The following is a 113,459-nucleotide window of genomic DNA, read 5'->3' on the forward strand; positions in this document are numbered from 1 at the left end:
AGGCGCTTGGTCTCGACCGCGAGAACTGATCTTCAGCCGGCAATCGCACGTTTCAATGCCGGAGCAGCCTGGGAGAGATGGTCGCACAGATGGCTGACGACGTAGTCGGCATCCTTCGCGACGCTGAGGAACCGACCGGAACCCCATGTCCAGAGCCACGGCAATCCGAGCACATACACGCCGGGGACTTGGGTCACGCCGCGCCTTTGCATCGGATATCCCGTGCCGTCGAAGATCGGAACTCCGACATAGCCCCAGTCCGGCGTAAAGCCCGTCGCCCACAGGACGTTCGTGATGCCGGCGGCGTGGAGATCGAGCTCGGTCGTCTCCTCCGCTGGCTCCCAGACGGGCGCGTAGACGGAGGGAGGAGGAGCGTCGATGCTCTTTTCGGCGATGTGCTTGTCGATCAGGGCATTGATGCCGTTATAGACCCGGTCGGCATCGTCGAGATGGCGCTTCAGGTTCGGCTTGAAATGCATCACCGGGCCATCGGCCGCGATGAAACGGCCGTAAAGTTGCATGCCTTCCAGCGCGAATTTTCGCAGGTCGATGTCGCGGCCGCCGTCCCGACCGGTCAGATAGTGATTGGTGTCGTGCTTCTTCTTGGTCATGCCATCATGGTCGATGGTGATGTCGTATTGGCCGATGTCCGTCAGCCAATCGACCACGTCGCGGCCACGGTAAAAGCGTGCGCATCTTGGCGCGTTGCCGGTCACCAGATGCACCTTGCGTCCGGCGAGGTGCAGATCCTCGGCGATCTGGGCGCCCGACTGGCCCGAGCCGACAACCATCACGGCGCCGTCCGGCAGGCTCTCCGAATTGCGGTAGTCGGCGGTATGGAGTTGGAGGATGTCGCGCGGCAGACGCTCGGCTGCGCGCGGCACGAAGCGATCGGCATAAAGGCTCGTGGCGAGGATCACGCTGTCGCACGTCATGGTGCCGGCTGCGCTCTCGACGCGGAACCCCGTCGATGTCTGCTCCACGAGCCGCACCTCGGTGTTCTCGAAAAGCGGCGCGCCGACCTTTTCGACGAAGTGATTGAGATAGGCGAGGATTTCGTCCTTGCGCATGAAGCCGTTCGGATCCGGGCCGTCATAGGGGTGATCCGGCAGCAGGCACTGATTGTTGGGCGTTACGAGACAGAAGGAATCCCAGCGCTGCTCCCGCCATTTGTGCGCGGCGGTGCGCTTTTCGAATACCACATGGTCGATGCCGGCCTTCGTGAGGTAATGGCTGGCGGACAATCCCGCCTGACCACCGCCAACGACCACGGCGGAATAATGCTTCGCCAAAATTGCGGTGCCCATGGCAAGACCTTTCACAGGATGAACCGTTTGACGTGAACGTCGCCGCCCGTAGCGACGAGATCGGCGGCGCGCCGTTCGATGGCGGAGAGCTGGCCAAGGGCAAGCGAGCAGGAGAATCCGTAGCGCGCCTTGACCCGGTCGCTCGCGATCGTCAGCGCCTCACGGCTGCGCGCGAGAAAATCGTCGAGTGGATAGGCACGCCCCTCCTCGAAATAATCGCGGATGACGAGCGACGGCGAATAGCAGTCCTGTTCCTGTCCGTCGGGCCAGGCGACGACGAAACGCATCTCAGGCATCGAGCAACTCCTTTGAGGCGCTGACAGCGAAATAGGTGGGCAGATGGGCCGTGGCGACGCGCTGCCAATCATGAGCGGCCGCGACGTCGGAACCCGCGGTGACAAGCTTCGACGAGACGCCGGGCTGAAGGACGCGGCGCATGGCATCGGCGATCGAAGCCGGATCGTGCGGGTCGCACCAGCAGGCGGCATCGTGCGGCACATATTCGGTGAAGGGCGGGATGTCGGACAGCACCACCGGCAACCCGCTCGCCATCGCTTCCAGCACGACGAGACCGAACCCTTCCTTGACCGATGCGAAGACGAGCGCATCTGCCAGCCGGAACAGCGCCGGCATGTCTCGGTCCGGTACGGCGCCGATCAGATGGACGTTTCGCGCCTCAGTCTCCGGCAATCGCGCCAGCGTCTCTGCGAAGCGAGCCTGATAGGCCGCATGATCGAGAAGCGAGACGCCGCCGGCGATGACGAGTTGCGCCGATGGCTCGGTCTTCGCCATCGCGGAGAAAGCCTCTAGAATGGCCAAGGTATTCTTGCGCGCCTCGACGCCACCGACCGCGAGGAAGATCGGCCCTGCCCCAAGATCGAGCCGTTCGGCAAGCGGACCGTCGCTCGCGTCAAACGTCGGGGAGAAGCGGCCGCGATCAACGCCGTTGCCGACAGTCACGGCGTCACGGCCGAGCGTTGCGAAATGCTTCGACCAGTGGTCGCTGACGGTGAAGAGCGCATCGGCCGCATCGATCGAACGGGCCTGCAGCACCATCAGCCTCGGATCCGCGAAACTGTCGAGATGATGGACTGTGCGCGCAAAGCGCTTGATCCGCCCGCGCTGCTTCAGAGTTGCAAGCGCGTTGCCCGAAATGCCGTCATGGGCATGGAACACGTCGAAGTCGCGAAGGTCGCGGCTCTCCAGAAAGGCGATGTAGTCGCCGATGCGCTGCTCCACCATCGCCGTCATGCCCGCCGCTGCAGGCGCAACTTCAAAGGCCTCGGCCTTGATCGTCGGCGCGCGAAAGAACCCCTTCCCGGATGCATCGGGCGCGAAGAGCGTCACGTCGTAACCGAGATCGCCGAGCGCTTCTGCAACCTGCATCGCATGGACGACGCCGCCGCGCGGGTTGGTGGAGTGTGCCAGCATCGCGATGCGCAGCTTGCCCGTCATGCCGGTGCACCGAGGCCGAGTTGCATCAGAGGTTCATCGCTCAGGTCGCGGACAAGCGCGGTCGCGCCCGCCATCGAGACCCGCACCGAGTTGCCGGTCGTGATCGTGCCGATCACTGCAGCGCTGATGTCCCGCTCCTCGAACAGGTCGATGACCGCGTCACATGCCTTGTCCGGAACTGACAGAATGAACCCGAAGCTCGGAAAGGTCGCGAGCCAGCGCGACAGCGCCACGCCCGAAGGAACCGGGATCGCGCAGAGATCGATGTCGATGCCGACCCGCGAACATTCGGCCAGCATGATTGCGGTGCCGATAATCCCGCCCTGGCTGATATCCTTGGCCGACTTTGCCAGACCGCCTTCGGCGATCTCGGGCAAGAGGGTGTAGTCGCCGCGCAAGCGGTCCGGCGGTGCATCCGTCGCGGCTTCCCAATTGTTGAAGGGTTCGCGGTAGCGGCCGCGGTGGTCGATGGCCGCGATCAGCCGCTCGCCCGGTTGCGCATCGAAGCTCGTCAGAAGCTGCTTTGCGCGCCCGAGGATCGCGACGGACAACTGGCCTCGGTCGGTCTTGAGGTTGGTATGGCCCCCGACGATCGGAATGCCGAAACGGTCGGACGCCTGCTTCAGACCTTCGAGCACAGGAGACGCATTCTCCACGCCCTCGGCCCACACGGCATCGACGATGGCTATCGGGCGACCGCCCATGGCGGCGATATCCGACAAATTGACCATCACGCCGCACCAGCCGGCAAACCAGGGATCGGCTGCCACGAACTCGTTCATGAACCCTTCGATGGCGAAGAGCAGATAGCCTTCACCATCGGGCAAGGCCGCGCAGTCGTCGCCGACGGGAACCGCCTGGCCGCGCAGATCGAGTGCCCGCGCTGCGACTGAAATGTCGCGCTTGGCGCCGATGCCCGAACTGGCACGCAGCATCGCCACGATGGCCTCGAACGCATCGCCGGTCATGGTTACGCAGCCTTGCGCAGGAGTGCGTGAAACCCCGCTTCGGGTGACGAACAGGGCGGGTAATGGGCAAGGTCCGCCTGCATGCGCAGATGCGGCTTGCCGTGCAGGTCCACCACCTCCAGCGACTCCCAATGCATGCGCCGGAACAGTTCCTCGTTCTGCACCTGCACATGGGCGAGAAAAGTGTGACATCCCATCGCGTGGGCGGAAGAGACCGCAAGCCGGATCAGCGTTGCTCCGAGCGCCCCGACCCTGCGATAGTCGGCATGGACCGCGAGGCGCGAGCCCCACCACAGGCCGGGCTCTTCCTCGTGAATGCGCACCGTGCCGACGACATCGTCGGCCACCACGCCCAACATCGACAGGGCAACGATCGGAATCGCACGCGCGTCGATCGCATCGCGATCATCACCCGCGAAGATGCCTTGTTCCTCGCAGAAAACGCGCCGTCTGAGATCGTGCGCGCGTTCCCGTTCCCAGGTGCAGGTCGCGAACTTCACCTGGTATTCGGCAGCCCGAAAAGCATGGATCGGTTCGAACATCATGCTGTCAGCTTCCGCTCATAGGTGGACAGTGCCGAGCAGGCGCCGCACTTGCCACACCCCGCCTTGATGTCGGTGGATTTCAGGCCGGCAGCCACGAGCATTCCCGAAAGCGGCTTCAGGATCTGGTGCATGAACTCGGGCGCCGGCGACGGGTGGCTCTCGAGCGGCGTGCCGGAAATCGGCACAAAGGGCACGACGAAGGGATAGACGCCGATTGCGACGAGCCTTTCGCTGATATCGAGGATCGCTTCCCGCGTGTCTCCGAGACCGGCGAGGATATAGGTCGATACCTGTCCCCGCCCGAACACCTCGACGGCGGCCTCGAATGCGCTCATGTATTTCGAGATCGGAACCTGCGCCTTTCCAGGCATGATCCGGGCGCGCACCTCGGGCGTCACGGCCTCGAGATGCATGCCCAGCGCATCGATGCCGGCATCGCGCATGCGCCCAAACCAGGCATCGTCTTCCGGCGGCTCACACTGTCCTTGGATCGGCAGGTCGACCGCGGCCTTGATCGCGGCGGCACTTTCAGCGAGCACCGCCGCGCCACGGTCGTCGCCCTTCGGCGTGCCGGTGGTCATGACCATGTGCTTGACGCCATCGAGCTCGACGGCGGCCTTGGCGACTTCTGCCAGTTGGCCAGGCGTCTTGTGGGCGATCGTTCGGCCCGCGGCCAGCGACTGGCCGATGGCGCAGAACTGGCAGGTCTTCGTGCGGCTCTGGTAGCGAATGCAGGTCTGCAGCACGGTGGTCGCGAGAACGTCGCGGCCATGCAGCACGGCGATCTGCGAATAGGGGATTCCGTCGGCCGTGCTCAGATCGTAAAATCGCGGCCGAAGCGGAAAACTGACCTCACCCAGGACCTTGCCGTCCCGGCTGATGCGGCTCTTGCCGGCCTCGTCCGGCTTCTCGACGAGATAGGGACTTTCAAAGGCCGGCGCGGTATGCACCGGCACCATCACCGTCATGCCGTCGATCGTCAGCGCCTTGTGGTCGGAAGGACCGGCACCCCCCCGGCGGCTTTCGTGGCCGGCCTTCGGATCGACGAGCCTAGCGCCGTAGGATTGCAACTCGTTGATCAGCGTTTCGGTCGTCTGGGATCGCTGCAGCGTATCCATCAGGCTCACTCCCGGTTTTCTCGGAGGGATGTTCGGCGAAGGTGCGTGTCACCATCGGCGCGGTCGGGCGGTCGTCGAGTACGAGCGACAGCAGTTCCGGCCGGGCGTAATGGCCAACCGAATCCATCATGCGCTTGCGCTTGGTGATGAGGCTCATATCGAGATCGGCGACGAGAAGCCCCTCGCCTTCGGTGATCGGTGGTGCGAGATGCTTGCCTTCCGGCGAGATGATCGCCGTCATGCATCCGCCGCGCAGCGTGTTCTGCAGCGTCTCGTCTGGCGTGATCGAGCGGATCTGCTCATCGGTCAGCCAGCCGGTCGCGTTGACGACGAAACATCCGCTTTCCAGCGCGTGATGGCGAATGGTCACTTCCATCTGCTCGGCGAAGATCGGCCCGACCATGGAGCCGGGAAACTGCGCGACGTGGATGTCTTCGTGCTGCGCCATCAGCGCATAGCGGGCAAGCGGGTTGTAATGCTCCCAACAGGCAAGCGCGCCGACCCTTCCGACCGCGCTTTCGACGACCTTGAGGCCCGAACCGTCGCCTTGGCCCCAGATCATGCGCTCATGGAATGTCGGCGTGATCTTGCGGCGCTTGAGGATCAGAGACCCATCGGCGTCGAACAGAAGCTGGGTGTTGTAGAGCGAGCCGTGATCGCGCTCGTTGACGCCGAGCGCGATCACCATTCCGGCCTCTCGGGCGGCAGCCGCGACGGCCCGCGTGGCGTCCGAAGGGACGGCGACGGCTTCCTCATAAAGCCGCAGATGTTCTTTGCCGGACAGAACGGGCGGAAGCACGAAGGAGAAATAAGGGTACCAGGGGACGAAGGTCTCCGGGAAAACAATCAACTTGACGCCCTGCGTGGCAGCAGTGCGGATCGTCTCCAGCACCTTCGCGAGCGTCTTTTCCCGCGACGCGAGATCAGGCGCGATCTGGGCGGCGGCAACTTTTACAACCGACTTGTTCACGCGCGCTATCTCCGCTTGATCGAATGGGCGTCGGACGCAGGCGCAGAAACCGCGTCCGACATGGCCATCACAGCGTCCAGGTATCCAGGATGAAGGCGTTGTCGCGCCGGTGGATCAGGATCAGGTCGAGCACGTCGAGCGGGCTGATGGGCTTGATCCCGGGGATCAGCGAGGGTTCGCCGTGCCCGTAGAGCGCCTGAAGGGCGAAACGGCAGGCATAGACGCTGCCGCCTTCTTCCATGAAGCCCTTGATCTGATTGTTGAAGTTCAGGTGGCCAGGGAAGGCCTCGTCGCCGAGTTTCGGAAAGCCGCGCTGGACGCCGAGCGTCACGCCGGGGCCATAGAGCAGAACCGACGTCTCGAAACCCTTTCGCTTCAGGCGCTTGGCTTGCAGCAGATTGACGAGACCGATCGAGCCCTCGAAGGCGACCGTGTGGAACGTGATCAGCGCTTTCTCACCCGGTTGCGCCTGAACGTCTTCGAAGACCTTCTCTTCGTAATCGACCAGAAAGTCTCCGGTTTCATGGGCGGGCTTTGTGACTGCAGGCATCCGACGCTCCTGTGCTTTGACGACGTGCTCCCCCTCATGGGGCCAGCTTCAGTCTTGCAACGCCCGTGCCAGATGCCGATCCAGTCAAATCCGACTAATCCTTGTGCAATTCCATTCAATTTACCAGTCAATCGCGCGACGTCGGGAGGTTTGCGCTTTCAGCGAGATCAGAGGTGTTGCTCAATCGATGACCGCCCTGCCCGATCTCTGATCCCGTCAATGTCCATTCGCCCAGGCTTTTAGAGAGTCGCTCGACATTTGATGAGAGGCCCGGCGGTGAGGCACCCGACACAGCCTGATTATCTTCACACGCAGAGCTGAACGGCGGTGACAAATATTGATCGGATCACTATACAGTCAATTCATCCATCAAAGCGGGGCGAGCGATGAGCGACTGGAGTCCGGACCTTCGGCGGAGCGACAGCCCGCGCTATCTTGCGATTGCCGATCTGATCGAACTGGATCTTCGAAGCGGGGTTCTGCTGATCGGTGATCGCCTGCCGCCGCAGCGCGCTTTGGCCAAGCGGCTGGGCCTCGATTTCACGACCGTCGCCCGGGGCTATGTAGAGGCCAAGAAGCGCGGCCTGATCGATACGCATGTGGGCCGAGGCACCTTCGTCACCGGCGGCCAGGACCGCGAACGGCGTGGCTTCGCGCTCGATGCCGCGCCCGACCCACGGCGCATTCAGGCCGCAGACTATTCGATGAACATGCCGCCCGAGCCGAACGATCCGGTGCTGGTCGAGCGAATGCGCGAGGGACTGTGCGCCGTGGCGTCGTCGATCGTGCCGCTTTTGCGCTACCAAGGGTTCGGCGGCGCCGAGATGGACCGCGATGCGGCGGCGGCCTGGCTCGGGCGCCGCGCTCTCGTTCCCTCGCAAGAGCGCATCTTCGTCACGCCTGGCGCCCACCCTGCCCTTCTTGCGATCCTGACCCTTCTGACCAAGCCCGGCCAACTGATCCTCTCGGAATCCTTGACCTATCCCGGCATTCGCTCGATCGCCGCCCAGCTGCGTCTCAGCATGCTCGGCCTACCCATGGACGCGCACGGCATCCTGCCGGACGCATTGGCGGACGCCTGCAAGACGCGTTCGCCCAAGGCGCTCTATCTCAACCCGACGCTCCAGAACCCGACGACGCTGACGATCCCGGTCGAGCGGCGCGAGGAGCTTTGCAGCGTGGCGCGGCGGTATCACCTGCCGATCATCGAGGACGACGCCTACGGCTTCATACCGCTGCACGCGCCGCCGCCGCTTGCGTCCATGGCACCGGATCTCACTTGGCATATCGGTGGACTTGCCAAGTGCATCGGCGCCGGGCTTCGGCTCGCCTTCGTCGTCGCGCCGGATACGAAGTCCGCCTGGCCGTTTGCCGCGGCGATGCGGGCAAATACGGTCATGGCGTCGCCGCTGAACGCGGCGCTCGCCACACGCTGGATCGAAGACGGGACGGCGGACATGATCCTGCGCTTCATCCGCAGCGAGACGGAAGCGCGGCAAAAGATCGTTGCCAAGCATCTCGCCCCCGGCAGCTACAGGGCCGACCCGATCAGCTTCAACATCTGGCTGCCCCTGAACGAAGGCTGGACCCGATCGAGCTTCGCCGCCTACATGCGCAACAGCGGGCTCGGCATCGTCACGAGCGACGCCTTCACGGTGGATGCCATCGCTCCGGAAGCCGTGCGCATCTGCCTCGGCGGACCGATCAGCCGCGAGCGGCTGGCCAGTGCGTTCGACTTCATGGCGCACGCTCTCGAAGGGCGCCCGGAACTGACGTCGTCCTTCTTCTGAAGAATGCTTGGTCTGGATCTCACGTTGCCATCGGCGCTGTAAGTTAGGAGTATTGCCGCGCACCCAAGTCGGACGCGCGGCAAGTGTGGATCAGAATTCCTGGACGGTCGGGCGCAGGACAATCTCGTTGATGTCGACATCAGCCGGTTGGCCGATGGCATAGGCGATGGCGCGTGCCACGCTTTCTGCGGGGATTGCCTGCTTGTAGAAATCCTTCACGAACTCGGAACTCGCCGCGTGGCTTGATCCGAACTTCAGTTCCGAATCGACCGCACCCGGCTCGATCGTCGTCGTGCGGATACCGCCGCCGGCTTCTACGCGAAGCCCTTCACTAATGGCGCGGACGGCATATTTCGTCCCGGAATAGACGCTGCCGCCAGGCGCGAACACCTTGATGCCGGCGACCGAGGCGATGTTGACGAAATGGCCGGAGCCCTGTTTGCGGAAGATCGGAAGCGCGGCGGCGATGCCGTAAAGCACGCCCTTCACGTTGATGTCGATCATGGCCTCCCACTCGTCGACCTTGCCTTCGTCCAGCGGAGCGATCGCCATCAGTCCCGCATTGTTGACGAGCACGTCGACGCGGCCGAACACCTGCTGCGCGTGGCTGACGAGCGCCTCGACATCTGCGCGCTGCGTGACGTCCGTCTCCACGAATTCGACCTCAGCGCCTGCCGCGCGCAGATCCGTCGCGATTGCTTCGAGCCGATCTTTGCGGCGGGCCCCGAGAACGAGCTTCGCCCCTTCGGTCGCGAGATGGCGCGCGGTGGCTTCGCCGAGCCCGCTGCTGGCTCCCGTAATGATGACAACCTTGCCCTTGATCTCTGACATGTCCGTATCCTTGTTGATGCTCGCCCGTTATGGCGGCCTGTGGGACTGCATAGATAATGGCGCCCTTTGCCTCTAGAACGCCTGATAGTGCCAGTTACTTGCCTGATTCTGCTTTCTGTGATTAGGAAGCCGCATGACCATTCATCAGCACTTCGCCCCGGAAGACGCCGTCCTGAGCGCGATCGCCGCCCATGCCGAAGCGCAGCCCGCGGGGCTTGCCGCAACCGGCATACCGGGTGTTCGGCTTTTCTGGGCCCATGCGCCCGGTGCGGCATCGCCACTTCTATATGACCGCGGGATCGTGGTTATTTTCCAGGGCCGCAAAATCGGCTTTCTGGGCGATCGCCGGTTCGTCTACGATCGCGACAATTATCTCGCGCTGACGATGCCGGTCCCGTTCGCCTGCGCAACGGAAGCGAGCATGCGTGAGCCGCTTTGCGGCCTCTTCCTCGATGTCAGCCGCGAGGATCTGGCAATGATCCTGCCGCTGATCGAGGACGAACCGTCGGTCCAGGCACGTCGCGCATCGAGTGCGGTCACGCCTGTCCCGTGCGACGAGCCGATGCGAAGCGCTTCATTACGCCTTCTGGAGTCGCTCACCGATCCGGTCGCAAAGCGGCTCTTCGGGGAGTCGCTGAGGCGCGAGGTAATCCTCGCTGCCTTGCGAGGCCCGATGGGAGGTGCGCTGGCCGGCCTCATGGAACGTCAAAGCGACGACCGGCCGCTCGACCCTGCCATCGATCTCATGCGGACAAACCTCGCCGCGCCACACAGGATCGAGGATCTCGCGGAAGCCTGCGGCATGAGCGTGTCGGCGTTTCACCGGGCGTTTCGTGCACGCACGGACCAGACGCCGCTTCAATATCTCAAGCGCCTTCGCCTGCATGTGGCGCGGCGCATGATCGCGTTCGAAAACGTTCAGGTCAGCATTGCGGCGCATCGCGTCGGCTACGAGAGCGCCTCGCAGTTCAGCCGAGAGTACAAACGCCTTTTCCGCGAAGTCCCGGCAGCCGCACGCCATCGGGCCGTGGTCGACCCGGTAGCGTACGCCGACCCCTATCAGGACACCGTGATGGCCTGAGCGACGGGGACTATTCCCACTCGATCGTGCCGGGGGGCTTCGACGTGATGTCGTAGACGACGCGGTTGATGCCTTTGACCTCGTTGATGATGCGGGTCGCGGCGCGGCCGAGGAAGTCCATGTCGTAGTGGTAGAAATCGGCGGTCATGCCGTCGACCGAGGTGACGGCGCGCAGTGCGCAGACGAACTCGTAGGTCCGGCCGTCACCCATGACGCCCACGGTCTGGACCGGGAGGAGCACGGCGAAGGCCTGCCAGATGGCGTCGTAGAGTCCTGCCTTGCGGATTTCGTCGAGATAGATTGCGTCGGCTTCGCGCAGGATCTCCAGCTTTTCGCGCGTGATGCCACCCGGGCAACGGATCGCAAGCCCGGGGCCCGGAAAGGGATGGCGGCCGATGAAGCTGTCCGGCAGACCCAGTTCCTTGCCGAGCACGCGGACCTCGTCCTTGAACAGCTCGCGCAGCGGCTCGACGAGCTTCATGTTCATGCGCTCGGGCAGACCGCCGACATTGTGGTGGGACTTGATGGTGACCGAAGGACCGCCCGTGAAGGAGACGCTTTCGATAACGTCCGGATAGAGCGTTCCCTGCGCGAGGAAATCGGCGCCGCCGAGCTTGCCTGCTTCTTCTTCGAAGATCTCGATGAAGAGGCGCCCGATCGTCTTGCGCTTGGTTTCCGGGTCGCTTTCGCCTTCCAGCGCGCCGATGAAACGGTCCGATGCGTCGACGAGGATCAGCGACAGATTGTAGTGCTCGCGGAACATCGCAACCACTTCCGCCGCCTCGTTCTTGCGCATGAGGCCATGGTCGACAAGGATGCAGGTGAGTTGGTCGCCGACCGCTTCGTGGATGAGCAATGCGGCAACGGAGCTGTCGACGCCGCCCGAAAGCGCGCAGATCACCTTGCCATCGCCCACCTGGTCTCGGATCGTCTGCACGGCCTGCTCGTGATAGGCCGCCATGGTCCAGTCGCCGGCAAGACCGGCGATCTTGTGTACAAAGTTGGAGAGAAGCTTGGCGCCGTCTGGTGTATGGATCACCTCCGGGTGGAATTGCACGGCATAGAAGCGCCGCTTCTCGTCGGCAATCGCCGCAAAGGGCGCGCCGGTGGAGGTGCCGATCACCTCGAAGCCTTCGGGAAGAGCCGTCACCCGGTCGCCATGGCTCATCCACACCTGGTGGCGGCTGCCGACTTCCCAGATACCGTCGAACAGTGCGCTCTCCTGGCGAATATCCAGGAAGGCGCGTCCGAATTCGCGGTGATGGCCGCCCTCGACGGCGCCGCCGAGCTGGGCGCACATCAGCTGCTCGCCGTAGCAGATGCCGAGCACGGGCAGCCCGCTTTCGAAGATCACCTGGGGCGCACGGGGGCTGCCGATATCGGTCGTCGATGCCGGGCCGCCGGACAGGATGACAGCTTTCGGCGAAAGCCTGTGAAACGCGTCTTCGGCGGCCTGGAACGGCACGATTTCCGAGTAGACGCCGGCTTCGCGCACGCGTCTGGCGATGAGCTGCGTGACCTGACTGCCGAAATCGACAATGAGGACGGTGTCGGGGTGGGCGGCGATGGATTGTGTCATGGCGAGGCTCTAGTCAAAACGCGAAGCCGTTGCAACGGCGTTCAAAGGTTTGCCGACGCTTTTGAACCTATGCCGGTCAACGCTCCGGCTTCGAGCGCCTCCGCAAGGAGATCGACCGACGCTGCGAGCTTCTCGTCGATGACATGCAGGTACTCGGTCCAGTTGTCGACATGGGTCAGTTCGGCCGCGCCGTCCGAAATACCTCGCAGCACGATCAGCGGGACGGCGAACATGCGACAAGCACGGGCGATGGCATAGCTTTCCATGTCGACCATGTCGGCGTCGATCGCATCATATGCGGCGCCCGAGACGATGTTCGCGCCGGTGGACAGGCGCGCCGTCTCGATGCCCGGCACGCGGTGCGGGAGTGCGATTTCGGCGGGCTCGCCGAGAAACGGTGTGACGCCTTTGGCGAAACCGAGCGGCGATGCGTCCATGTCGCGATAGGAAACGCTTGTCGCCTGGTAGATGCCGGTCTGCTCCAGGACGCGCGAGCCTGCAGAGCCCAGGGAGACAACGAGATCGGGCACCCGGCCGGCAGCCGTGCAGTTGGCGAGCGTTGCGCCCATCACCACGCCGGCTTCGACCGGGCCGACGCCCGTCATGAGCGGCTCAAAGCGCAGTTGCAGATGACGGCCATACTCCGCAGACGCAGCCATGACGAAAAGCACGGAATGGCCGGCCATGCGGCTCATCGCTACTGGAGAAGTGCGTACGCCCGGAGCCGACGTCATCGACTGCGTCCCATTCATCCGGACAGCCCGTCCCGGCCCTGCACGACCATCATCGTGCCGGTCATCGAGGCGATCAGCTTGGGTGGTTCGGCGCCACCGATCGCATAGGCCCGGCCATCGGAGACGATGATCGTGGAACCGGGCTTGGTGACTTCGCCGCGAAAGATGAAACGCTCGCCGCGCCCGGGTGACAGGAGATTGATCTTGAATTCGATGGTCAGCACGGCCGCGTCGGCCGGCATGATCGAATAGGCCGCGTAGCCGCAGGCGGAGTCCAGCGCAGTTGAGATGATGCCTGCATGGAGAAACCCGTGCTGCTGCGTCAGCTTCTCGTCGAACGGCACTTCGATCTCGATCGTGCCGTGCTCCACCGTGATGAGCTCGGCGCCGATCGTCATCATCGCCTTCTGGCGGGCGAAGCTGTCGCGCACGCGGGTTTTGAAATCGGGATTGATCTGTTCGGCGTTCATGGCCGAAACCTCTCTTTTCGCATCTGCGAAATAAGCATGCGGCGTGTGGCCCGGCAAGGGGCGCAATTTCGTCGCGGCGGCTTCAGTGCTCTAAGCGTTAAGACGCCATATCTCGAAATTGAGCGCCGTCGCGAAGCCGACCCATGCGGCGTAAGGAACGAAGAAGAGGCTCGATAGCCGATCGCGCCGCCAGGTGAGCGCGATGAACACGAGGATCGAAAGCAGAAGCGGAACGATCACCACGAGCGCAAGGTCGGGGCGCTGCGCCGTGAAGAACACCGGCGTCCAGGCGAAGTTGAGTGCCATCTGCACGAACCAGACGATCATGGCCGCCGATCCCGCACCGCGCGCCCAAGTGCGCGCGCCGGCGATGCCGATCAGAACGTAAAGCGCGCTCCAGACAGGGCCGAACACCCAGTTCGGCGGATTGAACGGCGGTTTGGCCAAGCTTTCGTACCACTCCCCGGGCGCATTGGAGAGGCCGATGAGAATGCCGCCGCCGAGCGAGAGCGCGACGAACAGGACGAGCAGGCGAAGGTTACGCATGGAAGGCCTTGTGGTGGATCAGAAAATGACATGGCGCAACGCGCCAGGCTTTCCAGAGTTGCGAACCGCTCAGGACATTCGGCGCATGACGGAGACGAAGAAGCCGTCCGTTGCCGTGGTCGCCGGGGTGAGTGTCACCATTCCGTTCTCGGGATCCGCATGGGCAGGAAGCGCTTTTCCGAACGTGCTTTCCCAACGCGCCGCAATCTCGACCGGCTGAAATTCCGGATGGCGCTCACGGAAACGGGCGACCTGCCCTGCATTCTCCGACGGCAGCAGCGAACACGTTACGTAGACGAGCTCGCCGCCGGGCTTCACGAAGCGGTGGGCAGCCTCAAGCACGGTTTCCTGCTCCGCCATCCTCTGCGCCAGCGTTTCAGGCGTGAGGCGCCACTTCGTATCGGGCCGGCGGCGCCAGGTCCCCGTTCCTGTGCAGGGAGCGTCGATGAGCACACGGTCGCAACGCCCTTCGAGTGACTCCAGCTGCGTTGCCTGGTCATGCACCTGCACGTTGCGAGTCCCGGCGCGCTTCAGCCGCTCCACGATGGGCGCAAGCCGGTGGCGATCGGCGTCATAGGCGTGGATCTGCCCCTTGTTGCCCATGAGCGCGGCGAGCGCCAAGGTCTTGCCGCCGCCCCCGGCGCAATAATCGAGCACCTGGCCACCGCCCGCTCCGGTCAGCAACGCGGCGATCTGGCTGCCTTCATCCTGCACCTCGAACCAGCCTTTCGCGAAGGAAAGCTCGGCCGTTACGTTCGGGTGGCGTCCCGATCCCTCGACAGGCGCGACGCGGATGCCGTCGGGGGCGATTTCGGTCGGTACGGCACCCGTGCGCGCAAGCGCCTTCAGCACCTTGTCGCGGTTCGCCTTCAGCCTGTTGACGCGCAGATCGAGCGGCGGACGTCCATTCAGCCCTTTGGCCTCGGTGATCCAGTGCTCGCCAAACGCCGCTTCGAATTCGCTCTGCAGCCATTCCGGCAGATCGGCCTGCACATGCGGCGGCGCCTCGCTGAGATCGCGCGCTGCGAACGTCTCGAACACATCAGAACCCGGTGCGGCGGGTGCGAAAGTGTCGCCCTCGAGTTCCGCCGTCAGGCCTTCCACCGTGTAACCCCATTGGCGCAAAAGCACGGCAAAGCCCAGCGCTGCCGGTTCCTCGCTTTGCATCAGCCATTGATGGCTGAGCTTCAGCCTGAGCGCGTCATAGACGATGTTGCCGATCGCGGCGCGATCACCGGAACCCGCAAATCTATGCGACAGGCCCCAGTCCTTGAGCGCTTCGGCAACAGGACGGTGGCGCGTCTCGATATCGGATAGAATGTCGATGGCTGCCGAGAGCCTTCCACCAAGTCGCATGGCAAGGTCCTTCGCGGGAACTGAGAAGTCGGTCGCGCTTGCAGGCGACCGTCAGGCGATCGCCAGCCGATAGGCGAAATAAACCCAGAGCAGACCGTTGATGAAGAAGCCGACGATGAAGGCCGCGCGGCGCTGCATCAGGGCATTCGTCGTCACATGAATGGCCGCATGCACGATGCGGCTGATGACGAAGGCCCATGCGAGCACCAGGACGACGATGTTGACCGCCGAGATCAGGTAGAACGCGAAGCAGACGAAGATGAACAGCATCGGCAGTTCGAACTGGTTCACCAGGCTGCGGATCGCCGTTGCGCTCTGTGCGGGCTCGTTGATCGGAACCAGGAATTCCTTCGCCTGCACCTCGCCACGCTTCACGGCGCCGACGCGTCGCTGCGATGTGATGAGGTAGATCACGTAAATGAGCGCGACCTGGACGATGACGGGCCAGAAGATGGAAATCGAATTCATCGCTCAGTTCCCGCCGCCAGGATAATTCGGGCTTTCGCGCGTGATCGTCACGTCGTGGGCATGGCTCTCGCGCAGACCCGCGTTCGAAATGCGCACGAAGGTCGCCCGGTCGTGGAACTGCTGGAGATCGGCAGCACCGACGTAGCCCATGGCGGCGCGCAGGCCGCCGGCCAGCTGGTGAAGGACGCCGGAGACCGGGCCCTTGTACGGAACCTGCCCCTCGATGCCTTCCGGAACGAGCTTCAGCGTATCGCGCACTTCCGCCTGGAAGTAGCGGTCGGCCGAGCCGCGCGCCATGGCGCCGACCGAGCCCATGCCCCGGTAGGCTTTGAAGGAGCGGCCCTGGTGGAGATAGACTTCGCCGGGGCTCTCGTCCGTGCCAGCAAGCAGCGAACCGATCATCACGGCATCCGCGCCGGCTGCCATCGCCTTGGCGAGGTCGCCGGAGTATTTGATGCCGCCATCGGCGATGACGGGGATGCCCGCGCTGCGCGCGACGTCCACCGCATTCATGATCGCCGAAAGCTGTGGCACGCCAACGCCGGCCACGATGCGTGTTGTGCAGATCGAGCCCGGGCCGATGCCGACTTTGATGGCGTCGGCGCCTGCATCCATCAGCGCCTTTGTGCCGTCGCCCGTAGCCACGTTGCCGGCCATGACCCGCACAGAGTTGGAGAGCAGCTTGACCCGCGCGACCGCATCCAGAACGCGCTGCGAATGACCGTGTGCCGTATCGACGACGATCAGGTCGACGCCGGCATCGATCAGGCGCTCGGCACGTTCGAAGCCGTCATCGCCGACGCTGGTCGCGGCGGCAACGCGCAGCCGCCCTTGCGCATCCTTCGAGGCGTTCGGGTTAAGCTGCGACATTTCGATGTCCTTGACGGTGATGAGGCCGACGCAATTGCGATCGGCATCGACCACCAGCAGCTTTTCAATTCGGTGATGGTGCAAAAGCCGCTTGGCTTCGTCCTGGCTGACGCTTTCCTGAACCGTGATCAGGTTATCCTTCGTCATCAGTTCGTGGATCTTCTGCGCCGGATCGGAGGCGAAGCGCACGTCGCGGTTGGTGAGGATGCCTACCAGCTTGCCCGTGGTCTGGCCGCCATTGCCGGCGCTTTCGACTACTGGAATGCCCGAAATCCCATGCGCCTTCATCAGGGCCTGGGCATCGCCGAGCGTCGCGTCCGGCCCGATCGTGACCGGATTTACGACCATGCCGCTTTCGAACTTCTTGACCTGTCGGACCTGTTCGGCCTGCTCGATCGGCGAAAGATTGCGGTGGATGACGCCGATGCCGCCGGACTGCGCCATGGCGATCGCCAGGCGCCATTCGGTGACCGTGTCCATGGCCGAGGAAAGAATCGGAAGGTTGAGCTCGATGCCGTCGGCAATGCGCGTGGCGATCGTCGTTTGCCCCGGCATGACCTCCGAATGTCCGGGCTGCAACAGCACGTCGTCGAATGTCAGCGCCATGGCGCCGGTTGAGGAATCAATGATCTTCGCCATGGCCAACCTTCGTCTCTGATATGAACCATCCCGCTTCGCCGAGCGAAACGGGATGTGATCGTTCAATCCTCAGAGTGAGTTCGCTTTTCTTGGAAAGGCTCAATCACTCTGAAATTTTGATGTGTCGCGTTTCCGGACGGTGAACCGGCATCCACTTCACCTGGAAACGCTTTATGATTGGCGAGGGCTGGTACCATGGCCTGCCGCCAATGAAAAGACATGGACCGTCGCGTGCGACGATCAGGCGTCGACGTCGAACTGATAGCTCTTCGGCACGAAGCGGTAGCCGGTATCGAGCTTCTCGACGAAACCCACACCCGGGAAAGGCATGTGGTAGCCGATAAAGGCCGTGCGATCGGTCGCCAACATGTCGAACACCCGCTTGCGGGTCTCGGCAGCAGCCGCCTTGTCCATGTCGTAGACGACCTCCCAGTCCGGGCGCTGCAGCGATAGGACGAAATGGTTGGCGGTATCGGCGGTGAGCACGACGCGCTGGTCGTCCGATTCGATCATGTAGATCATGTGGCCGGGCGTGTGCCCGAAGGCGGCCATGCCGGTCACGCCGGAGACGACTTCGTCGCCATCGCCGATGAACGTCATCTGTTCGGCAAGCGGTGCGACGCGGCTCAACACTGCGCCGTGGTTGCCCTCGGCGGGCGTTCCGGCGCGGGCGTCATCCGTCCAGAAATCGAATTCCTGCTGGCCGGTCACGTACCGGGCATTGGCAAAGGTCGGCGCTCCGCCTTCCATCAGGCCGTTGATGTGATCGCCATGGAGATGGGTAAGCACGACGATGGTCACGTCTTCCGGCTGGTATCCCGACGCGCGCAGCGAAGCGAGCATCTGGCCGGCGCCCGCTTCGCGCGCGGCCTCGCCATTGCCGGTGTCGAACAGCACGAGGTCGGATCCGGTCTGGATCAGCGTCGGCGTGAACGTGTTGCGCATCCGCGCGGCCGGCAGGAAATTCTCTTCCAGAAGTGCTGCAACGTCTTCCTGTGGCTGGTTTGCGCCAAAGATCGTATGCGGATCGTCGCTGATCCGACCACCGTCGCTAAGCGTCGTGATCTCGAAGCTGCCAAGCTGGAAGCGATTGAACTGTCCCATCGCGTCGTCCTGCGTCGTTGTTTCTGTCTGCGCGAACGCCGCCCGCGTCATGATCTGGGGCGCAGCCAAGCCGGCGGCGACGAGCCCTGCGGCTTTAAACACATCGCGACGCGAAGCGCCAAGCACCGATTTCTGACGGAGTGTCATGCAAATCTCCCGGGATTTTTGATGGTCAGGGCCTCGACCGCCCCGACGCGTTTCATGGCAAATGTCGACAGCGGCTAAACTGGCACAGCAAGCCGGGATGACAATTGCCGAGACTCCCCATGGTACCTCACCTCACGGCATCGTGAGGATCAAGCTTCTTCCGCGTCCTCGGTGATTTCCTCTTCCACGCGGCCCTTGAAGCCCTTGGCCAGCACGAACATCTCGACCGATTCCTGCCTGGACGACGGCGGCTTGATGTGGATGACGCTGCGGAAATTCTTTTTCAGCATCGTCAGCAGATCGTGGCCGGTGCCACCTTGAAAAGTCTTTGCCAGAAAATGCCCGCCGGGCCGCAGGACATCGACCGCGAAATGGGCGGCAGCCTCACTGAGATGCATGGTGCGCAGATGGTCCGTTCGCTTGTGGCCTGTCGTCGGCGCAGCCATGTCGGAAATCACGACATCCGGCTGGCCGCCGCAGGCCTCGACCAGTTTGGCAGGCGCGTCATCATCCAGGAAATCCATCAGCAGGATGTGCACGCCGGGGATCGTGTCCATCTCCAGGAAGTCGATGGCAGCGACGCGTGGCGAATCGTCCAGCGACCCGGTCACCTTGGCGGCGATCTGCGACCAGCCACCCGGTGCGGCCCCCAGATCGATGATGCGATGGGCGCCCTTCAGGATCTTGTGCTTCTCGTCGATCTCCAGAAGCTTGTAGGCCGCGCGCGAGCGATAGCCTTCGAGCTGCGCCCGTTGCACATAGGGATCGTTGATGTGCCGCTCGATCCATCGCCGCGACGATGCCTTGAGCTTGCCCTTCTTGACCTTCTGGCCGAGCTTGCGCCCGCTCTTAATCGGCCCCGTCAACTCGTGCCCTCCCCGCCCTTGCGGCCTTGTTCGCTGCGCCCATCGAAGCGCGATCGGTTTCGGTCGGTGGCCGGAAAGCGCGACCGGCGCCGCCGCCAGACGCCATCGGCCGCCATCATGTCGGTCAGCAGTCCTTCACGCAGGCCGCGATCGGCCACGCGCAGGCGTTCGGCCGGCCAACGGCGGCGAATGCCCTGCAGGATCGCGCAACCCGCCAATACCAGATCGGCGCGGTCGGCGCCTATGCAGGGGTTCGCCGAACGCTGGTCGAAATCCCAGGAGAGGATCCGGTCGAGCATGCGATCGACCTCTTCGCTGGTCAGCCAAAGTCCGTCCACGCGCCGTCGGTCGTAGCGCGGCAAGCCGAGATGGACGCCGGCGAGCGTCGTCACCGTCCCCGACGTGCCGATCAGGTGGAAATTGCCGCCGGCGCCACCGCCCATGCCCGGAAGGTCGGGCGCCAGGAAGGACGACAGCATGACCTCCACGTCGGCGACCATTGCTTCGAACGTGTCCGGCGTTACGTCGCGGCCGCCGAAGCGTTCCGACAAGGTGACGACGCCCACCGGCAACGATGTCCATGCGCGAATGTGGTTGGCCAGCCGGCCGGACCTCTCACGCGGCAGATCGATCACCGCGATCTCGGACGACCCGCCGCCGATGTCGAAGAGCACGACCGAATCCGTTCCCTGCTCGACGAGCGACGAGCAGCCGGACACGGCAAGCCGCGCTTCGGTCTCGCGGTCGACGATTTCGAGTTCGAGACCCGTCTCGCGCTGGACCCGCTGCAGAAACTCAGCGCCGTTCTCGGCCGCGCGGCAGGCTTCCGTTGCAATCAGGCGCGCCTTGCGGATGGGTTTATCGGCCAGTTTCGAAGCGCAGACCTTCAGGGCATCCACGGCCCGGTCCATGGCCCGGTCCGAAAGGCGGCCCGATGCGGCCAGGCCCTCGCCAAGCCGCACGATGCGCGAGAAGGCATCGACCACGCGGAACTGGCCCGGCCGGGTCGGCGAGGCGACCAGGAGGCGGCAATTGTTCGTTCCAAGATCGAGCGCAGCATAGAGCGGTGCCGCGGCCGCGTTGCGCCGCTCGTCGGCGTCGGCTTTCGCAGAGGCCGCCATGGTGTCGTTTCCGATGGCATGCGCCGCGGCCAAGGAACGCTCAGCGACGCTAGCGTCAACAGGCCGGGCTGCGATGTTCGCGGTAGAACCAGTCCTGCCATTTGCGTCGGCCACGACGGAAGCGACGACTCCCCCGACACATCCCCCGGAGCGCATCGTCTTGGCGCGCTTGGCGCGTTGACGGCGTTTGCGTGATTTCGAGCGCGTTGCACCGGGATGATGGTCTCCAGGCCTATGATCGCCCGGGCGGTGATCCCCGCCGCGCTGCTCCTTTCCGGCGCGCGAGGCAGCGTCCGCTCGGCCCTCGCCGGTATCGAGCACCTGACCATCGGATGACCCATCGGCGATCGGGCCCCGGTTCTCCGTGTGATGCCCGGCATCGCGTTCTGATCGCTGTGCTGAAATCAACACGGCATTGCCGCCATTGGCTGATTCGGCATGGCTCGATTGCGTGTGGGCGGTCGCAGTTCCGCCTTTGCGGCGCCGCCGGCGGCGCCTCTTGCCGTCCTTGGCGCGGGCGGCGTCGCCGAGCGTATCGGCAGCGATCGTATCCGGGCGCGTTTCGCCGTCCAGGCGCGAGGCCTGGCCGGACGCTAGAGCATCACCTGTCGGCGCCTGGCCAGCCGATGCCGAACCAGTCGGGCCGCGATCGGAACGGCCGCTCTTTGAGCGGTTTTTTCCGGTTCGGCTGGACGGTTGGCCGGTTGGCGCATGGCGTTTTCCGCGATCCTCGTCTGGCGCCCCTCTTGCCGGCACATCGGTGCCGCTTTCGGGGTTCTTCACGTCAGTTCCTGTCGGCGCGTCGCGGGCGGCAGCAGGAATGCGCCACCGCGAAAAGCGCTCGTCTGTCATCGTTGGGCAAAGCCTATCAGCCGGAACGCATTTGACAAAATGCTTTTTGACCCCTCCCCGGCGCACCGCCTCCATCAATGGCCTGGCAGAGCTTGGTCACAACGCATTAGACCAGCGCGACCCGTCCACGGGCACCGCCGCCGAACCGTCCGCCCGAATTCTGCCAGGAGGCTTCCAACAGGGTCTTGATCGACAGGTCGAATATGCTACAACGCGGCCTCGAAACAGCGGCAGACGGCCTTACCGAGCCGACCTTCACACGATTGCAACCGGTGTTTCGAAAGCGCTCGCGCTTCCTCGGCTTTGGGGAATAGGTTAACGGTAGACCCACGGACTCTGACTCCGTTAGTCCTGGTTCGAATCCAGGTTCCCCAGCCAACGTCCCGTTTTCGTTCATTTTTATCCCGCTTCGACGATCCTCAACCGCCGCTTGAGCCTGCGGCCCAAGACTGAGGCCCGTCACTGATGCCCAAAACCGGTCTGCACAGCAAAGCTGTGCATGCAAGCAAATCGGGGTCTGCAACGCTCTTAAGCGGCAGAACCGTGCGACATCGCGTTGAAAATTTGACCCGCCGCGGCAATGTCTTTTATTGGAGAGCTCGCGTTCCAAGCGCATTCAGGCGCATCGGACTCGGCCAGCGATTGTCGATGAGCCTGTTGGTCTCAGATCATCAAAAAGCCGGACTTATGGCCCGCCGCCTGAATACGTTGCTCGCGACACTTGCCCAGACGCCGGATGCCATGACCACGACCAAGGAAAAACTTGCAGCCTTTTGCCAAGCGGAACGGGATCGCATGGCCGAGTACCTGGATGACGCGGCGATGGTTGCTCGCCGGTCAGGCCGAGTTCGAGATAGCGACGACATCGCACATGATGTCGTCGCTGGCTGGTCATTTCGACTGATGGAGCATTTCGGCTTTAGGCACGACCTCACATTTGAGGACGATTGCCCTGCCCTCAATTATCTGAAGGCGGAAGGGATCGCGCACAAAGGTGTCATCGACGAGATAAAGGCCAATTTCAATAGCGATCGTCGTGGATACCAAGCCAAAGCGTTTGATCGGGAAATGTCGGCGGCGCTGAACAGCCATCAAATCGAAGACACGGCTCCGAACCGCGAACGTGCCAAGGTCGCCTATCTCAAGGGCCGCGCCGACGCGTTGATGGACTTCGCGTCACGATACGCCCTGCCGCACGAAAGCCCCGCCGATCTCATCAAGCGCGCTTTGGATTCATTTGAGGAGACCCCATCGCTTGGGCGTTTCGGTGACAACGCCGCTCTCGCCTGTGGTCCCGAGGTTGACGGAAACTCGTCGGGATCAGAGCCCGACGCCGGGCAGATCGAAAGGGTGACTGGACCGATCGACGCTGTCGCAGCGACCGACCCAACGCCCGCAATTGTTGGCGACGACAGACCGGCAATTGGCGTGGGTGAAGAGACTGGATCACAGAGCCCAGTGAGCCATGGAGAGACGGCCGCAACCGCACCAGTCCCGTTCGTGGACACCGCGCCGGAGGATGAGTGGGACCCATCGTTCTTCGAGGATACAACCAGTGATCTTCGTCTCGACGGCGCAGAACACAGGGAGTCCGCTCTGCCGATTGCCGAGTTCGACGGCTTCGTTGAGAAGATTATTGCCAATCGACGCGAGCACTGGACCAAAGAGACCGCCGCCGACTTCCGTGCGGCTGTCAATCTCTTCTCCTCAATCCTCGTGGAGCATAGCGTTGCCGATAGTGGAGAGATCAGGCAACGACATCTTGGCGCTTACAGAGATCACCTCAACTCAATCCCGATTCACTGGGGTAAGAGCCCGCGCATGAAGCAGATGTCCGCTCCTGACCTGCGTCAGGAAGGTGCCATCCTAATTCGCAAAGCCGAGGAGAAAAGTGCGGCGGAAGCCGGCACAAAAAAGCTCGTGGGCCTGCACGCAAACACCATCCGCAAGCATTTTGGCAACATTAAGCACTTGCTTGAGGGGCTTCACGGCTATGGATATCGGCTGACCAAGATGACCTTCCGAGGTCTTCGTCCTCCAAAGCCGAAGAAGGGAGAGAATCGGTTCAAGACGGTCAAGGTCAGAGCAGATGATCTTATTCCGATCTTTCAGTCGCCACTTTACACCGGATGCAGCGCTTACATGGGCGACGCCCGTGTAACGGCGGGGCCGCTGGTCTTCCATGACAGCATGTACTGGCTGCCGATGCTCTACATTTATCTCGGCGCGCGTCGCAGCGAACTGGCGTATCTCATGACGGACGATATCGAACATGATCCGACAGATGGCTGGATCATGCATATCCGCCCGAACAAATACCGCGGACTGAAGAACACTCAAACGCATCGGGCCATGCCTCTGCCGGATGAGGTCATCCGGCTCGGGTTCCTCGACTATCGTGCCGCCATCGTGCAGACCGGCTCTGACCTGCTGTTCCCCGATCTGCGCAGCGCGTCCATGACCAACAATCAGGGTGATGCATTTTACAAGGATTTCCAGGCTTTTCTGGCCGTAACGCTTGATGAGCACCGATGGGATCGAGCAATCCATGCCCTGCGGCATGGCTTTGCCAACATGCTAAAACAGTCGGGCGTGTCGACCGAGCAGATTGATGAACTGTCTGGACGAATGGGTGACACCGAGACGTCGACCCGTTACACGGCCCCACAAGAAATTCAGCTGCAGCGGAAACTTCTCGCCAACTTGCCGAATGTGACGGCTCACCTTGACCCTATGCCAGTGCGGCTTGCCCCTTGGGTTGAAGACGGTTCAGTAAGGCCGCGGATTGGGCGCGTTCCCAGAAAGATGGACGCCGCCATTTAGATCGATCTCCCGGGAATGCAACCATCAGACAGTTAAGGGTGACGGTGACGGTGACGGATGGAGCCTCTATCGGAGGGTGTCATCACTATAAATACCGCTCTCGAACGAAGCACAATGGTCAGTGTGGCAGTGAAGCGAGAGCCTGGAAATCAATCAAACCTCGATTCGCTCCAACAAGATCTTCGTGCTGTTAACCATTCGGGCAAGAGAATATGCAGAAGAGCGTTATCGCCTTGATTTTTCAGATCTATCGCATAATCTAAATGTCTCTCATCGTGAGAGACGGCCTCCGCCCGTGCTTGCAACACGGACGAAGGCCTGACCCGCCAACCTCCGTAGAAGGTCCAACAGGCTATGAACATCACTATCCAGATTTCCCCGTCCTGCCTAGAACTGAGAACGAGCACCCACAACCGTGTGGGTTCGCCGATAGCGCCGCTGCGTCGCCTAACTTGCGCGACCTCGGCATAGCCAGTCGTCCGCTTTAGACCCGGCCGCAACTGTTCCTTCACCTCAGTTCATTTTCTGCATCCCGTCGCCCAGGTTGCTGATCAGTCGCATCGCCTCTTCCAGCGCTTCCCCTGCGCCGGAGCTGACGCAGCTTGACTTGCACTTGCCTTGCGTCTGATGCGCCAATTCCCAGGATGGAATTCATCATGTCATTATCCAATGGCGTGCGCCTTGCCGCGTCCGCAAACCAAGCTTCCTTTTCAACGCCGTCATCGACCGTGTCGTCACATACAATCGACCCACAGCATCAACTGGTCGTCGACGATGCCATTCGGCAGCTTCGATCCTGCTATTCCGCGAGCGGCGATGCGCACTGGCAGTCGGCTGGCCTCATCGCCTTGGCCGCGCAAGTCGCGGCAGCTGAAGGACGGATGCTCGAACAGCTTCTCCGCGAGAAGGTATCCTCTGAAGCTCGGTTCAAAGTGCTCGATAGCGGCATTGATCTACCCGTGCTCGACGACGCCGAGCGGATGCTGGCGCTGAACGAGTGGTCCTCGTTGTCGAGCTTGGCTGTGGACCCAGATCGACGCGCGACGCGTCATTATCGTCCCGACCTGATCGTCATCGAGAGAGCGACCAGCCGCGCGATCATTGTCGACGTCAAACGGTCTCTCTCGTCTTACTCCGGCAAAAGGCAGCTCAATCAATTGAAGAACAGGATGTTGGCCGCAGCGTTGGTCGCGCCGCAGATCCTCTACACCGAACACCAGCGAACCATGGTGACCCGTACCGAGATCGCCATCCTTGATCTGGCTGACAGTCGCTCTTCGTACGGGGACGGCATTTTTGGTCTCTGTCATTTGGATGCTTTGCTCGGCATGCCAGGCCTCGCGGCTGATCTGCAGCAATGCCGCGTTGTCTATCGTGCGGCGGTCGACGCGCTTTTAAGAGAGATTGCTGTCGGCACTTTCAGCCTGTTGCAGTTTGGGCAGAGGATCGGTTCAGATTTGGCCTCCGGCGACGCCACATTCACCGATGTGGATGACGAAGACGATCCTGGTGACGGCAAGGCCCGAATATCATCACGCCGTCGGGCCGCGACCATGGCCCCGGTCGGTCTCGCGCGACTGCACCCAGTCAGCGTCAGCGACTGAGGCGCAGGGGCTCGCCCCCTGCCCTCCGCTAATCATCCTCTCATCATCCTTTGAACTGCGCCGCGCCCCGAGCGAGCAGCGGCAGCAGCGGAGTTTTGTCATGCCAAAATCTATCAACCATCCTGTCAGAACAGCCTCCGGAGACGGGTCCGATGAACGCCATTCCCATCCCGTTCGGCAAGCCTCTTCTCGGTCATCCACTGGATCGCCGTGCCCACGTGGCGAATCTGGCGATCAGGTCGTCAGGCAAGCGTATCCCGCAGCTCTGAATGCGCCTTGCATTTCTGAGCTGTCAGATTCAGCCGTACTCATCGGACTCGCGATGCAATTTGCACGGATGGGCAATTTCCGCCCAGGTTTTGTTCCCAATGTCATCCTGATGCAGTTGGGGCAATGCGGGCTGGCGGGCGACCGTGCAGCACTTCTCGTCCTCAGGCACATTTACAGCCGTGCGCTTCTGCACATCACCGGTCCAGATGGACGCATCCGGCTCAAGCCGACCACCAACAGTGCGATCGGAGGTGCAGCATGAAAGTTTACGGAACGTTTCCTCGACGCATCACCGAGCAGTCGCAACGGCAAGAGCACAAGAGCTTCATGAGCCTTGCGCGATTCCTGCGCCGCGCCATGATCGTCCGCGCCCTTCGCAATGAAGCGGCTTTCCGCTCCGGCCAACCGGGAAGGTTCATCCTGCTCGTGCCGCCGACCTTTGAGCCCAAAGCACTGGCCAGCTCTGCGAGGCGGGTGCTGTCTGAATGCAAGGCCGATTTAAAGGACCTCTATGAGTATGATGTCGACCCGGTGGATACAGAGACGTCGTCTATTTGGCTTGAGGATCTGCCCGTCCGGCTGATGGAGATGCCGAGGTATCTGCTGCTGACGCATAGCCTCGATTTTATCCCCCACAGGTGCCGTCTTGGTTTTGATGCTGTCCTCCAAATGCATCCTCCGACGCCCGCTCACTGGCGGGCGGCGCTGAAAGTCTGTCTCGGTCTTACCGCGACAAATTCAGAAATCGACCACATCTCACGCCTGCCGATCGATCTCGTCGCGCTTGCCACGGGTCGGCGTGGATCAGTCAGCGAGATCATCGATGAGGTCGAAGCGGCCATCGCGGAGGACGATGCGAAAGAGGCTCGGTCAAAGGAACCCAGAGCATCATCACGGCAGCCACGCTCGATGACGCTTCAGGAACTCTCTGGCTACGGCCCCGCGCAGACATGGGGCCTCGACCTCGCATCGGACCTGGCGGCCTGGAAAGCCGGAGAGCTCGCTTGGGCTGATGTCGATCGAGGCGTGCTTTTGTGCGGACCACCAGGAACAGGCAAAACGACCTTTGCCGCGGCATTGGCAAAGAGCTGCGAAGCCCATCTCGTCGCGGCGTCCGTGGCTCGGTGGCAAGCGACCGGGCATTTGGGCGACCTTCTGAAAGCAATGCGCAAAGACTTTGCGGAAGCCCGCAAGAACGCGCCCAGCATTCTGTTCATCGACGAGTTTGACTCGATCGGTGATCGAGCTCGGTTCAGTGATCATCACGCGAGTTACTCGATTCAGGTCGTCAATGGTCTGTTGGAGTGCATCGATGGGCTCGACGATCGCGAGGGCGTCATCATCGTCGGAGCCTGCAACCAGTCCGAGGGGATCGACCCGGCACTTCTGCGCTCCGGACGGCTAGATCGGCAGATCGACATCCCGCTCCCTGATGAGACTGCGAGACGAGGGATTTTGCGTGTTCATCAGCCAGATGCCTTGGCCGATGACGTCGTCGAGAAGATCGCGTCCGTGACCGATGGCTGGTCGGGGGCTGACCTTGAAGCGCTCTGTCGCCGAGCAAGGAGGCGCGCGCGCAAAAAGCGCCGGGCCGTGATGCTGGATGACTTCATGGCGGAGCTTCCCGAAGAGATCGCGGTGCCTGACGATCTCGTTGAGGTCATGGCAATCCATGAAGCCGGACATGCCGTGGTAGCGTCTGCACTCGGACGCGGCGTCGAGTTGATTGAGATCAACCGCACCATCAGTCGCGAACATGCTGGGCTAGGCGGCCATGTTACAATTCAGCAGCAGCCGCTGAAGCGACGATCGCGTACAAGTTACATGGAAGAGGTCACCATTCTGATGGCGGGCATCGCTGCGGAGACTGTGGTTTATGGCGAGCATGCCGACGGCGCGGGAGCCGTGCCCGGCAGCGATTTGCATCGGGCGACCGATCTCGCAACGATGATGGAAGCGTGTCTGGGATTTGGGCCATCTTTGGTCTTCCATGACGCACAAGACGCGTTCTCTTTGGATAGACTTCGTCGCTCCGATCTCAAACTCAAAGAGCGCGTGGATGCCGTCCTGAAGACCAGCCTGAAGACCGCAACAGATTTGATCGCTGGTGATCGGCAGTCCGTGGAGTCGATCGCAAGGCATCTGATCCGCCGTGGATCGATGCAAGGTCATGAAGTGAGGCCACTCATCATCGGCAACGGAAGGCCGGAAACCGAAGGGCGGCGATTAAAGCTGTAAACGCGCCATGATTGAGACCCGAGGAGTAAGGCATCGACAGCAGATCACAGCTCTTTGGTTGCTCCTCGCCGCCCTGTCCATAGGCAGCGCCTTGAGATTTTTGATTCATGGATGAACGGCGTTTACAGGCCCGGCAAAGTCGACCGCAAGAATGCGAAATGTTGACATGAAGGCACAACCGACCTTTGCCGAGGGGCCTTTATCCGACACGTCGGTCCCTGCCCGATGCCTCTACTAACGCGAAGGCTTGTCCCACACAGCATGGCTATGAAGGCGTTTCGATTTGGGTGCGGGGCAGGATCAGTTGAGGTGATGTCTCCGCACATCTTCTCAATGCGTGCTTCGGCGATTCAAAGATCGATATCCGCGATTCTCTTTGCGACAAATCCGATTCATACGCGAACGGCGTTTGCTCATGCCCCGGCATTGACGTGCGGCGGGAAGCTGCCCGAAGGAAGCCAAGCAAGTCCGTTCGGACGAAGGGCATGTGTATCCGTTCGTTCGTCTGGATGGTCAGTTTCGCCCAACATCCAACCGACATGCCCGAGCCAGGACGTCAGTGACGGGATACCGGCTGTTGCAGCTCCCGACAGCGATGATTCACAACGTGACTTTGGTGATTCTTCGATGAACGCCGTTTACAGGCTGACCGACGGATTCGCCTAACGGCGTCGGTGTTGACATCACGGCCGAATATTCACCTCCTGAGGATCACGGCTCTTGGGACCGAAAGCCATTTTTGGTCGCTCGCGGCCTGAGCCGACCGACGACAGCAGCTCGCTCAGGCTTTCTCGCCGGAAGGCATTTCGATTTGCGGGCACATTCAGACACATCGATCTGATTTTTTACGATTTGTATTGCTGTCGATATTTTTGATTCCAGCTTCGACAAAACCGATTCACGGAATGGACGCCGTTTGCTGTGAGTGGCTGTTGCAGCACCGCGAGGGTCCTTCACGGTTTCCGGCAAGCGCAGTCCCTGATCCAAATCGATGGCCCTCGGCATTGCGCCGATGGAATTTTCGACACACCATTTTTGCAGGGGCATCCCGCCCCTCGTGCTTGCCAATGATAAACCCACTCATCCTGATCGCGACCGCTTTCAGCTCCCACCACTGCCGAACCGCACGTGCCTGCCATGATCGGCGCACTCCAATTTCCGTCTGCCCCCATGTCAACATTGGCAAGGGTGGACTGCCCACATGACGAGAACTCCTGGAACACGGCCGAACGGCACTCGCCAAGCCGTATTTCGGTGACTGTTTGCTAATGAAACGAAGCAAAAAGTACTGATACCTCGATGGCAGATTGACGATTCTGAGCTCCTGCGCCTTCTTTCGAGGATATGGCCCTGCCAGACGACCCATCTTCAGCGCCTGCCACACCTTCGAAAGGGATGGTCGAGACCGACGTTTTCTGTTGACGCGCATAAGCTTCCCGCTGGGCTGTGCTTTGGTTGGATTAGAAATGCCTCAACTGAGTAAGGAGGCAAAGTGCGTCGCTCAGCCAAAGCTTTTTTTAACCAAGCCTCGGTGGCAGCTAAGCGCCCAATCGTAATCAGGGGCCTTGATCAACAGCCGACCAGTTCGTCGTAGATCGTCTTCGGGTCGAGATGCTCTGCCTTATTGGTTCCTGGCCAAATACTGCGGCCTTCGTTGCCGGGAGAAACTGCCGGCAGGCCAGGTCGAGTTGGCCGCAAATCAGTATGTCGCGCCGTGAGATCGCCGACAATTTGGGCATGATGCGGATCGTCAGCCGTGCCGGATCTCAGCTGAAATGCGGGGTCTGATCGAGGCGCACCGGACGAGCCGTATTGTTATCAAGGACCTCTGCCGGTTGTGCTAGCTTATCGTCATGCACTGATAGCCTGCGTTTTTTGATCCAGCGCAAAATTTATCGTACCGTAGCAACTACCAAACAGCACGATTGGCCTCCTAAGCGTCTCCCTCGGAGAATAGAATGCCGGACACTTCCAGGCGCCCCTTCCATCTTTCAATATCGAGCGTTGCCATTCTGTGGCTGGGGCTGCTGCTCGGCGTCTCCTTCATCGCCACGCCGGCCAAGTTCGCCGCGCCGACCCTGACCCTGCCTGTGGCGCTTGATGTCGGGCGAGTGACCTTCTCCCTGTTCTCCAAAATCGAATGGGTGATGGCCGCGCTTCTCTTGCTCAACGTCTTTATCGCAAAGCCTTCAAAAACGATCGCAGGCGCAACCTTGATCGCCGGCCTGATCGTGCTCTTCCAGGCGCTCTATTTGCTGCCTATGCTCGATGAGCGCATGACAGCAGCTATCGCTGGATCGCCGCAGCCGTCGAGCGTGCACCACGCGATCTATGTCTGGCTCGAAGCCACCAAAGCGCTGCTTCTGGCTACGATCGCGGCCATGGCTATCTTGGGAGCGATCAGACAACCCGCAGATCCATCAGCTTCGTACCGCAGCCGGGTGACAGCATGAACGTGACGGACCGCATGATTGGCCAACTGACATTGGGCGAGCGCGAAGCGGCGCTCGCTATCTGTGGTGTGACAGCATTGGCAGGCGCCGCCCTCGGCCTTGCCGGCCGCCATGATGTCGTTGGCTGGCACGGGCTTCTGATCCTGCTCTTTGCTGGATGTCTGGGCTTCCTGCTTATGTTGCGTCTCGAACTGTCCGAGCCAACCGAAGACCGCGAAGCATCCTACTACGATGATCCGATCAAGGCAGGCATCGCGCTCGCCATGGCATGGGCTGTTTTCGGAATGTTCATGGGGGTCTGGGTCGCGGCACAGCTCGCATGGCCAGATCTCCAATTCGACAATGGCTGGTCAACCTTTGGCAGGCTGCGCCCGACGCACACGACCGGCGTTATCTTCGGTTTCGGCGGGAATGCGCTGATTGCGACTTCCTTTCATGTCGTCCAGCGCACCTCGCGGGCGCGGCTTGCTGGTCAGGTCAGCCCCTGGTTCGTGCTCCTCGGATACAACCTATTCTGCCTTCTCGCCGTCTCCGGCTATCTACTCGGCATCACCCAATCGAAGGAATATGCCGAGGCCGAATGGTATGCGGACCTCTGGCTTGTCATCGTCTGGGTTACCTACTTCGTGCTTTATCTGCGCACGATAGCGAGGCGCCGCGAGCCGCACATTTATGTAGCCAACTGGTACTTCATGGCCTTTATCGTGGTCGTGGCGATCCTGCACATCGTCAATAATCTGGCGCTGCCGGTCTCGTGGGGCCACGCGAAGAGCTACACGGTCTGGCCCGGCGTCCAGGATGCGATGGTTCAGTGGTGGTACGGCCACAACGCGGTGGCGTTCTTCCTGACGGCGGGCTTTCTTGGCATGCTTTATTATTATCTGCCGGTGCGAGCCGAGCGGCCGATCTTCTCCTACCGCCTGTCGATCCTCAGCTTCTGGGGCATCACCTTCTTCTACATGTGGGCGGGTTCGCACCATTTGCATTACACGGCGTTGCCGCATTGGGTGCAGACGCTCGGCATGACCTTCTCCGTTATGTTGCTCGTGCCGTCATGGGCTTCCGCCGGTAATGCGCTCCTGACGCTCAATGGCGCCTGGCACCGGGTACGCGATGACGCGACGCTACGCTTTATGATGGCGGCGGCGGTGTTCTACGGCATATCCACCTTCGAGGGTTCTTTTCTCGCCATCCGACCGGTTAACGCGCTTAGTCACTACACCGATTGGACCGTCGGCCACGTCCATGCGGGCGCCCTCGGCTGGGTGGCGCTGATCACCTTCGGCTCGTTTTATACGCTGGTGCCGCGCTTGTGGAAGCGCGAGCGGATGTATTCGGCGGGGCTGGTCGAGGTCCATTTCTGGCTCTCGATTGCCGGCACACTGATCTACGTCTTCGCGATGTGGAATTCCGGGATCATTCAGGGGCTGATGTGGCGGACTTATACGGAAGACGGCGCGCTCGCCTATTCCTTCGTCGATTCACTGGTCGCCATGTACCCCTACTACATTGCACGTGCTTTCGGCGGGCTCCTCTTCCTCATCGGCGCGATCGTCGGTTGCTACAATATGTGGATGACGGTGCGCGCCATTCCGGAGGCGACGCACCGGGCCGCGGATGAACCCGTTGCTGCTGTAGTGCCCGGAGAATGACCGATGCCTGAATTTTTTCATCGCAAGCTGGAGCGCTCAGCCATCGGTTTCGTGCTCGCCATCATCGCTGCCGCGAGCGTCGGCGGCATCGTCGAGATTGCGCCGCTTTTCACCATCGATGAAACAGTCGAGGAGGCGCCGGACATGCGGGTCTATACGCCGCTGGAACTCGCAGGCCGCAACATCTATGTCCGCGAGGGCTGCTATGCCTGTCACAGCCAGATGATCCGCACGCTCCGCGACGAGGTCGAGCGCTACGGTCCGTATTCGCTTGCCGTCGAGTCGCAATATGACCGGCCGATGCTGTGGGGGTCGAAACGGACCGGGCCGGACCTCGCCCGCGTCGGCGGCAAATATTCGGACTTTTGGCATGTCGCCCATCTCGTCAATCCCCGCGACGTGGTGCCGGAATCCAACATGCCGTCTTACGCCTTCCTGGCGCGCAACCGCTTACGCACCGACGATCTGACCGACCATCTGCGGGCGCAGCAGGGACTCGGCGTGCCCTATACGGACGACATGATCGAAAACGCCGCACGCGACGCGTATGGCCAAGCAGCGCCTGACAGTGCCGCGGCACCCGTCGTCAGCGAGCGTTACGGCCCGGCGACGACGGTAAGTGCCTTTGACGGCTTGGCGACGCAACTGACCGAAATGGACGCCTTGGTCGCCTATCTGCAGGTACTCGGGCGGCTGACCGATGCCGCCTATCGCGACACAGCTGCGCTAGAAGAAGCGCCGAATCCGGCAGAATGAGGCAGCCATGATCGATCTCGACCACCAAGCCGTCGTCGCCTTCTCCAAGACCTGGGGTCTTTTTTATCTAATGGGCTTTTTTCTTTGCGTCGTCGTTTACGCGTTCTGGCCGTCGAACCGCAAAACCTTCAACCGCGCTGCGACTAGCATCCTCGACCGGGACGACAAGCCATGGAAGTGAAGGAACGCGATCCCGTCACTGGACGGCAAACGACCGGGCACGAATGGAACGGCATCAAAGAACTCGACACGCCCGTACCGCGCGGAGTGCTGATCTTCCTGATCGTTACCCATATTTGGGCGATCGCCTGGTGGTTCCTGGTTCCGGCATGGCCGATTGGTACAACCTATACGAAAGGGTTTTTGGGCATCGACCAGCGCACCACCGTTGAGCAAAGCATCGTCCAGGGCCAAGCCGATCGTGCACCCTGGACCGAGCGCGTCGTGGCGGAACCGTATGCTGCGATCCTTGCCGACACAGCGCTGATGCAAACGGTTCGCAGCGCCGGCGGCCAGCTCTTCGGCGATAATTGCGCGGCTTGCCACGGCCGTGATGCGAGCGGGCGCGCGGGCTATCCGGATCTAACCGACGACGACTGGCTGTGGGGCGGCAACCCGGAGACCATCGAGCAGACGTTGCGGCTCGGGATCAATGCTGCGCACCCGGAGAGCCGTATCGCGCAGATGCCAGCTTTCGGTCGCGACCAGATGCTTGAGCGCAACCAAATCCACGACGTCGCGAGTTATGTCTTTTCCTTGAGCAATCCGGACTATTCCACCGAGGAGACCGCCGAGCGCATCGCTTCTGGCCGCGAAGTGTTCGCGGCGAGTTGCGCCGCTTGCCACGGAGACGCCGGCGATGGCATCGCCGACGTCGGGGCACCGAACCTGACCGATGCGCGCTGGGTCTATGGCGGCGACATTGAAACGATTATCGCCTCCGTCCATGGTGGCCGGCAGGGTCATATGCCGACCTGGGACGAGCGGATGACCGATGCCGAAATCCGCACGCTGTCTCTCTACGTCCATGACCTTGGGACCAGCCGGCCATGAGCGTGTTTCCCCGCACCCGCACGCAATGGCTTCTCTGGACGTTGATCCCGGCGGCGCTCGCCGTGTTCGCCGCCGCCAATATCCACCTCGTCTATGTGGCCGTGACCTCGCAGCCCGATTGCGTGCCGCATCTGAAGGAAGCCGGCGGGGGCGAAACATATCGAGCGGCGAAGTCGGCCTGTTGAAGAGATTTGTGACATGAACGACACCGACCATTCTTACGGGCTACTCAGCGAAACATCCGGCATCGGCGAAACCCGTGATCTGCGCCTGCAACGCAACCTGCCGGTCTTTGAGGGAGTTCGATGGCTCCGCGCTGGCTGGAGTGACTACCGCACTGCGCCGTTTTCCAGCATTGCCTATGGTGCCGGCGTATTTGTCCTGTCGGTTGCCTTCATCTGGACGCTGATTGCATTCGGCCGCGATTATATCCTCCTGCCGGCGCTCGGTGGCTTCTTGATTGTCGCACCCTTCCTTGCGATCGGGCTCTACGAGAAGAGTCGCGCCATCGAGGAGGGCAGAGCCGTAACACTCGGCAATATGTTGAGCGTGCGGCCGGCGGCGGGAGCGCAAATCTTCTTCGCCGGTCTTCTGCTGATGCTACTGGTGCTCCTGTGGAACCGGGCGGCGGTTCTGATCTGGGCACTGTTTTTCGGCGTGACCGCCTTTCCGGGTCTCGACCATGTCCTCGGTCTTCTCTTCAGCACGGCCTATGGCTGGACGATGATTCTGATCGGCTCGGCGATCGGCGGTCTCTTTGCTGCGTTCGCCTTTGCCGTCAGCGTCTTTTCTGTGCCGATGATGCTCGACCGGCGCATCGACGCGCCGACCGCGATGGGCATGAGCATGAAGCTCGTCTGGAACAATCTGGCGCCGATGATCGCCTGGGGCGCGATGGTCATGGCGCTGTTCGCGCTCTGCGTCGCCACCGGCCTTCTCGGCATGATCGTGATCTTCCCGCTGCTCGGCCACGCGACTTGGCACGCCTATCGCGCAGTCGCCGTTCCGGAGGCATAAGCCATGAGCTGCTGCGCACCCGGCGTGGAAGTCGGACTGATGTCGGGGCCTGGCGCGTTGGTTGCGCCCGAGGAAATCCGACTTGCCAGCCGCGCGCTCGGCGACGGGCTGATGCAGACCGACATCGCGGTTCCCGCGGCCCATTGCGGCGCTTGCATCCTCGCCGTCGAGAATGCTCTGTCGGCACTGCCGGGCGTGGCAAGCGCGCGTCTCAACCTGACCGCCCGACGCGCGGCGGTAAAGTGGCGCGCTGACGGTCCGGTGCCTTCGATGGTCGAGGCGCTGCGCAATGCCGGCTACGAAGCCAGCCTCGCCGATCCGTTCGACGAAGCGGGCGACACCGAGATGAATCGCTTGTTGCGCGCCACGGCCGTCGCCGGCTTCGCGGCAATGAACATCATGCTTCTGTCGGTCTCGGTCTGGTCCGGCGCCGATGCCGAAACGCGCCACGTGTTCCATTTCATCTCGGCTGTGCTGGCTCTGCCGACCGTTGCCTACTCCGGCCGCATATTCTTCAGCTCCGCCTACGGCGCGCTCAGCGCCGGCCGTACCAATATGGACGTGCCTATCAGTGTCGGCATCCTCCTCGCGTTCGGCTTGAGCACCTATGACGCGATGACCGGTGGGCATCACGCCTATTTCGATGCGGTGACGTCGCTCCTGTTCTTTCTTCTGGCAGGGCGCACGCTTGACTACGCTATGCGCAGCCGCGCACGCGAAGCGGTGCGTTCGCTGGCGCGCATGATGCCGCGCGGTGCGACCGTGATCGGCGAAGACGGAAGCCGCCACTATCGCGAAGCGCAAAGTCTCGTCGAGGGCGAGACGGTGTTCGTTGCACCGGGCGAAAGGGTACCGACGGACGGGACGGTGCTGGACGGGCAGGGACTGCTTGATCTTTCGGTCGTCACCGGAGAAATGGCGCCCGATACAGTTGCACCGGGCTCTGCCGTTCTGTCTGGCGCGCTCAGTCTGGACGCCCCGCTCGTCATCCGGGTCGACCGACGACCGCGGGATTCGTTCCTTGCCGACATGGTTCGGCTAATGGAGGCGGCAGAGGGCGCGCGGGCGGGCTATCGCCGGATTTCCGATCGCGCGGCGGCGCTCTATTCGCCGGTCGTCCACCTCGTCGCGCTGGCGACGCTCGTCGGATGGCTGGCTGCCACCGGCGACTTTCATCGCTCATTGACCGTTGCGATCGCGGTTCTGATCATCACCTGTCCCTGCGCGCTCGGCCTTGCCGTGCCGATGGTTCAAGTGGTCGCGGCACGCCGCCTGTTCGCGATGGGCGTGACACTGAAGGACGGCGCCGCGCTAGAGAGGCTGGCCGAGATCGACCATGTGGCGCTCGACAAGACCGGCACTTTGACGACTGGCCGCATGAGCGTTACGGCAAATTCGCTTTCGCGGTCGGATCTTGAAATGGCGGCGACGCTGGCGAAGGCGTCGCGCCATCCCACAGCAGTCGCCATCGCCGCGCTCCAGCCGGATGCCGACGCGCCGATCGAGGACATGCGGGAGATCGCCGGCTTTGGCGTCGAGGGATGGATCGACGGACACTCGTGCCGGCTGGGCCGGCCATCATGGGCCGCTCCGGGGGCGGTCGATGAGGGAACCAGCCTTTCGGTAGATGGCGTCATGCGCGGCACGTTCCGGGTCGCGGATCAGCTGCGACCGCAGGCCCGATCCGCCGTCGACGCTCTTCGCACACTCGGTTTCACTGTTGAAATTCTCTCCGGGGATGCAGAGACGGAAGTCGCACGCGTTGCAACGATCGTCGGTGTCGATTGTCATCGAGGCGGAATGCTGCCCGCTGACAAGGTTGCGCGGCTGGGAAACTTGCGTCATAGCGGCGCCACGGTGCTAATGGTCGGTGACGGGCTCAACGATGCCCCGGCACTTGGTGCCGCTCACGTCTCCATGGCGCCTTCCTCGGCTGCCGATATCGGCCGCAACGCCGCCGATCTCGTCTTCATGGGATCGAGCTTGAAAAGCGTTCCCGCAGCGGTTCACATCGCGCGCAAGGCCATTCGCCTCGTGCGCCAGAACATCGGCTTGTCGATCGCTTACAATGCACTGGCCCTTCCGCTAGCGATAGCGGGTCATGTGACGCCGTTGATTGCAGCTATCGCCATGTCGACATCTTCGATCCTCGTCGTCGCCAATGCGCTGCGTCTTTCATCCGAAGGGAATGCGCGCGAAACCCAGTCGCGCGCCTTGTATCCGGTGCAAGCATGAGCAGCCTTCTCTTATGGTTGGTTCCGATCGCGCTCGGCATGGGGCTGGCCGGGCTATGCGCCTTCCTCTGGTCGCTGAAGAATGGCCAGCTTGAGGATTTGGATGGGGCCGGCGAACGCGTATGCCATCAGCCGGTCGATGCTCCGCTGCCCGCTGAACGCAACGACAACCGCAAGCAATAGGTATCGGGAGGAACTCGATGACGCAGACGGGAGACAGGCCATTCGACTGGGTCGCCGCGCTGGCTTATACCTCGGGGATCGCGGTCGTGGTGGCAAGCTTGGCCGCCCTCGCCATCAGCATAATCGCGGTCTTTTTCGTCTTGTTTTAATGGCCTCATCACTGCGTGGCGGCAGAGCGACGCACGCGTGGACCTGCCTCGATGCGTCCTAGATTTGCGCTGGCGCAATTCAGCGGGCGCGGCAAGCGCTACATTTTGCTTCCCACCGACGGAGGCGAGCGATGCCTGAAGACCAGCGAATGGACGAGCCTCTGGGCGACGTCGAGATCGATGCCGAATTTGCGGCTAGCGCGTTCGGAATTCCCGTCGCGCAATTCGTCGTTGAACTGCGCCGGGGCAACGTCCATGGCCTCGTCGAAGACGGAACCGGGGACGATGCGGGTCGACGGCGGCTGAGGTTGCGCTATCGCGGCCGAGAGCTGCGGATCATTCTCGAAGACGGGTGGATCGTGCAAAGCACCCTCGACGAAAATGCCCCGTCTCCAGAAAAAGACATCCTGACCGAGCGTGTGAGATTGGCGCTCAAGCAGCGCGCGGGCAATGGCGTCCCGGTTGGTATCGCTGCGCTCGCGAAAGAGATCGATCCGCGCGGACGGAAGGCGTCGGCCATCCGCCAGGCGCTCGACGACATCACGCGTGCGGATGCCGCGGCCGGCCGTCCGCTTCTCGCGGCATTGGTGCTCGACGATCCACGCACCGAACTTCCGCCGGAAAGCTTTTTCGGCGTCGCGCGCGACAATGGGCTCTTCTCCGGTCAACCAAGGGGATTGGAAGCCTATGCCTTCCATGCGCAACAGTTTCGCCGCGCTGTGAGCGCTTATGCCCACCCGCAGGGCTGAACGCGACCGATGGGACATATCTTCGATCAGGGCTTTCGCCCCTTTTTCCTGCTCGCCGGACTTTGGGGTGGCCTCACGGTGCCGCTCTGGCTCGCTTCCCATGGCGGCATTGTCGAGATCGCTCCGGCCTATGGCGATCGCAACTGGCACGCACACGAACTCCTGTTCGGATATGCGGCGACGGCGGTTGCCGGGTTCTTGCTGACGGCGATCCCGAACTGGACCGGGCGACTGCCGGTCAAGGGATGGCCGCTCGCCGCGCTTGCCGGAATCTGGGTCGCGGGCAGGGTTGCCATGCTGTCCGCCGGGGCGATCGGCCTTGTCGCCGCAGCGATCAGCGATCTTGCCTTTCTGGGAGCGCTGATCGCGATCGCGATTCGCGAAATCATTCGTGGCCACAACTGGCGCAATTTGGTGGTGATCGGCTTGGTCGTATTGCTGTTCATTGCAAACACGCTCTTCCACGTTTCCGTCGCCACAGGGGCACAGCCCGACTTCGCGCTTCGCATGGCGATTGCGACCTTCATCATGCTTATCGTCCTGATCGGCGGGCGCATCGTGCCGAGCTTCACCCGCAACTGGCTCGCCAAGCGCGGCAGCAAGCCGCCGGCGAGCTTCGGACGGATCGATCGGATCGCGATGGTGGCCTCCGCGCTGGCGCTCGTTACCTGGGTCACCATGCCCTTCGCAACTTCGACTGCAACCTTGGCAGCCGTTGCGTCGCTTGCGCTCCTGCTCAGGTTGGCGCGCTGGCGCGGCTGGGCGACGTTTCGCGAACCGCTGCTCCTCGTCCTCCATCTCGGCTATCTGTTCGTGCCGCTTGGCTTTCTGGCGATTGCCGCCGGTCCTTGGGCAGCGGTGCCGAATGGCAGCGTCATCCATCTCTGGACGGTCGGCGCGATCGGCACGATCACCCTCGCCGTGATGACACGGGCCTCGCTCGGCCATACGGGACGCATGTTGACCGCGTCGTCTGTCACGACCGTACTCTATGCCGCGATGATCGGTGCGGCCCTACTCAGGGCGCTGGCGCCGGTCACGACCATATATGCCGAATTGCTTCTGCTTTCGGCCGCCGCGTGGTCCGCCGCGCTTCTCGGCTTCGCAGTCGCCTTCTGGCCCGTCCTCACCGGACCACGCCGGGTGGCGACTGCCTGATCTTTGCGCCAGCGCAAGCACGGCAACCGCATTTTGGTCACCCTGTTCGAGGTCATTCGTTCGGAGCTCGTTTCATGCGCCTTGATCCCGACCAGTCCGTAGATGCCGCCATCAAGGCCACTCCGGCCCTGCTGCATGTCCTGATCCGCGAGCACATGTCGTGCGTCGGATGCCCTTTGGTGACCTTCTGCTCGCTCGATTACGCGACGGTCATGCACGGCAAGACACTCGCCGACCTCGATCGGCGGCTGACCACGCAGGGGCAGCCAGTATGAACATGAAGAAGGAAGAGGATTTGGGCGAGATCGCCATCGACACGTTGGCTCGCCGGCTCTACGACCGCTGCCATCCCGACGACAGCTTCGACGAGATGAGACAGCGCGCGCGCTTTGCCAAAGAGGATCGCGGGCTCTTGCGGGACTGGCGTGCCGCAGCGCGGTCTGTCGCGCAGCCGCCGGAAAGTGGCGGTCCAGCACAAGCTTTTGCGGGAGCGCAAAAATGACGGTCCGTCACCCGCTACCAATGGCTTGCAAGAGCCGCGAACTGTGAGCCGCGGCAAGACAAGCAAAGGAAAGACCGATGAGACTGCATCCCGCAACTTTTGCCGCCGCAACGATGATGGCCAGCCTTCTGGCCGCTCTGCCGGCGATCGCGGCCGATCACGAGGTCAGAATGCTCAACATGGGCGGCGACGGCCAGCGCATGGTCTTCGAGCCGGCCTATCTGGAAATTGAACCCGGCGACACGGTGACCTTCGTCGCGACCGATCCCTCGCACAATTCGGAGATCATCGCCGGCATGCTGCCGGAGGGCGCGGACGGCTGGAAGGGCCGGATCAACGAGGAAGTATCGGTCACCTTCGATCAGGAAGGCGTCTATGGCTACAAGTGCCTGCCGCACTACGGCATGGGCATGGTCGGCGTCATCAAGGTCGGCGAGGCCGCGCCCAATCTGGAAGATGCCAAAGCGATCCGCCATCCCGGACAAGCGGCCAAGCGCATGGCTGAACTCCTCGACGGGATGGACATCGCCAGCAACTAAACGCGGCTGAGAGGCAACGATCATGACCACGACCCATCCAAACGATGACGCATCAAAAGTACTCGATCACGATCTGACCAGACGCTCCATGCTGGCTGGCACGGCCGGCTTGACCCTCGGCACGCTGACCATCGCTGGCACCGCCCAGGCCGAACATCCGCGCGGCAGTCCCGCCGGCCATTCCGACGTTCATGGAAATCCGGCACGCAGCCTGAGTGAACGGGTCTATCCCGTGCCGCAGGATGCGCTAGCCGACATCGCCCACGATCCAACCGCCATTCCCGGCCCCATCACGCGCCGGGAGCCGGCAACGGTGCGGGTAGATCTGGAGACAGTCGAATTGGAAGCCAAGCTCGACCGGCAGGCGACGTTCCGTTACTGGACTTTCAACGGTACAGTGCCTGGCCCCTTCGTACGCGTGCGGGTCGGCGATACGGTGGAGGTCCACTTAAAGAACCACTCCGAGAGCTGGCATATGCACAATGTCGACTTTCATGCTGCGACCGGGCCGGGCGGCGGGGCGGAGGCCACAAGCGCGGCGCCGGGCGAAGAAAAAGCGTTCCGGTTCAAAGCGCTCAATCCGGGTCTATATGTCTATCACTGCGCCGTACCGCCGGTCGCCATGCACATAGCCAACGGCATGTATGGCATGATCCTCGTAGAGCCAGACGAGGGACTGCCACCGGTCGACCGGGAATTCTACGTTATGCAGGGGGAAATTTATACCACGGAGCCATTTGGCACAGCCGGTCTCCTCACCGAGGACTACGCCAAATTGCTAGACGAGCGGCCAGAATTTTTCGTCCTCAATGGTCATGTTGGCGCGCTGACGGAGCATTTTCCGCTGAAGGCAAATGTCGGCGAGACGATCCGCATCTTTTTCGGCGTCGGTGGGCCGAACTTTACCTCATCGTTTCACGTCATCGGCGAAATTTTCGACCGCGTCTATGTCAATGGTTCGATGACGAGCACTCCGCAAACCGACGTCCAGACTGTCGTCGTTCCCGCCGGCGGTGCCGTGGTCACGGAAATAAAACTGGAGGTGCCCGGTCGCTACGTGCTGGTCGACCACTCGCTGTCGCGCGTCGAACGGGGATTGGCCGGCTGGCTGGACGTGGAAGGCGAGGAGAACCCGGAAATTTTCGCGACCGTCGCGTGAAAAGTGGCAAGCGAAGAAAGAGAATACGGCTCCCTCATCCGGGGGTCGTTTGGCCATCCGCGTCTGCCGATCTATAGTGGAGGAAAGCAATAGAGAGCATCGCCCGATGACCGTGCCGGCCAGACTGCCCCCTCTATCGGAGATGAGCGAGGCGCTCCTGTTCCAGGGGCTCGATTCGATCGCTCTTAAGCGTATTTTTGGCGTTGCCGTCGAGTCTTCGATGCGTGCCAGCGAGACGCTGTTTCATCAGGGCGACGAGGCGAATCGTCTCTATCTTGTCGTAAGCGGCGTCGTGAAATTGAGTCAGGTCACTGCAAACGGGACATCGCATGTTCTGCGATTGATGTCCGCCGGCGATATCATCGGCTGTGTGGCGGTCTTCAACTGTTGTCCCTATCCGGCGACGGCTTTTGTAGAGGAAGACGCCATTTTGATATCATGGGCTGAGCCGCAATTCCGGCGTCTCATGGAAGATCATCCGGATCTAACGGCCAATGCGTTGAGGCTAGTTGGTGCGCGCACGCAGGAGTTCGTCACTCGGCTGGGCGAAATCAATGGTGCCACTGCCGAGCAGAAGATCGCACGCGCCGTGCTGCGATTGGCCCGCCAAGCGGGGGTCAAGGAAACGAATGGTGTGCGCGTCGGTACAACACGGCAGGATCTCGCGGACATGAGCGGCATTACCTATTTCACGGTCAGTCGGATCGTTAGCAACTGGAAACGTCTGGGTCTTGTCGAAGCTGACCGCCGCGAGGTCTTGATCAAGCAACCCCACGCACTGTTGCTTCTTTCCGAAGGAAACTGATCCGTTATTCCGGCCCCAGGAGGTCTTCTGCCCACGGCTGAGAATGTCGTATACTTTTGAAATGATGATGTTGTAGCTGGCGCAAATCGGCGTTTTAGTATGCGACAGATGTCTCCATCCCGAGGGATAAGGGTCGCGGTTCGCCTTTCCGGCCCCTCGGAAGCCGCGCCCCACGACGGCGGAGCTTCATCCGAGCCGACCGACATAAAAGCGCTGCCATCGTCAACGAGGCCCACTACGCCAGCTTCGCCGCTACAGCCTTTGCGTGTTATGCTCAAATGACGTCGTCATTCTAACCGCATCGACTAAGTCTTGGAGGGTCTGGCAGCTGGCGCCAAGCAGAAAGACCTGGGACGCCGCTTCCTAAGTATCGACCACGAGATGACGACCGCGTCGGACGGGCATGTTTTTCGAACTCTCGATGCTCTAGAGTACTGTGATGAACAACTATGACTCAAATTCCCCCGCTGAAGTTTCGTTCCTTTCAGACTCGAGCGCACTTCAAGAAGGATTGCATTTTGGCGGCGTCGGGATATGGCGCTGGAGAATCGATAGCGATCAGCTCCAGTGGACCCGAAACCTCGAAAGCGTCCATCATCTTCCACACAATTCTTTCGACGGGAGCCTTGCCAGTTTCCAGCGAGATTTGCATCCAGCTGACGCTGAGAGAGTCTGGCAACAGATCAAGACAAGTGTCGAGACAGGCACACCGTACCGCGCTGTCTACAGGACAAGTCCGCGAGCAGGCGTCGGAGAACTTTGGATTGAGACCTCAGGTGGTGTCACGACTGACTGCAGCGGGATTCGATACCTAACCGGCGTCTGCCTCGATGTGACGGATCGTATTCAAAATGAGCGGAAACTGGAACGACGTTTAGCCCAGCAGCGTGCGGTAGCACGTTTCGGCTCGCTCGCACTCAGCCATGATGATCTACAGGGCGTTCTCGATGAAGCGGTAAAGATCGCCGCAGACGTTCTGGACGTTCCGTTGTCAAAGGTCCTCCAGTTTGCCGACGTCGCCGATCACCTTGTGCTGCGTGCCGGGCTTGGTTGGAAAGGCGGCTTGGTAGGTAATTGCATTGTGGGGATCGAGCGGTCTTCGCAGGCGGGTTATACGTTGCTCGAAAATAAGCCAATAACTGTTGACGACTTGAAGATCGAACAGCGCTTCGACGGACCTCAATTGCTTCACGACCATGGCGTGCGTAGCGGCATATCGGTGGTGATACCCGGCAGGAAATCCCGTCCCTTCGGCGTGTTCGGCGTTCACACTCGTGATGTTCGACTGTTCGATGAGGCCGATGCCGAGTTTCTTCAGTCACTGGCTCATATCGTTGCTGGCGCAGCACGGCACGCAGAAGCCGCTGACCACAGAATGCTGCTCGTTCGCGAAATGGCTCATAGAGCAGGTAACATGTTGCAACTGGTGAACAGCATTGCTGGTCAGACTTTCGTCGCAACTGCAGACCAAAACCTTGCGAGACAAACCTTCAGCGACCGGCTAAGCGCCTTGGCGCGATCGAACTACGTTATCGCGCGCGGCGGTTGGACAGCTACCCCTTTTGCAGAACTTGTGGCGGAGACACTGAAGCCATTTGGGCACCGAGTTGCAGCCAAAGGAAGAAGCATCCTTCTGCCGCCAGAGCTGTGCTTTGATATGGGGCTGGTGCTTCATGAACTGGCCACCAACTCAGCGAAATATGGAACGCTCGGCCGAGAAACGGGCACCGTCCACATTACCTGGTCTCATGAAACAGGTGCAGACGGGACTTCAATGTTTAAGGTGGACTGGCAGGATCCCCTCAAGTCAAATTCGATATCGGCAAAAGGCACCGGATTCGGTTCAAAGCTTATGTCAGCTCTCATCGAACGCAAGTGGAACGGGACGGCTACAATCGCTCAAGGAGCAACCTTCCAGATCACAATGGAAGTGCCCCTCAGAATTCCAGCGTGATTGTCTGGCGCACAGTTTTTAGACGGCCAATGTCAAAAACGCGACTAGACGAAGATCATCACCGGAACTCTCATACCGCCGGGTTGGCACCTCCTTCTGTTTTCATTCTTCAGTGATTTACCGCCGCACGGTCGTCTCACAATGCCCAGGTATCTAAAAACGGGTTACTGGGGTGCAGGCTATGCCAGATCTTTCGCATAGGCACCTAGCGATGTTGGGGAAATGGGCAGTTTGAGCTACCCCCCGATCCCTGGACAGATTTCGGCGTGACTTAAGCTACTGCCTGCACCTGCTGATCGGTTTCGATGCTGGTGAAGTAGATCACGGCGGGCGGCTGTCCGCCATGGGCGGCGTGTGGCCGCTGGTGGTTGTAGAAGGTGATCCACCGACCGACCCCTGCCTTGGCCTGTGATCCGGTTTCCCANAAAGCCCGAAAGCCCCATCAACAGCACCGTCAAATCCGCAAAAGCGAACTTTCAAGAAATCTCAAAGAACCGCCACATAAGAGCAATCCTAAACCAAATCAAGGGCAACAGTCTCTCGCCGCCAGCGGCGCGCCGCCCTCGTTGGTGAGCGGGTTATAGTCCCCTCCCCGAGCAAACGTCAACACGCAATTTCAGAAAAATCCGCCTCTGCGCGAACTTTTTATGACGGGCAGCCGGAAACCCCAGCGTTTCCAGGACTCTTCAGCCCGCACCGCCAATGATGAGAAACATCGAGGTGTCTGCGGAGCCGCTGGTATGACTTGCAGGCCTGCCGCGTTTCGCCGGATCAGGTCCTATTTTAATAGCACCGGTGCTGAAACGGGATCGGAGACGCTCGTTCAGCGCTCAAGCCCACCCCCTTATAAAGCGCACATTAAGAAAGGGCATTTTCGTGTCCCTTATATAGATGGATAGGTGCGAAGGGCGGTCCACGCTCGACCCGAACGCGATCGCCGCCGCATCCTTGGCACAATCTTCGTAGATTAAGAGTGCTCTGTCCTGTTCGAACCAGGCATCCCGATTCGGCGGCCTCTCAAGCGGCATGGCTCGTCTCAAAGGTTTGACTTCATGCGTTCGAGAAGGCACAGAAGGTTCGATATCAGAAGAGACTTATGGAATGGCCCATCGTGTGGGCCATGGAGCGGGCACGATATCCGGGGATGAGGTCTATAAGACATTCGACGAGCCAGCTCGGCAACGAGCCGCCGCTGATGGCAGACGGGCGCCGCGCACCCGACCGTCGTGAAATATCATTGCGCTGGCTTTCCGGTACCTTCCTTACAGGTGTGACGTCGTGTGCGTTGATGGGGATCGCCCTTTTCGCTGCCGTCAACGGGCGCGAACAGCTGGCGTTGCCGGCGCAGGCCATGGCGCTTACCGCCGACGGCGCCGAGACGGCTCGTCGCGATGTCGCAAAGGGTGGCCGCATCGTCGCGTCGCTGGTGCCGTCGCGCCCGAAAGATCGCTCCATCATGGAAGTCTCTACGATGATCCGCGATGGGGATCGTGAGGTCATCCGACGCAAGCCGTTCGCGCATATCCAGGTGGCATTGGCAGCGAACCACCAGACCCAGGAAGACTATCCACCCTTCGATCCGCTCGCCATCTTCTCGACGGGTACGGCGGAAGACGCTCCCGAGACGTCCGATGCGAGCGTGATCTATGGCGCGCAGGTCGAATCGGAAGTCAGCCTGCGCACCCGCGACTTCCCATTGGGCGATACCGAGCTCGCCTATGGCGTCGGCATGACCGTCGACGAGGCGGAAGAGACGGTGCGCAGCAACGGATCGATCCTGACGGACGGCTCGATCCAGGTGGCCGCATTGCACTATGTCGATCCGCGCCGCTTTGCCACCGAGGGCCTCGATCTCGACTTCAGCGCCAGCCTCAATTCACGCGTCATCACCGAAAATGTCTCCGTCTCCGTTCAGGCGCCGTTCGACGCTTCGGCCGTCGAATATCTGGAGGATGTCATCGCGGTCGGCGAAGAGCGCGAAATCATCGAAGCCATGACGACGGCCGGCTATGACGACAGCCAGGCGACCATGGTTTCCGGCATTTTCGCCAATCTCGCCGCGTCCTCGCGGCTGAGAGAAGGCCATGTGCTCCGGCTCGGCATCGAACAGCGCGGCGAGCAGACACGCATCGTGCGCGCCAGCATCTATGACGGCACCGAGCATCAGTTGACGCTTGCCGAGAACGACCGCGGCTATTTCGTGCGCGCCGTGGAGCCGGCCAATTCCGAGATCGTCGCAGCCGCTCTCGATACGGATGCGGTGCCGATCCAGTCGGGCCGCGAACTTCCGAATGTCTATGACGGGCTCTACCGCGCAGCGCTTTCCTACGGAATGAATGCCGAGTTGACGTCGCAGATCGTCAGGCTGCTTGCGAGCGATATCGATTTCCAAGCGCGGCTACGCCCGACCGACCGGCTCGAGGCCTTCTTCTCGGTCGAGGACGAAAGCGGCGAAGCGGGAGAGGATTCCGAGCTTCTCTTCGTCAACGCGACTTTTGGCGATCGTTCGACGCGGTTCTACCGTTTCCGCAACCCGGAAGACCAGACGATCGACTATTACGACGAGGAAGGCCGCAGCGTTCGGCAGTTCCTGCTGCGCAATCCGGTCCCCAACGGTCGCTTCACGTCCTCCTACGGCATGCGCCGACACCCGATCCTCGGCTATAGCCGTATGCATGCCGGCGTCGATTGGGCCGCGCCGAGTGGCACGCCTATCCTCGCTTCCGGAAATGGCGTGGTTGAAAGTGCCGGTTGGCATTCAGGCGGCTTCGGCCGCCATACCGAGATCCGCCATGCGAATGGCTATGTCAGCACCTACTCGCACCAAAGTGCTATCGCGAAAGGCGTGGAAGCCGGTGCGCGTGTCACTCAAGGCCAGGTAATCGGCTATGTGGGATCGACCGGGCTTTCAACGGGCCCGCACCTGCATTACGAACTGGTCGTCAACGGCTCCAAAGTCGACCCGATGCGCGTGCGTCTTCCGGATGCAAAGTCGCTGGAAGGCGAGATGCTTGCCTCGTTCAATCAGGAACGCGAACGCATCGACCAGCTGATAGAGGCGGATGGGTCAGAATCCGAACTGGCCAGCCGCTGACACCAAGCGGTTCGCTAGCAGGCGAAGCCGACGATCTCTCTGACCGCCGGCTTCAGTTCGTAACAACAGTGATCTTTATTGAATCGGTGGCAAAGCGCCGGGCTGGACCGACGGCTGCAACGGCTGCGGTGCGGTAACCGATGGCTGTGCAACTGTGGCGTCGGCGACCGGCGCCGGTGCCATCGAGGCAGGTGTTTCCGTCTCCGAAAGCAGCATCGGCTGATCGTCGACGAACTCCACCACCACGCCCTGCTCCACCATTCCGGCGAGTTCCCGCGCATCCCAATTTGTCAGGCGGATGCAGCCATTGCTTTCCGTTTTGCCGATTGAGGACGGCTCGGGTGTTCCATGAATCCCATAGGTCGGCTTCGAGAGTGCGATCCATACGGTTCCGACGGGTCCGTTCGGACCCGGCGGAATGGTCAACACCTGATCATTTTCGCCCTGCTTGAAGTTGATGCGCGGATTATAGGTGTAGTTTGGATCAATCGCGATCCGCTCCACCGTGTGGGTGCCGGATGGAGATGGAGTTGCCTGCGATCCGATTGTCGCCGGATACGCCGCGACCAGGCCGCCGCTCGCATCATAGGCAAACACCTGCTTCAAGTTCTTGTCGGCCACGATACGTGTGACCTTTTCCTTCAGATTGCTGCCCGTCTCCATGACCTTGATCACGGTACCAGGAAGCGAGAAATCAGCATTCGGATTGATCGCGCGCAGATAGCCCTCGTCCATGTGAAACCGTTCGGCCAGCATTTCGGCCGGCGAAGTGAACGACATATTGTCCAGAAGCGCCTTTTCCGAATAATCCGTGGGCACCGAGGCAATGAACGGGCCAGCCACATCTTCCTCGGTGATCGCGTATTGCTTGATCGGCAGGCCGCCGGTCGAAACGAGGCGGTTCATGATGGCATCGGTATCGTTCGGGTCGATCCGCTCGCCGGTGGATTGCTCGTAAGCGGCAAGCGCCTTGCGGACGTTCGATCCGATCTGCCCGTCGATCACGCCTGGCGAGAAGCCGGAGCGATCGAGATAGACCTGCAGCGCCGCGACTTCGGGCGAGCCAGCGCGCGACGGTGTCGGCGTGGCGGCAACGGTGCCGTTCGTGCCGGCCGGCGGCGTATAGGGCTGGGGCCCCGAATTCTGAAATCCCGGATTGGAGGGCTGGATCGGCTGGCGATCGACTGCACCGTAATCGGGTTGGGGTGGATAGTACTGGCCAGGATCTTGCCCGGGGTAGGGCTGATAAGCACCGTTGTCATAGCCGTAAGGGTCGCGATAGGGATCGACCCGTCCCTCGAGAACAGGCTGGCCTCCATTGTAAGACCCACCGTTGTAATCCTGCGGAATACTGCCCGTGACAGGCGCACGATCGGCTGGAGGCACGATCGAGACGACCTCACCGTACTCGTTCAGGAAAACGCGGTTGCCCGCATTGTCGATGTATTCGCGCAACTCAGGCAACGCAGGCTGCCCGTAAGGGTCGTAATACTGAGCGGCGACAGGGGCAGCTGACAGCATCAGCGCCGTTGCGACACAGGAAGAGACGAGCTTCGACACTCCGGTTCCCTCTTATCTTGCGATGGCCTCGTGGCCATTCAGCCGTCTCTGAAACGGCGATCCCCAGTTCAACGCGGCAGGCGGCGAATCGGTTCGCGCGCATGCAAATATCTACGAGCCGTAGCGTTAATAGTTTGCGCGAAGATGGCGGTTTGAAGATGAACGGTTGCTGAAGCGCCGTGCGTAAAAGAAGAAAGGCGCCCCGTTGGAGCGCCTTTTCCGCTTTTTCGAGCCACAGATCAGGCGGCGATGTCGGCACCCTGGGTCATGCCAGAGGCGCGGAACTGGAGCCGATCGGTCCCAGCAGTCACCTTGATGCGGCTGCCATCGGCGATCTCGCCCATCAGGATCTTCTCGGCAAGCGGATCCTGAACCTCCTTCTGGATCACCCGCTTCAATGGGCGCGCGCCATAGGCCGGGTCGTAGCCCTTGTTGGCCAGGAACGCCCTCGCTTCCTCGTCGAGCTCGATTGTGATCTTGCGGTCGGCCAGCAGACGCATCAGGCGCTGCAGCTGGATTTCCACGATCTTGCCCATCTCTTGGCGATGCAGGCGATGGAACAGGATGATCTCGTCGACACGGTTCAGGAATTCCGGCCGGAACGATGCCCGAACGACGTTCATGACGCTGTCGCGCACCTTATCGACATCCTCATCGTCGCCGAGACTGACGAGGTATTCCGAACCGAGGTTCGACGTCATGATGATCATCGTGTTGCGGAAATCGACGGTGCGACCCTGACCATCGGTCAGGCGGCCGTCGTCCAGCACCTGCAGCAGGACGTTGAAGACATCCGGATGCGCCTTCTCGATCTCGTCGAATAGGACGACCTGATAGGGGCGCCGGCGGACGGCTTCGGTCAGCGCGCCGCCTTCCTCGTAGCCGACATAGCCGGGAGGCGCACCGATCAGTCGTGAAACCGAGTGCTTCTCCATGAACTCAGACATGTCGATCCGCACCATCGCCTGGTCGTCATCGAACAGGAAATCGGCAAGCGCCTTGGTCAGCTCCGTTTTGCCGACGCCCGTGGGGCCGAGGAAGATGAACGAGCCGAGCGGCCGGTTAGGGTCCTGAAGCCCGGCGCGCGCACGGCGCACGGCTTTCGAAACCGCCTGCACTGCTTCGCCTTGGCCGACGACGCGCTTGGCAAGCTCGTCTTCCATGCGCATGAGCTTGTCTCGTTGGCCTTCCAGCATCTTGTCGACGGGAACGCCTGTCCAGCGCGATACGATGTGGGCGATGTGATCCGGAGTGACCGTCTCTTCCATCATGCCCGCAGCGAGCGTGTCGCCCTTGGCTTCCGCCTCGATCAGTTGCTTTTCGAGTTCCGGGATACGACCATAGGCAAGCTCGCCGGCGCGCTGGAACTCACCATTGCGCTGCGCGATCGCCAACTCGTTACGGGCTTCATCCAGTTCCCGCTTCAGGTCGGCGGCAAGCCCAAGCTTCTGCTTTTCGGCCTGCCAGCGCGCCGTCAGGGAGTCGGACTTTTCTTCCAGATCGGCAAGATCCTTCTCCAGCCGCTCGAGCCGGTCGCGGGATGCCTGATCGGTTTCCTTGCGCAGGGCTTCCCGCTCGATCTTGAGCTGGATGATCCGGCGGTCGAGTTCGTCGAGCTCTTCCGGCTTGGAGTCCACCTGCATGCGCAGCCGGGCCGCCGACTCGTCGACGAGGTCGATGGCCTTATCTGGCAGGAAGCGGTCGGTGATGTAGCGGTTGGACAAGGTCGCGGCGGAGACCAAGGCGCTGTCGGAAATGCGCACCCGGTGATGCTGCTCGTATTTCTCCTTGAGACCACGCAGGATGGAGATGGTGTCTTCCACCGTCGGCTCGCTGACGAAGACCGGCTGGAAACGCCGCGCGAGCGCTGCGTCCTTCTCCACGTGCTTGCGGTATTCGTCGAGCGTCGTCGCCCCGACGCAGTGGAGTTCGCCACGCGCGAGAGCGGGCTTCAGGAGGTTCGACGCATCCATCGCGCCTTCGGTTTTCCCGGCGCCGACGAGCGTGTGCATCTCGTCGATGAAAAGAATAATGTCGCCGTTCGCCGACTGCACCTCGGTCAGGATGGCCTTCAGGCGCTCCTCGAACTCGCCGCGATATTTCGCGCCCGCGATCAGCGCGCCCATGTCGAGCGCCAGCAACCGCTTGTCCTTCAGCGATTCCGGCACATCGCCATTGACGATGCGCAACGCCAGACCCTCGGCGATTGCGGTCTTGCCCACACCGGGCTCACCGATGAGCACCGGGTTGTTCTTGGTGCGGCGCGACAGGACCTGGATTGTGCGACGGATTTCGTCGTCGCGGCCGATCACCGGATCGAGCTTGCCTTCGCGGGCATTGGCCGTCAGATCGAGCGTGTATTTCTTCAGCGCCTCGAAGCTGTCTTCAGCCGAGGCGCTGTCGGCCTTGCGGCCCTTGCGGGCATCGTTGATGACGTCGTTCAACGCTTTCGCGGTGACGCCAGCCTGTTTCAGAATGTCTGCGGTCTTGGCACTGGTCTCGATCGCCATGGCCAGAAGAAGACGCTCGACGGTGACGAAGCTATCGCCGGCCTTCTTGGCGGCGTCTTCCGCCGTCTGGAATATCTTGGCGAGCGGCTGGGCCAGATAGACCTGCCCATTGCCACCGGTGACCTTCGGCAGTTTGGCCAGCGCGGCTTCAACCGCCAGACGCGCGTCCTTGGGGCGGCCGCCGGCGCGTTCGATCAAAGCCGACGCCATGCCTTCGCTGTCGTCCAGAAGAACCTTCAGGACATGTTCGGGGGTGAATTGCTGGTGGCCTTCGGCCAAGGCATAGGTCTGGGCGGACTGCAGAAAGCCGCGGACCCGTTCCGTATACTTTTCGACGTTCATGTACGCATCTCCATTGTCGACCTCGCCTTTTCGAAGCACGAGGAAGCGGTTTGCGAGCGGCTCCCGGATCGGCAAGCCGTGTCCTGATGCATATGGGAAGCCAGCGACCACGCTAAAAGAGGGTGTGGCCCTGCAAAATGACGTCGATCAAGTGGGCATGAAAAAGCCGCCGGAACAGGTCCGGCGGCTCATGATGGTCGAAGATGCAGCGGCGATTATTCGCCGGGGACTGCCTCGGCTTCCGCAGCGCCGGCGTCCGACGCATCGCCGCTGTCGTCAGCCTTGGCGCGCACCCGCTTCGGACGGGCTGCAGCAACACGACGGCGCGGAGCGCGCTTCGGGGCTGCGCCTTCGGCGCTCTCGTCGTCGATCGATACTTCGGCCGGCGTTCCTTCGATCTCCGGTTGAGGACCAGTACCGGCGACGACGGCTTCCACCCGGATCTTCGGCGTTTCGTCCGTGGGCTGGCTGCTTGCCTCATCGGGCTGCGCTACCGCAGTCTCGCGACGCTCACGACGTCCATCCCCGTCTTGCTGGCCCTCGCCGCGCTCGCGACGCGGGCCGCGCTCACCACGCTCGGGGCGCTGTGCAGCGGGCTGGCGACTTTCGCGGCCGTCCTGCCCTTCGCGCACTTCACGACCCTCACGATTGTCGCGACCTTCGCGGTTGTCGCGACCATCGCGATTTTCACGGCCTTCGCGGTTGTCGCGCTGCTCGCGTCCATCGCGATTGTCCCGATTTTGCTGCGGTTGGGCCTGGGGTTGCCGATCGTCCTGATCGTTTTCACGATAGCCGCCCATCTGGGGCTGATCATCGTCGTCGTCACGGTCGTTGTTGCCGTCGCCGCCGAAGTCGCGCTCGTTGCGCTGGAAGCGTTCCTGCATCTGCGCCTGCGCCGCCGCAATCATGCGGTTGTAATGCTCGGCATGCTGGAAATAGTTTTCAGCCATCACGTTGTCGCCAACGCTTTGCGCGTCGCGGGCCAGCGTCGAGTACTTCTCGGCAATGTGCTGCGCCGTACCGCGAATCTTCACATCTGGGCCGGTGCTGTCATAGGAACGCGAGAGCGGGTTGCCCCCTTTGCGGTTGTTATTATTGCCGCCGTTATTGCCGCCGCCACCGCCGCCGCCACCATTGTTGCGGCCGCGTCCGCGCTGCTTCTGCTGTCCTGACCTCATGAGTGGATTCCGATTTCCCTTGGTTGGCTGGTCTTTGCGCCATCGTGCATGTCGGCACTATGGCGCGCCGATGCACTGAGCGCCGCGATCAAGGCGCGTCACATCCGCGAACTTGTCGACGATTGGGGTTAAACAGATTCAAGCACCAGAGGTCCTGCGACGATCGCACCTGCGATACCGGGAACGCGCCCATTACGGGCTGGCCCTTGACCGAGACCTGCTGCCTAATGCTGGTCCGAACCTATAGTGCTTTGTATGCGATTCCAAGCCCTTTCTCAGCGCGGCGGCAATTCTGCGGGTGGTTCATACGGCTGGTCGGGCGAAGATCAGCGCGCGATCGTTGCCACCGAGATCCTGGACTGCGCGGAGCCGCGTCAGACCCGCGTCCTCGAAAAGCGCAGTCACCTCGTCCCGCTGGTCGAAGCCGATTTCCAGGCCGACGATCCCGCCCGGCGCCAGATGGTCTACCGCTCCCGCCGCGATGGCACGGTAGGCGTCGAGCCCATCCACACCGCCATCAAGTGCTAGATGCGGATCATGGTCACGCACTTCGACGGAGAGTTCAGCGATCACAGACGTCCTGATATAGGGTGGATTTGACACGATGATGTCGAACAGCCCTTCGACCGAGGCGAACCAGCTGCCGTAGAACGCAGCGAAACGGTTGCCCAGTCCCAGAGCCGCCGCATTGGCGCCGGCGGTCTCAAGCGCATTCCCCGAGACGTCGGTCGCCACGGCGCTCGCCCGCGCTTCGATGGAGAGCAGAGCCAGCGCCAACGCGCCGGTTCCGGTCCCGAGATCGAGGATACGGCAAGCGCCCTTTTCCTCTGCGATCCGGCGCAGATTTGGAGCCAGCGCTTCGACAAGCACTTCGGTATCGGGTCGGGGCTCCAGCGTTCCGGCCGAAAGGCCGAGTTGAAGGCCGTAGAATTCGCGATGCCCGAGAATGCGGTGAACCGGCTCTCCACGCAGCCGGCGCTCCATCCGCTCCCGAACCGACTCAAGCCCTGCGGCGTCCACCTGCTGGTCGGGACGCGTGACGAGATCGGTCAAGCTGAGACCCAAGGTCTCGAGCAGAAGAAGTCTCGCGTCGTCGCGCGGCGTTGAAAGCCCCGCCGCCTCGAACCTTTCGCGCATCAGCTTCTGCAGGGCGGAAAGCGTCATCGCGGCGGTTTCGACCATCGGTCAGTTCGCTTCGCTCAGCGACGCCAGCTGGCCGGCCTGATAGTCGGAGATCAGCGCGTCCACGATCTCGTCGATCTCGCCGATCATCATGCGATCGAGCTTGTAAAGCGTCAGATTGATGCGGTGATCCGTCACCCGGCCTTGCGGAAAGTTGTAGGTCCGGATGCGTTCGGATCGGTCACCCGATCCAACCTGGCTCTTGCGCGAGGCGGAGCGTTCCTGATCGGCGCGCTGGCGCTCCATGTCGTAGAGCCTCGCCTTCAGCACCTGCATGGCCTTGGCGCGGTTCTGGTGCTGCGACTTTTCCGACGACGTGACGACGATGCCGGTCGGCAGGTGCGTGATACGCACAGCAGAATCGGTCGTGTTGACGTGCTGGCCGCCGGCACCTGACGAGCGCATGGTGTCGATGCGGATGTCTTCGTTGCGGACTTCGATGTCGATGTCCTCGGCTTCCGGCAGCACGGCGACAGTCGCGGCGGAGGTGTGGATGCGCCCGCCGGATTCCGTTTCGGGAACGCGCTGGACGCGATGGACGCCGGATTCGAATTTGAGACGCGAAAACACGCCGCGGCCGGAGATCGTCGCGATGATTTCCTTGTACCCGCCGGCTTCGCCTTCGCTTGCCGACAGCACTTCCACCTTCCAGTTGTGGTCGGCGGCATAGCGCTCATACATGCGGAAAAGATCGCCCGCGAAGAGCGCGGCCTCCGAGCCGCCGGTGCCGGCGCGAATTTCCAGAATGGCGCTCTTTTCGTCCGCCGCATCTTTCGGCAGCAGCATGATCTGCATGTCGGCCGACAGCGCTTCGATACGATCGCGCACTTCCGGATAGTCCAGTTCGGCCATTTCCCGCATGTCGCGGTCGGTCGCCTTGTCAGCGAGCAGCGTGTCGAGATCCTCGAGCTCGGCCGTCGCCTTCTCGTATTCACGAATCTTCGCCACGACCGGCCCTAGCTCGGCATATTCGGAAGCGAGCTTCACATAGACGTCGGAGTCCGGGCCCGCCGCCATGCGCGCCTCGATCTCGCTGTAACGGCGCTCGAGCTCGCGCATTTTCTCGATCGGCAAAACTGCCATCAGTCACCCTAATTCGGTCAAAGCGGGATCGCGTTGTTTTCGGCGAACTCGGTGAGGAGCTCGCGCATCGGGCGCGTGTCGGGCCCGCTCTCGTCCAGCGCCTTCGACATTTCCGTCTGCAGCTGGCCCGCATCGAGCGCCAGCAGCATCGACTTCACCGGGCCGATGCCGGCCGGCGACATGGATATGGAGCGGAAGCCGAGCCCGATCAATGCCATTGCGCCGAGTGGTTTGGCCGCCATCTCGCCGCAGAGCGTGACGGCCGTGTCGTGCCGGTCGGCAGCGGTGACGATCTGGCGAAGCACGCGCAGGAAAGGGCGGCCGAGATTGTCGAAACGATCCGATACGCGTGCGTTGCCGCGATCCACCGCGAAGGTGAACTGGAAAAGATCGTTGGAGCCTACCGACACGAAATCGACCGTCGCCATCAGCTCGTCGAGCTGCCAGAGCAGGCTCGGCACCTCCAGCATGGCGCCGAATCGCAGCTTGCGCGGAAGATCATGGCCGAAGCGCGAGAGATGGCGCACTTCGCGGTTTAGAAGCTCGCGCGCCTCGCGGATTTCGCGGACTTCGGTCACCATCGGGATCATCAGCCGCAATTCGCGACCCGCGGCAGCCCGCAAAAGCGCCCTGAACTGCGTGCGCAGAAGTCCGGGGCGGTCGAGCGACAAGCGGATGGCGCGCCAGCCCAGCGCCGGATTTTCCTCTTCGGCGCCACGGAAATAGGGAACGACCTTGTCGCCGCCGATATCGAGCGTGCGGAACGTGACCGGCTTGTCGCCCGACTGGCGCAACACGTTGGTGTAGAACCGCTCCTGATCGTCGGCCTTCGGCATCGTCGACGAGATCATGAACTGCAACTCGGTCCGGAAAAGGCCGATGCCACCGGCACCCGAATCCTCGATCTGCGGCAGATCGACGAGCAGGCCGGCATTCATCATCAGGTCGATGCGGGTGCCGTCCTTCGTGACCGGCTCGACGGCACGCAGCTCGCGGAACCGCTCCTGCCGCTTGGCGCGGAAGCGGACCTTCTCTGCGTAGGCCTTTTCGAGATCCGGGATGGGGCGCAGATGCACCTTGCCGTCTTCGCCGTCGACGATGATCGCATCGCCGTTTTCGGCAAGCGAGACGACACCGGTCGCCTGGCCGACCACCGGGATGCCCATGGCGCGCGCGACGATCACCACGTGGCTCGTGATCGCACCGTCTTCCAGCACCAGGCCACGGATCTTGGAGCGCGTGTAATCGAGGAGTTCCGCCGCGCCCATGCCGCGCGCCACGATGATCGCGTCGTCCGGAAACCCGTCGGCCGTAGACGGGCCCGAGCGACCGATCAGCTGGCGCAGGAGACGGTTCGCGAGATCGTCGAAATCATGCAGGCGCTCGCGCAGATAGGGATCGGAGAGGTGCATCATCCGCGCGCGGGTGTCGCTCTGCACCTTTTCGACCGCCGCCTCGGCCGTCAGGCCGTTGCGGATCGCTTCTTCCATCTTCCGCACCCAGCCCCGATCATGGGCGAACATGCGATAGGCTTCGAGCACTTCACGGTGCTCGCCTTCCATGGAAACGTCTCGGCGCGACAGCATGTCGTCGATGGAAATGCGCAGCGAGCCAAGTGCCTCCTCAAGGCGCTTCAGCTCCAGATCCATATCGTCGTTCAGGAGGTTGGTGACCACGACGCGCGGCTCGTGAAGCACGACATAGCCAAGCCCGATCCCATCGCCATAGGCATCGCCTTCGATGGAGATCGGCCTGGACAGATCCAGTTCCATCCCCGGACGGGTGATCTTCTTCAGTTCGCCGGTGGCGACCATCTCGGCGAGAACCATCGCCGTCGTTTCGAGCGCCTCGACCTCGTCGTCGCGATAGTTGCGCCGGGCCTTGTTCTGCACGACGAGGACGCCGAGCGAGCGCCCGGCTCTCAGGATCGGCACGCCCATGAAGGAATGATAGACCTCTTCACCCGTTTCCGGCAGATAGGCGAAGGCCGGGTGAGACTGGGCGTCGGAGAGATTGAGTGGGCGAGCGCTTGCTGCAATCGTGCCGACAAGACCCTGGCCCATCTTCAACTGGGCAAGGTGGACGGCATCAGGATTGAGGCCTTCGGTGGCGTAGAGTTCCAGCACGCCATCGGCGCGCAACACGTAAAAAGAGCACACCTCGGCGACCATGTTCTGCGCGATCTGGCGCACGATCTGGTTCAGCCGTTCCTGCGGGCCAAGCGGCTCCGCCATCAGTTCGCGCAGCCGCCGCAACAGAACGCGCGGACCCGCAGACAGGTCTCTCATTGCGTGTTGGCTCCCACTCTCCATGGCGCCGCCCGTGGCGCGCCACCCCGGCGCGCCCTATCGATACCGCGTGGCCGCGGCCTCACCTCCAGCACGAATCCCCATATGCTGTCTTTAACCTTTATCGAGACCGTAGACCGAATGCAAAGTCCGCACGGCCAGCTCGGCATAGGGGCTGTCGATGAGAATGGAGATCTTGATCTCGGACGTGGTGATCGCCTTGATGTTGATGCCCTTCTCGGCCAGCGCGCGGAATGCCGTTGCCGCCACGCCGGCATGGCTGCGCATGCCGATGCCGATGACCGACACCTTGACCAAACCCGCTTCGCTCTGGATCGCGTCGTAACCGATCTTCGCCCGTTCCCGCTCGAGCACGGCCAGCGCCTTGTCGATATCGCCGGTCGGCACCGTGAACGTCATGTCGGTGCGTGAACCGTCCTCGGAGATGTTCTGGACGATCATGTCCACATTGATATGGCTTTCGGCGAGCGGCCCGAAAATGGCGGCAGAGACGCCCGGACGGTCGGCAAGCCTTCTCAGTGAGATCTGCGCTTCATCCTTGGCATAAGCGATACCGGTGACGACTTCCTGTTCCACGATTTCTTCCTCGTCGCAAATCAGCGTACCGGGTGGATTGTCGAAATCGCCCATGCCCGGTGCATCGGGGTCATCGAAACTGGAGCGCACGAAGGTGCGCACCTTGTGGACCATGGCCAGCTCGACGGAGCGGACCTGCAGAACCTTGGCGCCGAGCGATGCCATTTCCAGCATTTCCTCGAACGCGATCTTCTTCATCCGCCGGGCTTTCGGCTCGACTCGCGGATCGGTCGTGTAGACACCATCCACGTCGGTATAGATATCGCAGCGGTCGGCCTTGATGGCAGCGGCGATGGCGACGGCGCTTGTATCGGATCCGCCGCGCCCGAGCGTGGCAATGCGATTGTCCGGACCGATGCCCTGGAAGCCTGCGATGACGGCAACCTGGCCCTCGCCGAAGCGGCGGATGAGTTCCGTGCCGTCGATCTCCATGATCCGCGCGGCGCCATGGGCGTTGTCGGTGCGGATCGGGATCTGCCAGCCCATCCAGGAGCGCGCATTGACGTCCATGGACTGCAGGGTGATCGCCAGGAGACCGGCTGTCACCTGTTCGCCGGACGCAACGACCGCGTCGTATTCACGAGCATCGTGCATGGGCGATGCGCCGCGCGTCCAGGCGACGAGTTCGTTTGTCTTGCCGGCCATGGCGGAGACGACCACTGCCACATCGTGGCCCGCGTCGACTTCGCGCTTCACGTGGCGCGCCACGTTGCGGATGCGGTCGAGATCGGCAACGGATGTTCCGCCGAACTTCATGACGATACGTGCCATCGGCGGTATCCGAGCTCCGATTGAGGATCAGGGGAAGGGTTCTTTCGAGAGCGACCTCTCCCGCCAAGGTCGCCTGAAAACGCGGCTCTCATAACGCAAGTGCAGACGTCCCGCAACGGGCGAGCAGCCTTCGAACGGGCTTAACCCAAGCATTCGAAGCGCGCGGAGCTTGACATCTTCCCATGCGCGCCCGACTTGGCACTCAAGCACAAGGAGAACGCGCCATGACGATCGCAGCCGAGGGCAGCAACGGCGGTAGCCGTCAATCCAGCATCGACCAGGCCGAGGTCGACCGCTTCTCGGCGCTCGCGCGTGAATGGTGGAACCCGACCGGCAAGTTCAAGCCACTGCACAAGTTCAACCCCGTGCGCCTCACCTATATCCGCGACCAGGCGAGCCTCCATTTCGGGCGCGATGCGCGCTCGCCAAAGCCGCTCGACGGACTGCGCGTGCTCGATATCGGCTGCGGCGGCGGGCTTCTGTCCGAACCGATGGCGCGCATGGGCGCTGAGGTCGTCGGCGCCGATGCTTCGGAAACGAACATCGAAGTCGCCAAGATCCACGCGGCTCAAAGCGGCGTCACGGTCGACTACCGCGCGGTCACAGCCGAGCATCTTGCCGCCGAAGGCGAGAAGTTCGACATCATCCTCAACATGGAAGTCGTCGAGCACGTCTCGGACGTGAATTTCTTCATGACGACCTGCGCCTCGATGGTGCGGCCGGGTGGACTGATGTTCGTCGCCACCATCAACCGGACGCTCAAGGCCGGAGCGCTTGCGATCGTCGGCGCCGAATATGTGCTGCGCTGGTTGCCGAAGGGAACGCACCAGTATGAAAAGCTCGTGCGGCCAGAAGAATTGCAGCGCCCGATCGAGGCATCCGGGATGAACCTCATCGACCGGACCGGCGTCTTCTATAGCCCGATCAGCGACAGCTGGAACCTGTCGCGCGACATGGATGTCAACTACATGGTGCTGGCCGAGCGGCCGAAAACTGCAGCGGCTCCAGCGACTTAGAGTGATTTCGCTTTTCTTCGAATTGCTCGATCACTCTCAGTTTTGATTCGTCGCGTTTCCGAGCGCGCACCGGTTTCCACTTCACCTGGAAACGCTTTAGTTTGCGTCATCGGGGAAATGGGGAAGAGGCGCGACGGCGATCCCCTCCTCGAGAAGCGCCCGCGCCTCGTCGGGCGCGGCCCTCCCGATGATGCCGCGCTCCTCGGTTTCGCCATAGTGGATCTTGCGGGCTTCCTCGGGAAAGCGGTCACCCACGTCCTCGGACGATGACCGGATCGCGCTGACCATCTCGCGGATTTTCTTCAGCTTCTCGGCCTGATCGGCGCTCATCGCCAGCGGCTGCATCGCGCTGCCGGCCTTGCGCGTGCCCGTGACCGCCGGCGCCATCAGGGCCTTCGTCACCGTCTTGGAGCCACATTGCGGGCACGAGACGAGATTGCGTGCCGACTGGTCGTCGAAATCGGCGCTCTTGGCGAACCACGCCTCGAATGCGTGGCCCCGTTCGCAGCTCAAGGCAAATTTGATCATGCGGTCTGCCGCTGTTCAGCCAAATCGGTCGCGGCTGCGTTCGCATAGCCGCGCGCGTTCTTGAGATTGGGGATCTTCGCCCGGGCCGCCGCAACGTCTGCGGTATCGATCTCGGCGACGATGACAGCCGGTTCGTCATGATCGGCCTCCGCGATCACGCGGCCCCAGGGGTCGATGATCAGCGAGTGGCCATAGGTCTCCCGGCCGTCTTCGTGGAGACCGCCCTGCGCCGCAGATATCACATAGGCGCCGTTTTCGATGGCGCGGGCGCGCTGGAGCACGTGCCAGTGCGCTTCGCCCGTCTGGCGCGTGAAGGCGGCAGGTGCGGTAAGCACATCCGCCCCTGCCAGCGCCAAATCCCGGAACAGATGCGGGAAGCGGATATCGTAGCAGACTGCGAGCCCGATGCGCGCGAACGGCAGATCGACCAGGCAGCTTGCCTCGCCCGGTCGATAGACCGCGCTTTCCCGCCAGCTCTCGCCATTGTCGAGATCGACGTCGAACATGTGGATCTTGTCGTACCGTGCTGTGATCGAGCCATCCGGTGCGAAGACGAACGCGCGGTTGGCGACCTTGCCGTCACCCAAAGCAATCGCGGTTGAACCGATGTGCAGATGCACCGCATGACGCTTTGCAAGCTCGCGGCCTGCGGCAACGACATCGTCTTCGGTCTCAGGCTTCAGCTGCTCGAAAAGACGCGCCCGATCCTTCTGGATCATGCCGGTCATTTCAGGGGTCTGCACGTAGGTCGCACCTGCGTCTGCCGCCTCCCCCACCAGACGCCTCAGCGTCTCGATGTTGGCGCCGGGCTCCGTGCCCGAACGCATCTGGATGGCGGCGGCCTTGAAACGTGCCATGGGATCAGCCTGCCTTCAGCATCGGGTCGAGCTTGCCGTCGCTTTCCAGCGCATGAAGATCATCGCTGCCGCCGACATGGACATCGCCGATGAAAATCTGCGGAAAGGTGGCGCGCCCGTTGGCCTTCTGCATCATTTCAGCCCGAAGCTCCTTCGAGAACGTCGCATCGCGCTCTTCGAAGGCCACGTTCTTGCTCTCCAGCAACCGCTTGGCGGCACTGCAGAAGCCACAGAACTGGCGGGTATAGATGACGACTGGCGGCATGATGCACTCCGGCTTTTCTTGCGTGTCTTTATCGATATAGGGGCCAGCCGCCCCGCACTGCAAGGTGCCGACGCAAGGCTTTAGGGGTCGGGAACGCGCGCAAAGGTCAGAACCGTGACATCGGCCACGCCGGCACGCTTCAGCGCGCGTGCAGCCGCGTTAACCGTGGCACCCGTCGTGTAGACGTCGTCGACTAGGAGAACGCGCTTTCCGACGAAATCCGCTTTGCTCGCTTCCGGCACGACGAAGGCACCCCGCACGTTGCGCTGACGCGCCTTTTCGCCGAGGCCCACCTGCTGCCGGGTCTGGCGGCGGCGCACGAGCAAGCCGACGCCGTGGGGCTTTCCCGTGAGCCTGGCCAAAGCTCGCGAGAGTTCCGCCGACTGGTTGTAGCGTCGTGACAGCAACCGGATGCGATGCAGGGGGACCGGCACGATGACGTCCGCCGTCTCGACCAGCCCATCCCCGGCGCGCACCATCCACGCGGCCATGATGGATGCGAGATCGAGGCGGTCATTGTATTTCAGCCGATGCACGAGGCTCGCAGCGATATCCCCATAGAGCATCACGGCCCGCGCCCGGTGATAATCCGGCGGATCGGCGAACGCTGCCGGCGACACCGCGCCCTCCCCTTGATCGTGAGCAAAAGGCACGCCGAGGATTTCGCAGAAAGGTCGCTCGATGAATTCGGCGCTCGACCAGCATGTGGCACACAAACCGCCGTGGCGGGCCATGATGACCGAGCAGCCGAGGCAGACCGGCGGATAGACGAGCGACACCAAACGGGACCAGAGCGCGCCAGCGTGTTTGCGCAGCACTGGAACCTGGCCTGAAGGATCGATCGTCACCATCTTTTCAAGATAGCGAAACGGCGACACGCGGTATACGGGGGTTGCCTCGAGCAAGTGCAACCTGAGACAGGCAACGGATGACCGACCAATCCCTATTCGATCAAGCGTTCTTGTCGCTGCAGCGCCGCCGGGCCCATGCCCGAGCGACAGAGGGTGCCGATTTCCTGCTGAGACACGTCGCCGAGGATCTGGCCGAACGGCTGGCGACCGTGAGCCGCCGCTTCCCTGTCGCCGTCGAACTGCATGGCCATACGGGGATTGTCGGCGAACGGCTTATGGCGGGCGGCAGCATCGACCGGCTCATCCGCGTCGAAACAGATACGGGTCTGATCGGCGTTTCGGACGGGAAGGTCGCCTCGCTGGAAACGGTTCCCCTCGAGCCGGAGACGGCCGACCTGATCGTTTCGCCGCTCGCGCTGCATCTCACGCAGGATACTCCAGGCGTTCTCATCCAGATCAACCGTGCCCTGAAGCCCGACGGCCTGTTTCTGGGCGCCATGCCGGGCGCCGGTACGCTCGGCGAGTTGCGCGAGTCGCTCATTGCAGCGGAAAGCGAGCTTTCAGGCGGCGCCGCGCCGCGCGTGATCCCGTTTCCGGACATCCGCGACGCGGGCGCACTCATGCAACGCGCGGGCTTTGCGCTGCCCGTGACGGATGTGGACACGCTGACTGTGCGCTATTCCGACATGTTCGGGCTGATGCGGGATTTGAGGGCGATGGGCATGGCGAACCCGCTTTCGGGGAGAAGCCGTCGTCCCGCTTCGCGGGCGCTGTTCCTGCGCGCAGCCGAACTTTACGCGGAGCGGTTTTCAGATCCGGACGGGCGCATCCGCGCGACATTTCGCATCATTCACATGTCCGGCTGGCGCCCGCACGAAAGCCAGCAGAAGCCTGCCCGCCGGGGATCGGCGACGGTCAGTCTCGCGGATGTCCTGAAATCGTCGTCTGGGGAAGGATGAAGCCGAGCTATTCGCCGCTCATGGCTTCGGACACATCGTTGGCGACGTTGCCATAGAGGTTGTGGACGCTAAACCCTGTTCCGGTGACACCGCCGACAATGGCGATGGAAATGAGACCGGCGATCAATCCATACTCGATCGCCGTCGCGCCACTTCGCTCGCTCCAGAAACGCTTGAGGATCGTCATGTCAGCTCGGCCTCTTGGCATGGCCTGTCGGTGGACCGGCCTGGATCATACCGGACGAGATTAAAGCGCAATTGTTACACAACAGCTAAATTGTGTGTGCGTATTTGCTCAACAACGACTGCCGGTATCGCCAAAATGGAGAATACAGACGGAGCCGGGTTCCTGGGCGATGCTGCGACGAAGCGTATACTGCCTGGACCCACGATCGCCGTTCGGGATCGAACCCGTCGCCATCGTGTCGATACCGGGATTATAGGCCGTCATGCGCGACCCGCCGTTCAGAACCGGCGGCAGCAAAAGCGCCATCGCGACTGCGACCGTGCCGAACAAGAGCGCGACGCGGACCGGGCCAACGCTGGCCCGCTTCTGCTTGCGGTCAGCGTCGGTGGAGACGGAAAGCCAAAACTCGCTATTGCTCATCGTTCTGCCCTGTTCTGCCTGCCTTCGACGAATCCTCGACGACAAGGTGTATCTCAATCCAGCTGCCCGACCAAAGTTTGACCACATATGTGGCATCCCGGTTCACGCGCATTCTTGCGAAAGCGGCTAAAGGATTGATTAATGATACATGGCCGCGACCATCAATTGCGGCAGGGAGCGATCACGTTGTCTTAATTGCTGTCGCAGTTGGGATCATTCAGCCGAGCAGATCGATCAAGGTCGGGATCAGCGGCGCGTCGGCGGGCGGCATCGGATAATCGCGCAACGCCTTGGCGCGAACCCATTTGACCGCCTGGCCTTCCAATCCGCGGGCGATGCCCTCATAGCGCCTGCAGATGTAGAGCGGCATCAGAAGGTGAAAGTCGTCGTAGCTGTGGCTGGCGAAGGTCAACGGAGCGAGACAGGCGACCTGGGTGACGATGCCCAGTTCTTCCGCGAGTTCACGGATCAGGGTTTCCTCCGGTGTCTCGCCCGGTTCGACCTTGCCGCCGGGAAATTCCCACAGTCCGGCAAGCGCCTTACCCTCCGGCCTCTGCGCGATGAGGATGCGGCCATCCGCATCGACGAGCGCACAGGCGGAAACGAGAAGCATGCGACTCCCCTGTCGCTCAGAGCTCTCCGAAGCCTTTTCAACCATGGCTGCGCTGCCGGTAGACATAGCGATAGACCTCCGCAAAGCCGAGCGACCGATAGAGCGCGACGGCAGGATCATTGACGGCTTCGACCTGCAGAAATGCCCTGCGGGCGCCACGCAGACGCGCCCAGCGCAGAGCGCTTTTGATCAGGCTGCGGGCATGGCCGCGACGGCGATCGTCGGGCCGCGTCGCCACGTCGAACAATCCGGCAAGGTCGTTGTCGTGGACGCAAAGCAGCGCCGAAAGCGGCGATCCGGCCGCGTCTTCAGCGACGAACATGCCCTTGGAGGGTCGGATTGCGTTCAGGACTTCGCTCAGTCCGGCCTTGCGGCCAGGATCTGAATCCAGAAGTGCCAGCGAGGCATCGACGTAGCGCCCGACATCGTGGAGCGGCAACTGGTCCAACGCATCGGAAAGGTCGACGTTCTCCATCGACGCCGCCATCACCAGCGTCTCGCCCGCCTCTTCCCAGCCGTTGGCGGCCAGGTAGTCATCCAGGGCGGCAGGAGAAAGCGGTGACAGGCGAAAGACCGCGGGGCGGCCATACGCGTCGAACAAACGCGCGGCATTGGAGACGCGGGCCTCGATGTTCCGGTGGTCGGACGGATCGAGAGGATTGACCGAATTCAGCCGCCTGGAGGGATGGCCGGCGGTGAGCCGGATCTGCCAGGCGCCATCGAAACGCACCGACGCGGCAGGCCAGGCCCGGAAGCTGACAGCCTCCAGCCTGCGTACCGTCGCCAGATCGGGTTCAACTGCGGTAGTCGCCATTGATCGCGACATACTCCTTGGTGAGATCGCAGGTCCAGACGGTTGCGCGCCCTTCGCCGATGCCGAGTTCTACCCGGATTGAAATATCTTCCTGGCGCATGACGGCGGTGGCCGCCGCTTCCGAATAGGCGGGATCGCGTTCGCCGTCGACGGCGACGCGAATATCGCCGAACCAGATCGCGAGGCGGTCTCGATCAGCCTGTTCGCCGGCCTTACCAACGGCCATCACGATACGACCCCAATTGGCGTCCTCGCCGGCGATCGCCGTCTTCACGAGCGGCGAATTGGCGATGGAAAAGGCGATGCGCTTGGCAGCAGCATCGGTTTCGGCGCCTTCGACGGTGATCTCCACCATCTTGCGCGCGCCCTCGCCGTCACGCACGACCTGCAGGGCGAGATCGGCCATGAGCTGGCGGAACGCCTCCTGGAAATCGACGAGCCGAGGATCGTCCGCGCTCTCGATGCGGGGCCCGCCCGAAGCGCCCGTAGCAAAGGCAAGCAGCGTGTCCGATGTGGAGGTGTCGCTGTCGACCGTCACGGCATTGAACGTCGCGCCCACATGATCGGAGAGGATCTTCTGCAGAGCAGCAGGAGCGATGTCGGCATCGGTCGCGATGAAGGAGAGCATCGTCGCCATGTCTGGGGCGATCATGCCCGCGCCTTTCGCCATGCCGTTGATCGTCACCAGCACGCCGCCGAGTTCGGCCGTGCGGGTTGCAACCTTCGGATAGGTGTCGGTGGTCATGATGGCCTTGGCAGCCCCAAGCCACCCATCGGCGCTTGCGCGCTCTGCCATATCCCCGAGCACGCCGGCGAATTTCGTCGCATCGAGCGGCTCGCCGATCACGCCGGTCGAGGCCAGATAAACGTCCGTTTCGGCGCAGCCGACGGCATCGATCGCAGCGCTGGCCGTAAGGCGTGTGGCCTCGCGGCCCTTCTTGCCGGTAAAGGCATTCGCGTTGCCGGAATTGACGACCAGAATGCGGGCGGTCCCATGGGACAGGTTCTGCCGGCAGAACTCCACCGGCGCGGACGGGCATTTCGATGTCGTGAATACGCCGGCAACCGAAGCCGGACGATCGAACACCATCACCATCACATCGGTGCGGTCGCGGTATTTGATGCCAGCCGCAGCGGTCGCGAGCCTTGCGCCTGCGATCGGGGGCAATTCGGCATAGACCTTGGGCGCCAGGGGCGAGATCGTCGTGCTCATCGAAACTGTCCGGGATGCTGAAATTCGACTGCGGAACGTGAGAAAGAGCCCGCGGGCGCAGCAGCGCCTACGGGCTCTATCCGATTGCTATTTACTGAGCGGCCGGCGCTTCTTCAGCTGCGGGTTCCTCAGCGGCCGGTTCTTCAGTTGCCGGTTCCTCAGTTGCAGGGGCCTCTTCACCACCGGCCGGCTCGCCAGCAGGCGCGTTGGCGGCTGCGTAGGCTTCGGCAAGCGCCGGATCGGCGATCTCGACGGCGCCTGAACCGCGTGCCTCCTCGAGAATCTCGAGGTAACGCTCGCGCAGCACGACCTGACGAACCTGGTCGGCGACCTGCTCGAATGCCGGCGGCTCGGCATCACGACGGTCTTCGACCTTGATCACGTGCCAGCCGAACTGGCTCTGGACCGGTTCAGCCGTATAGGCGCCGGGCTCGAGCGCGAAGGCTGCTTCTTCGAAGGGCGGCACCATCTGGCCGCGCTGGAAGTAGCCGAGATCGCCGCCGTTTGCTGCCGAGCCATCGCTCGAGTTCTCGGTTGCGAGTTCGGCGAAGTCGGCGCCGCCATCGAGCTCCTCGATCAAAGCCGTCGCTGCTTCCTCGCTTTCGACGAGGATGTGGCGGGCATTGATTTCCTCGGCCGGGTCCATCGCTTCGATCTCCTGATCGTAGCGTGCGCGGACTTGTTCTTCGGTGATGCCGTTCAGGATTTCTTCCTGGAAGTAGGCATTGTGCAGGGCGCGGTCACGCAGGAAATCGATCCGGCGCTGGAATTCCTCGCCCTCGCCGAGACCGGACTCTTCGGCCTGGCGCGCAAGAAGCTTGATGTCGATCAGCGCGGCAAGCGCTGCGACGCGACGCTGCTCGGGCGGCAGCTGCTCGAACTGCGGATCGAGGTCCGACATCGCATATTCGAGTTCGGATTCGTAAATGTCCTGACCATCGACCGTGGCAATAACCGTATCGGGCGCAGGCGCCGCATCGGCCGCAGGCGCTTGGGCTTCGCCCTCGACGGCAGGCGTCTCCGTTTGCGCAAACGAAGGCGACGAAAGTGCCGTTCCGGCGCTCAAGGCCGCGAGAAGGGCGAGTGAGAGATAACGCTTCATTGAACCAGGCCTCTTTCCTGTGATATTGATTGATCGTCCAATGGCCATGAAAACGCACCGTTTTGAGGCACGGCCGCCTGTGGCGGCGCCGTTGACATCGATTAACCCCCCTCTTATCTGTCACGAAACCGCGCGTCCAGTTCCCGCCGGGAGAAGCCGTGCCTGTCGCTATGACCTGGAACCCCACTGCTTCGGACCCGCCGGCCTTCTAAGACGCCGCGCCAAGAAAACAACGGAAAGGACCATCTTCATGGTCAGCTTCGGCGGCCTTGCCCGCAAACTTTTCGGCTCCTCCAGCGATCGCAGGGTCAAGGGATTTCAAGGGCGGGTCGATCAGATCAACGCCCTCGAAGACGGGCTCAAGACCCTTTCCGACGAGGAATTGCGTGGCCGCACCGATAGCCTCAGGCAGGAACTCGCCGACGGCAAGACGCTCGACGACGTTCTCGTCCCTGCCTTCGCGGTAGCCCGAGAAGGTGCTCGCCGTGCTCTCGGCATGCGCCCCTTCGACGTGCAGCTGATCGGCGGCATGATCCTTCACGAGCGCGCCATCGCCGAAATGAAGACCGGCGAAGGCAAGACGCTGGTTGCCACGCTGCCCACCTATCTCAATGCGCTGTCCGGCAAGGGCGTGCATGTGGTGACGGTCAACGACTACCTCGCCAAACGCGACTCCGAGTGGATGGGCCGGCTTTACCGCTTCCTCGGCCTCAGCGTCGGCGTCATCGTCCATGACATGAACGACGACCAGCGCCGCGAGGCTTACGCCTGCGACATCACCTACGCGACAAACAACGAGCTCGGCTTCGACTATCTGCGCGACAACATGAAGTATGATCGCAAGCAGATGGTCCAGCGTGGACACAATTTCGCGATTGTCGACGAAGTCGACTCCATCCTGATCGACGAGGCACGCACGCCTCTCATCATTTCCGGTCCGCTCGACGACCGCTCGGACCTCTATGCGCAGATCGATACGTTCATTCCGCAGTTGACGGATGAGGACTTCGAGCTCGACGAGAAGCAGCGTTCGGTCACGTTCACCGAAGCCGGCACCGAGAAGCTGGAGCAGGTCCTTGCCGAAGCCGGCCTGTTGAAGGGCGCCGGCCTCTACGACATCGAGAACGTCTCGATCGTTCACCATCTGAACAACGCGCTCAAAGCACACAAGCTCTTCCAGCGCGATAAGGACTATATCGTCCGCAACGACGAAGTCGTGATCATCGACGAGTTCACCGGACGCATGATGCCGGGCCGCCGCTACTCGGAAGGCCAGCACCAGGCGCTGGAAGCCAAGGAAAAGGTGAAGATCCACCCCGAGAACCAGACGCTGGCCTCGATCACCTTCCAGAACTATTTCCGTATGTATTCCAAGCTCGGCGGCATGACCGGTACGGCAAACACCGAGGCCGAGGAATTCGCCAACATCTATGGCCTGTCGGTCATCGAAGTCCCGACCAATTTGCCGATCCAGCGTCTCGATGAGGACGATGAGGTCTACCGGACCTTCGAGGAGAAGTTCCAGGCGATCGTCACCGAGATCAAGGCTGCGCGCGAACGCAACCAGCCGGTTCTGGTCGGCACCACGTCGATCGAAAAGTCCGAACTTCTCGCCGAACTCCTCAAGAAGGAGGGGCTGAAGGAATTCCAGGTTCTCAACGCCCGCTATCACGAGCAGGAAGCCTACATCGTTTCGCAGGCCGGCAAACCGGGCGCCGTCACGATCGCCACCAACATGGCCGGTCGCGGCACCGACATCCAGCTCGGCGGCAATCTCGACATGCGCATTCAGCACGAGCTTGCCGACATGCCGGAAGGACCGGAGCGCACCCGCCGCGAGGAAGAAATCAAGGCCGAAGTCGCAAAGCTCAAGGAAGCGGCACTTGAAGCCGGCGGCCTCTACGTGCTTGCAACCGAACGCCACGAAAGCCGCCGCATCGACAACCAGCTGCGCGGACGCTCAGGCCGTCAGGGCGACCCGGGGCGTTCGAAGTTCTACCTGTCGCTGCAAGACGATCTGATGCGCATTTTCGGCTCCGACCGGATGGAAGGCATGCTGACGAAGCTCGGCCTGCAGGAGGGCGAGGCGATCGTCCACCCCTGGATCAACAAGGCGCTGGAGCGGGCGCAGAAGAAGGTCGAAGCGCGAAACTTCGACATCCGCAAAAACCTTCTGAAATACGACGACGTGATGAATGACCAGCGCAAGGTCATCTTCGAACAGCGTCTGGAACTGATGGACGCACCCGATGTCGCCGAGACGGTGACGGACATGCGCCACGACGTGATCGACGATCTCGTCAACAAGTACATTCCGGAAAATGCCTATGCTGAGCAGTGGGATACGGCAGCGCTCAAGGAAGATGTGCGCAAGCAGCTCAATCTCGACCTGCCCGTCGACGCCTGGGCGGCCGAAGAAGGCATCGCCGAAGACGACATCCGCGAGCGGCTGATCGAAGCGGCCGACAAGGCAGCGGCCGACCGTACCGAGCGGTTCGGCGTCGATGTCATGCGCTATGTCGAGAAGTCGATCGTCCTGCAGACGCTCGACAATCTCTGGCGCGAGCATCTCGTCAATCTCGACCATTTGCGCTCGGTCATCGGCTTCCGAGGCTACGCCCAGCGTGATCCACTGCAGGAATACAAGCAGGAAGCCTTCGAACTCTTCCAGGCACTGCTCGGCAACCTCCGCCAGGCGGTGACGTCGCAGATGATGCGCGTCGAAATTCGCCGCGAGGAGCCGCGCGAGACGCCGCAGGTTCCCGAAGGCCGGGCCCGTCACGTCGACGCGACGACCGGCGAAGACGAATTCGGCGGTGACGATCTCGGCTATGTCCCGCCGGAAAACCGCAACCCCGACGACCCGGAAAGCTGGGGCAAGGTTGCGCGCAACGAGCCCTGCCCGTGCGGATCCGGCAAGAAATACAAGCATTGCCACGGAACATTTGCACAGGCGACCGTCGCCTGATCCCTCGCAGAATCGTGATCTTTTCAAACGGCGCATCCTCCGATGCGCCGTTTCGTTTTCGGCCACATCCAAGCAATCCGATAGGGCCTGCGGAACCGATCCTTAACGTGTCGCATGCGATGGAAAAGGCCGACCAGAAACGTCACCGGATCCGCGATTGACATGACCGTCATCACCAGTGCCGAGAAATGGCTGCCGCCGCGCGTGACCGCGCGGCTCGCGCCAGCGCTGGATCGTGCGGAAGCGATCGTGACGCGGCGCGACGATCAGTCGGCTGCGGAATATATGGCGCTCGTCGCATTCGCGATCCGGGTCTTGAGCGCAGCCATCGCGTTTTCGTCGCAGATCATCCTCGCGCGCTTCATGGGCGAGTTTCAGTACGGCATCTTCGTGTTCGTCTGGGCGATCGCCGTCATTTTCGGCAACCTCTCCTGCTTCGGTTTCCACACGGCGATCATCCGCTTTCTGCCCGGCTATCGGGACCAGAAAGCGCATGCGGAGATCCTCGGGCTAACGCAGACCGCGCGTCGTTTCGCCGTCGGTTCGGCGACGTTGATCGCGACGCTCGGCCTCGCCGGGCTGGCGATCTTCGGCAAGAGCGTCGACCAATACTATCTCGTGCCCTTCTACCTAGCGGCCTTCACGCTGCCCATGATCGCGCTCGGCGACGTGCTGGACGGCACGGCGCGCGCCAACAACTGGCCCTTCTTCGGCCATGGCGCCACGTTCCTTCTGCGCCCCACCCTGATCATCATCTTGATGGTGACGGCGGTAACACTGGGCTACGAACCGACCGCGGTAACCGCGCTCGCCTCGGCACTGGTGGCGACCTATCTGACGACGCTCGGCCAGTATCTCGCCGTCACCATGCGGGTGCGCCGCAGCTTCGCCTCGCCGACCAAGAGCATCACCTTCGCGCGCTGGTTCGTCGTCGCGCTGCCGATCTTCTTCATCGAAGGCTTCTATTTTCTGTTGACGAATTCCGATGTCATCATCGTCGGCTTCTTCGTTTCTCCGGACCAGGTCGCAGTCTATTTCGCGGCCGCCAAGACCATGGCACTCGTCCATTTCGTCTATTACGCGGTCAAGGCCGGGGCATCGCCCCGCTTCTCACAGCTGGTCAGTGCCGGCGATACGGTCGGCATCGCCAATTTCGCCTCGCGCACTGCGGCCTGGACATTCTGGCCTTCGCTGTTGCTCGGCTCGGCGGTGCTTCTGGCCGGACCGTTCCTGCTGTCGCTGTTCGGCCCGGCTTTCGCGGATGGTCAGATCCTGATGGCGATTCTCTTCGCCGGCATCCTTGCCAAGGCGATGATCGGCCCGGGTGAAGTGCTGTTGACGATGGCCGGTCACCAGATGATCTGCGCCTTCATCTATCTTCTGGTCTTGATCACCCATCTCTGCCTCTCCGTATCGCTCATTCCCCATTACGGGCTTCAGGGTGCTGCGGCGGCCACTGCGACGGCGATGACGGTCGAAGCCATCATGTTGTTTCTCGTCGTCCGCCACCGGATCGGCATTGCGATGTTCGTCTTCGCGCCGCGCCGGCAAACGCATGAAGAGGATCTCGGCTGATGGCGTCCAATCCGTTCTTCGAAGGCGACATCGGTGGGCAGGCTTCGACGCTGATCGATGCGCTGGCCGAGACGCCGATCACGCGTCCCCCGCCGGAACTCGCGATCGACATCGGACGGCCCGGCCGCCAGATGTGCGTCTATCCCGCGCGTGCCGGCTACGATCTCCAGACGGAGCTCGATTTTCTCGCCAATCGGATGATCGAGCCGAACGTCTTCTTCACCGGCCGTTTCCTCGCGCCGGCCATGCCGCGGCTCGATGACCGTCAGGTGCGGCTGCTGCTCATTCGGGATGAAGCACCGGGGCGCAGTCGCTTGCGCATGGTCATGCCTTTTTCGATCGAACGTCCCGGCTTTTCCGTCGGTCCCTCGATCATCCGCGCCTGGTCGCATCCGTTCGGCCCCCTCGGCACACCGCTGATCGACGCGGAAGGTGCTGCGGAAACGCTCGACAATTTCCTGGAAGCCTTGGCCGGCGAAGACACGCAGATGCCGAACGTGCTGGTTTTGCCGGACATGCGCATCGATGGTCCGGCGGCCGAACTGCTGCGCGCCGTTGCGCTCGCTCGCGGGCTGACGGTGGAAACGACCGAAGCGGTCGACCGTCCGGTGCTGCGTTCGAGCGAAGAGCCGGAGCGCTATCTGCGCGGCGCGATCAGCGGCCGGCACTTGAAGGACATGCGTCGGCAGTGGCGCCATCTTGCTGCGCAGGGCACGCTCGTCCACAAGGTCGCGCGCCAGCCCCTGGATGTGCGCATCGGGCTCGAACAGTTTCTCGCACTCGAAGCTAGCGGCTGGAAAGGCCAGCGGCGGAGCGCGATGGTGTCGGATCGCTACCGGGCGGCTTTCGCGCGGGAGGCCGTGACCAACCAGGCCGAAAACGACAATGCACGCATCCACGTGCTCGAATTCGATGGCCGGGCCATTGCCGTGATGGTCGTGTTCGTGATCGCCGGCCAGGCTTTCACCTGGAAGACTGCCTATGACGAGCGGTTCGCTGCGTCTTCGCCGGGCAAGCTTCTCTTCTGGAAGCTGACCGAACAGCACCTCGACGACCCGAACATTCAGATGACGGATTCCTGCGCGGTGCCGGATCATCCGATTGCCAGCAGGCTCTGGGAAGAGCGCGAGCGCATGGCGACGATGATCATCGGGCTCGATGGACGAGCCGACCGCCAGGTTCGCCAGGTCGCGCGCCAGCTGCACCTCTACCGAAACACCCGCAACGTCGCCCGCATCCTGCGGGAGCGCGTGCGCGCGCTCGCCCGCCGCAAGTCCGCCGCAAAGCGCTAGGGCATTTTCGCCATTCCGAACGGTGACCGCTTCGCATGGAAACGCTCTAGAGCGTGCGATCAGGCGCCGGCAGCCGCTTCCTCGATCGCTCTTTGGCGCAACTCGCGTCGAATGACCTTGCCGGTCGTCGTCAGCGGCAGGCTGTCCACGAACGCGACTTCGCGCGGGTATTCATGGGCCGACAGCCGGGTCTTGACCCAAGCGGTGATCTCGCTCGCGAGCTTCTCCGAGGCTTCGAAGCCGGGTTTTAAAACGACATAGGCCTTCACGGCTTCCGTGCGGATCGGGTCCGGCTTGCCGACGGCTGCGGCCAGCGCGATCGCCTCGTGCGCGTGGAGGCAATCCTCCACCTCGCCGGGGCCGATGCGATAGCCGGCCGATGTGATGACGTCGTCGTCGCGGCCGAAGAACTCGACATAGCCGTCCTCGCTCATCACGCCCTGGTCGCCGGTCGTCATCCAGTCGCCGATGAATTTGCGTTCCGTCGCCGCCTCGTCGTTCCAGTAGCCGAGGAACATGACCGGGTCCGGCCGCATGATCGCAATCTGGCCGGGCGTGCCGGGCGCGCAAGGGTTGCCATCCGCATCGATGACGGCGACGCGGTGCCCCGGCACGGTTTTGCCGATCGCGCCGGACCGCGAAATCCCGATCCTGGCGCAGGAGGCGAGCACGAGATTGCACTCGGTCTGGCCGTAGAATTCGTTGATCGTCACGCCGAGTTCGCGCCTGCCCCATTCGAACGTTTCGCGGCCGAGCGATTCACCGCCCGAGCCGATTGTCCTCAGGTTCAGGCTGTATGTCTCGGCCGGGCGCACCACGCTGCGCAGCATTCGGAGCGCCGTCGGCGGAATGAAGGCGTTGCGCACGTCGAGGTCCGCCATGATGCGGAACGCCAGATCGGGATCGAATTTCTGCGCCGGCGTCGACACCACCGGAACACCGAAATAAAGCCCCGGCAAGAGCACGTTGAGCAGGCCACCCGCCCAGGCCCAATCGGCCGGGGTCCACAGACGGTCGCCGGGCTGAGGCAAGAATTCATGGTGCATTTGCACGCCCGGCAGATGCCCGATCAGGACGCGGTGCCCGTGCAGCGCGCCTTTGGGCGGCCCTGTCGTGCCGGAGGTGAACACCATCAGTGCCGGCGTATCGCCCGTTGTCGGCTCGTCGACGGGCGCTCCATCCCGATGCGCCTTCAAGAGTTCGTCGAAGCTGAGCGCCGGGCTTTCGACCGCATCGCCGGTCACGATCACGGTCTTGAGATCGGGCAAGGCGTCGCGCAGCGGCTCGAGCTTTGCGACACCCATCGCGTTCGTCACGATCGCGCGCGCACCGCAGGCGGCAAGACGATAGCTGAGCGCATCCTGCCCAAACAACAGCGCCAACGGCACGGCGATCGCCGCCATCTTGTAGATTGCGACATGGGCGATCGCGGTCTCGAAGCTCTGCGGCAGAAGAATTGCGACGCGGTCCCCGCGCGAGACGCCGTTCGCTTTCAAAGCCCGCGCCAGCGCCGATGCCCGCTCATCGAGTTCCGCATAGGTCAACGCTGCGTGGTTACCGCCGATATCGAAATGCTGGAGGCAGACCCGCTCCGGCTCGCTGCGCGCCCACCGCGCGGACACGTATTCGGCAATGTTGAAATCGTCTGGCACATGCCATTCAAAGCCGGTCACGGCCTCTTCGTAGGTTTGGCCTTCGTCGAGCATTTCAGTCGTCCGCCTTAATTTTGGGCAGCAGCTTAAACGCTCAAAGACGGCGGATGGCAAGGGCGGGTTCAGGCCGCGCCGATCGCCTCCGCATTGCCCTCGCGCTGATAGGCGACGAGATAGGCGGAGAGATCATCCCCGGACATCGGGCGCGCGAACACGTGACCCTGAAGAGAGCTGCAGCCGAGCCGGCGCAGGATGGATACGTGCTCCATGGTTTCCACGCCTTCCGCCACGACCTCGATCTGCAGCGACTGCCCGATATCGATCATCGACGACACGAGATTGCGGGCCGTCTCGGACTTCGTGATCGGCATGATGAGCTGGCGGTCGATCTTGAAGCGTTTCGGCTTGAGATTGACGAGGCTGACGATCGAGGCATAGCCCGTGCCGAAATCGTCGATCTCGATGTCGATGCCCAGATCCTTGAGGCCTGCGATGTTTCTCGCGACGATCTCCTTGCCATCGTCCAGAAAGGTCGATTCCAGAAGCTCGAAGGCGAGATCGCCAGGCTGGAAGTTCAATTGCTTCAGCCCTTCGATCAGATTCTCGTCATGCAGTCGTGCCGACGAGACATTGACCGAGATGCGCGGCACCGCGATGTCCTGCGCGCGCCAGCGAAGCAGTTGGAACATCGCCTGATCCAGCACGCGCTGATCGATCGCGGCCATGACGTTGATGTCTTCGGCGGTGTCGAGGAAGGCAGCCGGCGGGAGGATGCCCCGTTCCGGATGGCGCCAGCGCACGAGTACCTCGGCGCCGACCACAGCAAGTGAGGTTGCGTCGAACTGGGGCTGATACCAGGCCACGAACTCGTCGCGTTCCAGGCCGCGCAGGATTTCGTCGGCCGTCTTCTTGCCGGCAATGACGGCCGTCTGCAGCGCTTCGGTGAAGAATTCATACCGGTTGCGGCCACGGCTCTTGGCTTCGTAAAGCGCGATATCGGCATTGACCAGCAATTGCCGGCCATTCCGATCCCCGGGCGCCGCAAGCGCGATGCCAGCGCTCACACCCGCACGGCAGTCCTGCGACTGGTACGTGAAAGGCTGCCGCATCGCCTCGATGATCGACATCGCCAAGGCCGCGAGGCACGCGGCGCTCGTCGGGCCCATGGTGACGACAACGAATTCATCGCCGCCGATGCGGGCCACGAAATCCTGCTCGCGGACATTCGCCCTGAGAATGCCGGCCGCGTGGCGCAGAGTCTCATCGCCCGCCGCATGGCCGAGCGTGTCGTTGATCTGCTTGAACCGGTCGAGGTCGAGGTGGATCAGCGCCGATGGCAATCGTCCGCCATCGCCGCCTTCGCTCAGGATCCGGTCAAGATAGCGCCGGTTCGGGAGCCCGGTCAGTGGATCGTGGTTGGCGTTGTGCTCCATCTGCGCCTTGGCTTCCTCGAGCGCGGAGGTGCGCGCTTCGGCGAGGTCGCGGGCGAGCTTCAGGCGGGCGTTCAATTCCAGATCGGCCGAAACGTCCCAGTTGACGCCGACGATGCGCCTTCCGCCATTGGAGTGGATATAGGCCGAGCCGATCGCCCGGATGTGGCGGCAATAGCTGACCGACTGCCCGGACCGGAATTCGGATTCGTAGCGCTCGCCCCCGTCGAGCACGCGCCGGAATGCTGCCGTCGCCTGCTCCAGATCGTCGGGATGGATGCAGTCGAGCCAGCGCTCGAAATCGTTGATGTCGTCTTCCGGCCGGACCCCGTAAAGCTCCTTCATCCGGTCGTCCCAGTAGAGTTCGCCCGTCTTCGCATCGATCTCCCAGATGCCGATCTTGGAGGCGTCGAGCGCGAGTTCGAGGCGGTGGGACAGACGCTCCATCTCCTCCTCGCGTCGCCGCATCTCCTGGATGTGGCGCTGACGTTCGTCGACGAGGCGGCCCGACATCACGATCGGCACGACGATCAGGATCGATGCAGCCGCGAAGATGGCGCGAATGATCCAGGTGTTGGGCGGCGTGGTGGCCCATCCATCGTTGGGTATGGCGGAAATCACCCAGGCGCCGGTCGGCAGCACGACCGACATGGTCTCCGGCTGCTGGGACAGGATTTCCGGATTCCCGTAGAAGAGGTCGCCCTGTTCGCCGAGCCCGTCCTTGCCGCGGATGGCGATGTCGATCGGCAAGTCGGCCGTCAGCCCGCTGGCCGTATAGAGCGCCTCGAGATCGAGCACCGCGGCGACGATGCCCCAGAAGCGGCGGCGGCCATTGTCGTCCCGGATGAAAACCGGGTAGCGGCCGATGAGACCCTGTCCGCCTTGAACAAGATCGACCGGGCCGGCGAGAACGAGGCCGCCGGTATCGCGGGCGCGCAGCGCGGCATCTCGTTGGGCAGGCATGGTGCGATAATCGAGACCGATCGCCTTTTCGTTGCCGCGCACGGGATGCATCAGCTTGACGACGAGATCCGGCGCGGCGGCGATGTTGCGCACCTGCGAGTTGTCATCGATCAGTTCGCTGGCCAGTTGTGCGAAGCGGGTCTGATCCATGTCCGGCTCGCTGGTGATGACCGCGACGAGGCCGCGCACGAGCTGGGTATTGGCATTGATGCCGCCTTCGAGCTTTGCGCGGACCACGGACAGCCGCTCGGCCACCTCGGCGCGCTGCTTCTGCATGAAGACGACGTTGTTCTGGTGTTCGGCATAAATGCCGGCCGCGATGAGGACCGCAAACGCAACGATTGCGGCAAACTGACTGGATTTCACGCGGTAGCCGACCGCTCTCCAAGCCCCCATGATGCTGTCCCGCGAATGCCCGGACATCCAGCGGCGAATGTCCCCATGGAGAGAGACTAGGGGCGAGAACTTAATACTTTGAAACGTCGGAGAGGGAAGAACTGGCCACGTGTCATATCGTGCAAGTCTTGGGACAACGGTGGTGCGGGTGGTCGGACTCGAACCGACAATCCTTTCGGAACCGGATTTTGAGTCCGGCGCGTCTACCAATTCCACCACACCCGCATCGCGTGACGAGGCGATATCTGCCACGAGCGACGCAGCCAGTCCAGTCCCAATTCGATGCCGTGAGGGGTGATTTGGATCCTGTCGGCACGTTTGCCTGCGGCATCGATGGGTGCTTCGATTTTCGGCCATCGGCATGTTAGAAGGCGGCAATCAACGATGCGGATCGGCACGAAATGGCACACGGAAATCCACTCGACAGGCGCATGGGGCGAGATATGCGCCCGATACTGGCGGGCGCACTCGCACTGGGCATGGCGCTTGTCGTCGGCGGCGCCCTCGCCTTCGAGCATATCGGCGGCTTCATCCCTTGCGCGCTCTGCCTGCAGCAGCGCACGCCCTATTACGTCGGCATTCCCATCGCGCTGCTTACCCTTCTGTCGGCGACGATGCGCTGGCCGGCGATGGTGACGCGGGCGCTGTTCCTGGTCGCTGCTGCATTGATGGCTTACGGCGCCGGGTTGGGCGCCTATCACTCCGGCGTCGAGTGGGGATGGTGGGCAGGTCCCGTGGCGTGCGGCGGCGGTGCCGTGAGCATGGATGCAGGCAGCCTGCTGAACGACCTGAACTCCTTGCGCCCACCGTCATGCGCCGACGCTGCTTTGCGCGTGCTCGGTCTTTCCTTTGCGGGCTGGAACGTCATCGCCAGCATCGGGCTCTTCGCCATCGCGCTCAAAGGCGCCTTCGTCCGGGCGCGCTGAGCAAAGACCGCCTGTCCTCCTGGCTTCACCGGTGAAAGGTCCACGGCAAGAACGATGAAGGCAGCAACCGGTGCAACGCCGCTCAAGGCACTCGATGCCATCGTATTCGACAGCGAGACCACCGGCCTCGACACCAAAGTTGCGCGCATCGTACAAATGGCCGCCATCGGCGTATCGGGCGGTGCGATCATTGAAGACGACCGCTATGAAAGCCTGGTGGATCCCCGCATGGCGATCCCTTCCAGTTCCACCGCGATCCACGGCATCAGCGACAGCATGGTCAGGGATGCGCCGGTTTTCGCCGTCGCCCTCGGCCATCTGGAAGCCTACCGCAGCGAGCGGCCGATCATCGGCTATTCCATCGGCTTCGATCTCGCCATCATGGCCAAGGAAGCGAGCCGCACCGGCCTGACCTGGCGGCGGCCGCGCTCGCTCTGCGTGCGAACGCTTGCGGCCTTTGCCAATCCCAATCTGCCCGACCATGCACTGGAAACGATCGCCACCTGGCTCGGCGTCGAGATCGTCGGGCGCCACAGTGCTATCGGCGATGCGCGAGCGGCGGCGGCCATCTTCATTGCCCTTCTGCCCAAGCTCGCCGATCAGGGTGTCCGCACGCTTGCCGAGGCGGAGCGGGCAAGCCTCGGCCTCAACGAGCAGATGACGTCGCATGACCGCGCCGGCTGGACGCGCCCGGTGATGGAACCGGGCGACCATCCTTCGCTCGCGGCGGTCGACCCCTATGCCTACCGGCATCGCGTCGGCCAGATCGCTTCCGCAGAGCTTGTCATCGTCGCCGGCGATCAGCGGGTGGATTTTGCCATGACGCTAATGGCGGAGCGCAAGATCAGCTCCGTCCTCGTCTCCCCGGAGGGCAAGCCCGGCGGCACGGTCCAGGAATATGGCATCGTCACCGAGCGCGACATGCTCCGCCTCGTGGTCACCCACGGCGCGGCTGCGCTCGAGATGCCCATCGATGCCATCGCGACGCGCCCGTTGATCTCGGTTGCCGAGGAATCGTTCGTCTATCGCGCCATCGGCCGCATGGAACGCCAACAAATCCGGCATCTGGCGGTGCGCAATCATGAAGATCGGCTGACGGGCATCATTTCCGCGCGCGATCTCCTGAAGCTGCGCGGCAGTGCCGCCATCCGGCTCGACGATGCGATCGAAGCGGCCAACAATGCCGCCGACATCGCCAAAGCCTGGGCAATGTTGCCCGGCGTCACCAACCGCCTGCTCGCCGAAGACATCGATCCGCGCATCCTCGCCGGCATCGTTTCGGAGGAGCTCCGCATCGTCACGCGCCGCGCCGCCGTTCTGGCGGAAGCAGAGATGCTGGAGGAAGGTCTCGGCGCTCCGCCGACGCCCTACGCGTTTCTCGTGCTGGGATCGGGCGGCCGGGGTGAAAGCCTGCTTGCTGCCGATCAGGACAATGCGATCGTCTATCAGCAGGGCGAACCAGGTGGCCCGGAAGACGAATGGTTTGCCGAGCTGGGCGAAAGGGTCGCCAAGACGCTCGACACGGCCGGTATCGTCTATTGCAAGGGCGGCGTCATGGCTAAGAACCCGCAATGGCGCGGTTCGCTCGCCGCCTGGCACCGAAGGGTCGCGCACTGGATCGGACGTTCGGAGCCGGAAGATCTGCTCAATGTGGATATCTTCTTCGACATGCGCGCGGTCCACGGCAGCCAGCCGCTTGCCGCGCGGCTTCTCGACGATGCGCTGACCTCCGCCCATGAGCACCGACCCTTCGCCAAGCTTCTCGGCGACCAGCTCGGCGAGTTCACACCCGTGTTCGGGATGTTCGGGCGGCTGAAGTCGATCGATGGCCGGATCGACCTCAAGAAGCACGGGCTGTTCCCGATCGTGACCCTTGCCCGGGCGTTGGCCATCCGCCACGATATCCGCCACCGCCGCACCGAATTGCGTTTGGAGGGTCTGATCGCTCGCGGCATCGGCTCGGAAGAACAGCTGACCGCGCTCCTTGATGCGCACCGGTTCATTCTCGGCTTGATGCTCGCCCAGCAATCGCGGGATCTTGCAGACGGCATTCCCGTTTCGAACAAGGTCGTGGTCGATCGCCTCACGCCGTCTCAGGCTGCGCGGCTGAAGGCAGCGCTGAAGCTGGTGGAGAGCGTCCCCAATATATTCCGAGGGCTGGTCACTGCCCAGCCCCGCTGACGTCGCGACGACGAAGCCGGATCAGGGCTGCAATTCGACATCCCAGTAGAGATAATCCATCCAGCTTTCATGCAAATGGTTCGGCGGGAAAAGCCGGCCATTGTTGTGAAGGTCGTGGACGGAGGGCTGGAACGGCGTCTGGCGCGGGAACATGTGGGCATCCCGAGGCATCTGCCCGCCCTTTTTGAGATTGCAGGGCGAACAGGCCGCCACGACGTTCTCCCAGGTCGTCTGGCCACCGCAACGGCGTGGGATGACGTGGTCGAAGGTCAAATCGTCTGGCGAGCCACAATATTGGCACTCGAAGCGATCGCGCAGGAAGACGTTGAACCGCGTAAAGGCTGGATGTCGGGACGGCTTGATGTAGCTTTTCAGGCAGACGACACTCGGGATCTTCATCGAGAAACTCGGTGAGGACACCGCGTGTTCGTATTCGGCCACGATATTCACGCGGTCGAGAAACACCGCCTTGATGGCGTCCTGCCAGGACCACAAGGAAAGCGGATAGTAACTCAAGGGCCGGAAGTCGGCGTTCAATACAAGCGCCGGCAAAGACTCCGGTGAAACTGCAATCGTCAAGTAGCTGCTCCTGACCGACTCGTACGCTAAGTCACATATATTAGGCACCATGTTGCAGGAATGTGAAGCTGCGTCAGAGTTTCAGCGACTTTGTCGCGCGGACTTATCCTCAGCTTCCCACCGGAGCCACCGTACGGCGGATCTCCGTTCCATAATAGGCCCACAAAAGCCTCGCGGCGATCCCCCTGAAGGGCGACCACTGCTCGGCAATTATACGCAGGTCGCGCGCGTTCGGACGCGTTGCCAGGGAAAGCGCGTGAGCGGCCGCCGCTTGCAGCGCCACGTCGCCGGCCGGAAAGATATCCGGATGGCCGCCGCAAAAGAGCAGATAGACTTCCGCGGTCCACGGCCCGATGCCTGGAAGGTCCGTCAGATCGGCGATCGCCTGTTCGGCCGGGAGATGGCGCACTGCTTCGAGATCGATCGTTCCGTCCAACACGGCCCGGGCAACTCCCAGCAATGCCGCCTGCTTGGCGCGCGACAGGCCGATCTGCCGGAAATCGTCTTCACCGAGCGAAAGAACGCCCGCTGGCGTGATCTCTCCCAGCCTGGACAGGAGCCGCGCATGGATGGCGTCGGCACTCGCGCGGGACACCATCTGCGACACGACGATGCCGGCAAGCCCCGCATAGCCCGGCGGCTGAAGGCGCAGCGGCACGGGCCCTGCCTTGTCGATCACCGGACGCAGGCGGGGATCGGCAACGGCGAGTTCCGTCAGGGCCGCCTCGATCTGCTCCAGCGTTGCGATGGGCTGCATGGACGTTGACCTCGGTCCGGGACAGATGGCACGGGACATAGTTCTGAATTGTCGCGTTCCCGACGGTGAACCGGTATCCACTTCACTTGGGAACGCTCTAGCAGATCACTCGACGCGGAACCAACCATGAGCGAACTGCCGCAAAAACCTGTCTTCCGCTTTGCGCCGAGCCCCAACGGCGCCCTGCATCTCGGCCACGCCTATTCGGCGCTTTTGAACGAGCAACTGGCGCGGAAGACCGATGGCCGGTTGCTGCTGCGCATCGAGGACATCGACCAGACGCGCTGTACGCCCGCGCTCGAAGCGCAGATGATCTCCGATCTGGCCTGGCTCGGCCTGGATTTCGCACCACCCCATCGGCGCCAGTCGGATCATTTCGAGGACTACCGGCAGGCTCTCGATCAACTGATCGGGCGCGGACTGGCCTATCCCGCCTTCATGAGCCGTGGCGACATTCGAGCGTGGATCGGTGACCAGGAGCGTGAGACGGGCAAGCCATGGCCGCGCGATCCGGACGGAGCACCGATCTACCCTGCCTTGGATCGTCACCTCTCCGCTTCCGCAAGAGAAGCCCGGATCGCCTCAGGTGAACCTTTCGCGTGGCGGCTCGATATGGAAGCCGCGCTCGCCATGGTGGGCGAGGAACTGAGCTGGTTGGAGACCGGTGAAGGCCCTTCAGGCGCGCACGATATCATTGCCGCCGAACCGGCCGTATGGGGCGATGTGATGCTGGCACGTCGGGACACGCCGACCAGCTATCATCTGTCCGTGGTCGTCGACGACGCGCTGCAGGGCGTCACCGACGTCGTGCGCGGTCGAGATCTCTTTTTTGCCACGGCGATCCACCGCCTGTTGCAGCACCTGCTCTCGCTGGCCGCGCCGCGCTACCACCATCATCGGCTGATCCTCGGCGACGACGGGACGAAACTGTCGAAGAGCAAAGGCGACACGGGGATCGCGGCCCTGCGCGATGCAGGCATCGATCCCGTCACGATCCGCATTAAGCTCGGATTTCGCTAGAAATCCATGCGCATGAGAATGCGCTTCACCACAGCCAGGAAGAACAGCGATCCGAAGCCGCCTGCGATGCCGGCAGCAAACCGGATCTCCGTCGCGTCCATCGGCATGCGCATCGCTTCATAGGCCATCAGACCGAGATAGAAGCCGGCAGCGAGCACGATCATGTTGCCGAGGGCACCAAAGCCCTGCCTGCCCATGACGGCATCCATCGCCTGCCCGACCAGAAATCCACCCATCAGCGCAAGGATCGCAAAAATGGTGGACCATTCGACCGAAAGATCCCCGAGCATCATGCTCGCACCTCCAACGCTTCACCCATTGCTAAAATACCACTGGCCGCTGTCGGCTGCGATGGGATTGTGGAGATTGGGTAAACGGCGTCCTAGCGGCACACCGACAATTAGGCGTCGTCCTTGTGGATCGACCGGTAGCGCAGGATCGCGGCATTCACTTCGGCGCCGAGAATGAAGATCGCGGCCACGATGTAGAGGAAGAACAGCGCGATCACGATCGAGGCGAGGCCCGCATAGGTCGACACATAAGTCGCGAAACGCTTCAGATAGGACGCAAAAAGGCTTGCGGCGACCAGCCAGCAGAAGATCGTCAGTCCGACACCCGGCAGGACCTCGGTCAGCTTGCGCCGGCCGGCTGGCAGCCAGAGATGCGATATCGCAAGGCCGATGATGAGGACGGATACGGCCACAACGATGCGCCAATTGTCGATCATCGACGTCGTTGCATCCATCCAGGGCAGCCAGTCCCGCGCCAGACGAACGGCGAGCGGGGCAAGGACGAGCAGGAAGCTGATCGCCATGAAGACGAAGGATGCGATGAAAACGAAGCCGAGGCTTTGCGCACGCGTCAGGTACCAGGGCCGCCGATCGGCCACGCGATAGGCACGGTTGAGCGAGATGCGCAGCGCCTCGACGCCATTCGATGCGAAAAACGCCGCCGCCAGGACACCGATCGTCAAGAGATCGAAGCGATCCTGCGTCAGCACGTTTTCGACTTCGCGCGCGATAGGCTCGGCGATGGTCTGCGGCCAGGTGTCGAAGATCAGGTGGACAGCCGTTTCGGAAAACGCGTCGGCGCCCAGATAACTCGCCAGCGCCGTCCCGAAGATCATGAAGGGAAAGATCGCCATGATCGTCGAAAGCGCGACATGGCTCGCCATCGCCCAGCCATCTTCGTCATTGAAGTGGTTGAAGGCGTCGAGCGCTATCCGGTAGGTCTTCTTGTAGACGCCCATTCTCGTAAAGTCGCACTTCAGCCCAGGCGGTTCGGCAACGCGCACCGTTCCGCGCCCATCTCATCAAGCGGTGCATCAAGCATGACACAAATACGTTCCATTCTCTTAACCGGATGCTCATCCGGTATCGGCGCCCATTGCGCACGGGCGTTGCAGGCCGAAGGCTGGCGCGTGCTGGCGACCGCGCGCACTGAGGCCGACCTTGCTGCACTTTTGGCCGATGGGATCGAGGCGTTCCCGCTCGACTACCGCGACGGGACATCGATCGCGGCACTTTTCGATACCGTGATGGCTGCGACGGGCGGTACGCTCGACGCGATCTTCAACAATGGCGCCTATAGCCAGCCCGGCGCGGTGGAAGACCTGCCGGTCGAAGCCCTGCGCGAGCAATTCGAGGCAAATGTCTTCGGCTGGCACGATCTCACGCGGCGCATCGTGCCGGTCATGCGCGCTCAGGGGCATGGGCGCATCGTCCAGTGTTCGTCCATCCTCGGTCTCGTTCCGATGCCCTATCGCGGCGCCTACAATGCGTCGAAACATGCGATCGAGGCGCTCAGCCTCACCATGCGCATGGAACTGAGGGGCACCGGCATTCATGTCAGCCTGATCGAACCCGGCCCGATCGAATCCAAGATCGCGATCAACGCACTTCGCTACGTGGAAAAATACATCGATATCGAAAACTCGGTGCATCGCGCAGCTTATGAAAAGCAGCTTGCGCGGCTGCGACAAGGCGGCGTGAAGTCCAAGAACAAGCTGGGGCCGGAAGCCGTACATGCAGTTCTGCACCACGCGCTGAATTCGCCGAAGCCACGGCCGCACTATGCCGTGACGCGTCCGGCAAAACTCGGCATCGCGATGAAGCGGATTTTGCCGTCAGCCTTTTTCTACGACATGCTCGCTCGGCAGGACCCTTGAAGCGCCGCCATCGCGACACTCTGTCCGCGAACGAAGTGCGGCGTGGCAATAACGGCGCGATGCACTATGTGTGGTGCTCTCACAGGCCAAAGTGCAAGCGGTAAGCCGACATGGAAAACATCACCTACGCCCTCGCCATCATCGTCATGGCGGCCGTCGCGGTCGTTCTCGTGCGCGGCCTTTTCCATATGATGCGAGGCGGCGACGGCATCACGTCGAACAAGCTGATGCAGATGCGCATCTTTCTGCAGTTCATCGCGATCGTTCTCATCGTCGTCACCCTGCTCTTGACCAATGGCGGGCGCTGATCGCGCCAAGACAATGCGGGGGGACGACATATGGTTCGACTGAACAAGATCTACACGCGCACCGGAGACGATGGCACCACCGGCCTCGTCAGTGGTGATCGCCGCGCCAAGGACGACGCGCGCATCGAGGCATTCGGCACCGTCGACGAGGCCAATTGCACCATCGGCATGGCGCGGCTCCACACATCGGGCAGCGAACTCGATGCGGTGCTCTCGCGCATCCAGAACGATTTCTTCGATCTCGGCGCCGATCTCGCCACGCCGCATACGGACGAGAAGCTGGAATACGAGCCGTTGCGCATCGTTGGCGCCCAGGTCGACTGGCTGGAGACACAGATCGACCGTCTCAATGCCGATCTCGAGCCGTTGAAATCCTTCGTGCTGCCGGCCGGCACGGCACTGGCCACCCACCTCCACCTCGCGCGGACGATTGCACGACGGGCAGAACGTGCGATGGTGACGCTTGCGGCCAACGAGACGATCAATCCCGACGCGCTGCGTTACATCAACCGCGTCTCGGACTTCCTGTTCGTCGCAGCCCGCCACGCCAACGCCAAGGGCGAAGGCGACGTCCTGTGGGTCCCGGGCAAGAACCGCTGACGCCATCAACCGGCCATCGGGGGTGGCGATGTTCGTTCCGATCCACGACGCCAACGATCTTCGTCACATCCGGCTGCAGGTAGTCACGCTCGGGCTGATCGCCGCCAACGTCCTCATCTATTTCACGACGGCGCTGGACGGTCTCGACAGCGAGGCCGTGCTCGCGACGGTCTACGGTCTCGGCTACATTCCAGCGGTCGCAAACGGCCACCTCGATCTCGCGCCGGCGCTGACGATCGTGCCCGATGCGGCGACCTACATCACCTACGCCTTCCTGCATGGCGGCCTCCTGCACCTTGCCGGCAACATGGCCTTTCTCTGGGTGTTCGGCGACAATGTCGAGGATGCGATGGGGCATGTTCGCTTCCTCCTCTTCTACCTGCTCTGCGCTGCGGCCGCCGCGATGGCGCATGGACTTCTCTATCCGTTTTCCGAAGTGCCGTTGATCGGGGCCTCAGGCGCGGCATCGGGCGTGGTTGCGGCCTATCTCCTGCTCCATCCGCGCGTTCGCTTGTGGGTGCTCGTCTTCGGCCGCATTCCCGTTCCCGTGCCCGCCTATCTCGCTTTGATCGCCTGGATCGCATACCAGTTCGGCATGCTCGTCATCGATCTCGGCGGCGAAGTGTCCTGGGCGGCGCATGCGGGCGGCATCGTTGCGGGGCTTGTGCTGCTGCCCCTGATGAAGCGCCGCGACGTGCCGCTTTTCGACCGCCGGATCGTGCGCCCGCGGGCCGTGACGGTCGTGCCCGCCATCCGTCGCGACATTTGACTTTTACGTAAGCGTAAGTTACCTCTCGACCGATGTCGAGCGGTCCTGGACGCGATTGAAATCCGCGGGGAATGGCGTATGCATGTCGCGAATTGGCCGCCTTGCCGGCTTCCCGGTGAGGCAAACCAACCCCGTCCGCGTCCAAGTCCGCGTTCTAGAAAGGGAAGAGAATGAAGATCCTCGTGCCGGTAAAAAGGGTGGTCGACTACAACGTGAAGATCCGCGTCAAGGCGGACGGTTCGGGCGTCGAACTGAACAACGTGAAGATGTCGATGAACCCGTTCGATGAGATCGCCGTCGAAGAGGCGCTGCGGCTCAAGGAAGCCGGCAAGGCCGAGGAAGTGGTCGTCGTTTCCGTCGGGCCCGCGAAGGCCGAGGAAACGCTGCGCACCGGTCTCGCCATGGGTGCCGATCGCGCGCTCCTGATCCAGACGGACGACGTCGTCGAGCCACTGGCCGTCGCCAAGCTGCTCAAGGCCGTCGTGGCGGAAGAAAATCCCGATCTCGTCATTCTCGGCAAGCAGGCGATCGACGACGACAGCAACCAGACCGGCCAGATGCTGTCTGCGCTGCTCGGCTGGGGCCAGGGCACCTTTGCCTCCAAGGTCGAACTCGGCGACGGCAAGGTCAACGTGACCCGCGAAGTCGATGGCGGACTGCAGACGGTGGAACTGAAGCTGCCGGCCGTCGTGACAACGGATTTGCGCCTCAACGAGCCGCGCTATGCATCGCTTCCGAACATCATGAAGGCCAAGAAGAAGCCGCTCGACAAGAAGACGCCGGCCGATTTCGGTGTCGATACGACGCCGCGCCTCAAGGTCCTGAAGACCGAGGAACCCGCCGGCCGTTCGGCAGGGGTCAAGGTCGGCTCCGTCGAGGAACTGGTACAGAAGCTCAAGAACGAAGCCGGCGTGCTTTGATGTGATTTTCAGCGTTCGCCTGAGGCTCGGTCGAGAGACCGACATGCCTCGGCCCGCTCAAGGGAGAAACGACAGATGACCATTCTTCTCGTCGCAGAACACGACAATGCAACGCTTTCCGACCAGACGGCGAAGGCGCTTTCCGCCGCTTCAAAGATCGGCGGAGACGTCCACGTCCTCGTCGCCGGCAAGGGCGCGCAGGCTGCCGCCGACGCGGCCTCCAAGCTGCAGGGCGTCGCCAAGGTTCTGCTGGCCGATTCCGAGAGCCTGGAACACCGCCTCGCCGAGCCGACCGCAGCGCTGATCGCAAAGCTTGCAGCCGACTACGACACGGTGATCGCTCCCGCGACCACCATGGGCAAGAACGTGCTGCCGCGCGTCGCCGCACTGCTCGACGTCATGCAGCTGTCCGACATCATCGAAGTCATCGACGCGACGACTTTCAAGCGCCCGATCTATGCCGGCAACGCGCTGCAGACCGTGCAGACCAGCGATGCGAAGAAGGTGATCACCGTGCGCACGGCCTCCTTCCAGGTGGCTGGCGAGGGTGGTTCGGCGAGCGTCGAGACCATCGACGCCGGCGAAAATCCGGGTGTGTCGTCCTTCGTCGGTGAGGCGATTGCCGAAACCGATCGTCCCGAACTCACCTCCGCGCGGATCATCGTGTCCGGCGGCCGTGCGCTCGGCTCCAAGGAAAAGTTCGAGGAGGTGATGCTGCCGCTCGCCGACAAACTCGGTGCCGCGGTCGGCGCTTCGCGCGCTGCAGTCGACGCCGGTTACGCGCCGAACGACTGGCAGGTCGGCCAGACCGGCAAGGTCGTCGCCCCCGATCTCTACATCGCCTGCGGCATCTCCGGCGCGATCCAGCACCTTGCCGGCATGAAGGATTCCAAGGTGATCGTCGCGATCAACAAGGACGAGGAAGCACCGATCTTCCAGGTCGCCGATTACGGCCTGGTCGCGGATCTCTTCACCGCGCTTCCGGAACTCGAAAAAGCGCTTTGATCGCACACCGATTCGTACATTAGAGCGCTGGCCGGGGTGGACGCATGCCACCCGGCCACGCTAGTTTCCCTCACTCTTTCAAGACATGGCGGAAACAGAGGGTCAATGACCAGCACAATTCGTAGCGTCGGCGTGGTGGGCGCGGGACAGATGGGCTGCGGTATCGCCCAGGTGTGTGCCCTCGCCGGATATGACGTCCGTCTTCACGATGTGACGACCGAGCGCATCGAAACGGGGCTTGCGACCATCAACGGCAATCTCGCGCGTCAGGTTTCTTCGGCAAAGCTGCCGGAAGCCGAGCGCAGCAAGGCACTGTCGCTGATCAAGGCCGCTCCCACCATGGACGACCTCGCTTCGATGGATCTCGTGATCGAGGCCGCGACAGAAGACGAAAGCGTCAAGCGCAAGATCTACCAGCAGCTCTGCCCTGTCCTCAATCCCGAGGCGATCCTCGCCACCAACACGTCGTCGCTGTCGATCACGCGTCTCGCCTCGTCGACCGACAGGCCCGAACGCTTTATCGGCATTCACTTCATGAATCCGGTGCCGGTGATGAAGCTCGTCGAACTGGTTCGCGGTATCGCGACGGAAGACGACACGTTCCAGTCCGCCAACAAGTTCGTCGCCTCGCTCGACAAGACGATCACGGTCGCGGAAGACTTCCCGGCGTTCATCGTCAACCGCATTCTGCTGCCGATGATCAACGAGGCGATCTACACGCTCTACGAAGGTGTCGGCACGGTCGAAGCGATCGACACCGCAATGAAGCTCGGCGCCAACCACCCGATGGGCCCGCTGCAGCTCGCCGACTTCATCGGCCTCGACACGTGCCTGTCGATCATGCAGGTCCTCTATGACGGCCTCGCCGACAGCAAATACCGCCCCTGCCCGCTCCTCGTGAAATACGTTGAAGCCGGTTGGCTCGGCCGCAAGTCCGGCCGCGGGTTCTACGATTATCGCGGCGAAGTGCCCGTCCCGACGCGGTAAAACGGCGTCGGCTGTCCTATCTTCAAATCCCCTTTGCCGTCTTCACCAGCTTGATGGCGTCGTCGCCGGCCCAGGCGGCGGGGCCGTTCATGGCGGCCAGGAGGCAGGAGTTTTCGTCGATGAGGAGTGTCACCGGCAGGCCGAAGGCGAGGCCCTGGGACTTGAGGTCGTTGAAGATATCCATGGACGCATCGCGGTAAAGGGCGAGATTGTCGACGCCGATCTCTTCCAGGAAGGCGCGCGGCTTTTCCTCGTCGCCGAGGTCGATATTGACCGTCACGACCTCGAAGTCGGCATCGCCGAGACGCTCCTGAAGTTCGGCGAGGTCGGGCATTTCTTCCCGGCATGGGGCGCACCATGTGGCCCAGAGATTGACCAGCAGCGTCTTGCCGTCGAAATCGCCGAGCGTCATCGGCTCGCCGTCAGGACCATTGAAACCGAGCGAGGCGAGCGAAACCGGCGTTTCCGTCGGAGACATCGCCGCAACAGCGCCGGTGGCGACCGGCGTGAGCGCCGCGACGCGGTCATCGGTGGCCGGGCAGCTTGCCGCATCGGTCGCGCCTTGAAGCGAAACGGCCGCCACCTCGTTCATCGGCGGCGTGCGGTCATTGCCAGACGGACTGCCCTTCACGTATACCGCCCCGGCACCAGCCAGGACACCAAGAACGACGGCGGCGATTGCCAGTTTCGCGGTGGACAGGCTCTGCATTATCGCGATCCCTCTCAATCAGACCGTTGGACTCAACATGTCGGACAACACTGCCGAAGGCAAATCGTCGAACCAGATGTGGGGCGGACGTTTCGCGTCCGGTCCGGCTGCGATCATGGAAGAAATCAACGCTTCCATCGACTTCGACCGCAAGCTGTACCGTCAGGATATCGCCGGCTCCCTCGCCCACGCGGCGATGCTCTCAGATAAGGGCATTATTTCGTCTGAGGATCGCGACAAGATCGCGCAGGGCCTGAAAACGATTCTGGGCGAGATCGAGCAGGGACAGTTTCAGTTCTCCCGCCGGCTCGAAGATATTCACATGAACATCGAGGCGCGGCTGGCCGATCTCATCGGCCCGGCGGCGGGCCGCTTGCACACCGCCCGGTCGCGCAACGACCAAGTGGCGCTGGATTTCAGGCTGTGGGTCAAGGAAGAATTGCAGCGCACGGACACGGCGCTGACGGGCCTGATCGCGGCATTTCTCGAGCGCGCCGGCGAGCATGCCGAAACCGTCATGCCGGGCTTCACGCATCTGCAATCGGCACAGCCCGTGACATTCGGTCACCATCTCATGGCCTATGTGGAAATGTTCGGCCGCGACCGGTCGCGGGTGCGCGATGCGATCGAGCGGCTCGACGAATCGCCGCTCGGCGCGGCAGCACTTGCCGGCACGGGCTATCCGATCGACCGCCACCAGACCGCCGCTGCGCTCGATTTCCGCGAGCCGACCCGCAATTCCATCGACACGGTGTCGGACCGTGACTTCGCGCTGGAGTTCCTGGCGACGGCTTCGATTGCGGCCACGCATCTGTCGCGGCTTGCCGAGGAGATCGTCATCTGGTCGACGCCGCAGTTCCATTTCGTGACCCTGTCGGATGCATTCTCCACCGGCTCGTCGATTATGCCGCAGAAGAAGAACCCGGATGCGGCCGAACTGGTGCGGGCAAAGACCGGCCGGATCAACGGTTCGCTGGTCGCGTTGCTGACGGTGATGAAGGGTCTGCCGCTCGCCTATTCCAAGGATATGCAGGAAGACAAGGAACAGGTGTTCGACGCAGCCGAGAGCCTGGAACTGAGCATCGCCGCCATGACGGGCATGATCCGCGATCTGAAGGTCAACGAGCAATCGATGCGGGCGGCTGCCGGCTCGGGCCACTCAACCGCCACCGATCTCGCCGACTGGCTGGTCCGCGAAGCCGGCCTGCCCTTCCGCGAAGCACACCACGTGACGGGGCGCGCCGTCGCGCTCGCGGACGAGCGAGGCTGCACCCTTTCGGACCTGCCGCTCGACGCACTGCAGGCGATCCACGCTTCGATCACCGACGATGTCTTCAACGTGCTTTCGGTCGAGGCATCGGTCGCCAGCCGCAAGTCCTTCGGCGGAACGGCTCCCGATCAGGTGCGCAGCCAGATCGCCTGGTGGCGCGAGCGGCTCTAGAGCGTTTCCAGGTGAAGTGGAAAACCGGTTCACCGTTCGGAAACGCGACATCTAAGTTCCCCAAGGCGTGCGTCGTGCTTGCATTGCACATGACGCACGCCATCGGCTAAAAGACGCGGCATCATCCCGGAGACAAGAGACGATGACCGGCCAGAAAACGACCGCCAGCACAACAGCGCGCCTTCTCATCATCACGGTGGCGGCGGGGCTTGCGCTCACGGCCTGCGGTCGCAAGGCGCCGCTCGATCGACCGGCGCTGTCCGGCGCTCCGCAGGCGCAGGCCGAGGTTCAGCAGCCCGACGCGGATGCAAATCGCCTGTCGGGCGTCATTGGCGGTTCGCGCAACAGTTCGGCCGACGTTCCGCCCGCCGAGCCCAACCGCCGCTTCTTCCTCGATCCGCTGCTCGATTAAGGCCAAGGCTCTTGAACCATTTTCGTTATTTGAACGGCGCGCTCCACGCCGAAGACGTCGACGTGGCGGAGATCGCCAAGGCCGTCGGCACGCCGTTCTATTGCTATTCGACGGCAACACTGACGCGCCACTATCAGGTCTTCGCGGAGGCCTTTTCCGACATCGATGCGCTCGTCTGCTATGCGATGAAGGCCAATTCGAACCAGGCGGTTCTGGCGACGCTCGCCCGGCTCGGTTCCGGTGTCGACGTGGTCTCCGAGGGCGAGCTGCGGCGTGCGCTCGCAGCCGGCATCCCGCCGTCAAAAATCATGTTCTCGGGCGTCGGCAAGACGAAGCGCGAGATCGACTTTGCGCTCGCCTCCGGCATCCACTGCTTCAACATCGAATCCGAGCCTGAGCTGGAAGTCGTGAACAGCCGCGCGCTGGCTGCCGGGACGACCGCACCGGTCTCCTTCCGCATCAACCCCGATGTCGATGCGCGCACGCATGCCAAGATCTCGACCGGCAAGAAGGACGACAAGTTCGGAATCTCCTGGCAGGACGCGCGCCGGGTCTATGCCCATGCCGCCACGCTGCCCGGCATCCGCGTCACCGGTATCGACATGCATATCGGCAGCCAGATCACCGATCTGCAGCCCTATGACGACGCCTTCCGGCTTCTGCGCGAACTGGTCGAGACGCTGCGCGCTGACGGGCATACGATTCACCACGTCGATCTCGGCGGTGGCCTCGGCATTCCTTATCGCGACGACAACCAGCCGCCACCGGAACCGCGCGAATATGCAGAAACGGTGAAGGCGCATGTGCGCGATCTTGGCTGCCAGGTGATCTTCGAGCCCGGGCGCATGATCGCCGGCAATGCCGGTATTCTCGTTTCCGAAGTGCTCTACGTGAAGGAAGCCGGCAGCAAGACGTTCGTGATCGTCGACGTCGCGATGAACGACCTGATCCGCCCAACGCTCTATGAGGCGTGGCACGAAATCCGGACGGTGAAAGAAACCCCGGCCGGCGCACCGCGCATCAAGGCCGACATCGTCGGACCCGTCTGCGAGAGCGGCGACTTCATGGCCCGCGACCGGACCATTCCTGTTCTTGAAGCCGGCGACCTTATCGCCATCGGCTCGGCCGGCGCCTATGGCGCCGTACAGTCGGGCACCTACAATTCCCGCCTCCTGGTGCCGGAAGTGCTCGTCAAGGGCGACCGCTTCCATGTGGTGCGCCCGCGCCCGAGCTTCGACGACCTTCTGGCCCTCGATCATGTGCCGGATTGGATCGACGACGCACAGCCAGATCCAGACGTCGCGTAAGCATTGGCGCATTCCTTGTAACTGCCGCAACCGCAGACGGCTCCTGAGAAAGCTCCCCATCACAATCGAGTGGTCGCCCTCGCCAAAGCCACATTTTCCGCTATCCTCCGCCTGAACTCTGGAGCGACCGCGGATGGCAATTTCTACCTTGGCCGAGACGGCGGCGGCATTGGCGGCCAAGCTTTCGCGCAAGCGGGTCACGGCCAGGCTCGTCATCGCGCTGGAACGCCTATGGATCGCTGTCCTTCCTCTCGCGGGGATCGCGGCGATCTATGTCGCGCTGTCGTGGTTCGGCTATTTCCGCGCCGTGCCCGACCCGGTCCGGATCGCGACGCTCGTCGTCCTCGGGCTGGCCACACTCGCGTCGATCTATCTCTTTGCCCGTTTCCGGCTTCCGACGACGAGCGAGGCCGACGACCGGCTTGAGGAACGCAATGCGATCGCGCATCAGGCGGTCCGCGTTCAAAGCGACACGCTTGAGCGCGACAACCCGCTCGCCCGCGCGCTTTGGGAAGAGCACCAGCGGCGCATGAGCGCCAAGCTCGACAAGCTTGCCGTCGGCCTGCCCAATCCCGATACGCCGCGCCGCGATCCCTATGGAATGCGGGCGCTGGTCGTGCTTCTGCTGTTCACGGCGTTCGCCTTTTCATCGTCCAATCGTGCCGGCACGCTGTCGGATGCCTTCGTCTCGCATGCGGTCAGCAATGCGCCTCCGACGCGCATCGACGCCTGGATCACGCCGCCCGCCTATACGGGCCGGGCACCGATATTCCTCAGCACGGCGCAGCTGGGCGAAGGCGCGGTGATCACGCTGCCGGAGCGCAGTGAGGTCGTTGTCCGGATCAGCGGCGGTGCCGGCGGTGAGATCGTCAGCTTCGCGGCGGAACAGGCCGACAGCGCGGTGATGTTGGCGCCGACCGAGCCAGAGGCCGCGCCCTCGCCAACATCGCAACGACCTGAATCCGCTGCGACGGCCGACGCGCGCGGATACCGGATGGAGGCGATGCGCAGCGGAACGCTGGCCGTTTCTGGCGCGCGAGACGGCGACCGTGCATGGCGGCTTGCCGTCGAGTCGGACCAGGCACCGGAAATCACCTTCGCCGAAGACCCTCGCCGCGCCGTCAATGGCGCACTCGAAGTCGCCTTCACCGCTTCCGACGACTACGGCATCGACCGCGCTTTCGCCGAGATCGCTCCCGTCGATGCCGCTGAAGGCGCCCGCCCGCTTTACGAGGCTCCGGAATACCGTCTGAACCTTTCTCGCCGTCAGGGGCTGGAGCAGCAGGGGCGCGCAAGCCACGACCTCACGCAACATCCGTGGTCGGGCACGCTCGTCGACGTGACGCTGGTCGCCGTCGATGCCAGCGGCCAGGAAGGCCGTTCCGGAGCCCATCGCATGCGTTTGCCGGAGCGCAGCTTCTCCGAGCCTCTCGCCCGCGCGCTGGTGGAGCAGCGCCAGATCCTCGCGCTCGACGCGAATGCTGTCGACGAGGTGCTGACACTGAATGATGCGCTTACGATCGCGCCGGAAGAGACGATCCCGAACCTCTCCCATTTCCTGCTTCTGCAGTCGGCGCGGTCGCGCATCGAGCAGGCTTACAATGACGACATGCTGCGCGATGCTGCCGATTATCTCTGGGAAGTGGCGCTCGGCATCGAGGATGGCGATCTGTCGCTTGCCGAACGGCGCCTCAGGGACGCTCAACGCGAAGTTGCCGAGGCACTGGAAAACGGCGCGACGGACGAGGAAATCCAGGCGCTGATGGAAGAGCTGCGCGAGGCGATGCAGGAATATTTGCAGGCGCTTGCACAGGAACTCCAGAATTCCGACCAGGCAATGCAGCTTCCCGACAACGCGATGGACAACTTGCTCCGCCAGGAAGATCTGAACGCCATGCTCGACCAGATCGAGAATCTCGCCCGCCAGGGTGCCACGGAGGAAGCGCAGCAGATGCTGTCCGAACTCCAGCGCATGATGAACAATCTTCAGGCCGGCCGCCAGCCGCAGCAGCAGCAGGGCGACAGCGAGATGCGCCAGCAGATGGACGAGCTCGGCGAACTGATGCGCGAGCAGCAGGAGTTGATGAACGAGACCTTCCGGCTCGACCAGGAACTGGCCGAGCGGATGCAGCAAAGCCTCGATCCCTTCAATCCGGGCCAGCAGGATCAGCAGGGCGGCCAACAGCCGCCGGAAGGCCAAGAGGGCCAGCAGAGCGAGAACGGCCTTTCCGAGATGACGCCTGAGCAGTTGCAGGAGGCTCTGCGCGAATTGCGCGCGCAGCAGGAGGCGCTGCAGGAACAGCTGGGCGCGTTGCAAGAGAGCCTGGAAGGCATGGGCATGGAGCCGAGCGAAGGGTTCGGCCAGGCCGGTGAGGCCATGGGCGATGCCTCACGCTCGCTCGGCGATGGACGCGGGGAGCAGGCGGTCGGGGAGCAGGGCCGAGCCCTCGAAGCGCTGCGCCAGGGCGCCCAGGACATGATGAACCAGATGATGCAGCAGATGGGCCAGGGTGAGGGCCAAGGCGAAGGCCAGGGCCAGAACCAGATGCGCCGGTCCGACACCGACCCCCTCGGGCGCCCGCGCTCCACCGAAGGACCGGATTTCGGCGACACGGTGCGGGTGCCGGACGAAATCGACATCCAGCGTGCCCGGGAAATCCTGGAAGCGATCCGCAACAGGCTCGGAAATGCACTGAGCCCGCAGCTGGAGCGGCAATATCTGGAACGACTGCTCGAGATGCGCTGAGGCGCGCGCGCCTCTCGCTATGGATCTCAGGCTGCGAGCGCGCGGGTGACGGCGGCGCGGATTTCCGGCAGGCTGAAGGGCTTGGAGACGACATCCACGATGATGGCGGCGAGATTGTCCGCACGTTCGCGTTGCTCGGCATAGCCGGTCATCAGCAGGATCTTCATGGTCGGGTGCATGGCGGATGCCTGGTGTGCGAGCTCGATGCCATCCATGGCCGGCATGCGGATGTCGGACAGAAGCAGATCGTAGCGCTCTCCGGCGCCCAGCCTGTCGATACCCTCGGCGCCGTCGCCGACTTCCTCGACCTGGTGGCCGTCGAGCTTCAGTGCCCTCGCCACGAACGAGCGGAGCGCCGTCTCGTCTTCCGCGATCAGAATTTTCGCCATTGCCGTCTCCGCTTTCGTCAGCGCACCGCAATCGGTTGCTGCGGGTTTCTCTGCCCAGCCCTCACGCCAACAAACCATTGATTGGTTTGCTTTGCGTAAAGAGCCGACGTTCGCGGGCAGGTCGAGGGGAGAAATGGAGCGACGAAATCAGCTCGGCTCGATCAGAGCCTTGATGCGCTCCGTCAGCTGCTCGAGCGCGAAGGGCTTGGTCATCACATGCATTCCATGGTCCAGATGGCCATGGCCAACGACCGCGTTTTCGGCGTAACCGGTAATGAACAGCACCTTCAGATCAGGGCGTGTCTGGCGCCCGGCATCGGCCATCTGACGGCCGTTCATGCCCCCGGGAAGGCCGACATCCGTAATGAGAAGATCCAGCCTCGCATCGGATTGCAGTATCTTGAGGCCCGAGGGCCCATCGCCCGCCTCGATTGCCGTGAAGCCCAATTCCTCAAGCACCTCGACCACCAGCAGCCTGATCAAGGGCTCGTCGTCGACGACGAGAACCGTCTGTCCTGCCGCCTCGGGCGCGGGCGCGATCGGCTCGGCCTGGATGACCTGATCGATCACGTCGCCCAGATGGCGCGGCAGATAGAGACACACCATCGTGCCGTGACCAACCTCAGAATATATCCGCGTCTGCCCGCCGGACTGGCGCGTGAAGCCGTAGATCATCGACAGGCCGAGCCCGGTGCCCTGGCCGATAGGCTTGGTGGTGAAGAACGGATCGAATGCCTTGGCGACGACCTCCGGCGGCATGCCGGCGCCATTGTCCGACACACACATGGAAATGTACTGGCCCGGGGGAATTTCGCGTTCCCGGGCGGCGCGCTCGTCCATCCAGCGGTTGGCGGTCTCGATCGTCAGCTTGCCGCCATCCGGCATCGCGTCGCGTGCATTGATGCAGAGATTGAGAAGCGCGTTCTCGAGCTGGTTCGGGTCGACGAGCGTCGCCCAGAGACCTGCCGCTGCCACCACCTCTACCGCGATCTGCGGCCCCATGGTGCGGCGGACCATGTCATCCATGCCGGCGACCAGTCGATTGACGTCGGTCGGCTTGGGATCGAGCGTCTGGCGGCGGGAAAATGCCAGCAGGCGATGGGTCAGTGCGGTCGCGCGCTTTGCTGCCCCCTGCGCAGCGCTGAGATAACGGCCGGCCTCGTCGACGCGCCCTTGTGCGATCCGCCGCTCGGCCAGCTCCAGGCTGCCCGTGATGCCGGCGAGAAGATTGTTGAAGTCGTGGGCGATGCCGCCCGTCAGCTGCCCGACAGCCTCCATCTTCTGGGACTGGCGCAGCGCCTCTTCCGCCGCCATCAGTTCGCCGGTGCGCTCCTGGACCTGGTGCTCCAGCGTCGCGTTCAGATCGGCAAGCTCGGCGGCTTGGCGGCGGCTGTTCTCGATATCTGTGTTGGTTCCGATCCAGTTGACGATCGTGCCGTCGTCGCCCCGAACGGGCTCGGCGCGGACCAGGAACCAGCGATAGGCTCCGTCATGGCGGCGAATGCGGAACTCCGTCTCGTAGACTGATCCCGACGTCAAAGCGTGTCCCCAGGCGGCAGCTGCCTTCTCGATGTCTTCGGGATGGACGATCTTCGTCCACTCCACTCCTTCCAGCTCGCTGGTCGAGGCTCCCGCATATTCGGAAACGCGGTTGTTGAACCAGTAGAGCAAACCGTCCGTCTTTGCGGCCCAGACGTGATTGGGAACTGTCTGCGCGAAGACGCGAAATTGCTCTTCACTGTCGCGGAGTGCCTTTTCCGCCTGCTTGCGGGCGGTGACGTCCTGAAACAGCACCGCGACCTGGCGGCGGCTTGGCGGCTCGACCCGAACGGCGGCGAGCTCCAGATGGCGACCGGTCGCAATCAGTTCCTGCTCGAAGCGGATCTGCTGGCCGGTGCGAAGCACCTCACCGTAGCGCGCCACCCAGTCGTCGGCCTCGGCGGGCACCATCTCCCGCAACTTCTGGCCAACGACGTTCGGAATGCCGGCGTGGCGGGCATAGGCTTCATTGGCTTCGATGTGGATATAATCGCTGGCCGGGCCATGCGGACCATCCAGAAACTCGATGATGCAGAAGCCCTGGTCGATCGCGTCGAACAGCATCCGATAGCGTTCTTCGCTTTCACGGAGAAGTTCGGTGCCGATCGTCCGGTCGGTGACATCGGCGCCCTCGACGAAGATACCGGTGATCTGGCCGTCCCTGCCGCGCAGTGGCTGATAGACGAAATCGACGTAGCACTCGTTGATCGGCCCACCGGGCACAGGCTGGACCGCGTATTTGAAGCCGTCGGCCCGAAACGGCTTGCCGCTTTGGTAGACGTCGTCCAGCAGCTTGAGAAAGCCTTGCTCCACGGCATCCGGCAGCGCTTCGGCAACCGTCTTGCCGAGCACTTCGCGGTCGCCGACGATCTTCATATAGCTGGGGTTGGCGAGTTCGAATCGGTGCTCCGGCCCGCTCAGAAGCGCCATGAAGGTCGGCGCCTGCTCGAACATCGCAGCCAGCTGATCGCGCTCGAGCACGACGTTTTGAAAGGAAGCCTGATCGGAATTCTCGTTGCTACCCAAGAGGTCGTCCCAGCCACGGTGTTGCACGCTCGACCGCCTGCCTGTCACCACCATTCCATGGTGACAGGCTTTTTGGCATATCATCCGTCAGGTTTTACACCGAGACGTTGAAAACGCGATAGGATTTCCGCCTAAAGCAACCGAATTGCTGTGACGCTCAAGCGTCGCCCTGCACCACGCCCACGAAAGGCAGTTCGCGGAAGGCGTAAGCGACATCCATGCCATAGCCGACGACGAAGTAGTCGGGGCATTCGAATCCGACATGGTCGGCCTCGAGCTGGCCCTCGCGCTTGGAGCGCTTGTCGAGCAGAACGGCGATCGAGACGTTCGAGGCACCGCGCTCATACATCAGATCACGGGCAAAGCGCAGCGTGCGGCCCGATTCCAGAATATCGTCGATGAGAAGCACATCCCTGTCTTTGACGAGACTGTCGATGTCCTTGATGATCTTCACGCCCTGGCTCGTCGTGCCCTTGCCGTAGCTGGAGAGCGTGATGAATTCCACTTCGGGTGCCAGGCCGACATCGTGCATGGCGCGGATCAGATCGGCTGCGAAGATGAACGAGCCCTTCAGGATAGCGACCACCAGGAGATCGCGCCGCGGGGTAGCCGCGATTTCGGCCGCGATCGTGTGATTGCGTTCCGCGATCGCTTCGGCGGAAAACAAGGGTTCGATGGTCTTTCCGCGCACGACTGGCATATCTCGATCTTTCCTGCGGCAGTGGCTTTCAAACCGCCGCTTTAGCGCAGTTGCGCGCCGAGCGAAACGATCGGCTCGGCGCTGCACCTTGAAGAACGAGGCTTGTTTGCGGCGTGATGCGGAAATGCATCGCCGCGGTCGATGGTCAGCGCTTCAGCAACTGGAAGGAAGGGGGGACATCGACGAGATCGGCGCGCGGGATACGCGCCTCGAAGCGGACCGAGCCACCGGCGGCCAGCCGTTCCGTGCCGGCAATCAGATCGGCAAGCGCGAAGGTGTCGCCGACATTCACGTGGACCTGCGGCAGGCTGATGGCGCGGTCCCCGCCGTTTTCGACGCGGCCGGTGATGAAGAGGACATCGCCGAGCCGCGTGGCCACGATATGGGAATTGACGTCGGTCACCTGGATCTGCGGGCCGTAGCCGGTGAGCTTCGCCAGCGCATGGCCGCCAGATATCCAGAAGGTTGCAGCAGACAGCAGAACCAGCGCGGTCCAAAAGGCGGCATCGCCGCGTCCGCGGCGCCTCGGGGCAGCCGACAGTTCGATCTCCGGAGACATGGCGGCAGCGCGGGCAACTTCCCGGAAGCGCACACCCGTCTCGGCGACCGAATCAATGTCGATGAATTCCGCGTCGACCACGCGCGGATCGCCGATCAGGGCACCGCGAGGCGCCTGCCGGGTAAAATTCTGAGGCGGAATCACATCGATCGACATCGAAGATGTTGCCTTGCTCTTAGCCGTTTGCCGTCCAAACATCGGACACTCCCTAAGGACCGGACATGGTCGCCCTGCCGCGATGTCCGGGCATCAGTGCCCAGGGCGCGGCTATCGGGGAAAACAGTTGGCAAATCGTGAAGCAGACTGGTTAACTTTTGCCTAACATCCGTGCCGACGTCATGCGAATTGCAGCGAAGCGCATATCGCGATAACCCTCCGCACACGCAATCATCACCTGAACCGGCGTGATTGAGGATAGCAGGCATTGATTCGCTTTGAAAATGTCGGACTACGCTACGGCATGGGTCCGGAAATCCTGCGCGACCTTACCTTCGATATTCCGAAGCGGTCGTTCCAGTTCCTGACGGGGCCTTCGGGCGCCGGCAAGACGACGTTGCTGCGCCTGTTGTTCATGTCGCTGCAGCCCACGCGCGGGCTGATCAATGTCTTCAATCGGGACATCGCAACCATTCCCCGGGACGAGTTGCCCCTCTTGCGTCGGCGAATCGGGATCGTCTTCCAGGACTTCCGCCTGCTCGATCATTTGACGACGTTCGAGAACGTTGCCCTGCCGCTCAGGGTGCGCGGCAAGGAGGAATCGAGCTACCGGCGCGATGTGTTGGAGCTTTTGAACTGGGTCGGGCTCGGCGACCGAATCAATGTCCTGCCGTCCGTTCTGTCGGGCGGCGAGAAGCAGCGCGTCGCCATCGCGCGCGCGATCATCGACCAGCCGCAGCTTCTGCTGGCCGACGAGCCGACCGGCAACGTCGACCCGCCGATGGCCCTGCGGCTTCTGCGCCTCTTCATGGAACTGAACCGGCTCGGTACGGCCGTCGTCATCGCAACCCACGACCTTTCGCTGATGGAGCAGGTCGACGCGCGTCGCATGATTCTGTCGGAAGGGCGGCTCGACATCTATGACTGAGCGCACGCGCAAACCAGCGCCGGCTCGGCTATCCAAGCCGGACACGGAGCAGGAAAAGCAGCAGCCGAAGCCGCAGCTTCAGGTGCGCCCGATGGCGCCCATCGTGCCGCCGGCCAATGTTTCCGCCAGTGCCCTCTCCGTCGTGATCGCGATCATGGCGTTCCTCGCATGCCTGACGCTCGGAGCCGTTTCCATGGTCTCCGATACCGCTTCGAGCTGGCAAAGCCAGATTTCGCGTGAGATCACCATCCAGATCAAGCCGGAAGACGGCCTCGACATGCAGACGGCGCTCGAACGCGCGCGCGATACGGCGCTATCGATCGCGGGCGCGAGCACAGCGTCGATCGTCGGCGACACGGAAACGGCTCGTCTGCTGGAGCCTTGGCTTGGCGAAAATGCGGATCTCGACGAGTTGCCGGTGCCGCGCCTCGTGATCGTGACCATCGACGAAAACAATCCGCCCGATTTCGCAGCCATGCGCGCGCGCCTTGCCGAAACGGTGCCGGAAGCCTTCCTCGACGATCACCGCACCTGGGTCGACCGGCTCGTTGCCATGGCACGGACGACCGTCATCATCGGCCTCTTCGTGCTGAGTCTCGTCTTCACCGCAACCGTACTGACCGTGATCTTCGCCACGCGCGGCGCGCTCACGGGAAACAGGCATATCGTCGAAGTGCTGCATTTCGTCGGAGCGGAAGCGCCTTTTGTCGCCCGACAATTCCAGAATCATTTCCTCCTTATCGGCATCAAGGGGGCCGTGGCCGGCGGTATCGCAGCAGCGCTGACCTTTGCAGCGGCCAATATCTGGACCGGCTTCGCCGCCGCCACGCCGGAGAGCGATCAGGCCACGGCGCTGTTCGGGGCTTTCCGAATCGGATTTCGCGGCTATTTCGGCATTCTGGCCATCATTGCGGTTATTGGGCTTCTGACAGCGCTCACGACGCGCCTGACGGTCATCCGAACGATCCGTGAAATCGATGTGGTGCGCTCCGATCCATCGCGCATGGAATAGAAGCATGCGCGCTTTCCGGCACGATCGGAGTCAAACTTCGCTTTCGCGTCTAGCCCTCGCCCCAATCTGCGGATAATTCTGTAATCATGGTGGAAGTGTCGACGAATGGGACGACGCCTCCCGCACACGATACGGCGCCACCAAGGGACCACCCTCAGGAGACACCGGTTCGCGCAAGGGGCAGGGCGGACAAATGGGCACGGCGATTCGTATCGCTGATCCTGTTCGTGTTTGCGGCCGTTTCCGTGCTGTCGATCGGCGGTTTCCTGCAATTTGCCGACCAGGTCGCGGCGCTCCAACCTCCCGAGCAGATCGAAACAACCGACGCGATCGTGGTGCTGACGGGTGGCTCCCAGCGAATCGATCATGGTGTCTCGCTCTTCAATGAAGGCGTCGGCAAACGCATGCTGATCTCGGGCGTCAATCCCCGCACCAGCGGCGCGACGCTGAAGAGCATGACGGCAGGATCCGACGAGCTTTTCGATTGCTGCGTCGATATCGGCTACGACGCCATCGACACGATAGGCAACGCCAACGAAACCGCTCGCTGGATTGCCGCCCACGGCTTTTCGCGCGTGCTCATCGTCACCAGCAACTACCATGTGCCTCGCAGCCTTCTCGAACTGCGCCGCGCCGACCCCGTGACCGCATTCGACGTCTATCCAGTGACCCTGGCCGATCTGCGCGGCGAAGACTGGCTCCTCAAGCCCGAAGTGATGCGCGTGATGATCGGCGAGTACGCCAAATACGCGTGGGCCTGGGTACGCGCAACGGCCGGCACCAAGACCGCTACCGGCCTGCGCACCGACCAAGCCGGCGCCGACCTGTCGGAGGAAGACGGCATCGTCAGCGCCGGAGCGGCCGCTCACTGATATCGCGCATCTTTTGTAGGCGCAGGCGACCTCATGGTGTAGATGGCCATGAACCTCGTCGCCTGTCCTCGTGAGAAAGACCCTCGCCCGGCATGATTGTCCTGCGCTCCGTTCTCTTCAACACCGCTTTCTATCTGAATCTCATCCTGCGCATGATCGTGCTGTCGCCCTACTACTTTCTGGCGTCACACGAGAACGCCTGGTCGGTGCCGAAGAATTGGGTGAGGGCCAACCACTGGCTCCTGGAGAAGATCGTCGGCACACGCTTTACGATCGAGGGTCTCGAAAACATTCCCGACGGCGGCTACATCTTGGCGCCGAAGCACCAATCGTTCTGGGACGCCTATGCGTTGCTGCCATGGGTGCGCGACGCCGTCTACATTCTGAAGCGCGAGCTGATGTGGATCCCGCTGTTCGGCTGGTATGTCGGCAAGATGCGGATGATCCCCGTCAATCGTGGCGCACGCGGCAAGGTCATGGCCGCAGTGCTTGATCGCACTCGCGAGGAAATGGCCAAGGGCCGCCAACTCATTATCTACCCGGAAGGCACGCGCCGGCCGCCTGGTGCCGAGCCGGATTACAAATACGGGATCGCCCGCCTTTATGGCAGCATCAACGTACCTGTCGTTCCCGTCGTCATGCATCCAGGGCTCTTCTGGCCGCGCCGCAAGTTCCTGCGCTTTCCCGGCCATTTCAAGGTGCGCATCCTGCCACCGATCCCGCCGGGGCTCGATCCGGACGTGTTCCTGCAAAAGCTGATCGACGTGATGGAAACGGAAAGCGACCGGCTGCTCGTCGAAACGATCGAGGCAAATCCGCATCTGCCGCTGCCGCCTACCGCGGCCAAGCGCTATCTCGAGCTGACGTCCGGAGCGCGTGCGCCGTCGTCGCTGCCACCCGTGCCACCGTCCGGGCCGGCGACCTGACGGGCAACCTGCTCAAGCCAGTGATCGGAAATCTGCATCTGCCGCAGGTGGTTCACGGTGTTGATCACGTAATCCTCGTTCGGCCCCGACTGGCCGACGGCGCCCCGGACGATCGACGCCGCCTCGCCGGACGAGAGATCGCCCGCATACTGAACATGTGCACGGTCGACGACATAGGCGACCGCATGGACGCGCCGGCCGGAGCGCAGCGCGATCGGCACGCGACGCTCCTTGTAGACATGGGTCACGAGTTCGCGCGAGCGCAGATAGTCGAGCACCTGATCGGCCTTCTCGCCGGCCACGGAAAAGGCGATCCCGCGGCAGGATCCGCCGCGATCGAGACCGAGGACGAGCCCCGGCCGCTCGGGCGTTCCACGATGCACGTGGGATTTCACGCAGAGTGCGCGGTGATAGCCGAAGAGACGCGCATGGCTTGCGTCGATAAAGTCGAAGCCCGGTCGCCACATCAGCGAGCCGTAGCCAAACACCCAAAATTCGTCCATATCGCCGCCGAAGGCTTCCTTTTGAAATCACGCGAGAATTGGAGATAGGTGTGGAGAGGTCAAGCGCCAAGCGCGGGATGCGTCCATCCACGAAGATCGTTCTGCTCGCGGTTTTCGCAGTCGTCGGAATGGGCGTCTATTCGGCCGGCTGGTACTATCTCGCGGGCCAGCTTGCCGGGCGCGTTGAAGGCTTGATCGCAAGCCTCTCGGAGGACGGCGTCTCGCTCAGCTGCGACAATCTCGACGTGCGCGGCTACCCGTTCCGTCTCGGCGTCTTCTGCGATGGCATCACCGCTTCGGATACGACCAGCGGCGATATGAACGTCACGACGGCCGCATTCCGCTCCGCCGCCCAGATCTACCGGCCGAATCACGTGGTGTCGGAACTCGAAGCGCCGGTGCGCGCCGTTCTCGCCAATGGGGAAAGCCTCGCGCTCGACTGGCAGGCGCTGCAATCGAGCACCGTTTTCGGCACGTCTGGCCTGTCGCGCGCATCGCTGCAGGGAAACGCCCTCGTGGCGCAGGTCGAGGGTGGCGCGATCGATGCCACCGCCGACACGCTGCAGCTTCACACGCGGCGTAACGGTGAGGATCTCGAACTCGCATTCATGCTGGAAGGCGCGCGTCTCGGCGGGCTTGTCGCGCCCACAAACTTGCCGTCCTTCGATTTCGTGGCCGAGGCGATCTTCAGCGATGGTGCGGGATTCCTGGCCGGCCGGCGTCTGGCCGCGGAAGAATTGCGTGGCACGTCCGGTGTTCTCAGCAACGCGACGGCAGCCATCGACGGTGGCGGGCGCGCGGTGCTCAACGGCCCCTTCGAGATCGCCGAGGACGGCCTGATCAGCGGTGCGTTCGATCTCAGGATTGAGCGGCTGTCGGATTGGCAGGCGCTGATCGCCGCGCAGATGCCGGGTGCCGAAGGCACGATCGAAACAGCAACCGGCTTTTTGCGTGCCTTCGGAGGCGGCGGCGACACGGTCAGCGTGACGCTTCAGGTGAGCGACGGGCGGGTGGCCCTCGGCATCATTCCGATCGGCCGCATCCCGCCCATCTGACCCTTTCGAAATTCCGCTGTTTTTGGAAACGCTATTCGCCCGGCAGACGCGTCGCCTGGCGGCCGAAATCCACGGCATCCACGTCCTGGCCCGCCTCAACGATCGATCGGCGCACGGCACGCGTGCGGCTGAAGAGATCGAACAGCTTGTCGCCATCGCCCCACCGGATCGCCCGCTGCAGTGACGCGAGATCTTCCGAAAAGCGCGACAGCATTTCCAGGATCGCATCGCGATTGTGCAGGCAGACATCGCGCCACATGGTCGGGTCGGATGCGGCAAGACGCGTGAAATCGCGGAAACCGGACGCCGAGTATTTGATGACTTCCGACTTCGTCACGGCTTCCAGATCATCGGCCGTGCCGACGATGTTGTAGGCGATGATGTGCGGCAGGTGCGACACGATGGCGAGCACCATGTCGTGATGGGCCGGGTCCATGGCTTCGACGGTCGACCCGCAGGCCTGCCAGAAACGCGTCAGTCGCGCCAGCGCGTCCCCATCGGTGTCTTCGAGCGGCGTCAGGATACACCAGCGGCCTTCGAACAGCTCCGGAAAGCCGGCCGAAGGACCGGAACGCTCGGTGCCTGCAATCGGGTGGCCGGGGATGAAGTGGACGCCGGCTGGCATATGCGGACGCATCTGCTCGATGACCGATGCCTTGGTCGAGCCGACATCCGTGACGATTGCGCCGGGCTTCAGGTGGGCGGCAATGTCTTGAGCCACCGCGGCGGACGAACCGACCGGAACCGAAACGATCACGAGATCGGCGTCGGCGACCGCTTCGGCATTCGATGTCGTGTAGCTGTCGCCGAGACCGAGGTCTCGTGCTTCCTGCAGGGTCTCCGGCGAGCGCGTCGCAACCACGATGTGGCCGGCGAGGCCGTTGCGGCGGATGATGCGTGCCAGCGATGAGCCGATCAGGCCGATGCCGATCAGCGCGATTTTTTCGAACTTTGTCTCTTCCATTGTCTCATTCAATTCCGCGTCGTCGCGGCGTGACGCTTGCGCGCGCCGGGCGAGACGCTATCTCAGAAATTCTTTCAGGGCGTTGAGCACGCCTTCGTTGGCTTCGGCGCTTCCGATGGTCATACGCAGCGCATCTGGGAGGCCGTAGCCCGCGACGCGCCTGAGAATATAACCACGCGCCGTCAGATAGGCGTCTGCCGCTTCCGCCGTGTGCGCGCCGTCCTTCGGGAAATGGATGAGCACGAAATTGCCGACCGAAGGCGTGACCTCGAGGCCGAGTTCGGTCAGCGCATCGCTCACGCGACGCAGCCACTCGTCATTGTGGGCGATGGCCCGATCGACCAAGGCGCGGTCGCGGATCGCCGCCGCACCGGCGGCGATCGCCGCGGCATTGACGTTGAACGGGCCACGCACGCGGTTGACCGCGTCGACGATGGGGGCCGGCGCATACATCCAGCCGATGCGGAGCGCGGCCAGACCATAAATTTTCGAGAAGGTGCGCGTCATCACGACATTGCGGTTCGCCGAAACGAGCTCGATGCCGGACTCGTAGTCGTTGCGGCGCACATATTCCGCGTAGGCGGCGTCCAGAACCAGAACGACGTGCGGTGGCAGCCCGGCATGCAGGCGGCGCACCTCGTCGGCCGGCATGTATGTGCCGGTCGGATTGTTGGGGTTGGCCAGGAACACGATCTTGGTGCGTTCGGTCACGCGTTCGAGGATCGCATCGACATCGGCCTTGAGGCCCGTTTCCGGTGCGATCACGGGCGTCGCGCCCGCCGCCATGATCTGGATCTTGTAGACCAGGAAGCCGTGCTCGGTGAAAATGCCTTCGTCGCCGGCACCGAGATAGGTTTGGCAGAGAAGGCAGAGCAGTTCGTCCGAGCCGTTGCTGCAGAGGATGTTGGCCGAGTTCAGGCCGTGAACTTCTGCAATGGCATCGCGCAGCTTCGTCGCCGAGCCGTCCGGATAGATTTCCAAATGCTGCAGCACGTTTTCCAACGCCTCGCGCACCTTCGGGCTCGGTCCGAGCGGCGTCTCGTTGGACGACAGCTTGTAGACCTTCGCCACGCCCGGCGCGCTCTCCTTGCCCGGCACATAGGCAGCGATGTCCATCACACCGGGATTCGGGTTCGGGGCATCCTTGGCAAATTGCATGGTCATGGGTCTGGCGCTCAGGTCTTCGAGGGCGATGGAAACCCGGCTGCCATAGCTTCCCGCCACGCAAAAGTCGAGAGCGCCAAGAGCCGCGGGGATTGACACCCGGCCGTTCGCAACCCTACCTCACCTCGCCGCGCGACGTGGCGGCATGAGAGATCTGGGACGAATGACCGTGGCCACCGAACCGCTCGAAAGTCTGACGACCAATGCCGGCTCGGAAGCCGTCAATCCGTCCAGCGACGTGCTGCGGTTCGGCGCCGACAAGCCGCTCCAGCTGGATGCCGGAACGCTGCTTTCTCCCTTCCAGATCGCCTATCGTACCTACGGCACGCTGAACGCCGACAAGTCGAATGCCATCCTGATCTGCCACGCCCTGACGGGCGACCAGCATTGTGCCAGCACCAATCCGGTGACCGGTAAGCCCGGCTGGTGGGAAAATCTGATCGGCCCCGGCAAGCCGGTCGATACCGACCGCTTCTTCGTCATCTGCTCGAATGTCATCGGCGGGTGCATGGGCTCGACGGGCCCCGCATCGCCCAATCCAGAGACGGGACAACCTTTCGCGCTCGATCTTCCGGTGATCACCATCCGCGACATGGTGCGAGCGCAGGCGATGCTCGTCGATCATTTCGGCATCGACCAGCTGTTCTCCGTGATCGGCGGCTCGATGGGCGGCATGCAGGTGCTGCAATGGGCATCGAGCTATCCGGAGCGCGTCTTCACGGCGATCGCGCTTGCGACCGGCGCGCGGCATACGTCGCAGAACATCGCTTTTCACGAGGTCGGCCGCCAGGCGGTGATCGCCGATCCGGAATGGCAGCACGGGCGCTATCTGGAAAAAGGCACGCGCCCGTCGAAGGGCCTCGCCGTCGCGCGCATGGCGGCCCATGTCACCTATCTGTCCGAGGCTGCTTTGCACCGCAAGTTCGGCCGAAACCTGCAGGATCGCGAAGTGCCGAGCTTCGGCTTCGATGCGGATTTTCAGATCGAAAGCTATCTGCGCCATCAGGGGCTGACCTTCGTCGACCGCTTCGACGCCAATTCCTATCTCTACATGACGCGTGCGATGGACTATTTCGACCTCGCCGCCGACCATGAGGGCCAGCTCGCCGAAGCCTTCCGCGGAACGCGCACGCGCTTCTGCCTCGTTTCCTTCACGAGCGACTGGCTGTTCCCCACCTTCGAGAACCGGGCGATCGTGCATGCGCTCAACGCCACGGGCGCTTCCGTGTCTTTCGTGGAGGTGGAAAGCGACAAGGGCCACGACGCCTTCCTTCTCGACGAACCGGTCATGACGGCGACGATCAACGGCTTCATCATGTCCGCCGCAAAATCGCGGGGACTTGCCCAATGACGGTCAATTCCACGAACCGGATCGATTTCGAGGTCATCGCCAGCCTGGTCGCCGACGGCGCGCGCGTCCTCGACATCGGCTCTGGCGACGGAACCCTGCTGGAAATCCTGCAGGAGCGCCGCAACATCGACGGGCGCGGCATCGAGCTCTCGCAACGAGGCGTCAACGAATGCGTCGCGCGCGGACTCTCCGTCATCCAGGGCGATGCGGACCACGATCTCATCCACTACCCGGACCAGAGCTTCGACTACGTAATCCTGTCGCAGACCATCCAGGCGACGCACAATCCGAAGATCGTGCTCGACGAACTGCTGCGCATAGGCCGCCACGCAATCGTGTCTTTCCCGAACTTCGGCTATTGGCGCGTGCGCGCCTCGCTGATGTTTCAGGGCCGCATGCCCGTGACGCGTGACCTGCCCTATTCCTGGTACGACACGCCCAACATCCATTTCTGTACGATGCGCGACTTCGTTTCGCTGACGAAGGAAGTCGGCGCGACGATCGATCGCGCCGAAGCCCTGAACGGCGCTGGCCAGAAACTCGCCGTCAGCATGCCGTGGTCGCTCTGGAACCTCTTCGGCCAGCAGGCGGTGTTTCTGCTACGGCGGTGACCCGGCCGGCGCGCACGCCTTGTGGCGCGAGCACTGGGACGAAAACGCGGCGCGAGGCGCGGGTGGCGACCGGCAGGCCCTGGTAGAGCCGCTTCTGGGCTTCCACGACGATGACACCGGAAAAGACCGGCCAGGCCTTTCGACCGATCCGCTCCATCAGATTGCGCAGCCTTAGGATCGAGCGTCGCTTGGAAGGCGGAAAGAACAGCGCCTCGCCGGATGCGCCCGGCGTGAAGTTCGTTTCGCGCAGAAGCCGCGTCAGCTGTCCGCGCGAATAGGGTCTGCCCGCACCGAAAGGCGTGTTGTCGAAGCGGGCCCAGATGCCTCGACGATTGGGCACGACGATGATCAACCGGCCGGCGGGCGCCAGCACGCGCCACATTTCCTTCAGCGTTTCCCGGGGGTTTTCGGCGAATTCGAGCGAGTGGACCATGAGGATGCGATCGAGCGCGGCATCCGGCAGCGGCAGTTCCTCGTCGAACACGAGCGCGGCCGCGGACGGTTCTCCTGCCGGCCAGCTCACTGCGCCCTGCCCCGCCGTCATGAACGCGAAGCTGCGTTCGGTGTCGGTGCGGAACCGGTCGAGATAGGGCAGCGCATAGCCCAGCCCCATCAGGCGCTCATTGGCGATCGGTTGCCAGATGGCGGACAGCGCCATGCCGATTGCCTGCTCGGCCGCCAACCCCAGGCGAGCGTGATAGAACTGGCGCAGATCCACGATATCGACGTTCATAGATCGAGCCTATCGCATCGGTGTTTCATGGGAAATGGCGGGGTGTCAGCGGCCCCCAATGATCTTCGTCAATCTGTAAGGCGGCGCCTGCCTTCAACTGGCCTCGCCTTCACCATGGTCCCGGCCACATTTCGGCCGAATGAGCGCTCATCAAGGTCAGGAAGGGAACACCGACGAATCAACAGAGGCCAAGGAGCCCGCACTCATGATCAAGCCGATTCTCATCGTGAAACACGGCGAAGAAGACATCGCGGCTGCGTTCTATGTCCGCGCCTTCGGTGCTTCCATCATTCATGTTCACCGGCTGCGCAGCGGCACGCCCTTTTCCTTCGAGCTGCGCATCGGCGAGCAGATGTTCGGTGTTTCCGGCGCCAATCCGCGTCGCGATGCCGATGAAATTCCGAGCGGCCCAAAGTCGCCTGATTTCGTTGGCACCTCCACGTGCCTTATGACGCTTGCCGTCGACAATGTGCACTCGGTGACCGAAAAGGCCGAGGTCGCCGGCGCAACCGTTCGCCTGCGCCCGACGATGTCCAGCCATGGCGGGATCGCGAGTTCGATCATCGATCCGTTCGGCCATCTCTGGAACATCTACCAGGCACTTGAGATGAAGCCGAGCAAGACCGCGATCGCCGCCTGATCGAACGACGTCCGAGTCTTCAGCGCTTGCTGACCGTTTGTCCCTCTTGAACCCGCAGGCCCGATGGTCACATTGGGTCTCACGGCAAGCAAAGCGAGGACACACGGCCCATGGCACATTTGATCATCGACCAGTTCATGAGCCGCGACGACAATTTCGCGGTTCTCGTCCACGATCCCGAAAGCGGCGAGACGGCCTCGATCGATGCGCCGGAAGAAGAGCCGATCCGCATCAAGCTGAACGAGCATGGCTGGGCGCTGACGCATATTCTGACGACGCATCGTCATGCCGATCATGTCGAGGGCAACATCAATCTGAAACAGCGTTTCGGGCCGACGATCATCGGCCCCGAAGCCGAAGCGGATCGCATTCCGGGCATCGACCAGAGCGTGAAGGATGGCGACCGGATCACCTTCGCGGGCCGGCCCGTCAACGTCATCGCGACGCCCGGCCATACGATGGGCCATGTCTGCTATCACTTCCCCGAGGATCGACTGCTCTTTGCCGCCGATACGCTTTTCGTGCTCGGATGCGGACGGCTTTTCGAGGGGAGCCCTGCGGATATGTGGGCGTCGCTGCAGAAGCTCATGGCGCTGCCCGACGACACCGCCGTCTATTGCGGCCATGAATACACGCTTTCCAACGCGCGTTTCGCCGTTACCGTCGACCCCGACAATGCAGAACTGGCCGAGCGCCTGAAGGAGATCGAGGCGCTTCGAGCGGACGGCAAGCCGACCGCACCGACCACCATCGGCCGTGAAAAGGCGACGAACCCGTTCCTGCGCCCGCACGATCCTGCAATTCGCCGCACGCTCGGTATGGACAATGCCAGCGATACGGAGGTCTTCGCCGAAATTCGGCAGCGGAAAGACCGCTTCTGATGTTCGGGCAAGGCTTCGATCCGGCCGAGACGCCCTACCCCGCGACCGCGCGCCAGATCATCGAGGCGTTGTCGCTGAAGCGCCATCCCGAAGGCGGCTGGTATTCGGAGACGTTTCGCGATGGCGCGTCCGGCGAACGGGGCCACTCGACCGCGATCTACTATCTCCTGGAAACCGGCGATTGTTCCGAATGGCACCGGGTCAAGGATGCAGCCGAGGTCTGGCACTTCTATGCCGGTGCGCCG

The 113,459-nt window shown here is 62.6% G+C and carries 107 protein-coding genes and 2 tRNA genes (2 of these 109 only partly in view); 56 read left to right on the forward strand and 53 right to left on the reverse strand.

Annotated elements, in window-relative coordinates:
• Window positions 1–29, forward strand: the end of a protein-coding gene (locus GC125_RS16490; protein WP_151986646.1) for a sigma 54-interacting transcriptional regulator. The gene continues 1,912 nt to the left of window position 1, outside the view; only the last 29 of its 1,941 coding nucleotides appear in the window; its start codon lies beyond the left edge, outside the window; the stop codon is at window positions 27–29.
• 3 nt (window positions 30–32) lie between these two features.
• Here the strand turns inward: GC125_RS16490 and GC125_RS16495 are convergent, their stop codons facing one another.
• The 8 genes from GC125_RS16495 to GC125_RS16530 all read right to left on the reverse strand — a co-directional run bounded on the left by GC125_RS16495 (window position 33) and on the right by GC125_RS16530 (window position 6,913).
• Window positions 33–1,307, reverse strand: a complete 1,275-nt coding sequence (locus GC125_RS16495; RefSeq protein ID WP_151986647.1) for an MSMEG_0569 family flavin-dependent oxidoreductase — start codon at window positions 1,305–1,307, stop codon at window positions 33–35.
• A gap of 11 nt (window positions 1,308–1,318) precedes the next feature.
• Window positions 1,319–1,603 (reverse strand): MSMEG_0570 family nitrogen starvation response protein, encoded by a 285-nt coding sequence (locus tag GC125_RS16500; protein ID WP_151986648.1) that lies wholly within the window; start codon window positions 1,601–1,603, stop codon window positions 1,319–1,321.
• Complete coding sequence (locus GC125_RS16505; protein ID WP_151986649.1) at window positions 1,596–2,762, reverse strand: MSMEG_0565 family glycosyltransferase; 1,167 nt, start codon at window positions 2,760–2,762, stop codon at window positions 1,596–1,598. Before GC125_RS16505 ends, GC125_RS16500 begins: the two co-directional genes overlap by 8 nt.
• A complete protein-coding gene (locus GC125_RS16510; protein WP_151986650.1) occupies window positions 2,759–3,730 on the reverse strand; it encodes a sll0787 family AIR synthase-like protein in 972 nt (323 codons plus the stop codon). Before GC125_RS16510 ends, GC125_RS16505 begins: the two co-directional genes overlap by 4 nt.
• 2 nt (window positions 3,731–3,732) lie before the next feature.
• Window positions 3,733–4,275, reverse strand: coding sequence for an MSMEG_0567/Sll0786 family nitrogen starvation N-acetyltransferase (locus GC125_RS16515; RefSeq protein WP_151986651.1), 543 nt, complete (start codon window positions 4,273–4,275; stop codon window positions 3,733–3,735).
• Complete coding sequence (locus tag GC125_RS16520; protein ID WP_199864619.1) at window positions 4,272–5,393, reverse strand: MSMEG_0568 family radical SAM protein; 1,122 nt, start codon at window positions 5,391–5,393, stop codon at window positions 4,272–4,274. The genes GC125_RS16515 and GC125_RS16520 overlap by 4 nt, the downstream gene beginning before the upstream one ends.
• A complete protein-coding gene (locus tag GC125_RS16525) occupies window positions 5,326–6,363 on the reverse strand; it encodes a Nit6803 family nitrilase (RefSeq protein WP_151986652.1) in 1,038 nt (345 codons plus the stop codon). The genes GC125_RS16520 and GC125_RS16525 overlap by 68 nt, the downstream gene beginning before the upstream one ends.
• A gap of 67 nt (window positions 6,364–6,430) precedes the next feature.
• Window positions 6,431–6,913: an MSMEG_0572/Sll0783 family nitrogen starvation response protein gene (locus GC125_RS16530; RefSeq protein ID WP_151986653.1), complete on the reverse strand. Its 483-nt coding sequence runs from the start codon at window positions 6,911–6,913 to the stop codon at window positions 6,431–6,433.
• Window positions 6,914–7,299: 386 nt separating this feature from the next.
• Between GC125_RS16530 and GC125_RS16535 the strand changes: the two genes are divergently transcribed.
• Window positions 7,300–8,703 (forward strand): aminotransferase-like domain-containing protein, encoded by a 1,404-nt coding sequence (locus tag GC125_RS16535; RefSeq protein ID WP_151986654.1) that lies wholly within the window; start codon window positions 7,300–7,302, stop codon window positions 8,701–8,703.
• Window positions 8,704–8,793: 90 nt separating this feature from the next.
• Here GC125_RS16535 and GC125_RS16540 read toward each other — a convergent pair whose 3' ends face one another.
• The gene (locus GC125_RS16540; RefSeq protein WP_151986655.1) at window positions 8,794–9,534 is read right to left on the reverse strand and encodes an SDR family oxidoreductase; all 741 of its coding nucleotides are present in this window, start codon (window positions 9,532–9,534) and stop codon (window positions 8,794–8,796) included.
• Window positions 9,535–9,667: 133 nt separating this feature from the next.
• Here GC125_RS16540 and GC125_RS16545 point away from each other — a divergent pair, with 133 nt between their 5' ends.
• Entirely contained in the window at window positions 9,668–10,615 is a 948-nt protein-coding gene (locus tag GC125_RS16545) for an AraC family transcriptional regulator (protein WP_151986656.1), read from the forward strand.
• A 10-nt stretch (window positions 10,616–10,625) separates the two neighbouring features.
• Here the strand turns inward: GC125_RS16545 and guaA are convergent, their stop codons facing one another.
• From guaA to GC125_RS16595, 10 genes are all read right to left on the reverse strand, one after another.
• Window positions 10,626–12,194, reverse strand: a complete 1,569-nt coding sequence (gene guaA, locus GC125_RS16550) for a glutamine-hydrolyzing GMP synthase (RefSeq protein ID WP_151986657.1) — start codon at window positions 12,192–12,194, stop codon at window positions 10,626–10,628.
• 41 nt (window positions 12,195–12,235) lie between these two features.
• Complete coding sequence (locus tag GC125_RS16555; protein ID WP_151986658.1) at window positions 12,236–12,928, reverse strand: 5'-methylthioadenosine/S-adenosylhomocysteine nucleosidase; 693 nt, start codon at window positions 12,926–12,928, stop codon at window positions 12,236–12,238.
• A gap of 14 nt (window positions 12,929–12,942) precedes the next feature.
• A complete protein-coding gene (locus GC125_RS16560; protein ID WP_151986659.1) occupies window positions 12,943–13,398 on the reverse strand; it encodes a PaaI family thioesterase in 456 nt (151 codons plus the stop codon).
• 90 nt (window positions 13,399–13,488) lie between these two features.
• Complete coding sequence (locus tag GC125_RS16565) at window positions 13,489–13,944, reverse strand: TspO/MBR family protein (RefSeq protein ID WP_151986660.1); 456 nt, start codon at window positions 13,942–13,944, stop codon at window positions 13,489–13,491.
• A 69-nt stretch (window positions 13,945–14,013) separates the two neighbouring features.
• On the reverse strand, window positions 14,014–15,300 hold the full coding sequence (locus tag GC125_RS16570) for an RsmB/NOP family class I SAM-dependent RNA methyltransferase (protein ID WP_151986661.1): 1,287 nt from the start codon (window positions 15,298–15,300) through the stop codon (window positions 14,014–14,016).
• A gap of 51 nt (window positions 15,301–15,351) precedes the next feature.
• Window positions 15,352–15,768 carry an MAPEG family protein gene (locus GC125_RS16575; RefSeq protein ID WP_151986662.1) on the reverse strand — a complete coding sequence of 139 codons (417 nt, stop codon included), beginning with the start codon at window positions 15,766–15,768 and terminating at the stop codon, window positions 15,352–15,354.
• Between the two features lie 3 nt (window positions 15,769–15,771).
• Window positions 15,772–17,277: an IMP dehydrogenase gene (guaB, locus tag GC125_RS16580; RefSeq protein WP_151986663.1), complete on the reverse strand. Its 1,506-nt coding sequence runs from the start codon at window positions 17,275–17,277 to the stop codon at window positions 15,772–15,774.
• 240 nt (window positions 17,278–17,517) lie between these two features.
• A complete protein-coding gene (locus GC125_RS16585) occupies window positions 17,518–18,528 on the reverse strand; it encodes an MBL fold metallo-hydrolase (protein WP_151986664.1) in 1,011 nt (336 codons plus the stop codon).
• 149 nt (window positions 18,529–18,677) lie between these two features.
• Window positions 18,678–19,394: an RlmE family RNA methyltransferase gene (locus tag GC125_RS16590; RefSeq protein WP_151986665.1), complete on the reverse strand. Its 717-nt coding sequence runs from the start codon at window positions 19,392–19,394 to the stop codon at window positions 18,678–18,680.
• The gene (locus tag GC125_RS16595; RefSeq protein ID WP_151986666.1) at window positions 19,391–21,367 is read right to left on the reverse strand and encodes a Ppx/GppA phosphatase family protein; all 1,977 of its coding nucleotides are present in this window, start codon (window positions 21,365–21,367) and stop codon (window positions 19,391–19,393) included. Before GC125_RS16595 ends, GC125_RS16590 begins: the two co-directional genes overlap by 4 nt.
• Window positions 21,368–21,671: 304 nt before the next feature.
• Between GC125_RS16595 and GC125_RS16600 the strand changes: the two genes are divergently transcribed.
• The 23 genes from GC125_RS16600 to GC125_RS16700 all read left to right on the forward strand — a co-directional run bounded on the left by GC125_RS16600 (window position 21,672) and on the right by GC125_RS16700 (window position 44,665).
• A tRNA-Gln gene (locus GC125_RS16600) sits at window positions 21,672–21,745 on the forward strand.
• Window positions 21,746–22,015: 270 nt separating this feature from the next.
• A complete protein-coding gene (locus GC125_RS20085; RefSeq protein ID WP_199864620.1) occupies window positions 22,016–24,190 on the forward strand; it encodes a tyrosine-type recombinase/integrase in 2,175 nt (724 codons plus the stop codon).
• Between the two features lie 644 nt (window positions 24,191–24,834).
• On the forward strand, window positions 24,835–25,794 hold the full coding sequence (locus tag GC125_RS16610; protein ID WP_151986667.1) for a hypothetical protein: 960 nt from the start codon (window positions 24,835–24,837) through the stop codon (window positions 25,792–25,794).
• Between the two features lie 322 nt (window positions 25,795–26,116).
• Entirely contained in the window at window positions 26,117–26,326 is a 210-nt protein-coding gene (locus tag GC125_RS20090; RefSeq protein WP_199864621.1) for a hypothetical protein, read from the forward strand.
• On the forward strand, window positions 26,323–28,302 hold the full coding sequence (locus GC125_RS16615) for an AAA family ATPase (protein WP_199864622.1): 1,980 nt from the start codon (window positions 26,323–26,325) through the stop codon (window positions 28,300–28,302). Before GC125_RS20090 ends, GC125_RS16615 begins: the two co-directional genes overlap by 4 nt.
• Before the next feature lie 1,958 nt (window positions 28,303–30,260).
• Window positions 30,261–30,755, forward strand: a complete 495-nt coding sequence (locus GC125_RS16620; RefSeq protein ID WP_286165546.1) for a hypothetical protein — start codon at window positions 30,261–30,263, stop codon at window positions 30,753–30,755.
• 14 nt (window positions 30,756–30,769) lie between these two features.
• The gene (ccoN, locus tag GC125_RS16625) at window positions 30,770–32,407 is read left to right on the forward strand and encodes a cytochrome-c oxidase, cbb3-type subunit I (RefSeq protein ID WP_502706109.1); all 1,638 of its coding nucleotides are present in this window, start codon (window positions 30,770–30,772) and stop codon (window positions 32,405–32,407) included.
• A 3-nt stretch (window positions 32,408–32,410) separates the two neighbouring features.
• Window positions 32,411–33,163, forward strand: a complete 753-nt coding sequence (ccoO, locus tag GC125_RS16630) for a cytochrome-c oxidase, cbb3-type subunit II (RefSeq protein ID WP_151986670.1) — start codon at window positions 32,411–32,413, stop codon at window positions 33,161–33,163.
• Window positions 33,164–33,170: 7 nt separating this feature from the next.
• On the forward strand, window positions 33,171–33,344 hold the full coding sequence (locus tag GC125_RS16635) for a cbb3-type cytochrome c oxidase subunit 3 (RefSeq protein ID WP_502706068.1): 174 nt from the start codon (window positions 33,171–33,173) through the stop codon (window positions 33,342–33,344).
• Window positions 33,335–34,216 carry a cytochrome-c oxidase, cbb3-type subunit III gene (gene ccoP / locus GC125_RS16640; RefSeq protein ID WP_151986671.1) on the forward strand — a complete coding sequence of 294 codons (882 nt, stop codon included), beginning with the start codon at window positions 33,335–33,337 and terminating at the stop codon, window positions 34,214–34,216. The genes GC125_RS16635 and ccoP overlap by 10 nt, the downstream gene beginning before the upstream one ends.
• Window positions 34,213–34,401: a hypothetical protein gene (locus tag GC125_RS16645; protein ID WP_151986672.1), complete on the forward strand. Its 189-nt coding sequence runs from the start codon at window positions 34,213–34,215 to the stop codon at window positions 34,399–34,401. The genes ccoP and GC125_RS16645 overlap by 4 nt, the downstream gene beginning before the upstream one ends.
• A 13-nt stretch (window positions 34,402–34,414) precedes the next feature.
• A complete protein-coding gene (locus GC125_RS16650) occupies window positions 34,415–35,233 on the forward strand; it encodes a DUF2189 domain-containing protein (RefSeq protein WP_151986673.1) in 819 nt (272 codons plus the stop codon).
• Between the two features lie 3 nt (window positions 35,234–35,236).
• Window positions 35,237–37,468: a heavy metal translocating P-type ATPase gene (locus GC125_RS16655; protein WP_151986674.1), complete on the forward strand. Its 2,232-nt coding sequence runs from the start codon at window positions 35,237–35,239 to the stop codon at window positions 37,466–37,468.
• Window positions 37,465–37,650, forward strand: coding sequence for a cbb3-type cytochrome oxidase assembly protein CcoS (gene ccoS, locus GC125_RS16660; RefSeq protein ID WP_151986675.1), 186 nt, complete (start codon window positions 37,465–37,467; stop codon window positions 37,648–37,650). Before GC125_RS16655 ends, ccoS begins: the two co-directional genes overlap by 4 nt.
• Window positions 37,651–37,667: 17 nt before the next feature.
• Entirely contained in the window at window positions 37,668–37,799 is a 132-nt protein-coding gene (locus tag GC125_RS20305) for a hypothetical protein (RefSeq protein WP_286165547.1), read from the forward strand.
• A gap of 131 nt (window positions 37,800–37,930) precedes the next feature.
• Window positions 37,931–38,548, forward strand: a complete 618-nt coding sequence (locus GC125_RS16665) for a DUF6522 family protein (protein ID WP_151986676.1) — start codon at window positions 37,931–37,933, stop codon at window positions 38,546–38,548.
• 9 nt (window positions 38,549–38,557) lie between these two features.
• Window positions 38,558–39,706: an NnrS family protein gene (locus tag GC125_RS16670; RefSeq protein ID WP_151986677.1), complete on the forward strand. Its 1,149-nt coding sequence runs from the start codon at window positions 38,558–38,560 to the stop codon at window positions 39,704–39,706.
• A 74-nt stretch (window positions 39,707–39,780) separates the two neighbouring features.
• On the forward strand, window positions 39,781–39,981 hold the full coding sequence (locus GC125_RS16675) for a hypothetical protein (protein ID WP_151986678.1): 201 nt from the start codon (window positions 39,781–39,783) through the stop codon (window positions 39,979–39,981).
• Entirely contained in the window at window positions 39,978–40,208 is a 231-nt protein-coding gene (locus tag GC125_RS16680; protein WP_286165548.1) for a hypothetical protein, read from the forward strand. The genes GC125_RS16675 and GC125_RS16680 overlap by 4 nt, the downstream gene beginning before the upstream one ends.
• Before the next feature lie 77 nt (window positions 40,209–40,285).
• Window positions 40,286–40,747, forward strand: a complete 462-nt coding sequence (locus GC125_RS16685) for a pseudoazurin (protein ID WP_151986679.1) — start codon at window positions 40,286–40,288, stop codon at window positions 40,745–40,747.
• 22 nt (window positions 40,748–40,769) lie between these two features.
• Window positions 40,770–41,906, forward strand: coding sequence for a copper-containing nitrite reductase (gene nirK / locus GC125_RS16690; RefSeq protein WP_151986680.1), 1,137 nt, complete (start codon window positions 40,770–40,772; stop codon window positions 41,904–41,906).
• Window positions 41,907–42,012: 106 nt separating this feature from the next.
• Complete coding sequence (locus GC125_RS16695) at window positions 42,013–42,711, forward strand: Crp/Fnr family transcriptional regulator (protein WP_151986681.1); 699 nt, start codon at window positions 42,013–42,015, stop codon at window positions 42,709–42,711.
• A gap of 439 nt (window positions 42,712–43,150) precedes the next feature.
• The gene (locus GC125_RS16700) at window positions 43,151–44,665 is read left to right on the forward strand and encodes a sensor histidine kinase (protein WP_151986682.1); all 1,515 of its coding nucleotides are present in this window, start codon (window positions 43,151–43,153) and stop codon (window positions 44,663–44,665) included.
• Window positions 44,666–44,936: 271 nt separating this feature from the next.
• Here the strand turns inward: GC125_RS16700 and GC125_RS16705 are convergent.
• Window positions 44,937–45,089, reverse strand: a 153-nt coding sequence (locus GC125_RS16705) for an integrase core domain-containing protein (RefSeq protein WP_151988017.1), incomplete at its 5' end; no start/stop codon positions are given.
• A 720-nt stretch (window positions 45,090–45,809) separates the two neighbouring features.
• Here GC125_RS16705 and GC125_RS16710 point away from each other — a divergent pair.
• Entirely contained in the window at window positions 45,810–47,759 is a 1,950-nt protein-coding gene (locus GC125_RS16710; RefSeq protein WP_151986683.1) for a M23 family metallopeptidase, read from the forward strand.
• A gap of 75 nt (window positions 47,760–47,834) precedes the next feature.
• Here the strand turns inward: GC125_RS16710 and GC125_RS16715 are convergent, their stop codons facing one another.
• From GC125_RS16715 to GC125_RS16745, 7 genes are all read right to left on the reverse strand, one after another.
• Entirely contained in the window at window positions 47,835–49,280 is a 1,446-nt protein-coding gene (locus GC125_RS16715) for a L,D-transpeptidase family protein (protein WP_151988019.1), read from the reverse strand.
• Between the two features lie 278 nt (window positions 49,281–49,558).
• Entirely contained in the window at window positions 49,559–52,171 is a 2,613-nt protein-coding gene (gene clpB / locus GC125_RS16720; protein WP_151986684.1) for an ATP-dependent chaperone ClpB, read from the reverse strand.
• A 215-nt stretch (window positions 52,172–52,386) separates the two neighbouring features.
• A complete protein-coding gene (locus GC125_RS16725; protein WP_151986685.1) occupies window positions 52,387–53,349 on the reverse strand; it encodes a DUF4167 domain-containing protein in 963 nt (320 codons plus the stop codon).
• Between the two features lie 303 nt (window positions 53,350–53,652).
• Window positions 53,653–54,531: a peptide chain release factor N(5)-glutamine methyltransferase gene (prmC, locus tag GC125_RS16730; RefSeq protein WP_286165550.1), complete on the reverse strand. Its 879-nt coding sequence runs from the start codon at window positions 54,529–54,531 to the stop codon at window positions 53,653–53,655.
• Window positions 54,532–54,534: 3 nt separating this feature from the next.
• Entirely contained in the window at window positions 54,535–55,614 is a 1,080-nt protein-coding gene (gene prfA, locus GC125_RS16735) for a peptide chain release factor 1 (RefSeq protein WP_151986686.1), read from the reverse strand.
• A 17-nt stretch (window positions 55,615–55,631) separates the two neighbouring features.
• The gene (gene ptsP / locus GC125_RS16740; protein WP_151986687.1) at window positions 55,632–57,902 is read right to left on the reverse strand and encodes a phosphoenolpyruvate--protein phosphotransferase; all 2,271 of its coding nucleotides are present in this window, start codon (window positions 57,900–57,902) and stop codon (window positions 55,632–55,634) included.
• A gap of 114 nt (window positions 57,903–58,016) precedes the next feature.
• On the reverse strand, window positions 58,017–59,270 hold the full coding sequence (locus GC125_RS16745; protein ID WP_151986688.1) for an aspartate kinase: 1,254 nt from the start codon (window positions 59,268–59,270) through the stop codon (window positions 58,017–58,019).
• Window positions 59,271–59,494: 224 nt separating this feature from the next.
• Between GC125_RS16745 and ubiG the strand changes: the two genes are divergently transcribed.
• A complete protein-coding gene (gene ubiG, locus GC125_RS16750) occupies window positions 59,495–60,286 on the forward strand; it encodes a bifunctional 2-polyprenyl-6-hydroxyphenol methylase/3-demethylubiquinol 3-O-methyltransferase UbiG (RefSeq protein WP_151986689.1) in 792 nt (263 codons plus the stop codon).
• Between the two features lie 96 nt (window positions 60,287–60,382).
• On the opposite strand, the gene GC125_RS16755 is transcribed toward ubiG, so the two are convergent.
• The 4 genes from GC125_RS16755 to GC125_RS16770 form a co-directional block, all read right to left on the reverse strand.
• Window positions 60,383–60,814, reverse strand: a complete 432-nt coding sequence (locus GC125_RS16755) for a DUF1178 family protein (RefSeq protein ID WP_151986690.1) — start codon at window positions 60,812–60,814, stop codon at window positions 60,383–60,385.
• Window positions 60,811–61,671, reverse strand: coding sequence for a carbon-nitrogen hydrolase family protein (locus GC125_RS16760; protein ID WP_151986691.1), 861 nt, complete (start codon window positions 61,669–61,671; stop codon window positions 60,811–60,813). The genes GC125_RS16755 and GC125_RS16760 overlap by 4 nt, the downstream gene beginning before the upstream one ends.
• A gap of 4 nt (window positions 61,672–61,675) precedes the next feature.
• Window positions 61,676–61,936, reverse strand: coding sequence for a glutaredoxin 3 (grxC, locus tag GC125_RS16765; RefSeq protein ID WP_151986692.1), 261 nt, complete (start codon window positions 61,934–61,936; stop codon window positions 61,676–61,678).
• An 80-nt stretch (window positions 61,937–62,016) separates the two neighbouring features.
• The gene (locus GC125_RS16770) at window positions 62,017–62,787 is read right to left on the reverse strand and encodes a ComF family protein (protein ID WP_151988023.1); all 771 of its coding nucleotides are present in this window, start codon (window positions 62,785–62,787) and stop codon (window positions 62,017–62,019) included.
• Window positions 62,788–62,864: 77 nt separating this feature from the next.
• On the opposite strand from GC125_RS16770, the gene GC125_RS16775 reads away from it, so the two are divergent.
• Window positions 62,865–63,746 (forward strand): methyltransferase domain-containing protein, encoded by an 882-nt coding sequence (locus GC125_RS16775; protein WP_151986693.1) that lies wholly within the window; start codon window positions 62,865–62,867, stop codon window positions 63,744–63,746.
• Between the two features lie 7 nt (window positions 63,747–63,753).
• On the opposite strand, the gene GC125_RS16780 is transcribed toward GC125_RS16775, so the two are convergent.
• The 6 genes from GC125_RS16780 to GC125_RS16805 all read right to left on the reverse strand — a co-directional run bounded on the left by GC125_RS16780 (window position 63,754) and on the right by GC125_RS16805 (window position 68,095).
• Window positions 63,754–63,933 (reverse strand): Flp family type IVb pilin, encoded by a 180-nt coding sequence (locus tag GC125_RS16780; RefSeq protein ID WP_151986694.1) that lies wholly within the window; start codon window positions 63,931–63,933, stop codon window positions 63,754–63,756.
• Between the two features lie 108 nt (window positions 63,934–64,041).
• The gene (locus GC125_RS16785; RefSeq protein WP_151986695.1) at window positions 64,042–64,353 is read right to left on the reverse strand and encodes a hypothetical protein; all 312 of its coding nucleotides are present in this window, start codon (window positions 64,351–64,353) and stop codon (window positions 64,042–64,044) included.
• A 217-nt stretch (window positions 64,354–64,570) separates the two neighbouring features.
• The gene (gene mutT, locus GC125_RS16790; protein ID WP_151988025.1) at window positions 64,571–65,011 is read right to left on the reverse strand and encodes an 8-oxo-dGTP diphosphatase MutT; all 441 of its coding nucleotides are present in this window, start codon (window positions 65,009–65,011) and stop codon (window positions 64,571–64,573) included.
• Window positions 65,004–65,780: a GNAT family N-acetyltransferase gene (locus GC125_RS16795; protein ID WP_151986696.1), complete on the reverse strand. Its 777-nt coding sequence runs from the start codon at window positions 65,778–65,780 to the stop codon at window positions 65,004–65,006. The genes mutT and GC125_RS16795 overlap by 8 nt, the downstream gene beginning before the upstream one ends.
• Window positions 65,761–66,993 (reverse strand): bifunctional glutamate N-acetyltransferase/amino-acid acetyltransferase ArgJ, encoded by a 1,233-nt coding sequence (gene argJ / locus GC125_RS16800; protein ID WP_151986697.1) that lies wholly within the window; start codon window positions 66,991–66,993, stop codon window positions 65,761–65,763. The genes GC125_RS16795 and argJ overlap by 20 nt, the downstream gene beginning before the upstream one ends.
• Window positions 66,994–67,084: 91 nt before the next feature.
• Window positions 67,085–68,095 (reverse strand): peptidylprolyl isomerase, encoded by a 1,011-nt coding sequence (locus tag GC125_RS16805; RefSeq protein ID WP_151986698.1) that lies wholly within the window; start codon window positions 68,093–68,095, stop codon window positions 67,085–67,087.
• 250 nt (window positions 68,096–68,345) lie between these two features.
• On the opposite strand from GC125_RS16805, the gene secA reads away from it, so the two are divergent.
• From secA to GC125_RS16820, 3 genes are all read left to right on the forward strand, one after another.
• Complete coding sequence (gene secA / locus GC125_RS16810) at window positions 68,346–71,063, forward strand: preprotein translocase subunit SecA (protein WP_151986699.1); 2,718 nt, start codon at window positions 68,346–68,348, stop codon at window positions 71,061–71,063.
• A gap of 162 nt (window positions 71,064–71,225) precedes the next feature.
• A complete protein-coding gene (locus GC125_RS16815; protein ID WP_151986700.1) occupies window positions 71,226–72,638 on the forward strand; it encodes a lipopolysaccharide biosynthesis protein in 1,413 nt (470 codons plus the stop codon).
• Entirely contained in the window at window positions 72,638–73,930 is a 1,293-nt protein-coding gene (locus GC125_RS16820) for a GNAT family N-acetyltransferase (RefSeq protein ID WP_151986701.1), read from the forward strand. The genes GC125_RS16815 and GC125_RS16820 overlap by 1 nt, the downstream gene beginning before the upstream one ends.
• Before the next feature lie 59 nt (window positions 73,931–73,989).
• On the opposite strand, the gene GC125_RS16825 is transcribed toward GC125_RS16820, so the two are convergent.
• The 3 genes from GC125_RS16825 to GC125_RS16835 form a co-directional block, all read right to left on the reverse strand.
• The gene (locus GC125_RS16825) at window positions 73,990–75,636 is read right to left on the reverse strand and encodes an AMP-binding protein (protein WP_151986702.1); all 1,647 of its coding nucleotides are present in this window, start codon (window positions 75,634–75,636) and stop codon (window positions 73,990–73,992) included.
• Between the two features lie 68 nt (window positions 75,637–75,704).
• Complete coding sequence (locus GC125_RS16830; protein WP_151986703.1) at window positions 75,705–78,371, reverse strand: bifunctional diguanylate cyclase/phosphodiesterase; 2,667 nt, start codon at window positions 78,369–78,371, stop codon at window positions 75,705–75,707.
• A gap of 140 nt (window positions 78,372–78,511) precedes the next feature.
• Window positions 78,512–78,596 (reverse strand) — tRNA-Leu (locus GC125_RS16835).
• Between the two features lie 218 nt (window positions 78,597–78,814).
• On the opposite strand from GC125_RS16835, the gene GC125_RS16840 reads away from it, so the two are divergent.
• Entirely contained in the window at window positions 78,815–79,297 is a 483-nt protein-coding gene (locus GC125_RS16840; RefSeq protein WP_286165552.1) for a disulfide bond formation protein B, read from the forward strand.
• 54 nt (window positions 79,298–79,351) lie between these two features.
• Window positions 79,352–81,478 (forward strand): DUF294 nucleotidyltransferase-like domain-containing protein, encoded by a 2,127-nt coding sequence (locus tag GC125_RS16845; RefSeq protein WP_151986704.1) that lies wholly within the window; start codon window positions 79,352–79,354, stop codon window positions 81,476–81,478.
• 21 nt (window positions 81,479–81,499) lie between these two features.
• Here the strand turns inward: GC125_RS16845 and GC125_RS16850 are convergent, their stop codons facing one another.
• Together GC125_RS16850 and GC125_RS16855 are read right to left on the reverse strand one after the other, a co-directional pair.
• Window positions 81,500–82,057, reverse strand: a complete 558-nt coding sequence (locus GC125_RS16850) for an HNH endonuclease (RefSeq protein ID WP_151986705.1) — start codon at window positions 82,055–82,057, stop codon at window positions 81,500–81,502.
• Between the two features lie 109 nt (window positions 82,058–82,166).
• Window positions 82,167–82,814: a DNA-3-methyladenine glycosylase family protein gene (locus GC125_RS16855; protein WP_151986706.1), complete on the reverse strand. Its 648-nt coding sequence runs from the start codon at window positions 82,812–82,814 to the stop codon at window positions 82,167–82,169.
• A gap of 126 nt (window positions 82,815–82,940) precedes the next feature.
• On the opposite strand from GC125_RS16855, the gene gluQRS reads away from it, so the two are divergent.
• A complete protein-coding gene (gluQRS, locus tag GC125_RS16860; RefSeq protein WP_151986707.1) occupies window positions 82,941–83,834 on the forward strand; it encodes a tRNA glutamyl-Q(34) synthetase GluQRS in 894 nt (297 codons plus the stop codon).
• Here gluQRS and GC125_RS16865 read toward each other — a convergent pair.
• Complete coding sequence (locus GC125_RS16865; protein WP_126012325.1) at window positions 83,831–84,127, reverse strand: hypothetical protein; 297 nt, start codon at window positions 84,125–84,127, stop codon at window positions 83,831–83,833. The genes gluQRS and GC125_RS16865 overlap by 4 nt on opposite strands.
• 107 nt (window positions 84,128–84,234) lie before the next feature.
• Window positions 84,235–85,083: a YihY/virulence factor BrkB family protein gene (locus GC125_RS16870; RefSeq protein WP_151988029.1), complete on the reverse strand. Its 849-nt coding sequence runs from the start codon at window positions 85,081–85,083 to the stop codon at window positions 84,235–84,237.
• 81 nt (window positions 85,084–85,164) lie between these two features.
• Between GC125_RS16870 and GC125_RS16875 the strand changes: the two genes are divergently transcribed.
• The 7 genes from GC125_RS16875 (at window position 85,165) to GC125_RS16905 (ending at window position 90,590) form a co-directional block, all read left to right on the forward strand.
• Window positions 85,165–86,001, forward strand: a complete 837-nt coding sequence (locus GC125_RS16875) for an SDR family oxidoreductase (RefSeq protein ID WP_151986708.1) — start codon at window positions 85,165–85,167, stop codon at window positions 85,999–86,001.
• 110 nt (window positions 86,002–86,111) lie between these two features.
• Window positions 86,112–86,309 (forward strand): twin transmembrane helix small protein, encoded by a 198-nt coding sequence (locus GC125_RS16880; RefSeq protein WP_151986709.1) that lies wholly within the window; start codon window positions 86,112–86,114, stop codon window positions 86,307–86,309.
• A 30-nt stretch (window positions 86,310–86,339) separates the two neighbouring features.
• Complete coding sequence (locus tag GC125_RS16885) at window positions 86,340–86,909, forward strand: cob(I)yrinic acid a,c-diamide adenosyltransferase (RefSeq protein WP_151986710.1); 570 nt, start codon at window positions 86,340–86,342, stop codon at window positions 86,907–86,909.
• Window positions 86,910–86,937: 28 nt separating this feature from the next.
• Complete coding sequence (locus GC125_RS16890) at window positions 86,938–87,678, forward strand: rhomboid family intramembrane serine protease (RefSeq protein WP_126012337.1); 741 nt, start codon at window positions 86,938–86,940, stop codon at window positions 87,676–87,678.
• Window positions 87,679–87,848: 170 nt separating this feature from the next.
• Window positions 87,849–88,598 carry an electron transfer flavoprotein subunit beta/FixA family protein gene (locus GC125_RS16895; protein ID WP_151986711.1) on the forward strand — a complete coding sequence of 250 codons (750 nt, stop codon included), beginning with the start codon at window positions 87,849–87,851 and terminating at the stop codon, window positions 88,596–88,598.
• Between the two features lie 75 nt (window positions 88,599–88,673).
• The gene (locus GC125_RS16900; RefSeq protein ID WP_151986712.1) at window positions 88,674–89,603 is read left to right on the forward strand and encodes an electron transfer flavoprotein subunit alpha/FixB family protein; all 930 of its coding nucleotides are present in this window, start codon (window positions 88,674–88,676) and stop codon (window positions 89,601–89,603) included.
• A 105-nt stretch (window positions 89,604–89,708) separates the two neighbouring features.
• A complete protein-coding gene (locus GC125_RS16905; RefSeq protein WP_151986713.1) occupies window positions 89,709–90,590 on the forward strand; it encodes a 3-hydroxybutyryl-CoA dehydrogenase in 882 nt (293 codons plus the stop codon).
• A 22-nt stretch (window positions 90,591–90,612) separates the two neighbouring features.
• Here the strand turns inward: GC125_RS16905 and tlpA are convergent, their stop codons facing one another.
• Entirely contained in the window at window positions 90,613–91,299 is a 687-nt protein-coding gene (tlpA, locus tag GC125_RS16910) for a thiol:disulfide interchange protein TlpA (RefSeq protein WP_151986714.1), read from the reverse strand.
• 37 nt (window positions 91,300–91,336) lie between these two features.
• On the opposite strand from tlpA, the gene argH reads away from it, so the two are divergent.
• The 4 genes from argH (at window position 91,337) to GC125_RS16930 (ending at window position 97,205) form a co-directional block, all read left to right on the forward strand.
• Window positions 91,337–92,740 carry an argininosuccinate lyase gene (gene argH / locus GC125_RS16915; RefSeq protein WP_151986715.1) on the forward strand — a complete coding sequence of 468 codons (1,404 nt, stop codon included), beginning with the start codon at window positions 91,337–91,339 and terminating at the stop codon, window positions 92,738–92,740.
• Between the two features lie 142 nt (window positions 92,741–92,882).
• Window positions 92,883–93,152 (forward strand): LPS translocon maturation chaperone LptM, encoded by a 270-nt coding sequence (gene lptM, locus GC125_RS16920; protein ID WP_151986716.1) that lies wholly within the window; start codon window positions 92,883–92,885, stop codon window positions 93,150–93,152.
• Between the two features lie 11 nt (window positions 93,153–93,163).
• Window positions 93,164–94,459: a diaminopimelate decarboxylase gene (lysA, locus tag GC125_RS16925; RefSeq protein ID WP_151986717.1), complete on the forward strand. Its 1,296-nt coding sequence runs from the start codon at window positions 93,164–93,166 to the stop codon at window positions 94,457–94,459.
• Window positions 94,460–94,592: 133 nt separating this feature from the next.
• Window positions 94,593–97,205: a TIGR02302 family protein gene (locus GC125_RS16930; RefSeq protein ID WP_151986718.1), complete on the forward strand. Its 2,613-nt coding sequence runs from the start codon at window positions 94,593–94,595 to the stop codon at window positions 97,203–97,205.
• Window positions 97,206–97,231: 26 nt separating this feature from the next.
• Here GC125_RS16930 and GC125_RS16935 read toward each other — a convergent pair whose 3' ends face one another.
• The 4 genes from GC125_RS16935 to GC125_RS16950 form a co-directional block, all read right to left on the reverse strand.
• A complete protein-coding gene (locus GC125_RS16935; RefSeq protein ID WP_151986719.1) occupies window positions 97,232–97,594 on the reverse strand; it encodes a response regulator in 363 nt (120 codons plus the stop codon).
• Window positions 97,595–97,741: 147 nt separating this feature from the next.
• Complete coding sequence (locus GC125_RS16940; protein WP_199864726.1) at window positions 97,742–100,087, reverse strand: hybrid sensor histidine kinase/response regulator; 2,346 nt, start codon at window positions 100,085–100,087, stop codon at window positions 97,742–97,744.
• A 229-nt stretch (window positions 100,088–100,316) separates the two neighbouring features.
• On the reverse strand, window positions 100,317–100,859 hold the full coding sequence (gene hpt, locus GC125_RS16945) for a hypoxanthine phosphoribosyltransferase (RefSeq protein ID WP_151986721.1): 543 nt from the start codon (window positions 100,857–100,859) through the stop codon (window positions 100,317–100,319).
• 145 nt (window positions 100,860–101,004) lie between these two features.
• Window positions 101,005–101,574, reverse strand: a complete 570-nt coding sequence (locus GC125_RS16950; RefSeq protein ID WP_151986722.1) for an FxLYD domain-containing protein — start codon at window positions 101,572–101,574, stop codon at window positions 101,005–101,007.
• Between the two features lie 268 nt (window positions 101,575–101,842).
• Here GC125_RS16950 and ftsE point away from each other — a divergent pair, with 268 nt between their 5' ends.
• The 4 genes from ftsE to GC125_RS16970 all read left to right on the forward strand — a co-directional run bounded on the left by ftsE (window position 101,843) and on the right by GC125_RS16970 (window position 105,312).
• A complete protein-coding gene (gene ftsE / locus GC125_RS16955; protein WP_151986723.1) occupies window positions 101,843–102,502 on the forward strand; it encodes a cell division ATP-binding protein FtsE in 660 nt (219 codons plus the stop codon).
• The gene (locus tag GC125_RS16960) at window positions 102,495–103,514 is read left to right on the forward strand and encodes a cell division protein FtsX (protein WP_151986724.1); all 1,020 of its coding nucleotides are present in this window, start codon (window positions 102,495–102,497) and stop codon (window positions 103,512–103,514) included. The genes ftsE and GC125_RS16960 overlap by 8 nt, the downstream gene beginning before the upstream one ends.
• 86 nt (window positions 103,515–103,600) lie before the next feature.
• Window positions 103,601–104,386, forward strand: coding sequence for a YdcF family protein (locus tag GC125_RS16965; RefSeq protein WP_151986725.1), 786 nt, complete (start codon window positions 103,601–103,603; stop codon window positions 104,384–104,386).
• 92 nt (window positions 104,387–104,478) lie between these two features.
• Window positions 104,479–105,312, forward strand: coding sequence for a lysophospholipid acyltransferase family protein (locus GC125_RS16970; protein ID WP_151986726.1), 834 nt, complete (start codon window positions 104,479–104,481; stop codon window positions 105,310–105,312).
• Here GC125_RS16970 and GC125_RS16975 read toward each other — a convergent pair.
• The gene (locus GC125_RS16975; RefSeq protein ID WP_151986727.1) at window positions 105,237–105,815 is read right to left on the reverse strand and encodes a gamma-glutamylcyclotransferase; all 579 of its coding nucleotides are present in this window, start codon (window positions 105,813–105,815) and stop codon (window positions 105,237–105,239) included. The two genes, GC125_RS16970 and GC125_RS16975, sit on opposite strands and share 76 nt — an antisense overlap.
• A 50-nt stretch (window positions 105,816–105,865) precedes the next feature.
• Here GC125_RS16975 and GC125_RS16980 point away from each other — a divergent pair, with 50 nt between their 5' ends.
• Window positions 105,866–106,870: a DUF2125 domain-containing protein gene (locus tag GC125_RS16980; RefSeq protein WP_199864623.1), complete on the forward strand. Its 1,005-nt coding sequence runs from the start codon at window positions 105,866–105,868 to the stop codon at window positions 106,868–106,870.
• A gap of 31 nt (window positions 106,871–106,901) precedes the next feature.
• Here GC125_RS16980 and GC125_RS16985 read toward each other — a convergent pair whose 3' ends face one another.
• On the reverse strand, window positions 106,902–107,846 hold the full coding sequence (locus GC125_RS16985; RefSeq protein ID WP_502706069.1) for a prephenate/arogenate dehydrogenase family protein: 945 nt from the start codon (window positions 107,844–107,846) through the stop codon (window positions 106,902–106,904).
• Window positions 107,847–107,891: 45 nt separating this feature from the next.
• Entirely contained in the window at window positions 107,892–108,992 is a 1,101-nt protein-coding gene (hisC, locus tag GC125_RS16990; protein ID WP_199864727.1) for a histidinol-phosphate transaminase, read from the reverse strand.
• 169 nt (window positions 108,993–109,161) lie between these two features.
• Here hisC and metX point away from each other — a divergent pair, with 169 nt between their 5' ends.
• Entirely contained in the window at window positions 109,162–110,349 is a 1,188-nt protein-coding gene (gene metX, locus GC125_RS16995; protein WP_151986731.1) for a homoserine O-acetyltransferase MetX, read from the forward strand.
• Window positions 110,346–110,960, forward strand: a complete 615-nt coding sequence (gene metW, locus GC125_RS17000; RefSeq protein WP_151986732.1) for a methionine biosynthesis protein MetW — start codon at window positions 110,346–110,348, stop codon at window positions 110,958–110,960. Before metX ends, metW begins: the two co-directional genes overlap by 4 nt.
• On the opposite strand, the gene GC125_RS17005 is transcribed toward metW, so the two are convergent.
• Entirely contained in the window at window positions 110,896–111,693 is a 798-nt protein-coding gene (locus tag GC125_RS17005; protein ID WP_151986733.1) for a class I SAM-dependent methyltransferase, read from the reverse strand. The genes metW and GC125_RS17005 overlap by 65 nt on opposite strands.
• Before the next feature lie 205 nt (window positions 111,694–111,898).
• Here GC125_RS17005 and GC125_RS17010 point away from each other — a divergent pair, with 205 nt between their 5' ends.
• From GC125_RS17010 to GC125_RS17020, 3 genes are all read left to right on the forward strand, one after another.
• The gene (locus tag GC125_RS17010) at window positions 111,899–112,333 is read left to right on the forward strand and encodes a VOC family protein (protein ID WP_151986734.1); all 435 of its coding nucleotides are present in this window, start codon (window positions 111,899–111,901) and stop codon (window positions 112,331–112,333) included.
• 110 nt (window positions 112,334–112,443) lie between these two features.
• Window positions 112,444–113,214 (forward strand): hydroxyacylglutathione hydrolase, encoded by a 771-nt coding sequence (gene gloB, locus GC125_RS17015; protein WP_151986735.1) that lies wholly within the window; start codon window positions 112,444–112,446, stop codon window positions 113,212–113,214.
• A protein-coding gene (locus GC125_RS17020) for a cupin domain-containing protein (RefSeq protein WP_151986736.1) crosses the window boundary here: on the forward strand, window positions 113,214–113,459 show its 5' portion. Its footprint extends 237 nt past the window's final position; the window shows 246 of its 483 coding nt (coding positions 1–246); the start codon lies at window positions 113,214–113,216; the stop codon falls past the right edge of the window. The genes gloB and GC125_RS17020 overlap by 1 nt, the downstream gene beginning before the upstream one ends.

The organism is Rhizobium sp. EC-SD404 (assembly GCF_902498825.1).
GTDB lineage: Bacteria > Pseudomonadota > Alphaproteobacteria > Rhizobiales > Rhizobiaceae > Georhizobium.

What these genes read in the sequence shown, in the direction of transcription:
- gluQRS (WP_151986707.1), top strand. Translation starts at nt 82,941, where the DNA reads ATGAGCGAACTGCCGCAAAAACCTGTCTTCCGCTTTGCGCCGAGCCCC.
- guaB (WP_151986663.1), bottom strand. Translation starts at nt 17,277, where the DNA reads ATGGCGAAGATCATTGATTCCTCAACCGGCGCCATGGCGCTGACATTC.
- GC125_RS16570 (WP_151986661.1), bottom strand. Translation starts at nt 15,300, where the DNA reads ATGCGACTTGGTGGAAGGCTCTCGGCAGCCATCGACATTCTATCCGAT.
- GC125_RS16930 (WP_151986718.1), top strand. Translation starts at nt 94,593, where the DNA reads ATGGCAATTTCTACCTTGGCCGAGACGGCGGCGGCATTGGCGGCCAAG.
- GC125_RS16865 (WP_126012325.1), bottom strand. Translation starts at nt 84,127, where the DNA reads ATGATGCTCGGGGATCTTTCGGTCGAATGGTCCACCATTTTTGCGATC.
- GC125_RS16970 (WP_151986726.1), top strand. Translation starts at nt 104,479, where the DNA reads ATGATTGTCCTGCGCTCCGTTCTCTTCAACACCGCTTTCTATCTGAAT.
- clpB (WP_151986684.1), bottom strand. Translation starts at nt 52,171, where the DNA reads ATGAACGTCGAAAAGTATACGGAACGGGTCCGCGGCTTTCTGCAGTCC.
- GC125_RS16595 (WP_151986666.1), bottom strand. Translation starts at nt 21,367, where the DNA reads ATGACAGACGAGCGCTTTTCGCGGTGGCGCATTCCTGCTGCCGCCCGC.
- GC125_RS16855 (WP_151986706.1), bottom strand. Translation starts at nt 82,814, where the DNA reads ATGCAGCCCATCGCAACGCTGGAGCAGATCGAGGCGGCCCTGACGGAA.
- GC125_RS16775 (WP_151986693.1), top strand. Translation starts at nt 62,865, where the DNA reads ATGACCGACCAATCCCTATTCGATCAAGCGTTCTTGTCGCTGCAGCGC.
- GC125_RS16940 (WP_199864726.1), bottom strand. Translation starts at nt 100,087, where the DNA reads ATGTTCGAGCAGGCGCCGACCTTCATGGCGCTTCTGAGCGGGCCGGAG.
- ptsP (WP_151986687.1), bottom strand. Translation starts at nt 57,902, where the DNA reads ATGAGAGACCTGTCTGCGGGTCCGCGCGTTCTGTTGCGGCGGCTGCGC.
- GC125_RS16745 (WP_151986688.1), bottom strand. Translation starts at nt 59,270, where the DNA reads ATGGCACGTATCGTCATGAAGTTCGGCGGAACATCCGTTGCCGATCTC.
- GC125_RS16755 (WP_151986690.1), bottom strand. Translation starts at nt 60,814, where the DNA reads ATGATCAAATTTGCCTTGAGCTGCGAACGGGGCCACGCATTCGAGGCG.
- GC125_RS16505 (WP_151986649.1), bottom strand. Translation starts at nt 2,762, where the DNA reads ATGACGGGCAAGCTGCGCATCGCGATGCTGGCACACTCCACCAACCCG.
- GC125_RS16620 (WP_286165546.1), top strand. Translation starts at nt 30,261, where the DNA reads ATGCCGGACACTTCCAGGCGCCCCTTCCATCTTTCAATATCGAGCGTT.
- guaA (WP_151986657.1), bottom strand. Translation starts at nt 12,194, where the DNA reads ATGACACAATCCATCGCCGCCCACCCCGACACCGTCCTCATTGTCGAT.
- metX (WP_151986731.1), top strand. Translation starts at nt 109,162, where the DNA reads ATGACCGTGGCCACCGAACCGCTCGAAAGTCTGACGACCAATGCCGGC.
- GC125_RS20085 (WP_199864620.1), top strand. Translation starts at nt 22,016, where the DNA reads ATGAGCCTGTTGGTCTCAGATCATCAAAAAGCCGGACTTATGGCCCGC.
- ccoO (WP_151986670.1), top strand. Translation starts at nt 32,411, where the DNA reads ATGCCTGAATTTTTTCATCGCAAGCTGGAGCGCTCAGCCATCGGTTTC.
- GC125_RS16665 (WP_151986676.1), top strand. Translation starts at nt 37,931, where the DNA reads ATGCCTGAAGACCAGCGAATGGACGAGCCTCTGGGCGACGTCGAGATC.
- GC125_RS16715 (WP_151988019.1), bottom strand. Translation starts at nt 49,280, where the DNA reads ATGCTGTCAGCTGCCCCTGTCGCCGCTCAGTATTACGACCCTTACGGG.
- GC125_RS16575 (WP_151986662.1), bottom strand. Translation starts at nt 15,768, where the DNA reads ATGAATTCGATTTCCATCTTCTGGCCCGTCATCGTCCAGGTCGCGCTC.
- hisC (WP_199864727.1), bottom strand. Translation starts at nt 108,992, where the DNA reads ATGCAATTTGCCAAGGATGCCCCGAACCCGAATCCCGGTGTGATGGAC.
- mutT (WP_151988025.1), bottom strand. Translation starts at nt 65,011, where the DNA reads ATGGTTGAAAAGGCTTCGGAGAGCTCTGAGCGACAGGGGAGTCGCATG.
- argH (WP_151986715.1), top strand. Translation starts at nt 91,337, where the DNA reads ATGTCGGACAACACTGCCGAAGGCAAATCGTCGAACCAGATGTGGGGC.
- GC125_RS16785 (WP_151986695.1), bottom strand. Translation starts at nt 64,353, where the DNA reads ATGAGCAATAGCGAGTTTTGGCTTTCCGTCTCCACCGACGCTGACCGC.
- GC125_RS16545 (WP_151986656.1), top strand. Translation starts at nt 9,668, where the DNA reads ATGACCATTCATCAGCACTTCGCCCCGGAAGACGCCGTCCTGAGCGCG.
- GC125_RS16520 (WP_199864619.1), bottom strand. Translation starts at nt 5,393, where the DNA reads ATGGATACGCTGCAGCGATCCCAGACGACCGAAACGCTGATCAACGAG.
- GC125_RS16935 (WP_151986719.1), bottom strand. Translation starts at nt 97,594, where the DNA reads ATGGCGAAAATTCTGATCGCGGAAGACGAGACGGCGCTCCGCTCGTTC.
- GC125_RS16905 (WP_151986713.1), top strand. Translation starts at nt 89,709, where the DNA reads ATGACCAGCACAATTCGTAGCGTCGGCGTGGTGGGCGCGGGACAGATG.
- GC125_RS16795 (WP_151986696.1), bottom strand. Translation starts at nt 65,780, where the DNA reads ATGGCGACTACCGCAGTTGAACCCGATCTGGCGACGGTACGCAGGCTG.
- GC125_RS16650 (WP_151986673.1), top strand. Translation starts at nt 34,415, where the DNA reads ATGAACGACACCGACCATTCTTACGGGCTACTCAGCGAAACATCCGGC.
- GC125_RS16900 (WP_151986712.1), top strand. Translation starts at nt 88,674, where the DNA reads ATGACCATTCTTCTCGTCGCAGAACACGACAATGCAACGCTTTCCGAC.
- hpt (WP_151986721.1), bottom strand. Translation starts at nt 100,859, where the DNA reads ATGCCAGTCGTGCGCGGAAAGACCATCGAACCCTTGTTTTCCGCCGAA.
- GC125_RS16655 (WP_151986674.1), top strand. Translation starts at nt 35,237, where the DNA reads ATGAGCTGCTGCGCACCCGGCGTGGAAGTCGGACTGATGTCGGGGCCT.
- prfA (WP_151986686.1), bottom strand. Translation starts at nt 55,614, where the DNA reads ATGGCAGTTTTGCCGATCGAGAAAATGCGCGAGCTCGAGCGCCGTTAC.
- GC125_RS16965 (WP_151986725.1), top strand. Translation starts at nt 103,601, where the DNA reads ATGGTGGAAGTGTCGACGAATGGGACGACGCCTCCCGCACACGATACG.
- GC125_RS16815 (WP_151986700.1), top strand. Translation starts at nt 71,226, where the DNA reads ATGACCGTCATCACCAGTGCCGAGAAATGGCTGCCGCCGCGCGTGACC.
- nirK (WP_151986680.1), top strand. Translation starts at nt 40,770, where the DNA reads ATGACCACGACCCATCCAAACGATGACGCATCAAAAGTACTCGATCAC.
- GC125_RS20090 (WP_199864621.1), top strand. Translation starts at nt 26,117, where the DNA reads ATGCAATTTGCACGGATGGGCAATTTCCGCCCAGGTTTTGTTCCCAAT.
- GC125_RS16885 (WP_151986710.1), top strand. Translation starts at nt 86,340, where the DNA reads ATGGTTCGACTGAACAAGATCTACACGCGCACCGGAGACGATGGCACC.
- ccoS (WP_151986675.1), top strand. Translation starts at nt 37,465, where the DNA reads ATGAGCAGCCTTCTCTTATGGTTGGTTCCGATCGCGCTCGGCATGGGG.
- GC125_RS16495 (WP_151986647.1), bottom strand. Translation starts at nt 1,307, where the DNA reads ATGGGCACCGCAATTTTGGCGAAGCATTATTCCGCCGTGGTCGTTGGC.
- GC125_RS16710 (WP_151986683.1), top strand. Translation starts at nt 45,810, where the DNA reads ATGAGGTCTATAAGACATTCGACGAGCCAGCTCGGCAACGAGCCGCCG.
- GC125_RS16585 (WP_151986664.1), bottom strand. Translation starts at nt 18,528, where the DNA reads ATGACACTCCGTCAGAAATCGGTGCTTGGCGCTTCGCGTCGCGATGTG.
- GC125_RS16610 (WP_151986667.1), top strand. Translation starts at nt 24,835, where the DNA reads ATGGAATTCATCATGTCATTATCCAATGGCGTGCGCCTTGCCGCGTCC.
- GC125_RS16780 (WP_151986694.1), bottom strand. Translation starts at nt 63,933, where the DNA reads ATGACGATCCTCAAGCGTTTCTGGAGCGAGCGAAGTGGCGCGACGGCG.
- GC125_RS17010 (WP_151986734.1), top strand. Translation starts at nt 111,899, where the DNA reads ATGATCAAGCCGATTCTCATCGTGAAACACGGCGAAGAAGACATCGCG.
- GC125_RS16830 (WP_151986703.1), bottom strand. Translation starts at nt 78,371, where the DNA reads ATGGGGGCTTGGAGAGCGGTCGGCTACCGCGTGAAATCCAGTCAGTTT.
- prmC (WP_286165550.1), bottom strand. Translation starts at nt 54,531, where the DNA reads ATGGTCGAAACCGCCGCGATGACGCTTTCCGCCCTGCAGAAGCTGATG.
- GC125_RS17005 (WP_151986733.1), bottom strand. Translation starts at nt 111,693, where the DNA reads ATGAACGTCGATATCGTGGATCTGCGCCAGTTCTATCACGCTCGCCTG.
- GC125_RS16975 (WP_151986727.1), bottom strand. Translation starts at nt 105,815, where the DNA reads ATGGACGAATTTTGGGTGTTTGGCTACGGCTCGCTGATGTGGCGACCG.
- GC125_RS16515 (WP_151986651.1), bottom strand. Translation starts at nt 4,275, where the DNA reads ATGATGTTCGAACCGATCCATGCTTTTCGGGCTGCCGAATACCAGGTG.
- GC125_RS16870 (WP_151988029.1), bottom strand. Translation starts at nt 85,083, where the DNA reads ATGGGCGTCTACAAGAAGACCTACCGGATAGCGCTCGACGCCTTCAAC.
- GC125_RS16500 (WP_151986648.1), bottom strand. Translation starts at nt 1,603, where the DNA reads ATGCCTGAGATGCGTTTCGTCGTCGCCTGGCCCGACGGACAGGAACAG.
- ccoP (WP_151986671.1), top strand. Translation starts at nt 33,335, where the DNA reads ATGGAAGTGAAGGAACGCGATCCCGTCACTGGACGGCAAACGACCGGG.
- GC125_RS16645 (WP_151986672.1), top strand. Translation starts at nt 34,213, where the DNA reads ATGAGCGTGTTTCCCCGCACCCGCACGCAATGGCTTCTCTGGACGTTG.
- tlpA (WP_151986714.1), bottom strand. Translation starts at nt 91,299, where the DNA reads ATGCAGAGCCTGTCCACCGCGAAACTGGCAATCGCCGCCGTCGTTCTT.
- metW (WP_151986732.1), top strand. Translation starts at nt 110,346, where the DNA reads ATGACGGTCAATTCCACGAACCGGATCGATTTCGAGGTCATCGCCAGC.
- GC125_RS16805 (WP_151986698.1), bottom strand. Translation starts at nt 68,095, where the DNA reads ATGAAGCGTTATCTCTCACTCGCCCTTCTCGCGGCCTTGAGCGCCGGA.
- grxC (WP_151986692.1), bottom strand. Translation starts at nt 61,936, where the DNA reads ATGCCGCCAGTCGTCATCTATACCCGCCAGTTCTGTGGCTTCTGCAGT.
- GC125_RS16615 (WP_199864622.1), top strand. Translation starts at nt 26,323, where the DNA reads ATGAAAGTTTACGGAACGTTTCCTCGACGCATCACCGAGCAGTCGCAA.
- GC125_RS16535 (WP_151986654.1), top strand. Translation starts at nt 7,300, where the DNA reads ATGAGCGACTGGAGTCCGGACCTTCGGCGGAGCGACAGCCCGCGCTAT.
- GC125_RS16890 (WP_126012337.1), top strand. Translation starts at nt 86,938, where the DNA reads ATGTTCGTTCCGATCCACGACGCCAACGATCTTCGTCACATCCGGCTG.
- GC125_RS16725 (WP_151986685.1), bottom strand. Translation starts at nt 53,349, where the DNA reads ATGAGGTCAGGACAGCAGAAGCAGCGCGGACGCGGCCGCAACAATGGT.
- GC125_RS20305 (WP_286165547.1), top strand. Translation starts at nt 37,668, where the DNA reads ATGACGCAGACGGGAGACAGGCCATTCGACTGGGTCGCCGCGCTGGCT.
- GC125_RS16840 (WP_286165552.1), top strand. Translation starts at nt 78,815, where the DNA reads ATGCGCCCGATACTGGCGGGCGCACTCGCACTGGGCATGGCGCTTGTC.
- GC125_RS16555 (WP_151986658.1), bottom strand. Translation starts at nt 12,928, where the DNA reads ATGACGTCGGCTCCGGGCGTACGCACTTCTCCAGTAGCGATGAGCCGC.
- lptM (WP_151986716.1), top strand. Translation starts at nt 92,883, where the DNA reads ATGACCGGCCAGAAAACGACCGCCAGCACAACAGCGCGCCTTCTCATC.
- GC125_RS16685 (WP_151986679.1), top strand. Translation starts at nt 40,286, where the DNA reads ATGAGACTGCATCCCGCAACTTTTGCCGCCGCAACGATGATGGCCAGC.
- gloB (WP_151986735.1), top strand. Translation starts at nt 112,444, where the DNA reads ATGGCACATTTGATCATCGACCAGTTCATGAGCCGCGACGACAATTTC.
- GC125_RS16825 (WP_151986702.1), bottom strand. Translation starts at nt 75,636, where the DNA reads ATGCTCGACGAAGGCCAAACCTACGAAGAGGCCGTGACCGGCTTTGAA.
- GC125_RS16510 (WP_151986650.1), bottom strand. Translation starts at nt 3,730, where the DNA reads ATGACCGGCGATGCGTTCGAGGCCATCGTGGCGATGCTGCGTGCCAGT.
- ccoN (WP_502706109.1), top strand. Translation starts at nt 30,770, where the DNA reads ATGATTGGCCAACTGACATTGGGCGAGCGCGAAGCGGCGCTCGCTATC.
- GC125_RS16895 (WP_151986711.1), top strand. Translation starts at nt 87,849, where the DNA reads ATGAAGATCCTCGTGCCGGTAAAAAGGGTGGTCGACTACAACGTGAAG.
- GC125_RS16845 (WP_151986704.1), top strand. Translation starts at nt 79,352, where the DNA reads ATGAAGGCAGCAACCGGTGCAACGCCGCTCAAGGCACTCGATGCCATC.
- GC125_RS16700 (WP_151986682.1), top strand. Translation starts at nt 43,151, where the DNA reads ATGAACAACTATGACTCAAATTCCCCCGCTGAAGTTTCGTTCCTTTCA.
- GC125_RS16950 (WP_151986722.1), bottom strand. Translation starts at nt 101,574, where the DNA reads ATGTCGATCGATGTGATTCCGCCTCAGAATTTTACCCGGCAGGCGCCT.
- GC125_RS16880 (WP_151986709.1), top strand. Translation starts at nt 86,112, where the DNA reads ATGGAAAACATCACCTACGCCCTCGCCATCATCGTCATGGCGGCCGTC.
- GC125_RS16820 (WP_151986701.1), top strand. Translation starts at nt 72,638, where the DNA reads ATGGCGTCCAATCCGTTCTTCGAAGGCGACATCGGTGGGCAGGCTTCG.
- GC125_RS16770 (WP_151988023.1), bottom strand. Translation starts at nt 62,787, where the DNA reads ATGGTGACGATCGATCCTTCAGGCCAGGTTCCAGTGCTGCGCAAACAC.
- secA (WP_151986699.1), top strand. Translation starts at nt 68,346, where the DNA reads ATGGTCAGCTTCGGCGGCCTTGCCCGCAAACTTTTCGGCTCCTCCAGC.
- GC125_RS16960 (WP_151986724.1), top strand. Translation starts at nt 102,495, where the DNA reads ATGACTGAGCGCACGCGCAAACCAGCGCCGGCTCGGCTATCCAAGCCG.
- GC125_RS16675 (WP_151986678.1), top strand. Translation starts at nt 39,781, where the DNA reads ATGCGCCTTGATCCCGACCAGTCCGTAGATGCCGCCATCAAGGCCACT.
- GC125_RS16670 (WP_151986677.1), top strand. Translation starts at nt 38,558, where the DNA reads ATGGGACATATCTTCGATCAGGGCTTTCGCCCCTTTTTCCTGCTCGCC.
- GC125_RS16635 (WP_502706068.1), top strand. Translation starts at nt 33,171, where the DNA reads ATGATCGATCTCGACCACCAAGCCGTCGTCGCCTTCTCCAAGACCTGG.
- GC125_RS16565 (WP_151986660.1), bottom strand. Translation starts at nt 13,944, where the DNA reads ATGCGTAACCTTCGCCTGCTCGTCCTGTTCGTCGCGCTCTCGCTCGGC.
- GC125_RS16540 (WP_151986655.1), bottom strand. Translation starts at nt 9,534, where the DNA reads ATGTCAGAGATCAAGGGCAAGGTTGTCATCATTACGGGAGCCAGCAGC.
- GC125_RS16530 (WP_151986653.1), bottom strand. Translation starts at nt 6,913, where the DNA reads ATGCCTGCAGTCACAAAGCCCGCCCATGAAACCGGAGACTTTCTGGTC.
- GC125_RS16680 (WP_286165548.1), top strand. Translation starts at nt 39,978, where the DNA reads ATGAACATGAAGAAGGAAGAGGATTTGGGCGAGATCGCCATCGACACG.
- GC125_RS16560 (WP_151986659.1), bottom strand. Translation starts at nt 13,398, where the DNA reads ATGAACGCCGAACAGATCAATCCCGATTTCAAAACCCGCGTGCGCGAC.
- argJ (WP_151986697.1), bottom strand. Translation starts at nt 66,993, where the DNA reads ATGAGCACGACGATCTCGCCCCTGGCGCCCAAGGTCTATGCCGAATTG.
- ubiG (WP_151986689.1), top strand. Translation starts at nt 59,495, where the DNA reads ATGACGATCGCAGCCGAGGGCAGCAACGGCGGTAGCCGTCAATCCAGC.
- GC125_RS16875 (WP_151986708.1), top strand. Translation starts at nt 85,165, where the DNA reads ATGACACAAATACGTTCCATTCTCTTAACCGGATGCTCATCCGGTATC.
- GC125_RS16695 (WP_151986681.1), top strand. Translation starts at nt 42,013, where the DNA reads ATGACCGTGCCGGCCAGACTGCCCCCTCTATCGGAGATGAGCGAGGCG.
- GC125_RS16760 (WP_151986691.1), bottom strand. Translation starts at nt 61,671, where the DNA reads ATGGCACGTTTCAAGGCCGCCGCCATCCAGATGCGTTCGGGCACGGAG.